We start from the raw sequence: 115343 nt of genomic DNA on the forward strand, positions 1-115343 counted from the left end.
GTTAGACATCCAAGATGGGTCGTTAGCTCAGTCGGTAGAGCAGTTGGCTTTTAACCAATTGGTCGAAGGTTCGAATCCTTCACGACCCACCACTTCTCTTGATATTTAATTCCTTCACTACCTAGTATTCCTCTTGCTATTCAATCCTAAGTGGTTCAATTAATAAGTTATTAAATTCCTAAGCTATTTAAATATTGATCTATTATCTCTCATTTCTGATTTAGTGCTAAGTCCCTATGCATTAACCGCCTGATTTTTCCTCGTAACTTTGAGTTGAGTTTGCTGTTCAGATTGCATTTGCCCAGACCTAGACTAATTCACTAGCTACTTCACGCATATTAGCTATGCCTGTTCGACCTTGGTCTTATAGACGTTTTGCTAATGTTACTTGTTTGTTAACTCCGTCATATTCATTGCGATAATAATGAAAAAGGGAGAGGACAGATGAAAAACGCAAAAGTGTCTTTGCTGGCTGCGGCGACCTTACTGGCGCTAGGTTCCAGTGCCGCTATGGCTGAGACAGAGTTCAAGTTTGGTGGCTATGTGAAGGCCGATGTCATGTTCAGTGACTACAGCAATGGTGCACCGGACTCAGGTAATCTTTCTCGTCAGTTTTATGTTCCAGGCACCATTTATGGTACGCCGGGCAATGGCAAACAAGTCGTAGATTTCCAAGCGAGAGAGTCTCGCTTTAATTTTAAGACAACGACAGATCTCGACGGTCACAAGCTGACTGGTTTCATCGAGCTGGATTTCATGACCCATACAGACGGTAACGAGAGGGTATCGAATAGCTACTCTCCTCGTATTCGTCATGCATTCGTGAGTTACGATAATTGGACCGTGGGTCAGACCTGGAGTACCTTCATGAATCCAGGCTCTTTGCCCGAGAACCTCGATTTTGTAGGAGCGGCCGACGGTACGCCTTTCGTGCGCCAAACGCAGGTCAGATACACCAATGGCGGCTTCCAGTTTGCCTTGGAAAATCCTGAAACTACAGTGACACCTAATGGCGGTGGTTCACGTATCACCAGCGGTAGCGGCATAGTGCCAGATTTCGTGGCGCGTTATAACTTCAAGACCCAAGGCGGTGCAAAGTTCACGCTGGCTGGTATTGCGCGCCAACTTAACCTTGAGAAGAACGGTATAGATTCTCAGACCATGGGCTATGGCGTGAACTTTACCGGGGTGATCCCTGTCGGTGATGATGATCTTAAAATATCGGCGACTGCCGGTGATGGCTTAGGTCGTTACATGGCGCTTAACTATGCCAATGCCGGTGTGTTAGACGCCGACGGCGACATCAAGACCATCAGTTCTTACGGCGGCTTTGCCTCATACCGTCATTGGTGGAACGATAAATGGCGTTCAAGCTTTACCCTCTCAGGCTTCAAGGCCGATAACGATGTGGCCTTAACCGGCGGCGCGGTGAATGAAGAGTCTTACTCAGGCTACATTAACCTGCTCTATTCACCTGTGAAACCTATGACGGTTGGGGTGGAATATATGTATGCTGAGAACACCAAACAAAATGGGGACAAGGGCGAGTTGAATCGCGTGATGTTCTCGGTGAAATATGTGCTCTAGGGCGTGAAGAGAGTATAAAAAAGGAGGCTAAGCCTCCTTTTTCTTTGCCTCAATCACAGCAAATTGTTGTCGCGAACATATTGTTCAAATTCGGTGCAGCCACCGATATGCTCTTGATCGATGAAGATCTGTGGCACGGTTTCAACTGGCTTGCCTACCGTCTTTTCCAGATCGGCCTTGGTGATACCCTCTGCATGAATATCGACATACTTAAATTTGAAATCATCGCGAGATTCAACCAGTTGCTCTGACAGTTGAACGGCTCTAACGCAGTAAGGGCAGCCTGGACGGCCGAAAATTACAACAAACATATTCGCTCCAGAAGTAAATGTTGGTGACTTTATACCATAGGCTGGCGACGATTGCATATGACAGATCATACAAACTTATGCTGGCTGTCGAATCGACCCCGATAGTCGAAGAAACGCTCGACAAGTTCCCAGCCGCGTTTGCCCTTCTTGAGAAGCAACAGATCCGGCATGCGAAAATGATCCCGCGCGGCGATCACCTGGTCGACCTTGTTAAAGGTGGGTTGTTTCTGGCCTGGTGTGCGCGTGTGTTGATACACAAAGGCGCCATAGAAGGCGCGGATCTGCGCCTTGGTGGCAAAATTGAAGTAGCAGCAGAAATCGTTGCCCTCGATATCCAGGTAACGCACCCTGAGCCTGTCGTTGTCGGCCTCAAACAGCATCTCCTGGCAGCGGAACAGGTGATGATGTTTCTGTTGTAGCACCTCTTTAAGACGCTTGTCCGGGTCTATAAGCGTTGACTGACAATGCTGGCACACCTTGGCGGCAATATCATTCTCTTCACCGCAATTTGGGCAAGCCTTGGAGCGGAATCGAAAGTCACATTGGTGTTTGCTATCGCCGTCATCGATCACGGCCTGACAGCGTCGTCCGAAGTGCTCGATAATATCGCCATCATCATCGATCAATCCCCAGAAGATGTTGGCAAAGCCACACTCGGGGCAGGGGACCTGTACTGGCACGCTCTTGCTGTCGGGTTTGGGACGACCAACTTCGGGAAAGAAGAGGTCGAAGCCGTTGGCGGCGTAGTCGATCACTAAGCAATCCCGCTTACCTTCGCAGATCCTCAGCCCCCGGCCGACCATCTGCTGGAACAGACTCACCGAAGCCGTGGGCCTCAAGATGGCGATGAGATCCACATGGGGGGCGTCGAAACCTGTGGTGAGTACCGCAACATTGACCAGGTAGCTGAGCTCGCGGCGTTTGAAGGCATCGATAATGGCATCGCGCTCCTGGCTAGGTGTGTCTGCGGTGATTAGCCCCGCCTCGGGGCTGTCCAGCAGCGTCATGATCTCTTTGGCATGACGCACGGTCGCCGCGAAGATGATGGTGCCGGCGCGGGTGTTGGTGAGCTGTTTAATCTGCTCCACAATCGCCTTGGTAGCGCGGCCCGCGTGATGCAGCAGGGAGTCGACTTCGGCCTCATTGTATTCGCCACTTGCATTGGGTGAGAGCTCGCCGAAATCATATTGGGCCGACAGACCGTCGAGCACCTTGGGCGGTGTCAGAAAGCCTTGTTTGATCAGCGGGCGCATCGGCAGCTCGAAGATACAGTGCTCGAACACCGGCAGCTCAGTGTTGCCAATCTTGCCATGGTAGTGATAACGGTAGATCCAACCGCTGCCCAGACGGTAGGGGGTTGCCGTAAGGCCCAGCAGCCTGAGTTTCGGATTCTGGGTTCTGAGATGGCTGAGTAGCTGCTGATACTGGCTCTCTTTCTCATTGGAGACCCGGTGGCACTCATCGATGATCACCAGGGAATAGGGCTCATCAAATTGCTTGGGGTTACGCACCGCCGATTGAATGCTGGCCACCACCGTCTTGTTGCGGGTCGATTTTTGTTTCAGCCCTGCGGAAAAGATACTGGCCTCATCGGTCAGTAATCCAACCTTCTCGGCGTTTTGCGCCACCAGCTCCTTGACGTGGGTAAGCACCAAGGTGCGCCCCTTGGCGATGCGGGCAAGCTCTGCGATGACGATACTCTTGCCGGCCCCGGTCGGGAGCACGAGTAGGGCGGAGTCATCGCTGCGTTTAAAGTGGTTGATGGCCGCATCGACGGCTTGGCGTTGATAATCTCTGAGTTGCAAGGCAATTGATGGTCTGTGATTGGGGCAGTCAGAATAGCAGCGCAGCTTGGTAGCGGCTAGGGGAGATATAAAAAAAGCCCCTCGAAGAGGGGCTAGAAGAGAGAATCTAATTCAGCAAAAAGGTTATTCGCTGCGGTTGAGACGCGTCTCAATCAGGGTGTCGATCACCGCTGGATCGGCGAGGGTCGACGCATCACCTAAGTTAGTCACCTCGTTGGCGGCGATCTTACGCAGGAAGCGGCGCATGATCTTGCCCGAGCGTGTCTTAGGCAGACCGCCGGCCCACTGGATCAGATCCGGCGTCGCCAGGGCGCCAATCTCTTTTCTGACCCATTGACGCAACTCCTGACGCAGCTCTTCGCTTTCCTGAGTGCCCTTGGTCAAGGTGACATAGGCATAGATGCCTTGGCCCTTGATGTCGTGAGGGTAGCCCACCACGGCGGCCTCGGCGACATGCTCATGAGCCACCAGGGCGCTCTCGACCTCGGCGGTACCCAGTCGGTGACCCGATACGTTAATCACGTCATCGACACGGCCTGTGATCCAGTAGTAGCCATCTTCATCGCGGCGAGCACCGTCTCCGGTAAAGTACATGCCACGGAAGGTCTTGAAGTAGGTCAGCGCGAATCTGTCATGGTCGCCATACACGGTGCGCATCTGTCCTGGCCAGGAGTCGAGGATCACCAGGTTACCCTCGGCTGCGCCATCTATGATGTTACCCATGTTGTCCACTAAGGCCGGCTGCACGCCAAAGAATGGGCGAGTGGCTGAACCAGGTTTAGTATCTGTGGCGCCCGGCAGTGGCGAGATCAGGATGCCACCGGTTTCGGTTTGCCACCAGGTATCGACGATAGGGCAGTTTTCATGGCCAATCACCTCGTGATACCAGCGCCAGGCCTCTGGGTTAATGGGTTCACCCACAGAGCCCATGATGCGCAGCGAGCTGCCATCGAAACCATCGAACTGCTCCTTGCCTTCTGCCATCAGGGCGCGGATCAGCGTCGGCGCCGTGTAGAGAATGTTGACCTTGTGGCGGTCGATCATCTCACCTAGACGAGCCGGGCTTGGATAGTTAGGGATACCTTCGTGGATCAATATGGTTGCGCCGTTGGCCAGCGGGCCATAGACCATGTAGGAGTGACCGGTGATCCAACCCACATCGGCGGTACACCAGTAGATCTCACCCTCTTTGTAATCAAACACATATTCGTGGGTCATCGAGGCATAGACCAGGTAGCCACCTGTGGTGTGCAGCACGCCCTTAGGGTTACCGGTCGAGCCAGAGGTATAGAGCAGGAAGAGGGGGTCTTCGGCGCCCATCTCTTCGGCCACGCAGTGCTCTGAGGCGGTCTCCATTAGCGACGCCCACTTGATGTCGCGTCCCTCAACCCAGTTGACGGGGTTGCCGGTACGCTCGAGCACGATCACCTTCTCGACACAGGTCACGTCTGGGTGAGAGAGGGCCTCATCTATATTGGCTTTTAGTGGGATAGTGCGGCCACCGCGTACGCCTTCGTCGGCGGTGATCACAACTTTTGACTTGCCGTCGATCACCCGTGAGGCGATAGAGTCCGGCGAGAAGCCACCGAACACCACAGAGTGGATGGCGCCGATACGGGCACAGGCCAGCATGACCACGGCAGCCTCTGGCACCATTGGCATGTATACGGTGACCACGTCACCACGACGCACCCCTTGGCTGCGCAGGGCGTTGGCAAACTTACACACCTCTGTATGGAGTTCGCCATAGGTGAGGGTGCGTTGATCGGCCGCGTCATCACCTTCCCAGATGATGGCCAGCTTATCGGCGTTATCGGCCAGGTGTCTATCGAGACAGTTGACCGAGGCGTTTAGGGTGCCGTCATAGAACCAGTTGATCGACAGGTTGTGATCGTCGAAGGAGGTTTTCTTGACCTTAGTAAAAGGCTTCATCCAATCGATGCGCTGGCCATGCTCTCTCCAGAAACCTTCGGGGTTAACCACAGATTCCTGATACATCTTCTTATATTTCTCGTCATTAATATGGGCATTCGCCGCGATTTCGCTTGGAACTTTGTAGAGAGACTGGGTGCTCATCTGACTTCCTTTTATTTCTAATTGTGCGTAGATAAAGTATGGAATGCTTAGGCTATTTACCTCTATTAGACCTTGGTCTAGTAAAAAAATATCCTTTATTTTTAGTCTGTTGTGATTATATTTGCACGAGATTTAAGCTAGTATTTAGCGCAGAATAATTAAAAGAATTGGAATTGCTATGAATCTGACTCTGGTTGTCGGCGTGATCGCCCTGTTATACGTGTCGCTACTCTTCCTGTTGGCCTGGGGAGCGGAGCGCTGGTTTGGGCGGATCACCAAGAAGATACAGACCTGGATTTATGGTTTAAGTTTAGCGGTTTACTGCTCCTCTTGGAGCTTTCTCGGTACAGTTGGTCAGTCGGCTCAGGATCTCTGGTCCTTCCTGCCTATCTTCGTCGGTCCCATACTCATCTTTACCTTCGGCTTCGGTTTGCTGCGCAAGATGGTGATCGTCTCCAAGGCGCAAAACATCACCTCGGTGGCCGATTTTATTGCCGCCCGTTACGGCAAGTCGCAGACCATCGCCGCCATCGTCACCCTGATCGCCCTGTTCGGCATCATGCCCTATATCGCCCTGCAGCTTAAGGCCATGGTATTTAGCCTCAACCTGTTTCAGCCCGAAGACGCCCAATACGATGGCGCCTGGGTCTCGCTGATCGTCACCGGCATACTAGCGATGTTTGCCATCCTGTTTGGTACCCGTAAGCTGGATGCGACCGAACACAACCCGGGCATGATGCTGGCGATCGCCTTCGAGTCCCTAGTGAAACTGGCGGCCTTCCTCTTGGTGGGCGGCGTGATCAGCTTTGGCTTCTTCGATGGCTTCGGCGATATCTGGGCCCAGGCCACAGAGCGTCAGTTGATCAATAATCCCGAGCTGCGACTTGAAAACCTGATGCCCCAGCTGTTGGTGGGCATGGCGGCGTTTCTCTGCATGCCGCGCCAGTTCCATGTGATGATGGTGGAGTGTAAGGATGAACCCACCCTAGTTAAGGCCAAGTATCTGTTTCCTATCTACCTGCTTCTCTTCGGCATGTTTGTGGCGCCGCTCGCCCTGGCGGGTAAGTTGATGCTGGGGGATAGCGTGTCGGCCGATACCTATGTGATCAATCTACCTTTGGCGCTGGATCAGCCCATGCTGGCGGTGATTGCCCTGCTTGGGACGCTGTCGGCGGCGACCGGCATGGTGATCGTTGCCGTGGTGACCATCAGCGTCATGGTGAGTAATGAATGGCTGGTGCCTCTGATGTTGCACTCGGGCAAGATCCGTCAGAAGAACTTCAGCCAGTTCTCCCAGTTCCTGCTCAATGCCCGTCGCATCGCCATAGTCCTTATCTTGGCGCTGGGGTATTTCAGTTACCTCTCTTTCATGAACAGCGATTCGCTCTCGGCGCTGGGCATGCTCTCCTTCGGCGCCTTCGCTCAGCTCGCGCCCGCACTGATCGGTGGCATGTATTGGAAGCACGGCAATCGCGGCGGGGTGTATCTGGGGCTTATCGTCGGCTTCGGTCTCTGGTGCTACATTCTGCTTCAGGGAGTGAGCGACAGTCAGGGCGTCTTTGGCGGCGAACTGGCGCTGCTAGACAGTATCAACCCCAACATTCGTGACATTCTCACCGCGCTGCTGGCAAACCTTGCCTGTTATGTGCTGGGCTCTATCTGGTTTCGCGCTGGGGTGGCTGAGCGTATCCAGGCCAGTGCCTTCGTGACGCCGGGCGAGCTGAAAAACACCAGTAACCGCAAGGCATCGCCCATCTCTCAGCAGGATCTCTTGATCCTGGCCAGCCGCTTCGTCAGTCCCACCCGGGCCTACGAGAGTTTCTCCCGCTTCTCCGATGAGGCGGTGCGCAGCGACAGCTGGCACAAGGTGGCCTCGCCGGAATTGATCGCCCACACCGAGCATATGCTTGCCGGGGTGCTGGGGGGCTCCAGCGCCTCCTTGGTGATGGACTCAGTGCTGCAGGGGCGAGATCTCGCATTAGATGAGGTGTTTAGCCTGGTGGATGAGGCCTCATCGAAGATCATCCTCAGTCAGGATATGCTCAGGGGCGCGATAGAGCACGCCTATGAGGGGATGAGCGTGGTGGACAAGGAGCTGAATCTGGTGGCCTGGAACTACAAGTATGTGGAGCTCTACGACTATCCCGAAGATTTCCTGCAGGCCGGCATGCCTATCGCCGATGTGGTACGTTTCAACGCCGAGCGCGGCTACTGCGGGCCGGGAGATGTAGAGGAGCAGGTGGCCAAGCGGGTGCAGCATATGCGTAACGGCACCCCACATGTATCCGAGCGTGAGCGTCAGGATGGCAAGGTGATCAAGATCCAGGGCAATCCTATGCCTAGCGGCGGTTTCGTGATGACCTTTACCGACATTACCCAGTACCGCGAGCAGGCCAGAGCGTTGCAGGAGGTCAATGAAACCCTGGAGGCCAGGGTGAAGGAGCGTACCTATGAGCTGGCGCTGCTCAACAGTCAGCTACTTGAGGCCAAGGCCCAGGAGGAGATAGCCAACGCCTCCAAGAGCCGTTTCCTGGCCGCTGTAGGGCACGACCTGATGCAGCCACTTAATGCCGCCCGTCTGTTTACGGCGTCTCTGGCGCAATACCCGAATCTGGATCAGGAGGGGCGCACCACGCTCTCCCACGTTAATAGCTCACTCAAAATAGCCGGCGAGCTGCTGACGGATCTACTGGATATCTCTAAGCTAGATTCCGGCATGGTGGAAGTAAACCGCCGCGACTTCTCGGTGGCCGAGTTGCTGGAAGGCTTAGCGGTGGAGTTCGATGCCATGGCCAAGGATTACGGCATCAAGTTTTCCATGGTGGCCAGCTCCAGCATCATCAGCTCAGATCTCAGCCTGCTCAGGCGGGTGCTGCAGAACTTTCTGACTAACGCCTATCGTTATGCCAAGGGCAACCGGGTACTGCTGGGCTGTCGTCACCGCGCCGGGGCGCTGGAGATCCAGGTGATCGACACCGGCTGCGGCATCGACGAGCAGGAACTGGGAGAAATCTTTAAGGAGTTCAAGCGTCTGGAAAACCCCGAGAGTAAGAGCGTTAGCGGTTTAGGCTTAGGGCTAGCCATCGCCGATCGCATCGCCCGTGTGCTGGGCCATGACATTAAGGTGGTTTCCAAGTTAGGGTTGGGCTCGATGTTTTCTATCACAGTGCCGCTTGGCGAGAAGGCCAAGGTGGCCCTGCCTAAGAAGGCCAATCCTGTTATGCAGCCGCTGGCCGGGGTGAAGGTACTCTGTATCGATAACGAAGAGGCGATCCTGGCAGGACTCGAGAGCTTGCTCAGCCGCTGGCAGTGTGAGGTGATCTGCGCCAGCGATCTCGCCGATGCCCGCATCAAGCTGGGACTCAAGGGAGTCGCCCCCGATATCGTGCTGGCGGACTACCATCTGGATCATGGCCAAAATGGCGTCGATGCCATGGACGGGATCCGTGCCCTCTATGGCGCTCATCTGCCGGGGATCTTGATCACCGCCAATACCCGTAAAGACTTGGTGGAAGATGTGCAGCAGCGTGGCTATCACTATATGGCCAAGATGGTCAAACCCGCGGCGCTGCGAGCGCTGATATCCAGTTTAGTAAAGTAAGAATACATCAACAGCGAAGGAGTGAAGTTTGCGCTTGGTTAAATATCTAGATCAACAAGTGACGCCGAGTAAGATAGTCTGCGTCGGGCGAAATTATGTCGAGCACATCAAGGAGCTTAACAACGAGATGCCCGAAGAGATGGTGCTGTTCGTTAAGCCTAACTCGGCGATTTCCGAGACCCTACTCAGTACCCATCAGGAGCCGCTACACTATGAGGCCGAGCTCTGCTTTTTGGTGAAGGCGGGCCGCTTTGAGGCTGTGGGCGTCGGCTTAGATCTCACCAAACGCCAGCTACAGAGTCGTCTCAAGGCCAAGGGGTTACCCTGGGAGCGGGCCAAGTCCTTCGATGGCGCCGCGCTGTTTAGTGAGTTTGTGCCTTTTGATGGCGATCTCGACTCACTCTCGTTTCGCCTGATCGTCGACGGTGAGCTGCGCCAGCAGGGGGATGTAGTATTGATGCTTAATCGCCCCGAGGCCATGTTGGCCGAGATCGCCAGTTTCATGACTCTCGAAGATGGCGACATCCTGATGACAGGCACACCCAAGGGCGTGGGGCAGATAGTTAAGGGTGAGCACTTTAATTTAGAGCTTTATCAAGGTGAGATACTGCTCGTCAGCCAAAGCTGGGTGGCACAGTAAAGTGTGAATGCCCTAGTGCCAGCTTCTGCAACAGTCTAATGCACGCCAGTTTGGGAAGGTGTGAGGACAAGTAACAATAGGTTTTAAGATGAAAAATTATTTTGATAGCCCTTTTGCCGGCCAATCGCTAAAGGAGCAGGTCACCAATCCCAACATCATCGTGGGCGAGCATAGCTACTATTCGGGCTATTATCATCAACACAGCTTCGATGATTGCGCCCGCTACCTGGCACCCGATAGGGACGATGTCGACCGGCTTATCATAGGCAACTACTGTTCCATTGGCTCTGGCGCCGTGTTCATGATGGCGGGCAATCAGGGCCATAGAAGCGACTGGGTCAGTAGCTTTCCCTTTTTCTATCAACAGGGTGATAGCTTCTCGGGCGCCCAGGATGGGTTTGTCCGCGGCGGTGATACCCTGATAGGCAATGATGTCTGGATAGGCTCCGAAGCGATGACCATGCCTGGAGTCACGGTAGGGGATGGCGCCATTATTGCGAGTCGCGCCGTGGTGACCAAAGATGTGCCGCCCTATGCCATAGTAGGCGCCAACCCGGCGAAACTGATCCGCTATCGTTTTTCGGATGAAGAGATCGCCATGTTAATGGAGATGCAATGGTGGCATTGGAGTGATGACAAGGTGAGAGCGGCGATGCATCTGCTTTGTAGCAAGGATATTGTCGGCCTTTACGCCTATTGGCAGCAGACTCGTTAACGTCTGCAGCGCGCCGCAGCCTGCGGCGCGTCTCTGCTTTTATATTTACCTGTAAATTCATATCAATAATCATTTTTACTCTCTAGCAGTATCGCCCATTTCTTACTCCCTGTTTTCTTACTCCTTGTTATCTTACGCCCTGTTTTCTTACCTCCTGTTTTCTTACTCTCTGTTTTCTTAGTTCGGTTTTTTACGTGTGCGAATCTCGTGAACTAGTTGACCTGACATTGCACCTAGGTATACTCAAATATCAAACGTGTTGTAAAAAATATAAAACAAAGCCGTATCATGGCGGCGCAACTAATGATTAAGGAAAGCCGGATGTCACTCGCTCGCTGTAACTCTTATTACAATGCCACCATCAAGCAGGAGACCCATTATCCAAGCCTAGAGGGGGAGCTGGATGTCGATGTAGTAGTCATAGGCGCAGGTTTTACCGGTGTGGCGACCGCCCTGGAACTTGCCGAGCGAGGCGTCAAGGTGGCCGTCGTCGAGGCAAATAAGGTGGGCTGGGGGGCAACCGGTCGTAACGGTGGTCAGGTGACCGGCAGTCTATCTGGCGATAACGCCATGGTAAAACAGCTGCGTAATCGTATCGGCTATGAGGCGGAGGAGTTTGTCTGGAACCTGCGCTGGCGCGGTCATGAGATCATTAAAAAGCGGGTAGCAAAATATCAGATAGATTGTGACCTTAAATTCGGTCATCTGCACACCGCCTATAAGCCGGCCCACATGGCCGAGATGCAGGCCACCTATGAAGAGGGACTGAGGCGGGGCATGGGGGAGGATCTGACCTTGTTGAGTAAGGCTGACATTCCCGATTATCTGGACACGCCGCTGTATCACGGTGGCTTATTGAATCGGCGCAACATGCACCTGCACTCGGTGAATCTCTGCATCGGCGAGGCGAGGGCCGCCGAGGCCAACGGCGCCTTGATCTTCGAAGGCTCACAGGTTTTGGACATTTCTGATGATGAGCGGGTTACCGTCACGACCGATAAGGGGCGGATCACCGCCAACTGCGCCGTACTGGCGGGCAATGCCTATCATAGGTTGGCGCGTCATAAGTTAAGGGGCATGCTGTTTCCCGCATCTTTGGGTAACTGCGCCACGGTGAGACTGGACCCACAACTGGCCAAGCAGCTCAACCCCCATGATTTAGCCGTATATGATAGTCGTTTCGTGCTCGACTATTACCGCATGACCGCCGATAACCGATTGATGTTTGGTGGTGGCACCAACTATTCGGGCCGGGACTCTAAGGATGTGGCCGCCGAGCTGCGCCCGGCGATAGAGCGCACCTTCCCCCGCCTCAAGGGGGTGGAGATAGAGTTCGATTGGACCGGCATGGCGGGCATAGTGGTTAACCGTATCCCCCAGCTTGGCAAGGTGTCTGAGCATCTGTTTTATTGTCAGGGCTACTCAGGTCACGGGGTTGCCACCTCGCACATCATGGGCGAGATCATGAGTCAGGCGGTGCAGGGCCAACTGGAGGAGTTCGACCTCTTTGCCCAGATGAAACAGGTAAGACTGCCGGTGGGCGATTGGCTCGGTAATCAGGGCATGGCCTTGGGCATGCTCTATTACCGCATAATGGAGCATTTCAGGTAGGGAATGTCTGGGCAAATCTCAGGTGTAAAGGCTTGTAAACAGCGCACTAAAACTTAATTTATCAACTCTTTGCAGTATTTTGTGAGGTGGATGCTGACCAGGGGCGTGATGGCGTGCTACATTTATCAACAAGGCATAAAATTTATCCATTTATCTGCTCAAGTAAAGGGGGCCTTATGCTAGGTGAAAACCACTCGCTCATTAACGACTTTCCTGATTATCAAGACCTGATCCTCAAACTCACCGAATCCGATGATGGATTCGCGCAAGACAACAAGAAGTACAGTGCGTTAGACAAAGAGATCCGAACCCTAGAGCTTAACGATGCGCCTATCGACGATAGTGCCATGCATCAGCTTAAGCACGATAGAGCCGAGCTGAAAGACGCCCTCTATCAACGTCTGCTCGACGCCAGCAACTGACAGCCGAGCAGCCGTTAATCTGACGTTAAGCGTTAAATTAAACAAGAGAAACGCGCCTTCATACTAGATGAAGGGGCGTTTTTTATTGTCTTAAAACCTTGCAAGGGTTAGGGCAGGGCGCGGTCGAGAAATTCTACCATTAACTTCACCTTAGGTGAGAGGTGGCGGTTTTGGGGATAGAGGGCCCAGACCCCTTCGTTTGGCTCCTGATAGGCGTTGAGCACAGACACCAAACGACCCGCCTTGAGGTCCTGACCTACATAATAGTTGGGCAGCTGCACCAGTCCCAGTCCCTTAAGCGCCGCGTCTCTCAGGCCGTGGCCGGTATTACACCTCAGATTGCCCTTTATCTTAAGCTGTCGCTCGCGGCCCTGTTCGAGAAAGCGCCAGTAGTCATGGTTGCCGATCAGGCAGTTGTGCCGGCTCAGTTCAGACAGGCTGTGGGGTTCGCCGAACCGCTTGAGATAGTCCGGTGAGGCACACACATAGTTGATCCGTTGACTGATCCGCTTGGCGATCAGGCTCGAATCGGCCAGCTTGCCGATGCGAATGGCCAGGTCTATGCCCGCATCTACCAGTCTCACCTGGCGATTGGTGAGGGCGATATCCACCTCGACGTTAGGGTAGGCGAGCAGGAAGTCGTTGACGACAGGCAGGATATATTTCTCGCCATAGGCCACAGGTGCCGTCATCCTCAGGAGTCCCTGGGGCAGACCTCTTAAGCTGCTCAGCGCGCGCTCGGCTTCTTCCAGGCCATCGAGCACCTGACGGCAATGCCGGTAGTAGAGCTGCCCTTCCTCCGTCATGGAGACCTTGCGGGTGGTGCGATAGAGCAGCTTGGTATCCAGTCTCTGTTCCAGCGCCCCAACCTGGCGACTCACCTGGGCGGTAGAGATCCCTAAGCGTTTGCCCGCTTTAGTAAAACTCTCTGTCTCCGCCACCGCGACAAATTCGCTGACCCCTTCCCATTCCTGCATGGCTTTAAACCTATTATTACTATTTGGTAAAAATTATTTGTATAAAACGGAGATTATCATCTCATGTGAAATAAATAAAATAGACACAAGTGATCAAATCCACCGTGATGCAACTGCTGGCGAGACAAGGGAATGGTCAGCGACTACATTGAAGTGGGCAGACAGATACACAGATACAGACACTAAATGGAGCAAGTGAGATGACAGACAAGTTTATTAAATCTAAGGCCGCCATCGCCTGGGGACCGGGCCAGCCATTATCGGTAGAAGAGGTGGATGTGATGTATCCCAAGGCTGGTGAGGTTTTGGTGAAGATTGTCGCAACCGGCGTCTGCCATACCGATGCCTTTACCCTCTCGGGTGACGATCCTGAAGGTGTCTTCCCGGCGATTCTGGGCCACGAAGGCGGTGGTATCGTCGAGGCGGTCGGTGAAGGCGTGACCAGTGTGGCGGTAGGGGATCACGTGATCCCGCTTTATACCCCTGAGTGTGGCGAGTGTAAGTTCTGTAAGTCGGGTAAGACGAACCTGTGTCAGAAGATCCGCGAGACCCAAGGTAAAGGCTTGATGCCAGATGGCACCACGCGTTTCTTCAAAGATGGTCAGCCTATCTTCCACTATATGGGTTGCTCAACTTTCTCTGAATATACTGTACTGCCAGAGATCTCACTGGCTAAAGTCAATCCAGAGGCGCCACTGGAAGAGGTGTGTCTGCTGGGTTGCGGCGTGACCACAGGCATGGGCGCGGTACTCAACACGGCTAAGGTTGAGCCGGGTTCCAGCGTAGCCATCTTCGGTATTGGCGGCATAGGCCTGTCGGCCATCATAGGCGCGACCATGGCGGGTGCTAGCCGCATCATCGCCATCGATATCAATGAGAGCAAGTTTGAGCTGGCTCGCCAGCTTGGTGCTACCGACTGCATCAACCCTAAGCATTACGACAAGCCCATCCAGGAAGTGATTGTCGAGCTAACCGATGGCGGCGTGGATTACTCATTCGAGTGTATCGGTAATGTGGATGTGATGCGCTCGGCGCTGGAGTGCTGCCATAAGGGGTGGGGCGAGTCTGTGATCATCGGTGTCGCTGGCGCCGGCCAAGAGATCTCGACCCGTCCTTTCCAGCTGGTGACCGGACGCGTCTGGCGCGGCAGCGCCTTCGGCGGCGTGAAGGGACGCTCAGAGCTGCCCGAGATAGTTGAGAAGTACCTGCGCGGCGAGTTCAAGCTCAGTGACTTTATCACTCACACCATGGCGCTGGAGAAGATCAACACAGCCTTCGACCTTATGCATGAGGGTAAGAGCATCCGCTCTGTGGTGCATTTTAACCGATAGGCATCAATAGGCGTAGATTTGGCGCAGACGCCCGCGTCTGCGCCCTTTAGGGATGAGAGTATGACAATAGAAAATATCAGTAGCAACAAGTGCTTCGGTGGTTGGCATAAACAGTATCAGCATCAATCTCGGGTGCTAAATTGTGCCATGCGTTTTGCTATCTACCTGCCGCCTCAGGCCAGTGAGCAGAAGGTGCCAGTGCTTTACTGGCTGTCTGGGCTGACCTGCACGGATGAGAACTTCATGCAAAAGGCTGGCGCCATGCGCATCGCGGCAGAGCTGGGGGTTGCCATCGTCGCGCCCGATACTAGCCCAAGAGGGATGGAGGTGGCCGATGACGCTGCCTACGATCTGGGCCAAGGCGCAGGATTTTATCTCAACGCGACTCAGTCGCCCTGGCAGGCTCATTACCAGATGTATGACTATGTGCGCGATGAGCTACCCGAGCTTATCGAGGTTCATTTCCCCGTGACAGAGGCGCGCGCTTTGGCCGGTCACTCAATGGGAGGCCACGGCGCCTTGACCATAGGCCTTAAGCATCCAGATCGTTATCGATCTGTCTCGGCCTTTAGCCCTATCGTCAATCCCATCAACTGCCCGTGGGGCCAGAAGGCCTTTACTGAGTATCTGGGTAAGAATCGTGATGCTTGGCTGGTCTATGATGCCTGTGAGCTGATGAAGCAGGCCAGTTGCGATCTGCCGATTTTTATCGATCAGGGTAGCAGCGATAACTTCCTCGAGGAGCAGCTAAGGCCAGAGGCCTTGATTGCAGTGGCCAAGGAGAAGGAGTATCCGCTGATCCTGCGCATGCAGGAGGGGTATGATCACAGCTATTACTTTATCGCCACCTTTATCGAAGATCATCTGAGATTCCACGCCAGTCATCTTTTATGACAGCTTCAGGCATTAAGTAAGTAACAAAAAGGGCTGTGAAAACAAACAGTCGGGAATAAAAAAGCCGAACGAGAGTTCGGCTTTTTTGTGCTGGCTTATCCTTGTTTTCTGCTATAGCTCGACCTTTTCCATCTCCAGCTGCTGCAGGGCGATAACTGCCTGAGTGCGGTTTCTCACCCCGAGTTTTCTAAAGATGGCGGTGGCGTGGGCCTTGATGGTGGCCTCGGATACGCCCAGGTCATAGGCGATCTGCTTGTTGAGCAGACCCTCGGCAAACATCTGCAGCACCTTATATTGCTGCGGCGTGAGATCGGCAAGCTTGGCTGCCATCTGATCCGTGGCATCTTCGTTGATCTCTTGCAGCTCTATGTTGTCCGGTAGCCAGATATCGCCATAGAGTACAGCCGTGAGAGCCTCCGAGAGGGTCTCCATGGAGGCGGACTTGGGAATAAACCCGGCGCTACCATAATGGACGGCGCGGCTGATGGTCATGGCATCTTCGTGAGCGGAGATCACCACTACAGGCAGTTCGGGGAAATGGGTTCTTAGGTGTATTAAGGTGGAGTAACCATGGGAGCCGGGCATCTGTAGATCCAGCAACACTAAGTCATAGGCGGTGTTGCCCTGTTCCAATAGGCCTTGTAGGGCTTCGGCACTATCGGCCTCAAACCACTGGGTGTCGGCAAAGGCGCCGCTCAATGCCTGTCGCAGCGCATTCCTAAATAATGGATGATCATCTGCGATGATGATGTGCAAGTTTTCGAGCTTCATTGCTTTTTGATTATCTTTGTTGCACTTGAAGGTAAAGTCAATGTAACAGATAAATGACTCAGTATTCTATTGCTTTTGTGTCTGGGTGATGGGATTTTTTCGTTTTTACAAACAATTATTAGACTTAAGTCTAATGAGTCTTTGGCTGAGAGCGGGAGATACGAGGTGCGAGGTTAGGGAAGGTTAGAGGTGAGAGGTAATAAGTCGGCAGGTGTGCGCCCGCCGACAGGAGACCTTCTTAAAATCAGTCGCCGCTCCACACCTTAGTGGGTTTACGATCTTCATCCAGCGCCACAAAGGTAAAGACGCCGCGTATGGCATGCTCACGATGATCTTGGTACATATCTTCGACAAAGATGTTGACCTCAACCTTGAGGGAGGTGTTACCCACATAGATCACGTTGGCAATGATCTCTGCCAGGGTGCCGGCAGGAATCGACTTATTGAAGTCGATACGATCTGAGCTGACAGTAACAAGTGTCTTGCGGCAGAAGCGGGTAGCGGCGATAAAGGCGGTCTCATCCATCCAGGCCAGCGCCTCGCCACCAAAGAGGGTGTTGTGATGGTTGGTAATAGAGGGAAAAATCGCTTTGATCACCCGGGCTTCTGACTGCGCGATGCGCGCGCGAATGGCGTCAGAATACTGAGTTTCTGTATCGGTTAGGGGCATACGGCAACCTTAAGGTTATGCATTGAAAAAAACCGGCGGATTATACTGATAATCGCGGCTTAATGACAGCGCTGTAGCCCGGTAATGTGGTGGGTTTCATGACATTAAAAAAGGCTTCACGAGGAAGCCTTTTTAAAATAATCACATTAGGTATTAGCTAAGCTTTGCCATGCGCGCCTTGGAGGCTGCAGCAAGGTCTCGCAGTAGCTTTTCTGAGTCGGCCCAGTCGAGGCAGGCATCTGTGATGCTCTTGCCGTAAACCAGTGGTTCACCGGCTACCACCTTCTGGTTGCCCTCTTCGATAAAGCTCTCTGCCATGATGCCGGCAATCGCGGTCGAGCCTGAGGCGACCTGCGCCATGATATCTTTGGCGACCTCGAGTTGACGCTTATGCTGCTTCTGGCTGTTGCCGTGGCTAAAGTCCACCACCATGCGGTGAGACAGGCCCACATCTTTAAGCTTCTGCGCCGCAGCCTGAATGTCGGCCTCATGGTAGTTCGGCTGTTTGCCGCCGCGCAGTATGATGTGGCCATAAGGGTTACCGCTGGTGCGGTAAACGGCCATGGCGCCATCTTTATCTGGCGAGTAGAAGATGTGCGGTTCCTTGGCGGCGCGCACCGCGTCGATGGCGATATTGATGTTGCCGTCGGTACCGTTCTTGAAGCCGACCGGACAGGAGAGCGCCGAGGCCATCTCGCGGTGGATCTGACTCTCTGTGGTACGGGCGCCAACCGCGCCCCAGGTGATGAGGTCGGCAATATACTGACCGTTAACCATATCCAAAAATTCGGTGGCGATGGGCAGGTTTAGCTCGGTTATCTCTTGCAGCAGGTGACGCGCCAGGCGCAGGCCCTTGTTGGCATTAAAGCTACCGTCGAGATCCGGATCTGAGATCAGTCCCTTCCAGCCAACCGTGGTACGAGGTTTCTCGAAATAGACGCGCATCAGGATGCAGAGTGAGTCTTTGAGTTCTTTATGCAGTACGGCCAGACGCTTAGCGTAGTCGATGGCAGCCTGGGTGTCGTGGATAGAGCAGGGGCCGATGATCACCAGAAGACGTTTGTCTTCACCGGTGAGAATGGCTTCAACTTCACGTCTCTGTTGAACCAGGTAGTCGGCGGCGTCTTGAGTAAGCGGGTATTCAGATGCGAGTTTAGCAGGTGAAATGGCCTTACATAATAATGTGGTGCGTAGTTCGTCTGTTTTAATGGTCATTCAATATACCGAGCGTTTGTCTTGGCTTTCGCCTGATTGCCTCGGATTATAACCAATAGTTGCTAGCTGCACAGGGGTAAACAGATGAAAATTTCCGGTATTTGTCTACATCTGTGCAGTTAGCTTGCCATTTGGGGCGCTTAACTTGTCTCTATATAGGCAGAGGTCAGCCTAGTTTTAGAACATATGACGTTCCAGACCTGTGACATCCAGAATCTTGGTGGCGATCTCTTCTACCGAGTGGTTGGTGGTGTTGACGAAGGGAATGCGCTCGCGCTTATACATCATCTCTACCTCTTTTACCTCGATACGGCACTGTCTCAGCGAGGAGTAACGGCTGTTCTCCATGCGGCTCTGACGGATCTCATGCAGGCGCACAGGATCGATAGTCAGACCAAACAGCTTATGTTTGTTCTTCTTTAACACCTCGGGCAGCTTAAGGTTGTCCATGTCATCTTCGATGAAGGGATAGTTGGCCGCCTTGATGCCAAACTGCATCGACAGATACAGGCTGCTGGGGGTCTTGCCGCAACGGGAGACGCCCAGCAGTACTATGTCGGCCTTATCGATATGTTTGAGGGTCTGGCCGTCATCGTTTTCCATGGCGTAATTGATGGCGTCGATTCGCGCCTCATAACTGTGATTCGCCTTGCCGTGAGTTCTGTGGGTGACTGGAACCGCCTTGACGCCTAACTGATCTTCCAGCGGGGCAACGAAGGTGTTCAAGAAGTCATAGTCGATACACTCACTGCTATAGATGATGTCTCGGATCTCGGCTTTGACGATAGAATGGAACACAAGTGGTCGTTCGCCTGTTGTAATAAAACAATCATTAATTTGTGCTTTTACCGCCTCGGCTTTCTGAGTTGTCTCGACAAATGGAATGGTAAGTGCTTCAAACTCAACTGGAAACTGAGACAGTACCGCATGGCCAAAAACCTCGGCCGTGATCGCCGTCCCATCTGAGATATAAAAGACTTTACGTGACATTTTGACCTCTTGTAGTAATAAAATTACAAATAAAATTATAGATTTACGCGTCTTGCTGTGGAGTGTAAAATGCCGCTGCCCTCGTGTGAAGGGGCCACACTGAAATAAACTTGCGGAGATAGAACTGTGCAGCAATATGTACTCTGGTATCAAGAATTAGGCATGGGTGACGTCAACAAGGTAGGCGGTAAAAATGCCTCTCTTGGGGAGATGATCAGCAATCTAGCTAATGCAGGTGTTCAAGTGCCTGGTGGCTTTGCGACCACTTCCTTTGCGTTCAATGAATTTCTTGAACAAAGCGGACTTAACCAGAAGATATACGAGACGCTAGAAGCTCTAGACGTCGACGACGTGAATGCACTCGCCACCGCAGGTGCACAGATCCGACAGTGGGTTATCGATACCCCATTCCATAGCGAATTTGAGCAGGTTGTACGTGAGTCGTACGACAAGCTTGCCTCAGAAACTAGCGATGCATCGTTCGCGGTACGCTCTTCAGCGACTGCCGAAGATATGCCAGATGCATCATTTGCCGGCCAACAGGAAACCTTCCTGAACGTTAAAGGCTTCGACGCAGTACTGGTTGCCATCAAGCACGTATTCGCCTCTCTCTTTAACGACCGAGCTATCTCATACCGTGTACACCAAGGTTATGACCACAAAGGCGTTGCGCTTTCAGCTGGCGTACAGCGTATGGTTCGTTCAGACACCGCCGCTTCAGGTGTAATGTTCACCATGGACACCGAGTCAGGTAACAACGACGTAGTCTTCGTGACCTCTTCATTCGGCCTGGGTGAGATGGTAGTACAAGGCGCGGTGAACCCAGATGAGTTCTATGTTCACAAGCCAAGCCTGACCGCAGGTCACAAGGCCGTTGTTCGCCGCAACATCGGCAGCAAGTTGATTCAGATGGTTTACTCTGATGACCTGAGCCACGGTAAGCAGGTGAAGATTGAAGATGTACCCGCAGATATGCGTCGTCAGTTCTCTATCAGCGATGAAGAGGTGATGGAGCTGGCTAAGCAAGCCATGATCATCGAGAAGCACTATGGTCGTCCAATGGACATCGAGTGGGCTAAAGATGGTAACGACGGCAAACTGTATATCGTACAGGCGCGTCCAGAAACCGTGCGTTCACGTGAAGATGTACAGCTGATCGAACGTTTCCACCTCAAGACCAAGAGCGAAGTGATTGGCGAAGGTCGTGCCATCGGTCATAAGATCGGTAACGGTACCGCTAAGGTACTGGCTTCTATCGAAGATATGGACCAGATCCAAGAAGGTGACGTATTGGTTACCGACATGACTGACCCAGATTGGGAACCAATCATGAAGCGCGCCAGCGCTATCGTTACCAACCGTGGTGGCCGTACTTGTCACGCGGCGATCATCGCCCGTGAACTCGGTGTACCTGCGGTAGTAGGTTGTGGCGACATCACAGACAAGATCAAGCACGGTCAACAGGTGACTGTTTCTTGTGCCGAAGGTGACACCGGTTACATCTACGAAGGTATCCAAGAGTTTGACGTGATGTCTTCTCGCGTCGATTCTATGCCTGAACTACCTATGAAGATCATGATGAACGTGGGTAATCCAGACAGAGCGTTCGACTTCGCACGTCTGCCTAACGAAGGTGTGGGTCTGGCGCGTCTCGAGTTCATCATCAACCGTATGATCGGTATTCACCCTAAGGCGCTGCTTGAGTTCAACGACCAAAGCGCCGAGCTGCAGCAAGAGATCCACGAGATGATCGCCGGCTACGAGTCACCAGTAGAATACTACGTGGCGCGTCTGGTTGAAGGTATCGCGACTATCGCATCGGCCTTCCATCCGAAGAAAGTGATTGTACGTATGTCAGACTTCAAGTCTAACGAGTACGCTAATCTGGTTGGTGGTGACCGTTACGAGCCGGAAGAAGAGAACCCAATGCTGGGCTTCCGCGGTGCGAGCCGTTACATCTCTGAGTCGTTCCGCGACTGTTTCGCCCTTGAGTGTGAAGCCATCAAGCGTGTACGCAACGAGATGGGTCTGACGAATGTAGAGATCATGATCCCATTCGTACGTACGCTGGAAGAAGGCCGTCAGGTTATCGAACTGCTGAAAGAGCAAGGCCTGGAGCGTGGTAAAGATGGTCTACGCGTCATCATGATGTGTGAGCTGCCTTCTAACGCCCTGCTAGCCGACCAGTTCCTCGAGATCTTCGACGGTTTCTCAATCGGTTCGAACGACTTGACCCAGCTAACCCTAGGTCTAGACCGTGACTCAGGCATCATCAGCCACCTGTTCGACGAGCGTAACGAAGCCGTTAAAGCCCTGCTGGCAATGGCTATCAAGGCCGCTAAGGCGAAAGGCGCTTACGTGGGGATCTGTGGTCAAGGTCCTTCTGACCACGCCGACTTTGCGGCTTGGTTGGTAGAGCAAGGCATCGATACTGTATCGCTTAACCCAGATACAGTGATCGATACCTGGTTATACCTGGGTGAAGCTCACGCCTAATTATTCTTTAGATAGAATAAGCTAATTGACGAAAGCCGCTTTTTAGCGGCTTTTTTTTGTTTATAATGGCAACATTATTTTAATAAACACCAATTGAAAAGAAGTCATCATGCTCCCTAAGTTATCCCATCAACAGACCCTAGAGCCTGTCTATTTGGCGTTTCTCGACGCCCTTGCCCAGAGCAATTATTGTGGCGATATCGATAAGCGTTACAGTGCGCGTCTCGCCCAGGCAACGGATAACTCTGTCTACCAATTTCTGCCTCAGGCCGTCTTGTATCCCAAGACTCAGTCCGATGTTAAGCTGATCATGACCCTGGCGACTAAGCCAGAGTTTAAACAGGTAGTCTTTAGTGCGCGCGGGGGCGGCACAGGCACTAACGGTCAGTCGCTGACCCATGGTCTCATTCTGGATCTGTCGCGTTATTTCAATCAGGTGATAGAGATAAACGAGAAGGAGCACTGGGTGAGGGTGCAGGCCGGTGTGGTCAAAGATGCGCTCAACGATGCGCTGCGCCCCCATGGTTTCTTCTTTAGTCCAGATCTCTCAACCTCTAACCGCGCCACCATGGGCGGCATGATCAACACAGACGCCTCGGGCGCCGGCTCACTGGTCTACGGCAAGACCTCTGATCATGTGCTCGAGCTGACCAGCGTGCTTTATGACGGTAGCGTGTTGGAGACCAAGCCGCTTGACTTAAAAGCGCTAGAAGCTTTAGATGCGCTGGAGTCCCCAAACCTGGGGCAGGCACTGCAGCGTGATATCGCCCGCATGACCCGTGAGCACAGAGGCGAGGTAGAGAGCCGCTTTCCCAAGCTCAACCGTTTCCTGACGGGTTATGATCTGAAAAATGTCTGGAACGAGGCTGTCGATGAGTTCAACCTGTCGCGTATTCTTACCGGCTCCGAAGGCACGCTGGCGGTGATCACCGAGGCCAAGCTGGATATTACGCCGCTGCCCAAGACCCGCATGATGGTTAACATCAAGTATGACTCTTTCCAGTCGGCGCTGCGTCACGCGCCGGACTTGGTCAAGGCCAAGGCGACCGTGGTGGAAACCGTGGACTCTAAGGTCCTTAATCTGGCCAAGCAGGATATCATCTGGCATTCGGTGTCATCTCTGATTGAAGATGTTCCGGGCGCCTCCATCGATGGCCTCAACATGGTGGAGTTCGCCGGTGAGCCAGAAGAGGTGGAAGCCAAAGTTAAACAATTAGAGGCGATGCTCGATACTCAGCTTGCCGCTAATCAGGCTGGCCTGCTGGGTTATCAGGTGACATCGGATAAGGCGAGCATCAACACCATCTACGCCATGCGTAAGAAGGCGGTGGGGCTGCTTGGCGCCACCAAGGGAAGCCGTAAACCTATCGCCTTCGCCGAAGATACCGCTGTGCCGCCTGAGAAGCTTGCTGACTTTATCTTGGAGTTCAGGGCGCTGCTGGACAGCCATGAGCTGCAATATGGCATGTTCGGTCACGTAGATGCTGGCGTGCTGCATGTGCGTCCGGCGCTGGATATGTGTGACCCGCAGGATGAGCGACTGCTCAAGACGGTATCGGATCAGGTGGCGGCCCTGACCCTCAAGTATGGCGGCCTGATGTGGGGCGAGCATGGTAAAGGGGTACGTGGCGAGTATGGCCCATCTGTGTTCGGTGAGACCTTGTTTGGTCTGCTCGAAGAGGTCAAAGGCTATTTCGATCCTAATAACAAGCTTAACCCCGGCAAGCTGGTGGCACCCAAGGGCAGCGGACCTCTGCTCTATAATGTCGACAGTACCAAACGCGGCGCTTTTGACAGGCAGATCCCGGTCAACACCCGCGAGGCCTTCCCCGATGTGATGAACTGTAACGGCAATGGCCTCTGTTTCAACTACAGTGTCTATTCGCCCATGTGCCCCTCATTTAAGGTGACCGGGGACAGGGTACAATCGCCGAAAGGGCGCGCGGGTCTGATGCGCGAATGGTTGCGCTTATTAGAAGCCGAAGGCGTGGATGTCGAGGCCTTAGCCAAGGCCAAGCCTCTGGGCTGGCTGCAACGTACCCAGAACACCCTGAAGAAAGAGCGCGAATATGACTACTCCCACGAGGTGATGGAGTCGTTGAAGGGTTGTCTCGCATGTAAGGCGTGCTCGTCTCAGTGCCCTGTGAAGGTGGATGTACCCAAGTTCAGGGCGCAGTTTTTCAACATCTATTACCAGCGCTATCTCAGACCGGTGAAAGACTATCTGGTGGCAGGAATTGAAGAGAGTCTGCCATTGATGGCCAAGGTGCCTCAAATCACCAACTTTGCCTCACAAAACAAGCTGAGTCAGTGGGTGATTAAACAATCTATCGGCTATGTGGATGCGCCAGCGCTGTCAGTGCCGACCCTCAAGCAGCGTCTGGAGAATCACGCCTGCCGTGGCTATGACCTGAATGCCTTGCAGCAGATCCCAGAAGCCGAACGTGACCAATATGTGCTGGTTGTGCAAGACCCGTTCAATAGCTTCTATGAGGCCGAGACGGTTTATCACTTTATTAAGCTCATCGAGAAGCTCGGCTTTAAGCCAGTGCTGCTGCCCTTTAAACCAAATGGTAAGCCGATTCATATCAAGGGCTTCTTGGATAAGTTTGCCAAGACGGCTCAGTCCAGTGCCGATTTCTTGAATCAGGTGCACGCCCTTGGCATGCCTATGGTGGGGGTAGATCCTGCCATGGTGCTATGCTATCGCGATGAATATAAAGAGATCCTGGCTGAAAATCGTGGCGATTTTAACGTGCTGCTGGCCAACGAATGGTTGCTCAAGGTGATCGACGCCGTGGCGCCGACAGCTAAGTCAGCTAAGTTAAATGTGTCAGCAGATTCGGCTAATGCGGCTAGTTCTGATAGGCAGTTTACCTGGTTCAGTCACTGCACCGAATCCACGGCCAAGCCCAATACGGCCAAAGAGTGGCAGGCAATATTTAGCGCATTTGGTGCCGAGCTAAGCACAGTCAGCCTTGGCTGCTGCGGCATGGCGGGCACCTATGGTCACGAGAGCGATAACCTTAAGCGCTCCAAGGCCCTGTATGAGATGTCCTGGGAGAAGGCCATAGAATCGCTGCCACATGAGCAGATATTGATCTCTGGTTATTCTTGTCGTAGCCAGGTGAAACGTTTCGGTGGCTTCAAACCCAAACACCCGGTGCAGGCGCTGCTGAGTCTTATTGATAATGGTTAGTCATTGCATGGCTAATCTGTTCATGGTAAGTCAGCGCATGGCCAATGAGCTAACGAGAGACTATGCCTGAACTCGACCCCGCAGCTCAGCTGCGGCAAATCACTCAAGGGGCGCCGCTATGCGATGAGGCGCCGCTGTTTCATATCGATAACCAAGGACGTTGGTTTTATCGCGGCGAGCCTCTGCCCGATAAATTTTGCCGCCTATTTGCCACCATTTTGCATCATAAATCTGAGGAATATTTACTGATGACGCCGGTGGAGACGGTGAGGGTAGAGGTTGCCGAGTTTCCCTTTATTATCAATGATTATGAAGAGACGAAAGACGGACAATTTACCCTGACCAGCTCCATAGGTACCCAGTTCCAGGTGGCCGGGTATGATGCTTTTGTAGTGGATGAGGCGGCAATATCCGTCTCCTTAGCCAGAGGTTTATCGGCTAAACTTGGAAGAGCCTGTTATTATCGTTTTATCGAGCAATACCTGCTAAATCAAGACGGCGACGCAAACTAAGACTTAAGCCTTTCTTAGATAAGACAATTGGTTTTTCGTTACGAATTTGCGTTAGCCGAGCCCTAGTTTCTTTAGGACCAGATGTTAGTATTAATGCATGACCGCTGTATCTGGAGGTGCTGATTGAAACATTATGAAAGCTTGGGATACCTAGTGTCTCATCTTAATATCGAGCTTCAGAAGGCCTTGGATGAGAGGCTAAAGCGCTATGAGCTGGACATTAAACTCTGGCCCGTCCTGTTTGCCCTGTGGCAGGAGGAGGGCGTTACTCAGACAGAGCTGTCTAAGCGCTGTGACGTGGCTAACTACACAATGACCCGCCTGTTAGATCAGCTGCAGGTACAGGGTTATATCACCCGTCATCAGGAGGCGGACAATCGCCGCGCCTTCAAAATTTTTCTAACCGACAGTGCCAAGGCGTTGGAACAAGATCTTATTTGCGAGGCTGAGCGGGTCAACGAGCAGTTTCTCGGTAATCTGTCTGAATTTGAATCACAACAATTTATCTATCTACTCAATAAGATCAATGGCCTATCCTAGGCAATCTGACCTATTATCAAACCTCACCTAAAACAACGGATGATCAAAATGCTGAAACTTCTGCTAACGGCGGCGCTTGTGATGAGCCTATCTGCTTGTATGGTTAATATCGAGAAATCGCCCAAGTCTTCATCTCAAGCCTCAACTCACTCTTCTGCATCTCCACCACTTGCTGCCTCTCAGACAGAATCGGTTGGCGCGTCGAGTGTGAGCAGTGAAAGCTACGCCAAAGCCTTTACGCTGGCAAACGGCTACAGCCTGGTGGTGGTCGAGGGGGCGCTGGAGCCAAGATCTATTGGTAGCGTACAGGTGAGTCTTTATCGCAACCTGGATGTGGGGGATTTTACCGCCAGTCTGGCCTTTGTGCGGGACGGCACCATCTTAAAGGCCGAGCTGGTGGATAATTCTCAGAAGCAACAGAAGCTTGTGGTTACCACGGTGACGGCAGGCAGCGGTAACTATCAGAGCACTCAAGCCGTCTGTGTGGTGGGGGAAAGCCTGACGCTTTGTCAATAAGCTGAGTTTTATCTTGGTGTATTGAGCGCTTGAGGTGACAGAAGCTTGAATGTTTGTCTGTGCGCTCGTGTCTGTCTGTTTAGGTCTGTTCTTTTATTTGAATAAGCGGTTAAGCTCGGGATGTCGTAACTTTGGATTACACCACTAATAACATGCCCAGGCTAGAGACGGCCATCACTATGATGACAGATTGTAGCAGCAGGCGGCTCTGCATCAGGTTTTCCTTTCCCTGTTTGATGCTGGTGATCAGGCGATTTTGCTTGTAGATGCGGCAGATCATCTGCTCGCTGTTGGGATCGATTAACAGTTGAAACTTACAGGGAGCACCACTGTTCAGTTTCACCTCATGTTCGCTCTTGGGGCCGAAATTAAGCTTACGCGACACCCGCTTGCCGTTAACAAATACCTGCTCCAGACCTATCCAGTTACTGGCCTGTAACTCCACCAAATCCTGATTAAAGTGGTACTTGAAACTTATCATAATGCAATCCTAGCGAAGATGATGAGCCTCTAAGTCAAGCAGAGGAATATGACATTTTCCAGTACGCCTTTGTGAAAAATCTGTGTCTGAAAATTATCTCTTTGGCGCTAAAAGAAAAATTGATTCAGAAAATTTTTGTGCTGTTTTCTATAGGTTGAGTAAGCTATGACCTGGTGAAAAACTCGGGTTGCAGGCAATAAAAAACCACCGAACCAGTCGGTGGTTTTTCAATCCAGCTAGCACCAGAAATTAGTGCCAGAAATTATTTTTCGCCGTTGATGATGGCGCGTGCCAGTTCGTCGGCAACATCCGCTGTGGTGCGGTTTTGCGCATCAGACTGCTCAAAAATCTTCAGCAGTGTGTTGTAGATCTCTTCTACCTTGGCGGTAGACTTCTGCGCGTCGTAATCTTTTTCGAACGATACGTTGATGATACCGCCGGCGTTGATCACATAGTCTGGAGCATATAGGATGCCCAGTTCTTTAAGCTTCTCGCCATGGCGCAGTTCGGCAAGCTGGTTGTTGGCACAACCTGCCACAATCTTAGCCTTCAGCAGAGGAATCGTGGTGTCGTTGATGGTGGCACCCAGGGCACATGGTGCGTAGATATCGACATCTTGATGGTAGATATCTTGAGGCGCAACCACGGTAGCACCAAACTCGGTAGCGACCTTATCCAGTGATGACTGGTGAATGTCGGTTACGATCAGCTCGGCGCCTTCTTCGTGCAGGTGACGACACAGGTAGTAACCTACGTGGCCAACGCCCTGAACGGCAATCTTAAGGCCCTTGAGGCTGTCCAGGCCACGCTGATGCTTAACGGCAGCCTTGATACCCAGGTAGGTGCCAAGCGCAGTAAATGGTGATGGGTCACCGCTCTGACCTTCAAGACCCGCCATGTATGGGGTTTCTTGGTGAGCAATCATGATGTCGCTGGTAGACACGCCCACATCTTCTGCAGAGTAGTACTTACCACCCAGAGTATGAATACAACGACCGAAGGCGCGGAACAGGGCTTCGCGGTTTTCCACTTTAGGATCGGCGATGATCACCGACTTACCGCCACCCATGGCCAGACCGGCGAGGGCGTTCTTGTAGGTCATGCCACGAGACAGACGTAATACGTCGGTCAGTGCTTCGTCATCAGACTCATAGTTCCACATTCTGCAACCGCCGACCGCTGGGCCCAGGTTGGTGTTGTGAATGGCTATGATTGCACGTAAGCCACTTTCTTTATCATGACAAAATACGACCTGTTCGTGGTCATCAAATGAGATATGATTAAATACTGCCACTTTATGAGTTCTCCGCTTGGGAATTAAAACGCCGAATGCCAAAGAGGCGCCTTCGACGGCTTGTTATATTTATTGCAGAACGATAGCATTTAGCGATACTCTCAACAAAGCAAAGATTGGGATTAATTGTGATCGGTGTGGCAATTTTGCTTTCCACTTTACGTTAACGTAAAGTTGTGTGTGAATTTTCACGCAATATGCAGTTTGTCAGCTCCATTTCGCCCTTCACAGCATAACTATAACAATAGGAAGCAGTATGACGGAACAAGCAGTCGAGAACACTAAAGCTCTCACTCCAGAAGAACAAGAAACCCTGACACAACAATGGGTTAAAGAGCATTTTCAGAAGGCAAACCGCTTTCTGGCGGAAAAAGGGGTGATCCCAAGTAAAGTGATTGCCGAAGAGAGCCGTTACCTTGCGCCTTTCCTCGCGGTATGGAAGATGGAGTCTAAGCAGCCAAAGCCACAGACCTTCTGGGTGATGTCTGGCGATCTGCCTTCAGACTATGTGGATGTTAAGGTCGCCGCCACCGCGCGCGACGCGATTCGCCATTTCTCTATGATGTGGCAGCTTAAGGCGGAAAACCTAGTGAAATCTGGCGCCGTAAAGGACAAGACCCAGGCTCAGTTTGCGCAGCTGTTGGTGTCACGTGCCGAGAGCCTGTATCAGATCCACAACGACGAAAAATTGTGGAAAGAAGGCTAAGCGTTTTAAACAGCCACCGCTGTTAAGAGTGTCTTTAAAAAGCGCTTGTAACGAGAGCCTAAAGCCTAATAAAAAAGCCGCCCATCTGAGGCGGCTTTTTCGTGCTCTCAGCTTCAACACTTTTTTGTTATCAGATACAGGTCATCAGCTACAGGGCATCGGCTAACTGGAGACGAGCATCTGCCCGCTTAAGCCAGATAGGCGTAGCCAGAGTTAAGTAACCAGACAAAGTATTGGCCTATGGCCTCATGCTGACACAGGTCCAGCGCCTGCTCTCCCTCGAAGCTAAATGCATTAGCCAGCAGCATGAGTTGCTCATTCAGCTCATCTGCATTGTCATCAACATCAACATCAACAAAATCGTAGATCTCACCATTGATAAAGAGCCTAAGGTGTTTATCGCCTTCGAGACGAATTACCTTAAGCCCGCCGATGCGTTGTAGACAGGCGCCATCTTCCAGTGCTTCCAGCAGCTCTTCCTGGCTGTAACTTTCCCCTTGCTCAGCCAGATCCAGCTCGAAGCGGTTCTGACTCAGGGTCTGACCCAACACGGTTTGAGAGTGGTCTGGCTGCGATAAGATCTCAGAGACCAGGGCCAACATGCCCGTTTGCTGCTCGACGCTCAGCAGGCCAGGGCTAGCGGGTTCCTGGTTCGAGGTATAGCGCTTATTGCCGCCGTTGGTGTCGATCAAGTGATCGGCGATGCTGCTAAAGAGCTCCTGCTGGCTGGGCGCTCGAAACCCTATGGAGTAGCTTAGCGCCGTCTCCAATGTCTCACCTCGGTGAGGGAAGCCTGGCGGGATATAGAGCATGTCGCCAGCCTCGAGCACCACATCCAGAATGGGCTCAAAATCGTCGATCAGCGCCGTGTGGGTATCGCCGCCGCGGGGTGAATACTGTCCTTTAGCACCGACTTTCCAGCGGCGTCTGCCTTCACCTTGCAGCAAGAAGACATCATAGTTGTCTATATGAGGGCCGACGCCACCACCGGGCGTGGCGTAGGAGACCATGAGATCATCGAAGCGCCAGTCGGGGATGAAACGAAAGGCGTTAACCAGGGGCTCTACATCCGGATACCAGTGGTTGACGGCCTGGACCAGTAGCTGCCAGTTGGTATCGCCAAAGGGGGAGTAGTCTTCGATGGGGCCCTGGATGATCTCCCAGTTATCTTTTTTGGTCAGGACGATGCGTGAGGCGACTTCCTCTTCGCAGGCGAGTCCCGCCAGTTCATCGGGTGCGATAGGATCTTGAAAGTGGGCGAAGGCGCCTTTGATCACCAGAGGCTGCTTCTGCCAGTGATGGGCTAAAAACTCTTGGGTATCGAAGTTGGGAGTATACATGGCGTCGGTCATCAGGCCTGAATAATAGGGGGCAGTATATGCCGAAAATAACATAATCCGAAAACTACATATTCAGGAAAGTGCATTTTCCTGAAACTAGGTATTGCGGAAACTAGATATTCCAGAAATAAAAAGGCGGTAAGCTGCTGCCTACCGCCTTTCATAAGGTGTTAGGGATGATTACTTGAGATCATCCACAAAAGCTTCGGCGCGGCCAATGTAGTTGGCAGGCGTCATCTTTTTCAGCTCAAGCTTCACATCGCTTGGTAGCTCGAGAGTGTCGATGAACTGTGCCAGTTGCTCGCCATCGATACGCTTACCGCGAGTCAGCTCTTTAAGCTTCTCGTATGGCTTCTCGATGCCATAGCGGCGCATAACGGTTTGTACTGGCTCGGCCAATACTTCCCAGTTTTGGTCCAGCTCTTCACGCAGGTGAGCCTCGTTCACTTCGAGCTTGCTGATGCCTTTCAGAGTTGCCTGATAAGCGATCAGCGAGTGCGCCATGCCCACACCCAGGTTACGCAGTACCGTCGAGTCGGTCAGGTCGCGCTGCCAGCGAGACACAGGCAGTTTAGCCGCCAGGTGCTGCATCAGGGCGTTAGCGATACCCAGGTTACCCTCTGAGTTTTCGAAATCGATAGGGTTAACCTTGTGCGGCATGGTCGATGAACCGATCTCGCCGGCAACCGTCTTCTGCTTGAAGTGACCCAGGGCGATATAACCCCAGATGTCACGGTCAAAATCGATCAGTACGGTATTGAAACGGGCGACGGCATCGAACAATTCTGCGATGTAGTCGTGTGGCTCGATCTGCGTGGTGTATGGGTTCCAGTTAAGGCCCAGGCTGGTCACGAAACGCTCTGACAGTGTATGCCAGTCAACTTCAGGGTAGGCCGACAGATGAGCGTTGTAGTTGCCCACGGCGCCATTGATCTTACCCATGATCTCAACCGCTTGGATCTGCTTAAGCTGACGCTCTAGACGTACGGCAACGTTGGCCATCTCTTTACCTAGGGTAGAAGGCGAGGCTGGTTGGCCATGGGTACGTGACATCAGTGGTACAGAGCGATATTCACTGGCCAGTTTCTTCACGCCATCGACGATCTGTTGGCAGTATGGTACCAGTACCTGCTCGCGGGCTTCGCTAAGCATCAGGCCATGAGACAGGTTGTTGATATCTTCCGAGGTACAGGCGAAGTGAACAAACTCACCGATGGCGACTAGTTCGCTGTTGTCAGCGATCTTCTCTTTGATAAAGTACTCCACTGCCTTCACATCGTGGTTAGTGGTGGCCTCGATGGTTTTGACGCGCAGCGCGTCTTCTTCGCTGAAGTTGTCTTTGATCTGGTCAAGCAAGGCCAGTGCGGCTTCGCTAAAAGGAGGAACTTCTTCAATTTCTGGGCAGCTGGACAGCAGCTTTAGCCAGTTGATTTCGACTTGAACACGGTATTTGGTCAGGCCGTACTCGCTGAAAATCCCTCGCAATGAGGCGGTTTTACTACCATAACGACCGTCTACCGGAGAGATAGCAGTTAGTGCGGAAAGTTCCATTAGAAGCTCCTTTAATGAACTTAACTTATTATTTATAGGGTGAGGCTTTTCTTAGCTGTATCAACTATTGTTTTTCGCGAGAAGACAAGGTGCCTGCGCTTGCCTCCAAGTTGGCGCCACAGGACTGCGCTGCGCATGGCAGCCAGCAGCAGGGCGCGTATCTTATGTTGCACCATAGGTTGTTTCAGGTACTCGGGATTGCCCGAGATCTGTATCTTGGGGCCTAAGGTGCTGATTATATCGCTGTAGATGCCGGCGAAGTTGGCAACCACCTGCTCGTCGGTAATGGCAAAGTGGTGCAGCTGGCGGTGTACTTGATTGATGCGCTCGGCCAGCATGCCCATGGCGTTTGAGCTGCGTGACAGCTTGCGTTCCAGGGCCAGGATACCGATAAGGTAGCGGGTCACCTCGACATCTTTCTGCTTGTCATCGCCCAGCTGGTTCAACACCAGTTGGTAGCCGCGATTCAGCGCGACCTTGTCTTGATATACATCGGCAGTGCTGTCTGGGTTGGTCACCATTATGGTACCCAAACAGGCGCCAAGCATCTCGTCGTCTGCCTGGCCGTGTCTGGCAACCTTTTGTACCTGACCTATCGCCTGCAATATACCGGCAAAGGCCATGGTTCTGTCGAAAATCGGCTCGCTCACGGCTTACTCTCTAATCAGACTGTCTATGATACCGCCGCCAAGACAGACCTCACCGTCGTAGAAGACGGCCGACTGACCAGGGGTTACGGCGGCAACGGGCTCGTCGAAGATCACCTTGATGCGATCGTCCCCTTCATAGGTGAGGGTACAGGCTACATCCTGCTGACGGTAACGTGTCTTGACCGTTATCTTAGCGCCATCGACAGGCCCTTTTCTATCGACCCAGTGTAGCTGATCGGCGTAGAAACCCACCGACATGAGGCGAGGGTGCTTACCACCTTGACCGACAACCAACACGTTGCGCTCGAGATCTTTATCGACCACATACCAAGGATCGTCGTTGCTGTTTTTCATGCCGCCGATCCCCAGCCCTTTACGCTGGCCCAGGGTGTGGTACATCAAGCCTTGGTGCTCACCTATGACTTCGCCTTCGGCAGTCTCTATCTTGCCGGGCTGCGCGGGCAGGAAGGTGCGTAGAAAATCGGTGAACTTACGCTCGCCGATAAAGCAGATGCCTGTGCTGTCCTTCTTGTCATGGGTAACCAGCCCCATCTCCTTGGCGATTTCACGCACTTCGCTCTTCTCCAGTTCACCCACGGGAAACAGGGAGCGGGCGATCTGCTCATGGCTCAAGGTGTAGAGGAAGTAGCTCTGGTCTTTGTTGCCGTCGACGCCACGTAGCATCTGGCTTTGACCCGAGGCATCGCTGCGGCGCACATAGTGGCCCATGGCGATGTAGTCGGCGTCCAGGATGTCGTCGGCAAACTCGAGAAAGGCTTTAAACTTGATTTCTTTGTTGCACATGATGTCGGGGTTAGGGGTACGGCCCGCCTTGTATTCGGCGAGGAAGTACTCGAACACGTTGTCCCAGTATTCGGCGGCAAAGTTGACCGTGTGCAGCTTGATCCCCAGTTTGTCACAAACGGCTTGGGCATCTTTAAGATCTTCGGCGGCGGCGCAATACTCGTCGGTATCGTCCTCTTCCCAGTTTTTCATGAAAAGGCCTTCGACCTGGTAGCCCTGTTGCATGAGGAGATACGCCGAAACAGATGAGTCGACACCGCCGGACATACCGACGATCACTTTTTTACCGTTTGGATTGGGTTCGATTGCTGCCATAAATCCTAAAAACCATTAAATTCGTGTAGTTATGGTGATGTTTCTTGTGATTGAGCAAGCTCATTTGCCTGCGCTCTTATGCCTGCTTAGTTGAGTGCCTTACTTACAAGTAAATTGCGCACTACATGCAGGGAAAACCGTCACCATAATATGCGGGGGCATATTCTATCATGCATTGTGACTTTGGGCTAACTAGAGAAAGCGGCTATTGACCACCTCAGTCGAAAAGAGTTTTCCCTGACGAAAGTCGTGAATACATTGTAGTACCAAGGGGCTTCTGAGCTGGCTCTTGAGCTGGGTTATCTCATCGAGCGTCATCCACAGGGCGCGGCGAATCGCATTGTCTTGGGGCTTTGGCGTGAGCGGCTCATCTAGGACGCAGGCATAGGTGAAGCGCAGGAAGGCCAGATCGTCTCTTGCCTGAAATTGATAGATGTTGATCAGAGCCTGCGCCTTAACGCTAAGGCCTGTCTCTTCCCATACCTCGCGCTCGCAAGCCTGGTTAAGGCTCTCAAAGGCTTCTAGATGACCTGCGGGCTGGTTGTAGGTGAGCTTGCCATCGATGAGCTCTTCGACCATCAGGTATTTGTCGTCACAATTGATGACGCAGGCGACGGTGACATTGGGTTTATAACGTTCCATCTAATACCTCGTTAGGATTGGGGCAACACCTTATATTCGCCATTTGCGATGCCATCCAGGCTCCATTGACCTATTTCATAACGAATCAGTCTTAGCGTTGGGTAGCCCACATGGGCGGTCATGCGCCTGACCTGACGATTACGTCCCTCGCAGATGGTGATCGCCAGCCAACTGGTGGGGATCTGTTTACGCTCTCTCACCGGTGGGTTACGGGGCCAGAGATCCGGCTCGGCGATACGCTCCACCTTGGCGGGCAGGGTCGGACCATCTTTGAGGCTGACGCCATCTCTTAGTGCCTGAATCGCCTCGTCGCTGGGGATGCCTTCGACCTGCACCCAGTAGGTCTTATCGGTTTTCTTCTTGGGCTCTGTGATGCGCGACTGTAACTGACCATCGTTGGTCAGTAGCAGCAAGCCTTCGCTGTCTCTGTCGAGCCTGCCGGCGGCGTAGACATCTTGAATCGGGATGAAATCCTTCAAGGTCTGGCGGCCCTGCTCATCGGTGAATTGACACAAGACATCGAAGGGCTTGTTAAACAGCACTATGATGGGGTTTTCCGGACGCGGCTTGGGCTTTTTCGAGGTAAATTTCCCCGGCTTATTGAGGCGAGGCTTGCCTTTTGGATTGACAGCGCTTGAGGTTTTTGGGCCTTGACTGCGACGAGTGATCTTAGATTTTGTGGGTTTGGTCAGACTCACGTGGCAAACTTCTGGGGTAGTGTATGCTAATGCTGACATTGTACTGTGCATTCGCCATTAGTGGAATTTGAATATTGGCGTGAATGATTTATGATGTCGGCCAACTAAATGTGATCGATAGCAAAACGTGAACAGATTTTGAGATGTTAATCGCGCTTTGTTTTGCATTAAATCGGTTTAAGTGTCAGGGGAGAGCCCCAGGGCGTTCCCCCTTACTATTTATCCTTTTCATGCCTCGCATTCGCCATCGTAAAATTATAATAATGACGTCATAGTAGTTTGATTCATAAACGATTTATTTTACAAAAACGTAGGAAGTAATAATGAACGACAATCCAACGATCATCTATACGGAGACTGATGAAGCTCCGGCTCTCGCGACCCTATCTCTGTTGCCTATTATCAAGCATTTTACCGCAGCCGCCGGAGTTGGCGTTGAGACACGCGACATCTCTTTATCTGGCCGTGTTATCGCCAATTTCCCTGAATTCTTAAAGCCAGAACAGCAGATCTCCGACGCACTTGCCGAGCTGGGTGAGCTGGCCACTAAGCCAGAAGCAAACATCATCAAGCTGCCAAACATCAGCGCTTCTATTCCACAGCTAAAAGCCTGTATCAAGGAGCTGCAAGATAAGGGTTATGCACTGCCTAACTACCCTGATGAGCCGCAAAATGATGCAGAAGCCGATATCAAGGCACGTTACGACAAGATCAAAGGTAGTGCCGTTAACCCAGTACTGCGTGAAGGTAACTCAGACCGCCGCGCGCCGACTTCTGTGAAAAACTACGCCAAGAAGAACCCACACTCAATGGGTGCCTGGAGCAGTGATTCTAAGTCTCATGTTGCGCACATGGAAGCCGGCGATTTCTACGGTAGCGAGCAGTCGGTGACTGTTGCCGAGCCAACCAGCATAGATATCCTGTTCGAAGGTAAAGACGGTAGCAGCAAGACACTGAAAGCTGGCCTTAAGTTACTGGCCGGTGAGGTGATTGACGCTTCGACCATGAGCAAGAAAGCCCTGGTTGCCTTCATGGAACGTGAAATCGAAGCGGCTAAGGCCGAAGATGTATTGCTGTCTCTGCACCTTAAGGCGACCATGATGAAGGTCTCTGACCCTATCATGTTCGGTCACGCGGTTAAGGTGTTCTACAAGTCACTGTTTGAAAAGCATGGCGAGCTGTTTGAAGAGCTGGGCGTCGATGTTAATAACGGCTTCGGTGACGTCTATGCCAAGGTAGCTAGCCTACCAGCCGACAAGAAAGCCGAGATCGAAGCCGATATCGCCGCTATCTACGCCGAGCGTCCAGCCCTGGCTATGGTCGATTCAGACCGTGGTATCACCAACCTACACGTGCCAAGCGATGTGATCATCGATGCCTCTATGCCTGCGGCGATTCGCTCTTCAGGTCAGATGTGGGGGCCTGATGGCAAGTTGAAAGACACTAAGGCGCTGATCCCGGATCGTTGCTACGCAGGTGTATACCAGGAAACTATCCAATTCTGTAAAGAAAATGGCGCCTTCGATCCAACCACCATGGGCAGCGTGCCAAACGTGGGCCTGATGGCGCAGAAGGCCGAAGAATATGGTAGCCATGACAAGACCTTCGAAATCGCCGCCGATGGTGTGGTGAAGGTTGTCGATGCCGCCGGAAATCTGTTGATGTCTCACGACGTCGAAGCCGGTGATATCTGGAGAATGTGTCAGGTTAAAGACGCGCCTATCCGTGACTGGGTTAAGCTTGCCGTTAACCGTGCACGTCTGTCTTCGACGCCAGCCGTGTTCTGGTTAGACGAAAACCGTGCCCATGACGCACAGCTGATTGCCAAGGTGAAGCAGTATCTGCCTGAGCACGACACCGATGGACTCGAGATCCACATCATGGCGCCTGTGGTGGCGACTCGTTTCTCACTGGAGCGCATCAAGCAAGGTCTGGATACCATCTCGGTAACTGGTAACGTGCTACGTGACTACCTCACCGATCTCTTCCCAATTCTTGAGCTGGGGACCAGCGCCAAGATGCTGTCAATCGTGCCGCTGATGAGTGGTGGTGGATTGTTCGAGACTGGTGCCGGCGGTAGTGCGCCTAAGCATGTTCAGCAGGTGGAGAAAGAGGGTCACCTACGTTGGGATTCTCTGGGTGAGTTCCTGGCACTGGGCGCGTCACTCGAGCACCTGAGCCAAAACTATGGTAACCCTAAGGCGCAGGTATTGGCCGATGCGCTGGACAATGCTATCGGTAAGTTCCTCGATGAAAACCGTTCGCCTTCACGTCGTGTGGGTGAGCTGGATAACCGTGGTAGCCACTTCTACCTGGCGATGTACTGGGCACAGGCTCTGGCCGCACAGGATAGTGACGCTGAGCTAAAAGCGCAGTTTGCGCCACTTGCCGAAGCGCTAACCAATAACGAAGCTAAGATTGTTGCCGAGTTAAATGGTGCACAGGGCTCTGCGGTTGATTTAGGCGGTTACTATCGCCTGGATGCCGCTAAAGCGGAAGCGGCGATGCGTCCAAGTGTGACGTTGAATCAGCTGATAGGCTAAGCCATATAATGAAAGAGGGCGCCACGGCGCCCTTTTTTATTGCTTCGATGGTGTCTGTTAGCGATTAAAAATCAGTAATAAAAAAGGCAGGGATAACCCTGCCTTTTTTGTTTTTTTGCCCCACTATTTAGTGGGTGATATCGCTGACGCGTGCATCCCTTTAGGCCCCTGTTCCACCTCGAATTGGACTGATTGGCCTGCTTTTAGAGTTCGATAGCCTTCCATTTCAATGGTAGAATAGTGTGCGAAAACGTCTTCACCACCAGCTTCAGGGCAGATAAACCCGAATCCTTTGGCGTTGTTGAACCATTTCACAGTTCCGTTTGCCATACTTCCACTTCCTTCTGTTGTTTACTGACCAGTAAGATAGTAAAACTTATGAGGCGGGGTAAATTCACCGCTCGATGAACAGAATGAAACCAGTAAAAGCGGATGTCAAGACCAATTTAACAAAAAGGCAACATTTGCGCTAAATTCGTCAGCAATTGGTTCTAATGGTCGGATGAGTAACAGGTTTATCCCGGGTGGTCAGCAACTTTTGGAAGAAGCCAAAACTAGAGGCTAATATTGAAATATGGGTAAAGTAGGTAATATTGAGCATATCGAAGAGCGCGCGGAAACTGAACTCATGCCGCCTTCGATGTACAAAGTGATCTTAAACAACGATGACTATACCCCGATGGACTTCGTCATCGAGGTGTTACAACTCTTTTTTAATAAAAATGAACAAGAAGCCACAGATATCATGTTGGCAATTCATCATCAGGGTAAGGGAATTTGCGGCGTTTTCCCTTTCGGTATTGCGGAAACCAAGGTCGCACAAGTAAATCAGTTTGCAAGACAAAACCAACATCCGTTACTGTGTTCATTAGAGAAAGCCTGAATATCGAAGTTTTGTGATTATTTTAGGGGGTGCTTATGTTAAATAAAGATTTAGAGGTCACTTTGAATCTGGCGTTCCAACAAGCCAGAGACGCGCGACACGAATACATGACCGTAGAGCATCTGCTATTGGCGTTAATCGATAATCCTGCGGCTCAAGAGGCGCTGCTCGCCTGCGGTGCAAACCTCGATAAGTTAAGAGAAGAGGTGTCGAGTTTCATCGAGCAGACCACTCCTATCATCAGCGATCCCAACGATGACAGAGAAACCCAGCCTACCTTAGGTTTTCAGCGCGTGCTGCAGCGCGCCGTCTTTCATGTGCAATCTTCGGGTCGCAACGAAGTGACAGGTGCCAACGTCTTGGTGGCCATCTTCAGCGAGCAGGAGTCTCAGGCGGTTTATCTGCTGCGTAATGGTGAGATCACCCGCCTTGATGTGGTGAACTACATCTCCCACGGCGTGGCGCGTGATGAGCTGGATAATGCTCAAGAACCCGAACAGATTGAAGATCACAGCGAATCGGAGGAGCGCAGCAAGCTGTCGCAATTCACCGCCAATCTCAACGAAGAGGCCCGCAAGGGCAATATCGATCCTCTGATCGGCCGCTCCGATGAGATAGAGCGCTCGATTCAGATCCTCTGCCGTCGCCGCAAGAATAACCCGCTATTGGTGGGTGAGGCGGGCGTCGGTAAGACGGCGATTGCCGAGGGGCTTGCCTACCGTATCGTCAACGACGAGGTTCCCGAGGTGATGGCCGACGCCACCGTTTACTCGCTGGATCTCGGTGCCTTGCTAGCCGGTACCAAATATCGTGGCGACTTTGAGAAACGTTTTAAGAGTCTGCTCAAGGAGCTTTCGCAAGACAAACATGCCATTCTGTTTATCGATGAGATCCACACCATTATCGGCGCAGGAGCGGCGTCCGGTGGCGTGATGGACGCGTCTAACTTGCTAAAGCCGCTGCTCTCTAGCGGGCACCTGCGCTGTATGGGCTCAACCACCTTCCAGGAGTATCAGAGCATCTTCGAGAAAGATCGTGCCCTGGCCAGACGTTTCCAGAAGGTGGATATCAACGAGCCTTCGGTGGCGGAAACCACTAAGATCCTACAAGGTCTCAAGAGCAAGTATGAGGAGCACCATGGCGTGCGCTATACCATGGCGGCCTTGTCGGTGGCGGCGCGTCTGGCGGATAAGCATATCAACGACAGACATCTTCCCGACAAGGCGATCGATGTGATCGACGAGGCGGGCGCGCGCATGGCGATGCAGCCGGCGAGCAAGCGCAAGAAGACCATAGGTCAGGCGGAGATAGAGTCTATCATAGCTAAGATAGCGCGGATCCCTGAGAAGACGGTATCGGCCACCGATAAGGATATGCTGAAGAACCTTGAGCGTAATCTCAAGATGGTGGTGTTTGGCCAGGATAAGGCTATTGAAGCCTTAAGCTCCGCGATTCGCCTCTCACGCTCTGGCCTCAGCGGCGCCCACAAGCCTGTGGGTAGCTTCCTGTTTGCCGGTCCGACCGGTGTGGGTAAGACAGAGGTCACCAGCCAGCTAGCGTCCTGTCTCAGCCTCAAGCTGGTGCGTTTTGATATGTCCGAGTATATGGAGAGTCATACCGTGTCTCGCCTTATCGGTGCGCCGCCAGGCTATGTTGGCTACGATCAGGGGGGCTTGTTAACCGATGCGGTGATCAAGAACCCACATTGTGTGGTGTTGCTCGATGAGATCGAAAAGGCCCACCCCGATGTCTATAACCTGCTGTTGCAGGTGATGGACCACGGTACCTTGACCGACAATAACGGTCGCAAGGCGGACTTTAGACACGTGACCTTGGTGATGACCACCAATGCGGGGGTGCAGGAGACGGTGCGTAAGTCCATCGGCTTTAAGCAGCAAGATCACAGCCAGGATGCGCTGTCTGAGATCAACCGCGTCTTCTCGCCCGAGTTCAGAAACCGCTTGGATGAGATCATCTGGTTCAACCATCTGGATATGACGGTCATCGCCAAGGTGGTCGACAAGTTCCTGGTCGAGCTACAGGCGCAACTGGATGAGAAGTCTGTGGTGCTGGATGTGAGCGATGACGCCAGAACTTTACTGGCCGAGAAAGGCTATGATAAGGCGATGGGGGCACGGCCTATGGCCCGTGTGGTCACCGAGATGATCAAACGTCCACTTGCCGATGAGATCCTCTTCGGTAAGTTGGAGAAGGGCGGTGTGGCCCATGTGGATGTCGACGGTGATAAGCTGACCATCAAGATTGAGCAGTCGGAGCGGCTGACGAAGGCATAATAGTCAGACGTAATAAAAAAGGCTGCAGATGCAGCCTTTTTTCATGATTTGTCTTATGTGTCAGATCCTGCGTAGGCGCCAGTCTCTGCCATTGTCGCTATCGATTAGGAACAAAAAAACCGGCACTGCCGGTTTTTATTATTCGTAAGCTAACTATTAGCGTGAACGGAAGACGATGCGCCCTTTGCTCAAATCATAAGGGGTCAGCTGAACTGTGACCTTATCACCCGTTAGAATACGGATGTAGTTTTTACGCATTTTGCCTGAGATATGGGCGATTACTACGTGACCATTCTCTAGCTCTACTCGAAACATTGTATTTGGCAAGGTTTCAAGAATAGTGCCTTGCATCTCAATGTTGTCTTCTTTCGCCATTAATCAGTTATCCTGTTAGCCTTCAAATATTAAAAACGGGCGTATCATGCCGCAAATTAGCGCTTCTGTAAAGAGGTGTTCGTTATCTGGGCAAATATCTGTTTGCTTTATTTTTTCTAATTAAGCGCGCTTATTCACTGCGTTGCCAACCATTTGCGGTCAATATCTCGTGGGGATGGTAGGCGGTCTTGTAATTCATCTTACGTGACTCATGGATCTGATAACCCAGGTAGACATGCGCCTTGTGCATCTGTCTGGCGAGATCGCACTGCAATAGAATCATAAAGGAGCCCAGAGAGCGTTTATCCAGCTCGGGGGCAAAGAAGCTGTAGATGGCCGACAGGCTGTTTGGTAACACGTCTGTGACCGCCACGCCTATCAGCTCACCCTCGAGCCGCAGTTCAAGCAGCTTTGGTTGATGCCAGCTGCACTGCACGAAATGGTCATATTGCTCGCGTGAGGGGGGATACATGGGGCCGTCGTGGTGGCGCGCCTTGATGTATCTGTCATAGAGCGCGTAATGCTCGTCGGTGCAGGTATCGACCAGGCTCCAGCTAACGTCTTGATTCTGTTTCAGGGTGCGTTTCTGCCGTCGTGACGGCATAAATAGTTCCACCGGAATACGTATCGGCAGGCAGGCCTGGCAGTGAGGGCAATGTGGCTTATAGATGGTCTCACCGCTGCGGCGAAAACCTAAGGCCAAGAGCTTCTCAAACAGGGTGAGGTCGAGAGATTCTTCCTGCAGCACTAACAGCTGTTCCTGCTTGCCCGGCAGGTAGCTGCAATCGAAGGTATGTGTCATACCCACCTGTATGGTGTCGGATCTAGAGTTCAATCTGCACCTCTTGTGGATGCCAGGCGTCGCTGGCGACCTCAATATCGCGAAAACGCTTCAATAGGTTGATGAAATCCGCTCGCTTTAATGCCTTGGCGCCTAGGGATGCCAGATGTGGGTTCATGACCTGGGCATCGATCAGCCGGTATCTGTGTGATAGCAGGTGCTGGTGTAACATGGCCATGGCCGCCTTGGAGGCATTGCTCTGCAGGTGAAACATGGACTCGCCGCAAAACACCTGGCCGATGGCCACCCCATAAAGGCCGCCAATCAGCTTATCGCCATCCCACACCTCAATCGAGTGGGCTTTGTTGTACTGGTGTAGCGCCTTATAGGCTTGCTGTATCTCTAAGGTGATCCAGGTACCTTCCTTGCCTTGGCGGGTGAGGGCGCAGTGCTCAATTACACTGTTAAAGGCGCGGTTGACGCTGAAGCGCCACTGACGGCGTTTGATATCGCGCTTCAGGCTGCGACTGACCTTGAGTGAACCGGGTACAAATACGGCGCGGGGGTCGGGGGACCACCAGAGGATAGGGTCGTTTTCGTTAAACCAGGGGAAGATTCCCTCATAGTAGGCGTTAAGCAGTCGCTTGGGGTGTAGATCGCCGCCGATGGCCAAGAGTCCGTTTGGATCGGTTAGGGCAAACTCCGGCGAAGGGAACTTTGCCAGCTCATGATTTAAATAGGACAGTGAGTTCACAATTGAGTAAAATTAGTTATCGGCCTCTTTATAAGTTAGCGGAAAACCTCTTATGTTGAAACCTACCTCCCGCCTCTTTCGCTTTATTTGGTCAGTTTTTATCTTGCTTGCCAGCCTAGGGCTGAGTGCTGGTGTCGGTGCCGCCTACGAGCGCAATCAAGCCGTCCCCGTCGAGAAGGTAGAGTATGGTTATGTCACCTCGGTACGTAACATTACTCAGACGCAGTTAGTGGAAGATCGTAACCAGGGCTGGCGCACATTTGGCGGCGCCTTGATAGGTGGCGTCATAGGGCATCAATTTGGTGGCGGTAGCGGTCAGGATGTTGCCACAGTATTGGGGGCCCTCATTGGTGGCGGCATAGGCCATAATGCGGGCGGCGATTACTATCAGCAGTTGAAGCTGGTGGAGCTGATGATACGTTATGAAGATGGTCGGGAGGTAATGGTGATTCAAGACCTAGATCCCGGCATGATTTTCAACGTCGATGATGAGGTGCGCGTGGTCTACCTGCAGGGAGGCGTGCGAGTCGACCTGGCGATGTAGGCATCCTACTGTTATTCAACATAAAGCTAGTCGTATAAAAGCATTCAATAAAAAAGGAGCCATGGGGCTCCTTTTTTATGACGATACGTTCTTATAACGACAAGTAGCTTGTTTAGAAGCCGCGGGGAAGTTGTCCTTTACCCGCCAGCTTAGCACGCCATAGTTCTTTCGGTGTCATGCCACCAGAGGTTGATTTGCTGGCTTTCGCCTCTGCCTTAGGCTTGGCTGCTTTTGCTGGTGCGGCTTTCTTAGGCGCGGCCTTAGGTTTTTCCGCTTTTGCCGGAGCCTTAGCTGCAGGAGCTTGCTCACCTTGTTCAGCCAACATAGCTTCTAAATCACTAAAACGAAGAGACTTACCACCATCGATCTTGTACCAGCTTCCTTTTTGCTCGATGGTAACGCTCTTACCCTGCGCCTTGCTCAATGCAGCCTCGAGTGTGCTGATCACCTCTTCTTTGGTCAACTTTGACATAGTATTAACCTATTTCTTTTAATGTGTAATTGAAGGTTTGGCCTAATTTTATAGCTGAAACGCCTGAATTGTCCAATTTTCACAGAAATTCAACGTATTTCTATGAACTGAGGCCCAGATATGGCTAAACTAGGCGCTATCGTCACGGTCATTTTTTCAGCCTTTGAGCGCTGGATCGGCCAAAGTTATTTGATTCATATGAGGAGCTTAGATGAATCGCACAGCATTGACTCGATACCTCACGGAATTTCTGCAGGTAGGCAGCTACAAGGATTATGCCCCCAATGGGTTACAGGTCGAGGGCAAGGAGCGAATTAAGACGATTGTCACCGGAGTGACCGCCTGTCAGGCATTGATCGACAAGGCGGTTGAGCTAAACGCCGATGCCTTGCTGGTGCACCATGGTTTTTTCTGGAAGGGTGAGCCTGAGACCATCACAGGGATGAAGTATCGTCGCATCAAGTCATTGATCAATAATGATATCAACCTCTATGGTTATCATCTGCCGCTCGATGGTCATCCTATGCTGGGGAACAACGCCGAGTTGGCTAGAGAGCTTGGGATCATAGATGCCGAGTCGGTGGAGGGGGTTGCCCAGGGGCTGGTGTGGCAGGGGCGTCTCGATGAGCCTATGGCGCCGAGTACGTTTGCCGAGCATCTGGCCGGCGTTCTGGGTCGTCAGGCATTACATCTGGGAGAGAGCGATAAGCCGATTTATCGCCTAGCCTGGTGCAGCGGCGGGGCGCAAGATTACATAGATATCGCCGTAGACTTGGGCGTCGATGCCTTTATCAGTGGCGAGGTGTCTGAGCGCACCTTCCATAGCGCGGTCGAGCAGGATATTCATTACTTTGCTGCGGGTCATCACGCCACGGAAAGATTCGGCATCAAGGCATTGGGCGAGCATCTGGCCAGTGAGTTTGGTCTGACTCACCATTTCGTGGATATCGACAATCCGGTGTAACGAATTTTTTGATGAGAATCAAAAAGAAAAGGCCGCTAGTTAGCGGCCTTTTTTGTGTCTTCTAGGTTGAGTCCCGAACAAGCGACTTATTTAACGCGCATGCCAGGTTGGGCACCTTCATGGGGCTCTAGGATCCACAGATCTTTCTTACCAGGACCGGCTGCAAGCACCATGCCTTCAGACATGCCGAAACGCATCTTACGCGGCGCCAGGTTAGCGACCATCACGGTCAGCTTGCCTTCCAGATCTTCTGGGGCATAGGCAGACTTGATGCCAGCAAACACCTGCTTAGTCTCACCACCTAGGTCCAGTTGCAGCTTAAGCAGCTTGTTGGCCTCTGGCACATGCTCCGCCTTGGCGATACGAGCGATACGTAGATCTAACTTGGCGAAGTCGTCGAAGCTGATCTCTTCGCTGATAGGGTCGAGATCCAGCTGGCTCTTAGGCGCCTCGGCCACCTGCAGGTTCTCGGTCGATGCTTCTATGATGGCTTCGATGTTCTTCATCTCGACGCGCTGCATCAGTGCCTTGAACGGTGCGATTTCGTGACCGCTGAGGTCCTTGGCCAGGTCATCCCATGTAAGTTCAAGTTGCAGGAAGGCTTCCACATCTTGGGCCAGTTTTGGCAGCACTGGCTTGAGGTAGGTCACCAGGATGCGGAACAGGTTAAGCGCGTTGCTACATACCTGATGGGCTTCCTCTTGCTTATCTTCCTCTTTTACCAGCTGCCATGGGGCGGCATCGGCGACAAAGGCGTTGGCGATATCGGCCAGCGCCATTATCTCACGCATTGCCTTACCAAATTCACGGGTCTCGTAAAACTCGGCGATGGCATCGGCCTTGGCGAGGAAGGTCTCGGTCAGGCTAGCGTCGGCAACCTTGGCCAGCTTGCCGTCGAAACGCTTGCTGACAAAGCCTGCGGTGCGAGAGGCGAGGTTGACCAGCTTACCCACGAGATCTGAGTTGACGCGTTGAGCGAAGTCTTCCAGGTTCAGGTCGAGATCGTCGATACGGCTGCTGAGCTTAGCCGCGTAGTAGTAACGCAGGTACTCAGGATTTAAGTTATCCAGATAGGTTCTGGCCTTGATGAAGGTGCCTTTAGACTTTGACATCTTGGCGCCGTTCACCGTCACATAACCGTGGGCGTAGACGCTGTTTGGCTTACGGAATCCCGCGCCTTCGAGCATGGCTGGCCAGAAGAGGCTGTGGAAGTAGACGATATCCTTACCGATGAAGTGGTACACCTCGGCGGTAGAGTCTTTGGCCCAGAACTCGTCGAAGTTAAGGTCGCCGCGCTTGTTGCATAGGTTCTTGAACGAGCCCATATAGCCGATAGGCGCATCTAGCCAGACGTAGAAGAATTTACCTGGTGCATCAGGGATCTCGAAGCCGAAGTAAGGCGCATCACGGGTGATGTCCCACTGCTGCAGGCCTTGTTCGAACCACTCGCCCAGCTTGTTCGCCATCTCTTGTTGTAAGGACCCTGAACGGGTCCACTCTTTTAACATCTCTTCGAAGGCGGGCAGGTCGAAGAAGAAGTGCTCAGTCTCCTTCATCACAGGTGTTGCACCCGATACCGCCGACTTAGGATCGATCAGATCCGTCGGGCTGTAGGTCGCGCCGCAGCTGTCGCAGTTGTCGCCATATTGATCCACAGACTTACACTTAGGGCAGGTGCCCTTAACAAAGCGATCCGGCAGGAACATAGACTTTTCTGGGTCGAACAGCTGAGAGATGGTCTTAGACTTGATATAGCCGCCATCTCGTAGCTTGAGATAGATCTCGCTCGCCAGCTCGCGGTTCTCGTCGCTGTGGGTGCTGTGGAAATTATCGAACTGGATATTAAAGTCGGCAAAATCCTGCTGATGCTCTTTCTGTACCTGAGCGATCATCTCCTCTGGCGCCATGCCGAGCTGCTGCGCCTTAAGCATGATGGGCGTGCCGTGGGCATCGTCTGCACAGATATAGTGACATTCGTGGCCGCGTAGCTTTTGAAAACGCGCCCAGATATCGGTTTGAATATATTCAAGCATGTGACCTAAATGAATGGGGCCATTGGCGTACGGAAGTGCGCTGGTCACGAGAATTTTACGTTGTGAAGTTGCCATCTTGTCTCTAAATCAGTAAGTGCCCAAAAAGAATGGCATAGATACTAACCGATCATCGCTAAAGTTTCATCAAAAGCTGCTTTAAGTGAACTAAATCTATCCGAATATGAGGAGTTTTTCTGATACACTTAGCCAAATTTATTTTTGGAGGTAGTCGTTTTGTCTTCAGCGTCTCAGAATTATCATCTTCATGATGATCTGCTCGGTCCGGTTTTGGCTATTTTAGATGCCCATCAAGACCCCTATTTAATGCAAGGTCTGGTAAGCGCAGGTTGTGTCACCAAGCTGGATATTGAAGGCAAGCGATTGCAGCTGGGGCTGTGTTACCCCTATCCCTGCCAGAGTCAGTATCGCGATACCGTCATGGCGATCACCAACAAGCTGGCGGTGCTCGATGCCATTGATGAGGTTGAGTGCGAAATCGATTTCCAACCCGCAGTGATCTCATCGGGAGCCGTTGAGCCGTTACCCAATGTCAAGCAGGTAATTGCCGTTGCCTCGGGCAAAGGTGGCGTGGGTAAGTCGACCACCTCAGTTAACCTGGCGCTGGCATTAGCAGCCGAAGGCGCCAAGGTGGGGATTCTCGATGCCGATATCTATGGCCCCTCCATTCCGCTCATGCTGGGCGTACCCAATTTTAACCCCGTCTCACCCGACGGCAAGATGATGACCGCCGCCGAGGCTCATGGTATCGCCGCCCAGTCTATCGGCTTTATCGTCAGTGGTGATGAGGCCGCCGTATGGCGCGGCCCTATGGCGGCCGGCGCACTGGCGCAGCTGTTAAATGAGACCCTGTGGCCAGAGCTTGATTATCTGGTGATCGACATGCCACCAGGTACCGGCGACATTCAGCTGACCCTGTCGCAGAAGGTGCCGGTAAGCGGCGCCGTGGTGGTCACCACCCCGCAAGATATCGCATTGGCCGATGCTAAGAAGGGGATCAGCATGTTCCAGAAGGTGAATATTCCTGTGCTGGGTATCGTCGAGAACATGAGTTTCCATATCTGTAGCGACTGTGGTCATAAGGAGCATCTCTTCGGTGAAGATGGCGGCCTTAAGATGGCTGAGCGTTACAATGTACCGCTTTTGGGGCAGCTACCGCTGCAACTGAATATCCGCGAGGATGTGGATAAAGGCACGCCGACGGTGGTGGCGGATGGCGAGAGCCAGGTGGCCTTGTTGTATAAGGAGATCGCCAGAAAGGTGGGGGCACAACTTGCCCTGAGCCAGACACAGAGTGTCGTATCTATTTCAATTTCAGATGATGAGTAAGGTTTACAAAGCATGAATTCGCAATGTGTCATAATTGGTATCGCAGGGGCATCGGCATCGGGTAAGAGCCTAATCGCGAAGACGATTTTCGAGGAGCTATGCCGTGATCTGGGCACAGATCAGATAGGGGTTATTGCCGAGGATGCCTACTATAAGGATCAGGGCCATCTGTCGATGGATCAGCGAGTATTGACCAATTATGACCACCCAAAGGCGCTGGATCATCAGCTGCTGTGTGAACACCTCAGCGCCCTGAAAAATGGCGAGGCGGTGGAGATCCCTCAATACAGCTATACCGAGCATACCCGTATGGCCGAGACAGTCACCATGACACCCAAGAAGGTGATCATCCTTGAGGGGATCTTGCTACTAACCGATCCAAATCTGCGTGAGCAGATGGATGCCAGCGTCTTTATGGACACGCCACTGGACATCTGCTTCATGCGCCGCCTGACCCGCGATGTGGCCGAGCGTGGCCGTACCATGGAGTCTGTGATGCAGCAGTACACTCAGACAGTGCGTCCTATGTTCCTGCAATTTATCGATCCTTCTAAGCAATATGCCGATATTATCGTGCCGCGTGGTGGTAAAAACCGCATCGCAACCGATATATTAAAGGCTAGAATTCAACACCTTTTAGCAAAATAATCGCTTGATATGGGGAGCTAGGCTGGGATGCGTTTAACGGATTTAGAGATAGCAGCATGTTTAGAGGAGGGGACAATTGTCATCGATCCCCGTCCCGATGCTGAGGCCATCAGTGGCGTCAGCGTCGATGTGAAACTCGGTAATCAGTTCCGCGTATTTCAAGATCATACGGCCCCCTATATCGATCTCAGTGGCCCCAGCAGCGAGGTGCAGGCGGCCCTGGATCGTGTGATGAGCGATAAGATAGTGATCCCCGAAGGGGAAGCCTTTTTCCTCCATCCCGGCGAGCTCGCACTGGCTGTTACCCATGAGAGTCTGACCCTGCCGGCCGATATCGTCGGCTGGTTGGATGGTCGTTCTTCTCTGGCAAGGTTAGGGCTCATGGTGCATGTCACGGCTCATCGCATCGATCCCGGTTGGCAGGGAAAGATAGTGCTGGAGTTCTTCAACAGCGGCAAGCTTCCCCTGGCCTTGAAGCCCATGATGACCATAGGCGCCCTCAACTTCGAGCGGCTAAGCTCGCCCGTGGCGCGCCCCTACAATAAGCGCAAGAGTGCTAAGTACAGGGATCAGCAAGAAGCCGTTGCCAGTCGGATCAGTCAGGACAAATGATGTCGCAGACTATCTGGGTAAATGGTGAAAAAGCAGTAAGTGTTTCAGCGTTCGACAGGGGACTGGCCTACGGCGACGGCCTGTTTGCCACCATGCGCTGTCGAGGCGCTGAGGTACTCTTCCTAGAGAGTCACCTGCTTCGTTTGGCCCAAGGGGCTCATCGTCTTGGATTCCCGCTGCCAGATTCCGCTGCGCTACGAGAGCAAATAGCAAAGGCCTGTGAGCAGGGCGCCAAACAGTTTTCCCAAGATTATTGCCTCAAGTTACTCGTAAGCCGCGGCAGTGGCGGACGCGGTTATATGCCGCCGCAAACGCCCGCACCGACTTGTGTGTTGTCGCTGCATGATATCCCCGCGCATTACCGTCAGTGGCAAGCAGCTGGCATCAAGTTGCAACTAAGTCCGGTGACGCTCGGACAGCAGCCACTGTTGGCGGGCATGAAACACCTTAATCGTCTCGAGCAGGTGCTGATCCGCACACACAAGTTAGATGACGGCTTCGATGATTGGCTGGTCTGCGACACGGCCGGCAACATCATAGAGGCCGCCATGGCCAACCTCTTCTTTATAAAGGGTCGCACCATAGTTACGCCGAGTCTGGATCAGGCTGGGGTGGCTGGTATGATGCGCGAGCAGTTGCTGCTCTGGTTTGTCGAGTCCGGGTTTACTCTCGAGGTGCGCCGCGTCTCGCCCAATGAACTCGCGCATTTTGATCATGTTCTGGCCAGCAACAGCCTGTTTGGCGCTGTGCCCGTGACCAATATTGCAATGACTAGTATCGCCCAGCACTCATTCGGCCAAAGCCCTCTGCTAACCCAATTGCTACACGATCTAAAAATAATACTATGAAAAAACTGATCAAAGGCGTGCTGACCGCACTCTTTAGCCTATTAACCTTGAGCGCGATTGGCCTGTATTGGGTCTATCAGAGTGTGGTGAGTTACGGGCAGATGCCGCTGAAGCTCGAAGCCCCCGTCGAGTTTGAAGTGGTGCGTGGTACCTCCTTTTCACAGATGGCGAATGCCTTGGCACAAACAGGTGCCGTGGATGAGCTTTGGAAGCTTAAGCTGCTGGTTAAGCTGCGCCCCGAGCTTGCAAAGATCCGCAGCGGTCTGTATCAAATCTCTCCCAATGACACTGTGGTCGAGCTGCTCGAAAAGCTACGTCAGGGCAAGGAGATGGTCTTTACCGTGACCTTGGTCGAAGGGCAGAGCATCAAAGAGTGGCGCGAGCAGCTCAAGCAATTACCGCGCCTGAAGTGGCAGGAGGGCGCCTTCCTGGAGGTGCTTGAGGATAATGGCGACGCTTCTAAGCTGCCCGAGGGTAAGTTCTATCCTGACACCTACCATTATGGCAATGGTGATTCGGTCAAGGTGATTTTGCAGCAGAGCTATCAGAAGATGCAGCAGGAGCTAGGCAGGGCCTGGCAGGAGCGCGACCAGAGCATACCGCTAAAGAGTCCCTATGAGCTGCTGACCATGGCATCGATTATCGAGAAAGAGACGGGCAAGGCCAGCGAACGCCCCTGGATCTCGGCGGTCTTTACCAATAGATTGCGTAAGGGGATGCGTCTACAGACAGATCCTACCGTGATCTACGGCATGGGTGAGCGTTACCAGGGCAATATTACCCGCAAAGACTTGCGTGAGCAGACGCCCTACAACACCTATCGTATTCATGGCCTGACGCCGACCCCCATAGCCGCGCCGAGTGGGGCATCCCTGATGGCGGCGGCGCGTCCGGCCGATGTCGACTACCTCTACTTCGTGTCGAAGAATGACGGCAGCCATATATTTTCTAAAACATTAACCGAGCACAACCGTGCTGTAGATAAGTATCAGAGAAATCGATGAAGCAAAACAGCGCGAAATTTATCGTTATCGAAGGATTAGAAGGGGCAGGCAAGTCGAGTGCCATCGCCCTGGTGAGAGATTTTATCGAGAAACACAATGGCGTTCCGCCCGTGTGCACCCGTGAACCAGGCGGCACGCCGCTGGCCGAGCGCATTAGGGATCTGGTGAAGATTGCCGACCCTAACGATCCTCTGTGCGATGAGTCTGAGTGTTTGCTCATCTATGCGGCCAGGGCGCAGCTGGTGGCCAACGTGATAAAACCAGCCTTGGCTCAGGGTAACTGGGTGCTGGGCGATCGCCACAACCTCTCATCTCTGGCCTACCAGGGGGGCGGGCGTCAACTCATGCCGCTGGTTGAAGCGGTGAGTAACGCGACCCTGAAAGATTTTAAACCTGACCTGACCCTATACTTGGATATCGATCCTCAGCTTGGCTTGCAGCGCGCCAGAGACAGGGGCGCCCTGGATAGAATCGAACAGCAGGCGCTGAGTTTCTTCGAGCGTGCCAGGGCAACTTATCTGCAGCTGGCCGCGCACGACGAGTCTATCGTGGTGATCGATGCCAGCCAGACGATGGCGCAGGTGCATAAAGAGATCTTGGCCGTGTTACAGCGCCAAGACTGGTCATGACATTTGGGGAGTCTTTGATGGATCTACCTTGGTTAACCCCGGCTCGTGAGGCTTTCTGTAGTCAGCTGATATCTGGCCAGCAGGGCCATGCCTATCTCTTGGGGATCCATCAAGGCTATGGCGGCATGCAACTTGCCAATACCTTGGCTCAGGCCAGCCTGTGTATGGCGCCAACCCAAAGTGGTGCCTGTGGGGTGTGTAAGAGCTGTCAGCTGTTTATCGCCGGTAACCATCCTGATTGCTATCAGCTGGAGGCCGACGGCAATCAGATCAAGGTCGATCAAGTCAGGGAGCTGTGTCAGAAGTTGACCGCTACCGCCCAACAAGGGGGGAGACGGGTCGCTGTGATTAAAAACTGTGAGCGACTCAACACCGCGGCGGCCAACGCCCTGTTGAAGACTTTGGAAGAGCCGGGCAGAGAGACCCTCTTGTTGCTGCAGAGTGATACCCCAAGTCGTTTGATGGCTACCATAAGCAGTCGTTGTCAGCGCCTGCATTGTCAGCTGCCGAGCCGCGAGACGGTTCAGGAGTGGCTGGCGGCGCAGTTTACACTTACCAGTGATGTGACCTGGTGTCTGCCGGTTGTCGGGGGCCCTGTCGATCTGCTCACCGCCTTAAATGATGGTCGCTATGAAGCCTTGATCGGCCTCAGAAAAGCCTGGGTGCAAAGTTTGTCGTCTGGGCACCTGTGTGCTAACTTAACTAGTATAGATGAAAAGCAAGTTTCTGATGCACTTAAGGTTTTGTATGTTGTCCTGCGACAAAAACTGGTGAAGCAGAAAAATGCTGATGCATTAATTAACATCAAGATAACAAAATTTGCAGCCAAGGTTATGGAGACGTATCATAGCCTGAGTATGATGCCTAATGTGAATTTTATGGCCGTTTTTCAGGCGTTTATCTTAGAGTATCAGTCGCTAACAACAAGTTAAAATAATATGGTCGATCTCGTGGTTAATTTTGATACATTACATCAGCTATATAGAGCCTACATGCCCTTTATTCAGCCCGCGGGCCTGTTTGTGGCGACTACCGAAAGCCACTATCTGGGGCAGGAACTTACCATCGCCTACCAGTTACCGGGCTCGACCGTGCGTCATGAGTTTCAGGGCCTGGTAGTGTGGATCAATCCTCTGGGCGCATCCGGTGGCCGACCGGCGGGGATTGGGGTGAAGATCATCACCGACGCCCAGACCCACAAACATCATATCGAAAACCTACTTTCCCGCGAACTCGCCTCAGGCGATTTGACCTGTACCATGTAGATAGCTATCCTTTGGCTCCTTTTGTAGTGACTTAGGATTTTTGCGTGCTTATCGATTCCCATTGCCACCTCGATCGCCTCAAGGCGGCGCCCGATCAAGATTCATTGAAGACCTTGCTGACTCAAGCCAAGGAGCGCGGCGTGGAGTATTTCCTTTGCGTCAATGTACGCCAGCAAGGTTTTGCCTCTATGCAGGCGAAAATGGCAGCCTTCGACCAGGTGTTCCTGTCGGCGGGCGTACATCCGCTGGATGTGCAGGAGGGGCTGGATACGGCGCAGCTACAAAGCTATCTGCAAGATCCTAAGGTGGTCGCCATCGGTGAGACAGGCCTGGATTATTACTACTCGGGCGAGACCAAGGCGTTACAACAGCAATGTTTCGAGCAGCAGATCGCCCTGGCGGTCGAGGTAGATAAGCCGTTGATCGTCCACACTCGTGATGCCCGTGAAGATACCATCGCCATGTTGAAAGCAGGTGACGCGGACAAGGTAGGCGGTGTGCTGCACTGCTTCACCGAGAATTGGGAGATGGCCAAGGCCGCCATCGACTTGGGCTTCTATATCTCTGTGTCTGGCATAGTGACCTTTAAGAATGCCGGTGAGCTGCGCTCTGTGATCCGCAAGGTGCCAAAGGACAGACTCCTGGTAGAAACCGATGCGCCGTATCTTGCGCCTGTGCCTCATCGCGGCGAAGAGAACCAACCTGCGTTTGTTCGGGATGTAGCGGAGTTTGTGGCCGAGCTGCGCGGCGAGAAGTATGAAGAACTGGCAGAGTATACCGGTGATAACTTCTTCAGGCTGTTCAAAGACGCGGCTAAGTTAGTGAAAGCCTAGTGGCTGTTGAGTGATATAGGTTCACAGTACTTGGCATTTATAGCGTATTTAGCATATTTGGCGGCATTGAGAAGTGTTGCTGAGCAAAGCGTTTAAGAAAGGCTGCGAAGAATAGGCTTATTTTACAAGCCAAGAGAAGCAGATAAAAAAAGACCCAAAACTATTCCAATTGTTCTGGGTCTAGGGGAATGGCTCTTTGCAGAGCCGTGCGCTACTGTTTGAGATTGCCTCGAATTTCATCTCAGGCTTTTAGTGTAGTCAAACTCCACCTCACTGCCGGACTCGTCTAGGCAAATCTCAGATTAAAATGTAACAAAATGTTAATATGTGGCCGCTGACGTTAATTCAGTGGCTTTTGCTTTAGTCTGCGTCAGTCGCTTTCTGATCCACTGCAATCGCCGAAGAAGAGCAGATTTTATCCCGCACCAGGTCTCTTGGCAGGCTGTTTTTCAGCTTATTACCCAGGTGTTTCACCAGGCCTAAGTGGGCGCCCTGGTAGCTGACCAGCTGCTCGCCTTGGGGCTTCTCTTTGCTGGTTAAGGCGATGTCACGTCCCATCAGGTATTGAATCGCCTGAGCCTCGTCAAGCGGGATCCCTCGTGAACTATCGGCCAGCGCCATCACAGCCTCGTGCCTAGGCTTAAAGCCTTTCTTCAGGGCGTCGGCCAGCTTGAGGCCGATCCGCTGAAAACGGATCTTGCCGATGAGCGGCTCGACATTAGTCGGGAAAAGCCAATACTCATCGTCTCTCTGCATCAAAATCCCCTGACCATCGAGCTTGATGCCGAAGCTGGTATCGAAGTAGTCGCAGAGGGCCTGGCGAGACTTCTTGTCGATTGGGGCAAAGGGGAAGTTCTTCTGCTTGCGCGGCTCCTCGCTGTTTCGTGGCACGGCGGCGAGCTTGGTTAGCTTGGCGATGAAGAAGCCTTCGCTGTCGAAGATTTGTGGCCAGACATGGAGGAAGCCTTCGCAGGTACAGGCCTTCTCGGCGCCGGGGAAGAGTTCGGCAAGGGATTCAAACTGCACCGCATCGCCATAGGTGGCCTTGAGGTGCAGGCAGACGTCCTGATTTTCGCGGCGGTTGAGGGTGCAGGTGGAATAGACCAAACTGCCGCCCGGCTTTAGTGCCAGAAAGGCCGATTCGATCAGGTCGCGTTGTACGCTGGCAATAGCCTCTATCTCACCCTCGTCCCAATGTTTGAGGGCGTCTGGGTCTTTGCGCACCGTGCCTTCACCGCCGCAGGGGGCGTCGAGCAGTATGGCATCGAAGCTTTCGAACAGATACTCGCTAAACACTCTGGCATCGAAGTGGGTGAGGGCGAGATTGCTGGCGCCCATGCGCTGCACGTTGGCGTGTAGCACCTTGACCCGGCTGGAGGAGTATTCGTTGGCGACCAACAAGCCTTGATTGTTCATCATGGCGGCCAGCTGAGTGGTCTTAGAACCCGGCGCTGAGGCCATATCCAGCAGGGTGAGGGAGGCCACATCCTTTATCGGCTCGGGAAACAGCGCCTTAGGCGGCAGCATGGAGCTGGCCTCCTGAATATAAAACAGCCCCTGAATATGCTCTACCGTGTTACCCAGTTGCACCGAGTCATCCACCTTGACCCAGAAGCCGTCCTCACACCAGGGCACAGGTTCAAACTGCCAGCCTTTGGCACTCATTAGGGTGATAAAGTCAGCCGTCGTTATCTTGAGGGTGTTGACCCTGATGGAGGGGCGTAAAGGCTTGGCACAATAGCTGATAAATTCATCCATCGAGAGATGATCCGGCATATCTTTCGCTATGCTATTGATAAAATTTTGATTTAGTTGAACCATAGGTAACAGAATAGAGATATTGTTAGTCGCCAGTATATCACATCCATTATCGGGCCTTGAGCAAAGCTTGGGGTGAAAGGAGTCTCGGGTGTTAAATCGCGTTTGGTTTGCCTTTTTTGTCGCCGCCTTGGTCGCAATCGCCATCAGTCTGTTTCAGGGACAGTGGCAGATCCTCTCGGCCGTGGTCGATGCCCTGTTTGCCAGTGCCAAGTTAGCCGCCGAAATTGCTTTGGGGCTGATAGGCGTGCTTTCCCTATGGATGGGCTTGATGCGGGTCGGCGAGAAGGCGGGTGTGGTGGGCCTCTTTGCGCGCCTGTTTGAGCCTTTACTCAGCCGTTTGATGCCAGAGGTGCCCAGGGGACACCCCGCCTTTGGCAGTGTCACCATGAACCTGACCGCCAATGTGCTGGGGTTAGATAACGCCGCCACGCCGCTGGGACTCAAGGCGATGCAAGATCTGCAGAGCCTGAATCCGGTGAAGAGTGTGGCTACCAATGCGCAGATCCTTTTTTTGGTACTCAATACCTCTTCTGTCACCTTAGTGCCGGTCACCGTCTTTCTCTACCGCGCCCAGCAAGGCGCCGAGTCGCCGGCGGATATCTTTCTGCCTATCTTGCTGGCGACTACGGCCTCGACCCTGGTGGGCGTATTAGTGGTGGCCATCTATCAGCGTATCTCACTGCTTAATAGTGTCCTGCTGGGATATGGGACCCTGATGCTGGCGGCGGTATCTGCGCTGGTGTTTTATCTGGGCACCTTGACGGCGTCTGCCATTGGTGATTTTTCGACGGCACTTGGCAACGGCATCTTAGTGCTGCTGATCTTCAGTTTCATTCTGGTGGCAGGGCTGCGTAAGGTGGCTGTGTATGATGAGTTTGTCGGCGGCGCCAAGGAGGGCTTTACTCAGGCGGTGCAGCTGATCCCTTATCTGCTTGCCATGTTGCTGGCTATCGCCTTGCTGCGCGCCTCGGGCGCGCTCGACTATCTTCTAGGGGTCATCGCCGCCCTGGTGAATCTGGTCGGCGGGGATACCCGGTTTGTCGATGCCTTGCCAACCGCCTTGATGAAACCCTTTAGCGGTTCGGGTGCCCGCGCCATGATGCTGGAGACTATGCAGCATTATGGGGTTGACTCCTTCGCCGGTCGCTTAGCAGCCGTGGTGCAGGGAAGTACCGAGACCACCTTCTATGTGCTGGCGGTCTACTTCGGCGCCGTGGGGATACGTAATGGTCGTCATGCCCTGGTGTGCGGCTTAAGCGCGGACTTTGCCGGGATCTGCGCCGCGATCTGGGTTTGCTATCAGTTTTATGGTTAATCGGCGTATGCAGGCAGCTATATGTCAGTCGAACTGCCAAGTGGGAATTAGTGACGTAAGTAGGCCGCTAGGGGCGATCTCCTAACGGCCTTCAGTGGAAGATGTTGTGAAGCTTAGAAGCGATAGCTTACCGACAGCATAGGGCCGATAAAGCTGTAATACAGGTTATAGTCCGCCACATTAAGCTGATCTGAGACACTGTGTTTAAAGTCAACATCGACCTTGTAGTAGTTAAAGGCGGCTGACATGTGCCAGTTTTTGGTGATCTCAGCTTCGACACCGGCGCGGATATCCACCAGGCTGCCCTTGATATCATCGAGCTTGATGTAGAAATACTGTGCGTGGGCGTTGAACTTGAAACCTGGGCTGAACTCATAGTCGCCATACAGGCCGACGTCTGGCAGTGGCGCCGTGACCTCTTCATCGACAAATCTTGGTGTGGCAGTCTGCGCGCATTGTTGTAGCGTCTCACCCTTGGCACAGACACCTATGTCACCGTCAAACGCGGTCTTGATAAACATGGTGTGTACGCCCAGGGACAGGCCAAGATTGAAGTTATTCCCCTGATAGAAGTTATAACCATAGCCGAGGCGTGCGATGTCGATATTGAGGGTGGTCTCCAGACGACCGCCGGATTGAATATCGTAAACCTGATCGTCTAGGGTGACTTGAAACGGTATGGTAAGTTTCTGTACTTCTGCGTTGCGGTGCAGCTGTTTCCAGTCGAAATAGATGCTGTGACGCGAGTTGAAATGGTAGCTGGCCTCGAAAAATGGCAGAAACTGCGACTCTTCCAATGCCAAGTCTTCTTCAAAATCAAGCCTGAAATTATTACCCTGAACCGGGTTGGTGACATCCATGCTGGAGTTAGAGTTGGAGTAGAAACCGCCGATTTTTAGCATCACTTCGCTGGGTTCTACCGGTGCCGACACCGAATACGAATTGGCAGCTCCAGCGGCGAAAACCGAAGAGCTAAAGAGACCCAAGCTAAATATGGCGACCGACTTAATCACTAACTACAACCTCTATCAACTAATAATTATTATAAGTTATTGATTTATTTAGTAAGACTTTTTTACTACGTTATCATTCTAGCAGGATATTTAAAATTGTGAATGATTTGTATCAAAAAATGTCAAGGTTGCGGCGTTTTTGTTGATATTGGGAGCTGGATTACAGAAATAAAAAGGCTCCCGATAGTGTATCGAGAGCCTAGTATTCAAGCTGGCAGCGGGTTAGAAAACCAGTGGCCAGAGGATCAGTAGCCAGGTGATACCACACAGGGCCAGGGCGATAAAGACAGCCGCCGAGGCGATATCTTTTGCCTGTCCGCTTAGGGGATGGATTTCGTGACCGATACGGTCGACCACCGCCTCGATGGCCGAGTTAAGCAACTCGACGATCAAGACTATCATTAGTGTCATGATGAGCAGGATGCGTTCAACCATAGGCACGTCTACCAGTAGTGCGACAGGCAGCATGAAGAGAACCAAGATCAACTCTTGGCGAAAGGCTGCCTCAGATTGCCAAGCAAGCTTAAGGCCTTGCATAGAGAAACCTGTCGCTCTGAAGATACGTTTAATGCCGTGGTTATTTTCCGGTTTCATAGGTGTCCATTTCGTTTGTTCGATTTTGTTAGTGTCGTTTTACTGGCTCAGCCTGCCTTTCTCTGGTGCAGGCAGGCGAGTTACAAATTGGGCGCTAGTATAACACTCTAGTTACCTCCATAACATCTGCATGAGTGGCTTTGGGCTAAACTTAACGCTTAGCTATCATTCAGTTGCTCAAGGAGGAGCTATGTTATGTTCTAGTCGCCCTATGGTTATTGGGAGTATTACTTTGCTCCTGAATTGGCTGTCGCTTACAGCGATGGCCGTCGAGTCGCCCGAGTTAATCGAGTCATATAAGCCAGCTGAGCCGCCCAAGGCATTAGTTGTTGAGGCTAATCAGCTGATGCCAGAACAGCCAAAACCAGAACGGCTTGAGCCTACACAAAGACTCTCGGGCCTCCAATTGGCCGGGAGTCTCGAGGCCGACCGACCAATATCAGAGTATCTGGTGAGCGAAAAGTTCGATGGCGTCAGAGGCCGCTGGACGGGAGAACGTATGCTAACCCGCTCGGGACAGGTTATTAGGCTCCCGGCTTGGTTTACCAAGGGCTTTCCCACGGAGCCCTTAGACGGTGAGCTGTGGATTGCTCGTCAGCAGTTTGAGGCGATCTCAGCCCTGGTACGTGATAAAGATGCCGACCCTGAGCGTTGGCGCGCCGTTCAATTTATGGTTTTCGATTATCCTGCCATAGATAGCCGCTTTGGTGAGCGCTATGCCCTAGCCATTAAACGCTACGCAAATCTGTCGCCTTTTCTGCAAATTATTCCTCAGTGGCGAATTCAAGACAGTCAGGCGTTAAATGCCGCGTTAGATGAGTGGGTGGCTCAAGGCGCCGAGGGACTGATGCTGCATCACCAGGATGCTCACTATCACGCCGGGCGTAACGGCGACCTGGTAAAACTCAAGCGCTATCAGGATGCAGAGGCTAAGGTTATCGCCTATCTGCCGGGGAAGGGGAAATATCTGGGAATGATGGGGGCGCTAGAAGTAGAAACGAGTGGGGGGATCCGTTTTAAGTTAGGCACTGGCTTTAGCGATGAGCAGCGCCGGCATCCGCCGGCCATTGGCAGCACGGTTACCTACAAGTATTATGGCCTGACTCATAATGGTGTACCCAGGTTTGCCAGCTTCAAACGGGTACGAGAGCCGCTGTAAGAAGCATGTTAAATAAGTAAGGAAGGCTATGTTGAAGGTTAACTCTGTCCTATTTGTCTGTCTCGGGAATATCTGCCGCTCACCGACGGCCGAGGCTGTATTTAGAGGCCTGCTCAGCAAGCGCGGCTTGTCTATCAGCTGTGATTCGGCGGGCACCTCGGCCTACCATGAGGGGGAGGGGCCGGACAGACGGGCTCGTCAGGCTGGCGAGCGAAGAGGCTTGGATTTTAGCGGCATTCGCGCCAGAGGCGTGACAGATGAAGATTTTGAGCGTTTCGATCTGATTTTGGCGGCTGATACGGCAAATCTTCGCGATCTTCGTGCGCGCTGCCCGGCTCACCATCAGTATAAGCTGGCCTTAATGCTCTCTTTTCTTGGGGAGGGGGAGCGGGAGGTGCCAGATCCCTATTATGGCGGCGATGAGGGCTTCGAACAGGTGCTGGATCTTCTGCAACAGAGCTGTGAAAGGTTGCTGTTACAAATCGCAAAGTAGCTAAATTAAGCAGGGCTAACAGGTAGAGCTAGATAAGTAGAGCTAGATAAGTAGAGCTAAAAAAAGTAAGGCTACGTTGGGCAAAGCTGTATCAGGTAAGGCTATAGAATGCAAAACCGCTTGCAACTGACGCTTATTGAAGTATCAAGAGCATCACCTTGCAAGCGGTGTAATGTCAGTATTTCAATCAGACAGCCTAGTCGTTATGACGAACGCCGGAGCGTTTAAGCCGCTCTGCCTCGATTTTGGCTTGTTTCTCGGCCTCTTTCTCGGCCAGGATTCGAGCTACTTCCGCCTTCTCTACCTCGGCCATCTCTGGAGTCTCCAGTGACAACTGACCTATCTTACCCGAGCGGAATTCATGCAACAGGAGTTCAGAGGCCTTGTGCAGGTCGATTCTGCCACCCGGTCTCAACGCGCCCCGTTTACGGCCGATAGCCTCGAGCAGACCGATATCGTCATCGGGCAACTCTTTAAGCTTGTAACGCTCAAGCATGGCATCGGGATAGGCCTTTAGGAAGTATTCGGCGGCAAACATGGCCACATCTTCATATTCCATTGCCGTGTCTTTGATGGCGCCGGTTACCGCCAGGCGATAGCTGCTGGCCTCGTTGTCCACCTTGGGCCAGAGAATACCTGGGGTGTCTGACAGTACGATGCCATTTTTCAGATTGATACGCTGCTGGGTCTTGGTGACTGCAGGCTCATTACCGGTTTTGGCAATCACTCTTCCCGCTAAGGTATTGATAATGGTTGATTTACCTACGTTAGGGATCCCCATGATCATGGTACGGATATCTTTTTCTATCTTATCGCGGTTGGGAACCAGCTTACGACAGAGTTCGGGGACCTTACGCACCTGGGCTGCCTGTAAGGTGGTGATGGCCATAGCCTTTACCCCTTGCTCCTGCTCCAGATAGTCAATCCAGCGTTGGGTGATCTCGGGATCGGCCAGATCTGACTTGTTGAGCAGCTTGATACAGGGCCTATCGCCACGCAAACTGGCGACCATAGGGTTTTCACTGCTGTAAGGGATACGGGCGTCGAGCACCTCGATAACCAGATCGACCTGAGGCATCACCTCTGCTATCTCTTTGCGCGCCTTGTGCATATGGCCTGGAAACCACTGAATTGCCATTTCTGTACTCTGTCTCTGTGCAAATTTGGGGAGGGATTTTACCTTGATATGGCTTAAAAATCATAAATAAAAAGCGCCCTGGGGCGCTTTTATCTTAGTAGAGGAGGTTAGATAACGCCTAATTCTCTCAGACGCTCCATCAGATAACTGTCGGCGGTGTAACGCTCAGACAGGACCACCTCTGGTTTAGGGTGTAGGAAGAGGGGCAGGGAGATGCGCGAGCGTGTCTTGTCGACGCCTTCCGGGTTGACCACTCTATGGGTCGTGGATGGGAAGTAGCCGCCCGATGCTTCCTGGAGCATGTCACCTATGTTGATGATCAGGTTACCGAAATCGCTCGGTACGTCTAACCATTCGCCCGATTTGGCTTTTACCTGCAACCCTGGTTCGTTGGCGGCCGGCAATACGGTAAGCAGGTTGATATCTTCGTGAGCCGCGGCGCGAATGGCGCCTAGCTCTTCATCACCCGACATCGGTGGATAATGAAGGATGCGCAGCAGTGTCTTGTGGCTGTTCTCGATCATTTTTGGCAGGGCGATAGAGTAATTGACCGCCACTTCTGCCGGCGTATGGGCTTCCACCCAGCCTAGCAGCTCTTCTGCCAGGGCATTGGCTTCCTGGTAATAGCGCAGAATGTTTTCCCTGAGGGAATCGGGAATACGGCCCCAAGGGTAAACATGGTAATACTCTTTAATATCTTTAACCGTATGACCCTTAGCGGTTTCAGAAACATCGGCCGGGAAGAAACCATCGTGGGTTTCTGGCTTAAATAGGTAGTCATGTTTCTCATCGCTATTGAAGAAGGCTTGCCACTCTTCATAGATGGTATCTACTAAGGCCTTGTCGATTGGGTGATTTGAGAGTACGCCAAATCCAGTTTCACGCAAGGACTCAACGAAGCGCTGGGCGCTGTCCTGAGCACGGTAATCTATTGTTTCTAATTTCATATTTTGTTTTCTTGTTATTGAACCCCGCAGGCAGTGTACCCCTGGGATCGCCTTTGGGCAATTGGGTGTGATAAAAATCACGTTTTCATTGTTTGGCCATAAGAAGAGGCTAGATCACCGCTAATATTTTCATCATTAAAATCATGGGCTAGCTAATAAACAGCCGATAATTGATATAATCATGCAATAACCTACCTATTTACTAGGTCTTTTATCTGCTATTGTGAGTAGTGTGATCTTATTGACCCTAAGGGTCGTATTAGCGGTACAGGAGTGCAAGAGTCTTTAACTATGCGTGAACTAACGGAATTTGAGCGGTATGTGATTGAGAGCAAGGGGACCGAGCGCCCCTTTAGTGGCGAGTATAACCAGCACGATGCGCCTGGTGTCTATCACTGTAAGCGCTGTGATGCGCCTCTCTATCTGTCCGAGCATAAGTTTAACGCCCATTGTGGCTGGCCTGCCTTCGATGATGAGATCCCGGGGGCGGTAAAACGCTTGCCCGATGCCGATGGTCATCGGGTGGAGATAGTGTGCGCTCAGTGCGACGCGCATTTAGGCCATGTGTTTGAGGGAGAATACCTGACAGACAAGAATTTGCGCCACTGCGTGAACTCTGTCTCCATGGTCTTCAAAGGTGAAGCGACGCAGCAGAGCGATGACAGTCATATTCGCTGGGCGACCATTGGCGGTGGCTGTTTCTGGTGTCTCGAGGCGGTATTTAGTCAGCTCAGAGGCGTGATATCGGTGAAGTCTGGCTATGCGGGTGGGGATGCCTCCAGCGCTAACTACCGCGCCGTCTGCGCCGGGGATACGGGCCATGCCGAGGTGGTGCAGATAGAGTACGACAGTCATATCATCAGCTTTGAAGAGCTGCTGGAGGTCTTCTGGCAGAGCCATGATCCCACCACCCTTAATCGTCAGGGTAATGACGTCGGTACTCAGTATCGCTCGGTGATCTTTGCCCATGACGATGAGCAGGTTAGGGCCGCAAGTCAGATGATAGACAGGCTGACCGAGGCCAATATCTTCGATAAGCCCATAGTTACAGAGCTGGTGGCGCTGGATAACTTCTATCCCGCCGAGCCTTATCACGATGCCTACTTCGAGCATAACCGGCAGCAGCCCTACTGTCAGATGGTGGTCAAGCCCAAGGTGGATAAGATAAAAGCCCTGTTTAAGGAGCGGCTCAAGTCGGGCGGTGGATAATAAAAAAGGCGCATGATGCGCCTTTTTTGTTGCCAAGGTTTAGCCAGCTTATTTGGAGCTGGATGCCTTAAGAATCGAGTTTGTCGTCGGCCACCTTATAGTGGGGGTCTTCTATCAGGTTGACCTCTACCAAGTCGCCCGCCTTATGCAACAGTTGTTTACAGTCATGGCTGAGGTGACGCAGATGCAATCGCTTACCCGAGCTCACATAACGCTCTGCCAAGGTGTCAATGGCTTCGAGGGCCGAGTGATCGCACACGCGAGAGTTTTGGAAATCGACAATCACATCTTGTGGATCTGTCTTGGCGTGGAACAGCTCTAAGAACTCGGCAACTGAACCGAAGAATAGCGGACCGTTTAGCTTATAGACTTTCCAGCCGTTGGCATCTTCGCTCACATCGACATTGATATGTTTGGCGTGCTCCCAGGCAAATACCAGCGCTGAGACGATAACGCCGACAAATACCGCAAAGGCGAGATCGGTAAACACAGTCACCACAGTCACCAGCAGGATCACGAAGGCATCATGCTTGGGCACCTTACGCATCACCTTGAAGCTTGCCCACTCGAATGTGCCCAGTACCACCATGAACATCACACCCACAAGCGCCGCCAGTGGGATCATCTCGATCAGCGCCGAGCCGAACAGGATAAAGGTGAGTAGGGCGATGGCCGCCGTAATGCCCGAGAGTCTGCCGCGTCCGCCCGAGTTAATGTTGATCATTGACTGACCTATCATGGCGCAGCCACCCATGGCGCCGAAGAAGCCACTGGTGATGTTACCTATGCCCTGGCCGACACATTCCTTGTTACCTTTGCCTCGGGTGCTGGTCATCTCATCGATCACCGTCAGGGTCAGTAGAGACTCGATGAGACCAACCGCCGCCAAGATAAAGGAGTAGGGCAGGATGATCGACAGCGTCTCCAGGTTAAAGGGCACAGAAGGAATGGCGAAGCTAGGCAGATTGCCGGCTATGGTCGCGCTTTCATCGCCAGACATGGATTTCAAGAAGTCCAGTACGTTACGGGTATCGAGATCCATGAAGACTACGATGGCGGTGACCGTCAGGATCGCCGCTAATGATGACGGAAACGCCGTGGTGAGCTTAGGTAGGAAGTGGATGATCGCCATGGTGAGGGCCACTAGACCCAGCATGAGGATCAATTGATCTTGTGGTAGCCAGGTTAACACACCGTTAGCGTCGGGGACCTTAAACTGGCCTAGTTGCGCCAGAAAGATCACTATGGCCAGACCGTTCACGAAGCCTATCATCACAGGATAGGGCACGATACGGATAAATTTTCCCAGCTTAAACAGGCCACAAGCCACCTGTATCAGGCCAGCCAGCACGACCGCTGCAAAGAGGTATTGCACCCCATGTTCGCTGACCAGTGCCACCATGACAACCGCCATGGCACCCGTGGCGCCAGAGATCATGCCGGGACGTCCGCCGATGAGGGCGGTGACCAGTCCCATGATGAAGGCGGCGTATAGGCCGACCATAGGCTCGACACCGGCGACGAAAGCAAAAGCAACGGCTTCGGGGACCAATGCCAAGGCAACCGTGAGTCCCGACAAGAGGTCGGCTCTGTGGCTGCTGGTTTTGTGACGAATAAGATCGAACATTTAGCCTCTGTTATTAATATGTTAGTTGAGTGATTTTCGGTCGCGCATACTAGCAAAATAGTGGCGCCAATAAAATAAAAAGCCATGCACTATTGCATGGCTTTTTTGACTTAAGGCTTAGTATACCTTAGGGACGTGCCATTTCCGAGTTTGCGCTGTTACCGCGTTTCACTGGCTCGGCAGAAGCTTCTTTTGTCGTGGCTTCATATTGACGTCCCGATGGGGTGTCAACGAGTGCCCTGGCTTCTACCTCAGGCTTGGTCATGGTAGAACTCACCATGGAACCAAAGCGGCTGGTCGCCTTAGGCGCAGGCTTCTCAGCCTTGTCGCTAACCGTCTCTTCTGGCTTATCCTCTGCTGGCGTTGCCTCAACTTTAGCCGCAGGTTTCACCTTAGCGGTTGGGGCTTGTACGGCTGCAGGCTTTGCCATAGGGGCTGAGGCGGCGCTGTTTTCTTTGGCAGCAGGTGCTTCAGTAGCAGTTGCTACAGTTTCAGCCCTAGCTTCATCTTCGACTTCAGGCGTCTCGACAGGTGCAGTTTCTACTGCCACTGGCTCTTCGGCCTGTGCTGCGACGTCTTCCGCTTGAGGCGCCGCTTCCTGGCTGGCCTTAACCTCTTCAGGTGTGCTGGTTAGATCCAGCTCTGCCTGAACTTCCTCTTTCAGACTGGCTTCCGCCTCGCCTGCCAGAGGTAGGCTCTGCTGTGCTTCTTCTACAGAGGTTTCCTCTTCAGAGGCGACTTTGGCCTTAGGTGCACGACGTCTTGGCTTAGGCTTGCTCTCTTCTTGAGAAGCTTCTTCGGCGGCCGCTTTAGCAGGTGCTTCCTCGGTGACTGTCGTTTCGGTGACAGTCGTTTCGGTGACTGGAGTTACTTCGTCAGCCTCTTGTTTAACCGCTTCTTGCTCAGTCGCAGGTGCCTGTACTTCGCTAACGGCTTCAACAACGCTGCCTTCTTGTTCTAGCTGCTCACCCAGCAGAGGCGCAGTTTCCACCTCGTTTGGAATGAAGGCGGGCTCGCCATTGCTAACTTCACCATTGCCTTCTTCATCGCGGCGACGACGTTGACCGGCGGCGCGCAGATGACGTGGGCTACGACGACTACGACGTTGGCCTTCTCTTGGCTCGCGTTTGCCTTCAGACTCGCCCTCTTGCGGTTGAGCACTAGCCTCTTCTGCTTGAGCTTCGTCCGCATGAGTTTCTTTGGCATTAGCTTCGCCTTGTGCCGTCACTTCGGCATCGACTGCTGCTTGAGGCTCGCTTGCGGCCTGAGTCTCGACAGCTGGCTGCTCGCTGGCAGTGTCTTCAGCAGCGACTTGCTCGGCTTGAGTCTCGTCTGCTAGCTTGTCGACTTTTTCCTGCTTAGGCTTGCTCTTACGAGGCTGGCGTTTCTGACGCTGCGGCTTATCGTCTGCAGAGGCTTCTGCGGCTGGCACTTGTACCTGCTCGTCGTTGGCCTTCTCGGCAACTTCGACGGCGAGTGCGGCCTCATCGGCGAGCTGCTGCTCTGACTGCACGCGGACCTTACGGCGCATGTTGCGGCGTTGACGACGCTCGCGAGCGGCTTCTTGCTTTGGCTGCTGCGCTTGGCTTTCAGTGTCTTTGCTCTGACTCTGTGGCTTGTCGTCACGGTCACGCTTTTGGCGTTTCTCGTTACGGCCCTTAGCGGCGCGGTTGTCGGTATCTTCGCTCTTGGCAACACGGCTGCGCTTGTTGTCGGTCTCTTTGCCTTCGTCGCGGCTCTTACGTGGATCGTTGCGACGGTTGTTGCGACGACTGTTACGGTTTTGCGCGTTGCGACGAGGCTGCTCTTTCTTAACCTCTTCCTTTGGCTGCTCTGGCTCACCACCAAACAGCTTGCCGATGGCGGCAAATAGCTTGGCGATCAAACCTGGCTCTTGAGGCTTTTCAACCTGCTTGGCTGGTGCGGGCGCCGCCTGGGTTGGGGCATCCTTAACCGGCGTTGAGAAGCCTTTCAGTGCTGGCTCAGGTGAGGCGGCGCGCTCTAGTTTACGCGGCTCGTAGAGCTTAGATTCAGGCTGCTCGAGCAGCTTGTAGCTTGACTCGCTGATCTGATCGTCTTTGCGGTGACGGGTCACACGGTAGTCAGGTGTCGTCATGTTTGGATCTGGGATCACATAGACTTCGACATCGTGACGCTGCTCTGTGATACGAATGGCTTTACGCTTCTCGTTGAGCAGGAAGGCAGCGACATCGACAGGCACGATCGCTTCAATCTGAGAGGTGTTCTCTTTGATCGCTTCCTCTTCCATCAGACGCAGGATAGAGAGCGCCAGTGACTCGGTACCACGGATGGTGCCCTGGCCATGACAGCGTGGACACAGGTGCGCAGCAGACTCTTCCAGTGACGGACGCAGACGCTGACGCGACATCTCCATCAGACCGAAGCGAGAGATGCGTCCCAGTTGCACACGGGCTCTGTCATGATGCACGGCGTCGCGCATTCTGTTTTCGACTTCGCGTTGGTGTCTGACCGGCGTCATGTCGATGAAATCGATAACCACCAGGCCGCCTAAGTCGCGCAGACGAAGCTGACGGGCAATCTCGTCGGCCGCTTCAAGGTTGGTATTGAGCGCAGTTTCTTCGATGTCACCGCCCTTAGTTGCGCGGGCCGAGTTGATATCGATTGAGGTCAGTGCTTCGGTTGGATCGATAACGATAGAACCGCCAGAAGGAAGGCGAACTTCACGCTGGAAGGCCGATTCGATCTGAGTTTCAATCTGGAAATGGGTAAATAGCGGAACTTCTGCTTCGTAGCGCTTGATACGATCGACAAAGTCAGGACGCACCAAAGCAACGTGTTGTTTGGCCTGTTCGTAGATACGCTGATGGTCGATAAGGACTTCGCCTACGTCGCGGCGCAGGTAGTCACGGATGGCGCGAACGATAACGTTGCTTTCCTGATGGATCAGGAAAGGTGCAGGGCGGTTTTGCGCCGCTTCTTCGATGGCAGCCCAGTGGTGCTGGAGAACCTTAAGATCCCATTTCAGCTCGGCAGCATCTTTACCTACACCTGCGGTGCGCACGATAAGCCCCATGCCTTGCGGTACTTCTAGCTCAGACATAGCCGCTTTTAGCTCGGTACGCTCATCACCTTCGATTCGGCGAGAAATACCGCCGGCGCGAGGATTATTTGGCATCAGCACCAGGTATGAGCCCGCCAGACTGATGAAGGTGGTCAGGGCCGCGCCCTTGTTGCCACGTTCTTCTTTATCAATCTGTACTATGACTTCCTGACCCTCTTTCACCACCTCTTTGATGTTAGGACGGCCTTGGAAAGAGTAACCTTTAGGGAAGTATTCGCGTGCAATTTCTTTAAGGGGAAGGAAACCATGACGCTCGGCGCCATAGTCGACGAAAGCCGCTTCAAGAGAGGGTTCTACGCGGGTGATTTTACCCTTGTAGATATTGGCTTTCTTCTGCTCGTGACCAGGACTCTCAATGTCGAGATCGTACAGTTGTTGCCCATCAACTAGGGCAACGCGCAACTCTTCAGATTGAGTCGCATTAATTAACATCCGTTTCATGATGACGTATTTCTTCTTAAAATAAGGTCATCAAACGAAGCTTTTTCGATGCATTACGGGCCCAGAATGGTAAGTGGAGCCTCACGGCTTGGGTCTGGGCAAAGGTGCGCAATCTTTGTAAGACGCAATCGCTGCGTGTCGCATCCTATTTATGGCTTATTTTTTAAAATCGCTAAAAACAAGGAATTCGTTGTAAAACGTCAACCAACCCCATAAATTCTAATGTGCTTTCCGGTAATGCCAAAATCGATATGTGCTCGTCTGACGACAAGTTAAAATTAAACTTCGAATTTGGGGCGCTATTCTTAGAGAAACCACGTTGAAATGTGGTATTGATACTGTGTTTAGTTGTTTAAACTCGTTTTCTCGGTTTATTTTTTTTATAACAACCTGTAAGTCAATCACTTACTACTCAGTATAAATATCTTTTAGTCTCGGCTCTTCGCGCTTGCTTTGGGCGATTTGTGAACACTTTATTCACTATTTATCCCCATTGGCGTGGCAAATATAGCAACAATCCAGAAAATCAGCAAATGGAAAGGCACAAAACTTCTGAACTGATGTACAATATGCGGCTTGAAAGAGACAAGGCGTAGCATGAATAGTCAACAAGCGTTAAATAAGGTCGAGTTGGTCACCATAGATGAGGACCATTTGGGCCAGCGAATCGATAACTTTCTGGTCACTAAATTGAAGGGCGTCCCCAAGAGCATGATCTATCGTATCGTGCGCAAGGGCGAGGTGCGCGTCAACAAGAAGCGGATCAAGCCCGAATATAAGCTGCAAGACGGCGATGTGGTACGGATCCCGCCTGTTCGCGTATCCAGCAGCGATGACAAGCCCGGACCGAGTGCTAAGTTGACCAAGGTGTCCCAACTCGAGGGGCGTATCCTGTTTGAAGATAAGGCCATCATAGTGCTAAACAAGCCTGCAGGCATTGCGGTGCATGGTGGCAGTGGCGTTGATTTTGGCGTGATCGAGGCGATGCGTTCGCTCAGACCGGAGCAGAAGTTTCTCGAACTGGTTCACCGCTTGGATAAGGAAACCTCGGGCGTCTTGTTGATCGCCAAGAAGCGCAGCGCGCTTAAACACCTGCACGATCAGCTGCGTTACAAGAAGATGCAGAAGGATTACATGGCCTTGGTTCGCGGTGAGTGGCAAAACCATGACAAGGTGATCAATGCGCCGCTGCTGAAACTTACCCTAAAGTCGGGCGAGCGTATCGTGCGGGTCAATCAGGAGGGTAAACCCTCGGAAACCCGTTTTAAGGTGATGCAGCGCTACCAGGGGGCCACCTTGGTACAGGCCAGTCCGGTTACCGGACGTACCCATCAGATCCGTGTGCATTGCCAATATGCCGGTCACCCCATCGCCTGTGACGAGAAATACAGCGAGCAGAAGTTCGATGATGCCATGCGCGAGTTAGGGCTCAATCGTCTCTTTCTTCATGCTGCCCAACTGAAATTCACCCATCCAGCGACCGAAGAAGTGATGCAGGTGAAGGCGCCACTGGATAAGGCACTACAAGACTTATTGAACAAATTGGATAAGGCATGAAACGATACGATCTAGTGATATTCGACTGGGATGGCACCCTGATGGACTCGGTCAGCAAGATAGTGGCCTGCATGCAGCAGACCGCCAGGGAGCTGAGCATGATGGTGCCGAGCGAGCAAGCGATTCGAGACATCATAGGTCTGTCGATGGACGAGGCGCTAAATGTTCTGCATCCCAGTGCTTGCGAGCAGACCCGTCAGAATATGGTTAGTGTGTATCGCCAGCAGTATCTGCAGCTCAATCAAACGCCGAGCCCAGTGTTTGACGGCGCCGAGCAGGTGCTCTTGTCTCTCAAGGCGTCTGGGCATCAACTGGCTGTGGCTACCGGTAAGGCCCGCGCCGGGTTAGATAGGGTGCTCAATGAGACAGGTTTTCATCAGCACTTTTCGGCCAGTCGCTGCGCCGATGAGGCCAAGAGTAAGCCTCACCCGCAGATGCTGCATGAGCTGCTCTCAATGCTCGATGTTGCTCCCGACAAGGCGGTGATGATCGGCGACTCGGTGCACGATCTCAATATGGCGAGCAATGCGGGCATAGATGGCATAGGGGTGAGTTATGGCGCTCATTCTGCGTTGAAGCTGCAAGAAGCCAACCCTGTTGCCATCGCCGAGCATCCGCTGGCGCTGCTACCACTCATCACTGGCGAGCCTCGTTAAGCCGCTTACGGCGCTTGTTGCGGTACATTGATTTGTCCGCCAGACAGATAAGCGCCGAGACATCTCTCTGATCCGGCTCGACCCAGTGACAGCCGATACTGGCGGCGAGCCTCAGATGATCTCCCTCATGGTTAATGCCTTCGTCAAGCATCTGATTCAGGCTTTGGCAGAGCGCGGAGAGCGCGCGGCTTTTGTCGCTCTCATCCTGAGCATCGAAGCTATGCAATATGATGAACTCGTCGCCGCCGATCCTTGCCACCATCTCAGCCTCTGGGCATACCTTCCTTAATATCTCGGCAACCTTCTGCAGCACCTTGTCACCAACCAGATGGTTGTAGTTGTCGTTGATCAGCTTGAAATCATCCAGATCCAGATAGAGCACGGCGAGTTCTGCTTGGCTTTGGTTTAGGCGAGACAACAAGTCGGCGAAGTGATTAAACAGCGCCAGTCGATTAGGCAGCTGGGTCAGCGAGTCATGAAAGGCCAGATATTCGCTTTGCTCTTTTGCCTTATGCAGCTCGGTAATGTTGTGGGCCGAGACTATGACCCCGCTTATTCGGCCATTTTCATCCTGGTGCGGGTTGTGATGGACGTTGAGGTATTGTGGCTCGGGTACGGAAGGCGGATGGATGCGGGTCTGGGTGTTTATCGACTCTCCTGCGAAGGATCTGTCTAGCAGCGGCTTAAGGTGGGTCTCGAATATCGCCTTGCCGTGGATCTCGCTGGCATGTTTACCGATGATCTGGCTCGCATCACAGTTAAGCAGGTGCTCATAGCCTTTAGACACCACATGATAGCGATAGTCGAGGCCGACGAAGGACATCATGTGGTGGGTCGATGCGATCATCTCCTTGTGCACCGATAATTCCCTCGACATCAGCAGGCGCTTGTACTCGATACCGATCCGCTGGGCGAGTAGCCGGAAAAACTCCCGCGACTTAGTGTTTTCCCGCTGGGGGAGAGTATCCATCACCAAGATATGCCCAATCGGGCCGCCCTCGTCGTCCAGGATCAACTCGGCCTGGTAGCTGACGGCGCCGAGATCTTTGATGAGCTGAAAGTCGGGAAAGCGCTGCTGCAGATCATTTGCATACAAGAGATGGGTATTGGGGTAACGCATCTGATAGATGGCTTCACAGGGGGAGCCCATGAGCTCGAATTCAAACCCGGGAATGGTTTGTTTCACGTCGCAAAAGGCGACCACCTCAATTTTCCCGCGATGAATCGAGGGGCGCGCGAAAGCCGCCCAGCGACACTGAGTCACCAGCGCGAGTGCTTTTAGGGCTCGCTGGAAAAATCGCTCGTCGATACAGGGGGCGGCGAGCAAGGCAAGCGCTTCTTCGAGATCGGTCATAATAACTAACCACCCAAATGCAATTGACTTCCTTGTCGCTATGTTATTGGCGTATGAAAATCTTAAACTTCAAAGTAGCTAGTTTTTATCCGTTTGTGAAGCTTGGATTTAGTGAATAAAGCTAAGTATGCTGGGTTGTGTGGAGCGAATGTCTGCTAGCAGGCGGCAATAAAGCCCTTTGAAGGACTTTATCTTGAGTTTGAATTCGCCGGATGCCGTAAAACAGGGTGGCAAATACGAAATGGTAATTAATGGTGATGAGTGATTCGCGGATGACCTTTATTTCTGCGCCGGCGCCAAGATGTCGACCCCTTGCTTAAGCAACATCTGGGTGAGGGCGATCAGAGGCAAGCCAACCAGAGTGTTGGGGTCCCGTCCCTCGAGGCGCTCAAACAGGGCGATGCCCAGGCCTTCAGATTTGAAGCTGCCCGCGCAGTAGAGGGGCTGCTCGGTGTCGACATAGTATTTGATCTGTTCGGTCGTCAGCGCCCTGAAGTGTACGATGAAGGGCTCGCAGATCACCTCGCTCGTCTTATCGGCCGCGTTAAACAGTGCAAGGCCGGTAAAGAAGGTGATGGATTTACCTGAGACGCGCTCGAGTTGTGCTATGGCGTTGGTACGAGTCAGCGGCTTACCTATGATCTCGCCATCGACCACGGCGACTTGATCTGAGCCTATGATGAGCCCGCTCTGACGGCCCTGTGCACCCGCCTTGGCTTTGGCTAATGCCAGGCGTGTTACCAGTTGCTGAGCAGACTCGCCCGCAATCGGGGTCTCGTCGACCTCTGGTGCGCAGGTGTCGAATGCTATGGCTAGCTTCTTAAGCAAAGACTGACGAAATACCGAGGTAGAGGCGAGAATGATAGCCGGGGTCATGGTTTAACCTTGTTATCTGTTATCTATTGCGCGGAGCAAAGCTTTATGTGAGTGGCGGCTATCATAAGCCATCCTGGGTAAAAATGCAGAATTGAGTCATGTAGAAGACGAGATGGGCAAGCAAGGTTTAAACGCAATGGCACAAAAATACATGCATGATGAAACCGATATGTAAGGTGCGAACTATATTAAGGCAAGGGTAATAAAAAGAGGCGACTAAGGCCGCGCGAATGCTTCTATTTTAAGCGTGCGGGGCTTGAGTATCCATCGGCCCTTGGGTAAAATTTTCACTCCAACAATTTTTGAATTATTGATGGGTTTTATCGCTTTCGTTAGCGGGATCGATAAAGGAGATAAATTTTCCTTTGACTCAAGGTAATTCAAACTATAATATGCGCGCCTTATGCAAACAGTAAAGATACCGGTTTCAATTGATCCTATACGCGCAGCGGCCAGCAAGCTTTCTTATGAAGGCATTGTACCCGGTGTGCAGCTAAAGCGATTAAATGAGTTATGTGCCGGCGACTGTTCCGATGTGGCAGTGTCGCTTGAATGTGGTGTAGATATACAGGGGATAGTCTACCTGAAAGGGAAGGCTGTGACGGAGCTCACTCTGATATGTCAACGTTGCATGACGCTATTTACCACTGAGGTTACGGTCGACTTTTGTTTTAGCCCTTGCGGGTCTGAGGCAGAAATCGATGAGCTCCCGGATGCGTATGACCCTATTGAGTGCAATGAGATAGGTGAGATTCGTCTGCATCAATTGATTGAAGATGAATTGATAGTAGCTATGCCTTTGATCCCTATGCATGCTGACGAAAGCTGCAGCAAAGGCGATCAAGATGTAGTAGTAGGCGAGATTGAACCCGCTCAAGAGGAGCGTCCAAATCCGTTTGCAGTGTTAGAAAAACTGAAGAGCAAGTAATCTAGGAGACAGGTCAAATGGCTGTACAACAGAATAAAAAATCTCGTTCAAAGCGCGGTATGCGCCGTTCACACGACGCGTTGAGCACTGCTCAACTGTCAGTTGATGCAACGAGTGGTGAACTACACCGTCGTCACAACGTGACTGCAGACGGTTACTACCGTGGTCAAAAGGTTATCAACAAGTAATCTGTTGATTGCCGATGACTAATCTGACGCTTGCGTTAGATGCGATGGGGGGCGACTTTGGTCCCCGCATCACAGTGCCTGCAACTCTGCAGGCACTTCGCTTATACCCCTTCTTACACGTCATCATGGTGGGTGACAGGTCGCAAATCGAACCTCTGCTAAGCCACCTTGAATCTGACATACTCTCGCGTATTGAGCTAGTGCACACCACAGAAGTGGTGAAGATGTGCGATCGCCCCGTGCATGCGCTGCGCAACTGTAAGCAAAGCTCTATGCGTCTGGCAATCGAGCTGGTGCGTGACAAGAAGGCACAGGCCTGTTTAAGCGCGGGTAACACCGGGGCCCTGATGGCCATCTCCAAGGTGTTACTCAAGACGCTTCCCGGCATAGATAGACCCGCCCTGGTAAGCTGCTTACCTGCGGTCAATCATAAACCCGTATATCTGCTGGATCTCGGTGCCAACGTATCCTGTTGCTCGGAAACCCTGTTTCAGTTTGCGGTGATGGGTTCGGTGCTGTGTGAGGCGGTGGATAAGAATCCTGTCCCTAAGGTGGCCCTGCTTAACGTGGGCATCGAAGAGATCAAGGGTAACGATCAGGTACAGCAGGCGGGACAATTACTGCAGCAAAGTCCTCAGCTTAATTACGCCGGATTTATTGAAGGCGATGACATCTATTCGGGTAATGTCGACGTCATCGTCTGTGACGGTTTCGTTGGCAACATTACCCTGAAAACCTCAGAGGGGATCGCAAGGCTCCTCGTCCATCAGTTGAAGAAAGGCTTAACTCAAGGCTTTTTTGTACGATTACTGGCCAAGTTAATCGCCCCGCGCATTAATAGTGTTTTAAATCAGATGAACCCCGACCACTATAACGGAGCAAGTCTGATAGGATTGCGCGGAATTGTAGTAAAAAGTCATGGAAGTGCGGATGAATCTGCCTATTTACAAGCAATTAGTTTGGCAGTGACCGAAGCACAACGTCGGCTCCCCAAGATGATCGAAGAGCGTCTTGAGTCGATCCTTTTAGACATAAATAACTGATATCTCCTTATGCATACAAAAATTCTCGGAACTGGTAGTTATTTGCCAGCGCAAGTCCGTAGCAATCAAGATCTGGAAAAGATGGTGGATACCAGTGACCAGTGGATTGTTGAACGTACAGGTATTTCAGAGCGCAGAATAGCCGCCGAAGACGAATCAGTATCAACCATGGGCTACGCCGCCGCCGTGCGCGCCCTGGAAATGGCAGGGGTAGACCCTAGCGAGCTGGATATGATCGTATGTGGCACCACGAGCGCCAATAACGCCTTTCCTGCCGCGGCCTGTGAAATTCAAGCTATGCTCGGCGTGCATACCATTCCGGCCTTCGATGTCGCCGCCGCTTGCTCTGGCTTTGTCTACGCGTTGTCGGTTGCCGATCAGTTTGTGAAGACGGGGGCGGCCAAGAAAGTCTTGGTGATTGGTGCCGATGTTCTGTCACGTTTGTGTGAGCCTGAAGATCGCACCACTATTATTTTGTTCGGGGATGGCGCCGGCGCCGCCGTTGTGGGCGCCTCAGAAGAGCCAGGCATCATCTCGACCCATATCTACGCCGATGGCCGTCAAGGCGATCTGCTGAAATGTTCCTTCCCGCCAAGAGCCAGTGAGTCTTCAGAGGCCGTCGGCTATATGACGATGAAGGGTAACGACGTCTTCAAGGTCGCCGTGACTCAGCTTTCTCATGTGGTCACAGAGACGCTACGTATCAACCAGATTGATAAATCTGAGATCGACTGGCTGGTGCCCCATCAGGCGAATTTCCGCATCATTAAGGCGACCGCCAAGAAGCTCGACATGAGCCTGGACAAGGTAGTATTGACCCTGGCTAAACATGGTAATACCTCGGCTGCCTCTGTGCCTATCGCCCTGGATGAGGCGGTGCGCGACGGACGTATTCAACGTGGTCAGCTTCTGCTTCTCGAGGCCTTCGGTGCCGGATTTGCCTGGGGCAGCGCGCTCGTTCGTTTTTAGTCGATTTTAGTACTAGAATACATTGATTTAGTAAAGGTATATAAAAATGGAAAAGATTGCTTATGTCTTCCCTGGGCAAGGTTCTCAGGCCGTAGGCATGTTGGCCGACCTGGCGGCGGAACATGAAGTCGTCGGTCAAACCTTCGCCGAAGCGAGCGAAGTGTTAGGCTATGATTTATGGCAACTGGTACAGGAGGGACCTGCCGAGTCTCTGAATCAGACCGATAAGACCCAGCCTGCATTGCTTACCGCAAGCGTCGCCATCTGGCGCGCGATCCAAGCCACTTCTGCGTCTAAGCCAGCCTTGCTTGCCGGCCACAGCCTAGGTGAGTACTCTGCGCTGGTATGCGCCGGCGTGATCGACTTTAAAGATGCGGTGAAGCTGGTTGAGCTTCGTGGTCAGCTGATGCAACAGGCGGTGCCTGCTGGTACCGGCGCCATGTTTGCTATTATCGGTCTGGATAACGACGGTATAGCTAAAGCCTGTGAAGAGGCGGCCCAGGGTGAGGTGGTTGCACCGGTTAACTTTAACAGTCCTGGTCAAGTGGTCATCGCAGGTGAGAAAGCGGCGGTTGAGCGCGCGGCGGATGCCTGTAAGGCGGCCGGTGCCAAGATGGCCGTTGCTTTGCCTGTGAGCGTGCCTTCTCACTGTCAATTGATGAAGCCTGCAGCTGATGAACTGGCCAAGGCGCTGGACGCATTGAGCTTCAGTGCGCCTAGCATTCCTGTTGTCAACAACGTCGATGTCGCCATGCCTGAGTCAGTCGAAGCCATTAAAGATGCCCTAGTGCGTCAGCTATACTGCCCGGTCAGATGGTCTGAGACCGTTGAGAAGATGGCGGCAGAGGGCGTTAGCCAGCTGGTTGAAGTGGGCCCAGGTAAGGTACTTACCGGGTTAGCGAAAAGAATTAATAAATCGCTGAGTGCGAAAGTGGCAAACGATCCCGCCTCTGTTGCCGCGCTCGGTGAATAAGGAGTAATAGATGAGTTTCAATCTAGATTTAACCGGCAAGGTTGCCCTGGTAACTGGTGCTAGCCGCGGTATTGGCCGTGCGGTTGCAGAAACATTGGTCGAGGCCGGTGCGCTGGTTATCGGCACCGCGACCAGCGAGCGTGGCGCAGCCGCTATCCAGGAATATCTGGGTGATAAAGGTCATGGATTAGTATTAAATGTCACCGATGGTGAGTCAATTGACCATTTATTTGCCTCGATCAAAGAAAAAGTCGGTGAAGTTGATATTCTGGTAAACAATGCGGGTATCACGCGCGACAATCTCTTGATGCGTATGAAGGAAGATGAGTGGACGGATATCATAGATACCAACCTGACCTCTCTCTATCGCACCTCAAAGCAGGTGTTACGTGCAATGATGAAGAAGCGCAGTGGCCGTATTATTAACATTGGCTCTGTTGTAGGCACAATGGGCAATGCAGGTCAGACAAACTATTGCGCAGCTAAGGCTGGTTTGATTGGATTTACAAAATCTCTTGCAAGAGAGGTTGCATCTCGTCAAATAACAGTGAATGCTATTGCTCCTGGGTTTATCCAGACCGATATGACAGATGAGCTGACGGAAGAGCAGCAAAAAGGTATTATGTCACAAGTTCCTATGGAAAGACTGGGACAGCCGCAAGAGATTGCAAATGCTGTACTGTTTTTAGCATCGGATTCAGCGGCTTACATCACAGGGGAAACTCTGCATGTAAACGGCGGCATGTACATGGTTTAAACGTCGGTTATAACAACTGACTGATTTTGATTGATTTTTGGCGTAGACTTACGTAGGTTTTGTGGTTAGACCACAAAAGTTAAGCTTGCATTGTGTGCCAAATTGAATAAACTACTCGCAATCTTACGCAAGTGCGTAATTTGAATAGGAAAGAAAACTAATGAGCAACATCGAAGAACGTGTAAAGAAAATCATTATCGAGCAACTGGGCGTTAAAGAAGAAGACGTAAAACCAGCAGCATCTTTCGTTGACGACCTAGGTGCAGATTCTCTGGACACCGTTGAGTTGGTAATGGCTCTAGAAGAAGAGTTTGACACTGAGATCCCTGATGAAGAAGCTGAAAAGATCACTACTGTTCAAGCAGCGATCGATTACGTTTCTAAGAATCAGTAATACTGAATTCTCTAAAACAGGCGGCAATTATGCCGCCTGTTTTTGTTTGAGGGCTAGTAGCAGGAAAGGGCGGATGCCCGCCTGAGTTTCCTGTGCTATAACCTAATAAGCCTTGTTTTTCCGGTCTCCTTTGAGACCTCCCATCTTATTCTAGTGAAAGGTGAAAACGTGTCTAAACGTCGTGTAGTCGTCACAGGTATTGGTCTCGTGACCCCTGTGGGCAATACCGTAGAGGCGTCCTGGAAAGCCCTGCTTGCGGGACAGAGCGGTATCGCACCGATAACCAAATTTGATGCCAGCGAGTTCTCTACTCGTTTTAGCGGCTCGGTCAAAGATTTTGACGTAGAGCAGTACCTGCCAAAGAAAGAAGCCCGCAAGATGGATCTCTTCATCCAATACGGCATGGCGGCAGGTATCCAGGCGATCCAAGATGCCGGTTTGAATATGGAAGTGGAAGATCCCACCCGTGTGGGTACAGCTATCGGCGCCGGTATGGGCGGTATGCCGCTGATCGAGGCGGCCCACTCAGCCTTGTTAAAGGGCGGTCCACGCAAGATCTCGCCATTTTTCGTGCCGAGCACCATCATCAACATGATCGCCGGTCACCTGTCGATCAAGTACGGCATGACAGGCCCTAATTTCGCGGTTACCACCGCCTGTACCACGGGCGTACACAACATCGGCTTTGCCGCACGCACTATCGCATACGGCGATGCCGATGTGATGATTGCCGGTGGCGCAGAAGACGTGACCTGTCCGCTGGCCGTAGGTGGTTTTGGTTCGGCCAAGGCGCTGTCTACCCGCAACGAAGATCCTGTTGCTGCAAGTCGTCCTTGGGATAAAGACAGAGATGGTTTCGTCATAGGTGACGGTGCCGGCATCATGGTGATGGAAGAGTATGAGCACGCTAAGGCGCGCGGCGCGACCATCTATGGTGAGCTGGTTGGCTTTGGTATGAGCGGCGACGCCTTCCATATGACCTCACCACCGGCCGATGGAGCTGGCGCTGCCTTGGCGATGGAAAACGCCATCAAAGATGCGGCTATCGACAAGCAGCTCGTGGGTTACATTAATGCCCACGGCACCTCAACACCTGCAGGCGATAAGGCCGAGGCCTCTGCGGTGAAGAGTGTGTTTGGCGATCATGCCTATAACCTGTTGGTTAGCTCGACCAAGTCGATGACAGGCCACCTGCTCGGCGCGGCCGGTGCAGTCGAGGCGATCATCACCTTGCTCGCTCTGCGCGATCAGATGATCCCACCGACCATTAACCTGGATAACCCAGACGAAGGGTGCGATCTTGATTTCGTGCCCCACACGGCACGTAGTCATGCGTTTGATTACGCCCTGTGCAACTCGTTCGGCTTTGGCGGCACTAACGGCTCACTGCTGTTTAAACGTGGCGAGTAAGCTTAGGTTTTAAATTAAAAAAGCACCTTAATGGTGCTTTTTTTATGTTTGAATGAAGGCGAAATGGCGCCGGGATGAAGCTTAATTCATCTCTCTTGGCAGCGACGAAATCTGGGCGGATAATCTGGCTCTGTTAACTTCACTCTGATGGTGTCAAAGTGTTAAATCCTGTCGTTGTTCCGTTAATGCCCCTGGTTGGTCTACTCACCGCTAACCTCAATGGACTCATTCGTAGTGAGCATTCCTTTAGTCTGCCTGTAGGGCTCAAGACCTTCATCCTTGCCTCTGCGGCCTTTGCCACTGTGTGGTTTGCGCTGCTGGTCACCGCCATCTATAGCGGCGGAGAGACCAACCTGGCCGCCGGCGTCGAGGTACTTGTGCTGTTCCTGCTGGGGATCGGCCTGTATCGTTTCGTCAAGGTTTCAAGCATTTTTGGCGAGCAAGCCCTGCTTTGGCTGTTTCGCCTGAGTCTACCGCTGATCCTTGCGGCCTGCCTTGCGGTGATCAATTGGGGATAATTGCGCTAATCGCATGATTCTTAGTTACTATCGCCAAGGTATTTGCAGTACACTTTGGTTTTAATCAATGAGATAAGGTGGCTGTGATGGCGGGACAAGATAGAGAGATCACCCTGCGATTTTTGGCCGAGCCGGCCGATGTAAATTTCGGTGGCAAGGTCCATGGTGGCGCGGTCATGAAGTGGATCGACTTAGCCGCCTATGCCTGCGCGGCGGGATGGAGCGGTAAGTATTGCATCACCGCATACGCCGGGGGGATACGTTTCGTCAAACCCATTCATGTGGGTAATATTGTCGAGGTCGGGGCCAAGGTGATCTATACAGGTCGCACCTCGATGCATCTGGGGATAGACGTGAAGGCAGGCGACCCCAAACATCCCGAGCGACATCTTACCACCCACTGTATCGTGATCATGGTAGCGGTGGACGATTCTGGTCAACCCTCTCCTGTTCCCGAGTGGGTGCCGGTCACCGAGTCGGATAAGGTGATGCGCGACTCTGCCATCCGCCTGATGGAGATGCGTAAGAAGATCGGTGCCGAGATGGAGGCCCACCTCAAGCCTTAGGCTTTGGTCTTTTATTATCGTCTATGACCTTAACTTCAACTCCAGCCGAGTCCAGCTCTGCCGCTTCTACTGCTAGCATGGGCGAAAATCCCTATTTTCTCGCCCTGGACTATGGCACCCAGAGCGTCAGGGCCTTAGTGTTCGACCGCCAGGGACAGCTAGTCGCTAAACGGCAGCATGTCGTACAGCCCTATCGTGACGGCGCGCCTGGCGAGAGTGAACAATCGGCCGACTATTGTTATCGCCAACTGGTGGATGTGGTCCGCGGCCTGTTTGAACATACTCAGGTGTTGCCTAGTCAGATCAAGGGGATGGCGCTGACCACTCAAAGGGCCTGCACTGTGCTGCTCGATGAAGCGGGGCAGGCGATATCGCCCGTCTACATGTGGTCCGACAGACGCCTGGCGAGCGATAATCTGCCGCCCATGGCCTGGTACTATCGTCTGGGGTTTTTCTGTATCGGTCTTGGTCGGCGTATCGTCTATCTGCGGCGCGCCGCGAAGGTAAACTATCTTCTAGAGCACCAAAAAGACAGGCTAGCAGCTGCGGATAAGGTGGGGCTGCTTAGCGGCTACCTCATCGGGCAGATAACCGGCAGGCTAGTTGATAGTCAGGCCTCACAGGTCGCCTATCTGCCTTTCGATTATCGCCGCAAAGCCTGGGCGCATTCGCGCAGCTGGCGTTGGCAGGCGCTTGCTTGCCGTCCATCGCAGATGGTGCCCTTGACCGCCCCGACCGAGCAGTTGGGCCAGGTGAGTGAGCATTTCGCCAAGGATTCTGGTTTAACACCTGGCCTTGCCGTCTATGGCGCCGGTGCCGATAAGGCCTGCGAAGTCTACGCCGCGGGCTGCGGTGAAGAGGAGATTGCCTGTATCAGCCTTGGCAGCGCGGCCATACTTGCCTGGGGCGGTGAGCGCTACCGCGAGGCCTATCGTTATCTTCCTGCTTTTCCCTCGATCGAAGCAAATGACTATATTACCGAGATCCAGCTAGAGCGAGGCTTCTGGCTGCTGAGCTGGCTCATTGAGCAGTTTGGCGCCCAGGATGTGGACGAGGCTAGCAGGCTTGGCATCAGCCCTGAGCTGTATATCACCCAGGCTATTGCCAAGGTGCCTGTGGGCGCAGATGGTCTTTTGCTGAGTCCGCTCTGGGCCCAGGGTGTTATCTATCCAGGCCCCGAGGCGAGAGGTAGCATAGTCGGCTTTACCCCAGAGCATGGCAGGCTGCATCTGTACCGCGCCGCCATCGAGGGGATCTTGATGACTCTCAAACAGGGACTGCTTCGCCTGGAAAGACTCAAGGGCTCGCCCTTTAAGGTGGTTCGTATCACGGGCGGCGGGGCCCAGAGCGACCTGGTGATGCAGATGTGCGCCGATATTTTTAATCGTCCCGTGGAGCGTTTATCGCTGCATGAAGCTTCGGGACTTGGCGCGGCCATGTGCTGCGCCGTGGGCGCTGGGATCTACCCAGATCTCGCCAGTGCCAGAGGTCAGATGCGCCGTCTTGGTGAAAAATTCGAACCCAAGGCTGCTCATGTGGCACAATATGCCCGCGTATTTACAGCCTTCGAGGCCTTGTACCCCCAAATAAAACCTTTCTTCAAAAAGGTGAACAGGCAGTATTAAACAACAAAGAGATAGGACAGAAGATGGCAAAGGTAGCATTTTTAGGATTAGGCGTGATGGGATACCCTATGGCGGGGCATCTGGTGAAGCATGGTCATGAGGTAACTGTCTACAACCGTACTCAAGCCAAGGCGCAGGCCTGGTGTGATACCTATGGCGGTAACTGGTGTGCCACCTCAAATGAGGCCGCCAAGGGACAAGATTTTGTGTTTGTCTGTGTCGGTAACGATGACGATCTGCGCTCTGTGGTACTGGGCGATACCGGCGCACTGGCGGCCATGGCACCGGGTAGCATACTGGTGGACCATACCACGGCATCGGCAGATGTCGCGCGCGAACTTGGCGCCGCGGCTAAGGCCAAAGGGGTTGGCTTTATCGATGCGCCAGTTTCTGGCGGACAGGCCGGCGCCGAGAACGGCGTGCTGACCGTCATGGTGGGCGGCGAAGCGGCCAACTTCGAGGCTGCCAAGCCGGTGATGCAGGCCTACGCTCGCTGCGCTGAGCTGCTTGGTGAAGTGGGCAGCGGTCAGCTGACTAAGATGGTGAATCAGATCTGTATCGCCGGTGTGGTACAGGGGCTGGCCGAAGGCTTGCATTTTGCTCGCAGCGCCGGCCTAGACGGCGAGAAGGTGGTTGAGGTGATCAGCAAAGGCGCCGCACAATCTTGGCAGATGGAGAATCGTTATCAAACCATGTGGCAGGGTCAATATGACTTTGGCTTCGCCGTCGACTGGATGCGCAAAGACTTAGGTATCGCCTTGGACGAGGCGCGCCGTAACGGCTCACACCTGCCGTTAACCGCGCTGGTCGATCAGTTCTATAGTGAGGTTCAGGCTCAGGGCGGACAGCGCTGGGATACCTCAAGCCTGTTAGCGCGTCTGGAGAAGAGTCGCGGCTAATGCCACCATCTAGGTATCTAGAACCTGCTTATTCGATAATAAAAAAGGACTGCTTGGCAGTCCTTTTTTGATCTTTAAGGCGTTGAACCAGGCCTTAAACCGGATCGACCATGATGTGTTCAAGCTCCACGGCGGCAACCGCGTGCAGGGCATCCATGGTCGCGCCTACCAGGGAGATCTTGCCCTGGCTGGATTCGATCAACACGGCGCGGTTGATCTCGCTGAAATCACGGTTATGTCTGGCCATGGCCGACAATGCCATCTGCATCGGCAGCATGGAAGGGTTGAAGGCAGCATTTTCCGCATAGCGGCCGCAGAAGGTCGCGCCATCTCGGGTCTCTAACACCACGGCGGCATAGCTTTCACTATAGGGCGCGTAGCTCAGGCTCAGATGATCCAGCGCCTCGATGATCATGGGATCGGCGCTTTCTAGGGCAAACTCGTGTTGCTGTTTGGAGAGCAGTGGCGTCTTGATATTCAGATCGGCCGGGCCGAAGGCGTAGGGCAGATAGTGAGACAAGGGCTGAGTCGCCTGCTTCGGCAGGTGGATGCGGATGGCTTGCCCCTCGACCAACTCGTTCATGAATTGGCGGCAATGACCACAGGGAGAGGCGTTGACTATGATATCTTCGATGCCTGTCTCACCGCTTAACCAGGCGTGGCTGATGGCGCTCTGCTCGGCGTGCACGCTATGGAACAGGGCTTCGCCGTCCAGTTCCAGGTTGGCCCCCATGTAGATGTCACCGCTGGCGCCCTTGGCGATGGCGCCCACATAAAACTCGCTAATGGGCGGCTTGGCAAGTGCTGCGGCGATGGGCAGCAGGGCTAACAGCAACTCATCCTGACTCGTCTGAGTGGCCGCAGCTAAGTCAGCTACCTGCTGGGCGTCCATATGCCCCACAAAGTCCTGGTTCAATAAAGGGACTAATTGATCTGCCAAAGGTTGAGGCAGTTGAGCTATGCAGTGAACAAATCTATCTTGCATGAGCTTGATCCTTAATTGTTAAGCTATTGGAAAATCATTTTAGTAACTAAGTTACCATGAAAACGGGATCTGACGCCCATTTTGATCGCCATTTCCCCCAAATCACCGCAATTTCGGCTACAGGTTGCTAAGATAATGACACAAAGCCGTCAATAACTTCTGTTTTTCTTCGTCAGCCTCTGTGTCATTGACCAAGGTTTCCAGCTTAATCATATAGTCAGGATCATTCAGGCGTGACTGACAGAAGGTGCGCCAACGTTGCTGCTCGGTATCATCCAGGGTTTCCGGATAGTTGCGGGCGCGGTAGCGAAACAGCATCTCCGGCAGACGCTCGTCATCAAAGTCGAGCTCCAGCGCGGCTAAGTGTTGCGGCGCCGTATGACGTATGATCTCCATCTTGCTCTTGTCGGCGTGACTGAAGAAGCCGCCGCTGTAGAGCTGCAGATCCGGATCGCTTATCTCATTACCATGCTCGGTATCGAAGACGGCCACCAGTTTCTCTCTGATCTCAGGATGTTGACGCAGGCGCTTGTATTGGGCGCGGGCAAATTCTTTGTCTATCTCTAAACGCTGGGCGTTGCCGTCTGTGAGTGTCTTGGCGGTTGCGATAAAGGGACACTTGTTGATGTGTAGCTGCTTCAGACCGATTGGCAGCTCGTCGCTGGCGAGATCGGCCCTTGGGGTATACATGCGCTCGCGGATCTCATCGGCGCTTAGTTCAATCAGCGGCGTGACATCCATGGCCAGATTGACGCAGATGATCGCATTCTTATTGGTGCTATGATGAGCCACGGGCGCGATCAGCGTGGTACAGCCGTGAAGGGCGCTGATCTTGGAGCTGACATGTATCAGAGGCTGCATGTTCAGCACGTCTATCAGCTTGCTCACTTCATTCTTCTTACGCAGATTGAAGTAGTAGTCGAACAGCTTTGGCTGACGCTCTTTAATCAGTTTGGCCATGGCGATGGTGGCGTACACATCTGACATGGCGTCGTGAGCCTTGTCATGGCTTAAGCTGTTGGCCTGTGTGAGGTGTTCAAGCTTAAAACTCGGGCTGCCATCTTCCTTCTCGGGCCAATTGATGCCTTCGGGTCTTAGCGCATAACAGGCGCGCACCAGATCTATGATGTCCCAGCGGCTGTTGCCGTTCTGCCATTCCCGCGCATAGGGATCAAAAAAGTTGCGGTAGAAGCCGTAACGGGTCACCTCATCGTCGAATCGCAGCGAGTTATAGCCGGCCACACAGGTGTTGGGTTGGGAAAACTCGCTATTGATCCTGGCCATAAACTCTGCTTCCGGCATCCCCTTGAGATTGGCGAGCTGGGGCGTGATCCCGGTAATAAGGATCGCCTCAGGCGAGGGCAGGTAGTCGCTGGCCAGCTTGCAGTAGAAGGTCACCGGCTCAGAGATGATGTTGAGATCCATATCGGTTCGAATACCGGCAAACTGAGACGGCCTGTCTTTGGCCGGGTTTGCGCCGAAGGTCTCGTAGTCGTGCCAGAAGATGCTGGGAAGGTTATTTGCAGGCATAGCGTAAGGTAGCGTGTGAATAGTGGCACTTATCATAGCACCCTAGTTTGCGCCTGCACTAATTTAACGATTTATTTTCCCTATTTGATTGAAATCGCGTCATTTTGAAGTTGGCAGCGGCTCAGTTGGCCAGTTACAATGGTCGGCTAACGAGGAATAACCCGATGTTTGAACCCTTACTGACTCAGCCACAATTTATCGAACTGACCCAGAGGCGTCAGTTGCATCTGCGTTTGCGTGAGTCGGTGAGCGATTTTAGCCTGCTGCAGACCATGGGGGGACACCTGCTCGAATGCGTGGTGACCCAGGCCTGTAGTGACAAGGGCTTGATCTTAAGATCCCATCCTTACCTCATCTGCGAGCTAGTGTCCGGGGAGGCGCCTGCGCTTGATGCAGCAATGCCTCAAGAGGAGATCTTACACCGCTCCCACGGTCAGGGCTGGCGTCTGTTTAGCGCACTTGGGATCTCACCCGTGATGTGCGCCGACAGGTTACGTAAAGGTCTGGTGATAGCGGTTGAGGCCCAGGGCGATAGCGTGTGCTTTCGGCCGCAGTTTGATCAGAAATGGTTGCTGGTGACCCTGGAGCGCGACCTGAGACTCTTTGGCGGTCCCCTGGAGCTGCGAAGAGCCAAGGCGGTACTTGCCCGGGCGGAAGATCTCAGCCAAAACGCCGAGGCGCTGCTGCTGGAGATAGGTGAGATAGAGCTAGTTCGTCAGGAGCTGGCTCATTTTGCCAACCACGGTGATGTGAAGCAGCACGGGGTGATCTTAAGCGAGGTGACCAAGGTGGATGAGCAGTTGCTGCGTAAGAAGCAGTTATTGTCCCATCATTATTACCAGAAGGTACAGCGCCCTAACTGGCAGCATGCCGCCAATCAGCATGAGGATCTCGAGGCGCTGCAGCGCAAGCTGGAGTCCTATCAGCTGCTGGCACCACCCGAACTTAACCTAATGGTTGAGCAGATGTTTTTAGACGACTAGTCGGTTTATGACCCGACTAGTATTGGAATATTGTAATGAATTACCTTTGTCCTATCTGTCAGCGCACGCTGTCACTCATAGATCGCACCTGGTGCTGTGAGGCAAATCATAGGTTCGACTGTGCTAAAGAGGGTTACGTCAACCTGCTGCCGGTGCAGAAGAAGCGCTCTAAAGATCCCGGCGACAACAAAGAGATGATGTTCGCCCGGCGGGAGTTTCTCAACAAGGGCTACTATGAGGCGATGAGCGATAGGGTAAATGCCCTGGCGCAGGAATATGCCGGTGAGGCTCGCCATGGGCTGGACATAGGTTGTGGCGAGGGTTATTACAGCCACAGACTTCTGCAGGCCATGGGAAGCGCCGAGGTGTTTAGCCTCAGTGGCCTGGATATCTCTAAGTCGGCCCTTAAATATGCGGCCAAGCGCTATCCGGATATTCAGTTTTGTGTGGCCAGCAGTTTCGAGATGCCCTTCGCCGATCAGAGTTTCGACTTCATGCTGCGTATCTACGCGCCGTCGCAAGATGACGAGCTTAGACGCGTCGCTAAGTCGGGCGCCATCCTGATCACCGTCTCGGCAGGCCCGCAGCATCATTTTGCCCTTAAGCAGGTGATTTATGACCAGCCAAGGCCAAATCCCGAGGTGGATAGCCAGATAGTGGGATTCGAGCGTCTGCATAGCGAGCGACTGACGCAGTCTATGACGATCAGCGACGGTGCGGATATCGGCCATTTTCTGGCGATGACCCCCTACAATTGGAAATTTACCGATGCGCAGCGCGCCTTGCTTACATCCAAGCCCTTGACCTGTGAACTGGATTTTAAGCTTGAGGTCTTTCGGGCCAGCTAGCTGGTTAATCCTTGTTTAATTTGTGTTTTTTATCCGCTTAAAAAAACTTAGTGTTTTTACACGAAGTTTTAGAAGATTTTTTTGTAACAACTGACAGATATGTAAGTAAAAAATAGGATTTGCGCCTTTTAATGTTTGTTGACATACGGTCAGAATGATTTATAGTGAACTCAGCTTGAAGGTTGGGCTTAACTTTATGTGTTCAATACGACCAGTTCGTCCTGTTAACATAAGTAATACCGGCATTTTCCAGCTCTACTGCCGTTTAAGGCTTTATTTTATTTAGTTACAGGATTTATATCATGTCTCAAGTTACTGGCGTTGTTAAGTGGTTCAACTCTGACAAAGGTTTTGGTTTTATCGAGCAAGAGTCTGGCCCAGACGTTTTCGTACACTTCCGTGCGATCAACTCTGACGGTTTCAAAACTCTAGACGAAGGTCAGAAAGTGCAGTTCACTGTGACTCAAGGTCAAAAAGGTCCACAAGCTGAGAACGTAACTGTTATCTAAGCTGACCTTTGGGTAACCTAAGGTTACCTAAAAACAGAATTCCAAGAGCTGTGATTAGTATCACAGCTCTTTTTTTGTCTGCAATTTCCCGCAATGCCCATTCTTGAAACCTAATCGATGGCTTATCTTTCATGCTTGATTTTCGCTTCCGTGAATTTACGATGCGAGTCGAGGTTCGTTACCAGTTTACATTGCCAGCCTCAGGTTTGAGCCTCCGGTGCCAGCTTCCTGTTTCGGTCCCCGGTTCCAGCATTGGAAGGCTAGGGCAAAAGAGCGAGTGAGAGACGAAGAGAGTAAAGAGTTAAAGAATAAGGGGAGAGGCGGTTAGTTAAGCGCAGAAGTTAGTGAGCGGGCACAGCATAGGCGCCGTGCCCTATAACGTAATTAAGTCTGTGAGAACAGCTTGTCTTCCAGGGTGCGACCTCGTTGAATGGCCCGGTAGCGCCAGTCTTGGCGATTGAAGAGGGTGAACAGCTCGGTTTCCAACGCGAAGCCTGCCGTGACCTGATAGTGGATCACAAACTCCTTGCTCTGATTGGATTTTACCGATATGACCTGAGGCAGTGCCTCTAGCGCCGCCATCAGCGCCTCGTCGTCGCAGCTCTGCATGGTGAGGGTCAGGTATTCGTCCGCCAGCTCGTCCTGAATAGAGATAGATTGATTTAGCACGCCTTTATCCAGATAGAGCACCTTGTCACACAGCTTCTCCAGCTCCGCTAGGTTATGTGAACTGATGACGAAAGTGGTCTTGCCTACTTGAGCGCGTACCAACTCGCGTATCGCCTTGGCGTTGGCGGGATCCAGCCCAGCGGTCGGCTCATCGAGCAGTACCAACTCGGGGGAGCCTATGAGTGCCTGGGCAATCGATACCCGTTTGCTCATGCCATGGCTAAGAGAGGAGGGCTTTTGTGGGGCAACCTCTGCCAGGTCCACCAAGGCCAACACCCGCAGGCACTCCTGGCGCGCCGCGGCAGCGTTAAAGCCTTGTAGCTGGGCAAACAGCTCTAGCTGTGCGGCTATGGTGAGGTTAGGATCGAGCCGCGCATCCTGGGGCAGGGCGGCAACCTTACCCAGGAGCGCCTTGCTGCCAGGGGCGTGCCCTAAGATCTCCACAGCTCCCTCTGTAGGGCGAATATAGCCACACAGCAGCGAAAACAGGGTGGTCTTGCCCGCACCGTTGGGGCCGACCAAGGCGATTGGCTGGCCAGCGCTAAGTTCCAGGTTGATGTCGTTGAGTGCGCGTTTACTGCCGAACTGCTTGCTCAGCGCCTTACAGGTGATTAGCTTCATAGTGCGATCCTCGCCATATAACTTCTTCCTAATAGCAGGAGTACACCGGCCTGAAGCAGGGGAATGGCTGCTATGGCAAGGCTGCTCAGGCCCTTGGTATTGATCATCATATCGAGCTGGGCACCGGGCACCAGCCATTGCAGTATGTTACTGAGTCCAGGTAGATAATAGGAAATGATGCCGTTGGCTATGGTGCTACCCGCCAAGAACAACACAGCATAGATGCTCGCCTGTCTCGCCGAGTTGGCGTGCAGTGACAAGATTGCCATCATGGCGGTAAAGGGGGCCAGGACGATCATGATATTGATAAACACCAATACCCCTGATCCCATGGCTGCCCATACCAAAGCCGTGTCGCGATAGGCCACCAGTAAAAGTGTCGCCACCAGAGTGAGTATCAGTAGTATCGCCTGGATCAGCAGATAGCCAGTGACTCGACCGAAGAACAGGGTGTCGCGGCTGACTCTTAGGGTGAGGAAGCGAAAGCTACCTCTGGCCTTGTCAGAGGCAAACTGATCGGCGCCCACAAACAGGCTGAAGATGGGGAAGAGGTAGAGCGCGGCGACCCACAAAATAGCCATCTCGGCCACGTCCCACGAGAGCAGTTCTCCCACATTAGCGGCGCCAAATACGCCCTCGAGTAGCTGCTTAAAATCAGGCGAAAACAGGTAGATAGAAGCCTGCCTTATGGGGTACCAGAGGATGAGGCACCAGGTTAGCGCGAAGGTGGCCAGGCCTATCATGCCTCTTGTGCTAAAGAGGATTTTTTTCAGTTCGAACCTGGCCAATACCAAGGCTGCGTTCCATGAACTGCGCGGAGTAAGATTATCCAAAGATGATTCCTTTATCATGTTAATGAAGGCTCAGCCTAACATTCATCTGTTTGTCTAAATGTTTCAGATTGTTGTTAAATTTTGCCTAAGAGCTCAGCCACTTGTTGTTTCAGTTCGGCCACTTGCTGCTCGAGCTGCGCGACGCGCTCCGCAAGATCATCATTTGCCTGACTACTTGCTTGCGCTGGCTGCGTTGCCAGTTGAGTATCGAGCTGCGCCTCGGCCTCGCTGATGAGTTCGATAAAACGCGATTCGCGCTTACCCGGCTCTCGAGGCAGTTGACGAACTAATGCAGGCTCCATCTGTGCTAGGCTGTTGAGGGCTTGCTCGACCTGGGCGACATCGTTAAAGCCATACAGGCGATTGCTGCGGGTTCTTAGCTCACCTGCGGTCTGCGGTCCTCTTAACAGCAAGAGACAGATGATGGCGACCTTGTCTTCGCTCAGCTGGAGATCGCTAAACTCGGTGTTGCAGAACCTGTGCTTGTACTTGACAACACGGGATCCGAAACCACTCTGTTCGGCCACCAGGCGTTTCTTCGCCAGAGAGTCCAGCGCGGCTTGGGTGTCAGCTTCCGACAGGTTCATCACAGGCTCACGGCTCGATTTCTGGTTGCAGGCCAAAGTGAGGCCGTTGAGGGAGAGGGGATATTGCTCTGGCGTCGTCTTCTCTTTTTCCAGCAGACAACCGATCACACGCGCTTCATGGGAGGTGAGTTTCATGATTTTGGTACCCAGATAAAAAAAGCATAGCCCTGTTATAACAGAGCCATGCTTTTATGCAAAGACAATCAGAGGCTTGGCGTTTTCGCTGCCTAACTTCTATTCAGTCAGGCGGATACCGTCTGCCTCGATGGCGATCTTCTGCTGCTTGTAGAGGCCGCCTATGCTCTTCTTGAAGGCCTTCTTACTCATGGCAAGCTCGGCGTAGATCACCTCGGCATCTGTCTTGTCGGTGAGGGGCAGGAAGCCGCCAGCCTGGTTGAGTTTCATCAAGATGGCGGTGGCGTGTTTGTCAAGCTCAACTTTAGCGCCGCGCTGCAAAATCAGGTCTATCTTATCGTCACTCCTGACGCGCTTGATGAAGCCTTTGATGCGCTGGCCAAACTTGAGGGGCTGATACACCTCATTCTTATAGAGCACCCCCCAGTGAGCATTGTCGACGATGGCCTTGTAGCCAAGGTCAGTGGTGCCGGCGATGATCAGGCTCACCTCTTGGCCGTTGCGATAGGGCGGTGGCGTGCGGTCGAGGAACTTGTCTATCTTCGATGAGGCCACGATACGATCGTCGGCGCTGTTAACATAGACATAGACCAGATAGGAGCGTCCCACCTCGATCTCCCTGTGCTGCTCACCGAAGGGCAACATGAGATCTTTATCCAGGCCCCAATCTAAGAAGGCGCCGTAAGGACCGGTAGCGACTGCCTTAAGGTAGGCAAATTGCCCCACCTGCGCCTTGGGACGCTTGGTGGTGGCGATCACCATATCTTCTGAGTCCAGATAGAGGAAAACCTCGACGCTATCGCCTACTTCGCAGCCTTGTGGGGCAACCTTATTTGGCAGTAATACCTGGCCGAATTCATGGGCATTTAAGTACACCCCAAAATCGACGCGTTTGACGATCTCTAAGGTGCAGCGCTTTCCTATCTCTATCATGTGGTTCTCTATGGATTATGGCTTAGATGTTAAATGTGGCGATTATAGTGGAAATCTTGCCAAGATGCTTTAGCCTAAGCAGTTTATTCTAGCGTGAACGACATTAATTTCGGCTCAGGGGCGAGTGAGTCAGATAGACTACAACGGCTGGCAGCGTGGGAGCCCGGTAAATGACAGGGCTGACTGTCTGTTTAATGCCTGGCCGTTGAGCGAATTTACTGTAAAAAACGCTGAACACCCGTAAGGGATAAAAGGCAGTCTGGGCGCGTGCTTGAGTGCAAAAAACCTTGTAATAAATTAATGTGATAATGATACTTGCATTTAGTTAAATTCAGGGGTTTAATTGCGCGCCTTTTTTTACTTTAGACAAGTATAAATTGAGTTAACTAATATGGCGGGGACTCGAAGGATAACTTCGATATCTGACACCCAAAAACGGTGTTGATGTTGCGGCTTATTTACCTGATAGGTGCGATAGTAAGTAACATTAATGTGTTGGCAGACAAAGCAGCTGCCGAATATGAATGTAAATAGACAGGTTGAGAGAATATGAGTAATTGGTCTATTAAAGATGCTTATGTTGGTTATAACGTTAATTACTGGAGCTCTGGGCTCTACGGCATAAGCGAGGCCGGTGAGGTGACGGTGTCCCCCGATCCTAATCATCCTGAGCACACTATAGGGTTAAATGAACTCGCTAAGGATATGGTGAAATCCGGCGTGGCCTTGCCTGTGTTGGTGCGCTTCCCGCAGATCCTGCATCACAGAGTCAACAGCCTGTGTAACGCCTTCAATCAGGCGATCACCCGTTATGACTATCAGTCAGACTATCTGCTTGTCTACCCTATCAAGGTAAACCAACAGCAAACTGTGGTCGAAGAGATCCTGGCAAGTCAGGTGTCTAAAGAGGTGCCACAGCTGGGTCTTGAGGCCGGCAGTAAGCCTGAGCTGATGGCGGTACTCGCCATGGCGCAGAAGGCCAGCTCGGTGATCATCTGTAACGGCTACAAAGATGTGGAATATATCCGTCTGGCGCTGATCGGCGAGAAGCTTGGCCATCAGGTCTATATCGTACTCGAGAAGCTGTCTGAGCTGAAAGTCGTCCTCGAAGAAGCCAAGAAGCTGGGTGTGACCCCGCGTCTGGGTCTGCGTGTGCGTCTGGCCTTCCAGGGTAAGGGCAAGTGGCAGGCCAGCGGCGGCGAGAAGTCTAAGTTTGGTCTGTCTGCGGCGCAGGTGCTGAACGTGATCAACTCACTGAAAGACGAAGACATGCTCGACAGCCTACAGCTGCTGCACTTCCACCTGGGATCGCAAATCGCTAACATCCGCGATATCCGCAGCGGCGTGAGCGAGGCGGGCCGTTTCTACTGCGAACTACAGAAGATGGGGGCCAACGTTAAATGTTTCGACGTGGGTGGTGGCCTGGCGGTGGACTATGACGGTACCCGTAGCCAGAGCAGCAACTCGATGAACTATGGCCTGACCGAATACGCTAACAACATCGTCAGCGTGCTGAACGACATGTGCCGCGAACACGATCAGCCTATGCCGCGTCTGATCTCTGAGTCTGGTCGTTACCTGACGGCTCACCATGCAGTGTTGATTACCGACGTGATTGGCACTGAGGCCTATAAGCCTGAAGATCTGCAAGCGCCGGATGAAGAAGCGCCGCAGCAGCTCAAAAACATGTGGGATTCATGGGGTGAGGTGAGTGGCCGCGCCGATCAACGCGCCCTTATCGAGATTTACCATGATGTGCAGAGCGATCTGGCCGAGGTGCACTCGCTGTTTGCCCTGGGACAGATGAGCCTGTCCGACAGAGCCTGGGCTGAGCAGATGAACCTGCGTGTCTGTTACGAGCTGAAGGGCGTGATGAGCGGTAAGTACCGTTTCCACCGCCCGGTGATCGATGAGCTTAACGAGAAGCTGGCCGACAAGTTCTTCGTGAACTTCTCACTGTTCCAGTCACTGCCAGATGCCTGGGGTATCGATCAGGTGTTCCCAGTGATGCCGCTAAGTGGTCTGGATAAGAAACCTGAACGCCGCGCCGTGATGCTGGACATCACCTGTGACTCTGACGGCACAGTGGATCAGTACGTAGATGGTCAGGGTATCGAAACCACACTGCCTGTGCCTGCGTGGAGCGCTGAGAGCCCATATCTTATCGGTTTCTTCCTGGTAGGAGCCTATCAGGAGATCCTCGGGGATATGCATAACCTGTTTGGCGACACTAACTCTGCCGTGGTGCGACTGGACGACGATGGTCTGGTGAATATCGAGTCGGTTCTGGCCGGTGATACGGTTGCCGATGTGCTGCGTTACGTTAACCTGGACGCCGTCTCTTTCATGCGTACCTATGAGGAGCTGGTGAATTTGCACATTCAGGAAGATGAGCGCGCCAATATTCTCGAAGAGCTGCAGATTGGATTGAAGGGCTACACCTATCTGGAAGATTTCTCCTGATTGGCAGGCTAGCCTGTTTCGCCTGGGATCTCGGCTAAGGCTGCCGGGATCCTGTTATACCAATCTCGGTAAGTAAGTGATCAGAAATAGCACAGGAAAAACGGCCGAGAACAAGGCGGAATTTTTCGATAAGTAGTTATTCTACAATCAAAAATAGTAACGCAGTTATCGGATGTTTTAACAAGCTAGCATGACCAGTTATTTACCATGACCAGTTATTTACTAGGATTGGTATTAGACGATGAGGAGTGGGTCGATGTACTTTGAAGGGGCGGAGAAGCGCTTATCGCTGACGCTGGCGGCGGGTTGTCCGTCGCTTAGGGCGTTGGGCGATGCGTATTGGCGCCGCGCCTTGGCCAAGAGTGATACAGAGATCCTCTCCAAGCTGAACAGTGAGCAGTGCGATGCTTATCTGCTCAGCGAATCCAGCCTGTTTGTCTGGCACGATAGCCTGGTGCTGATCACCTGTGGCAACACCCGGCTAATTGAGACCGTACTCTCCCTTGTGGAGTCATTAGGTTGCGATCAGATAGCCAGCCTGAGTTATCAGCGTAAGAGCGAGATCTTACCTGCCTTACAGACCAGCCGCTTCGAAGAAGATATTGCCCGGCTTGGCACGATGCTAAGCGGCGCCGCCTACCGCATAGGCCATTTAGATGGTCATCACCATCAGATTTTCTTCTCTGGCAATAAGGTAAGGCTTAAATCCGCGCAGACAGTGCAGATGTACCATATTCGCGGTGAACTGGCCGATTATCTGCTCCGCGATGGGCAAACGATAGCGGGGATAGCCAGCCGGCTTAATTTATCCCGGCTGTTGAGCGGTTTTGATATTGATGCGCACCTGTTCTCGCCACTTGGCTATTCGCTCAACGCCCTTAGGGGAGAAGATTATTTTACCTTGCATATCACCCCGCAAGAGGCGAGCTCTTATGTGAGCCTGGAAACGAATTTGTCGCTCAGCGCAGGGCTTAACGGTATAGTAGGTGAGTTGTTAAACCGCTTAAATCCGGTAAGCTGGGACCTGGCAGGATATGAAGCCGAGGCGTTAGCATATTGCGACGAGCAGTATAGCCTGGAGGCCCGGGGCGAACTTGCCTTGGCGGATGGCCAAGGCCTTTATATAAAACACTATAAACAGCGCGATTGTGAGCAATTGCTGCCCGTTGCGTTGTGATCTTTACTTCTTTGATTTGGAGCAAATATGACCACTATTGCAGATAAGCCTGATTACTCGCTTTACTCAAATGCATTTGGTTATTTAAGACAGCCACTGGATTTCAAACCGCTTGAGAGCGATGCCGATGTGGTGGTAATAGGTTTGCCATTCGATATGGCCACTACGGGCCGCTCTGGTGGTCGCATGGGCCCCGGTGCTATCCGTCAGGCGTCGGTCAACTTGGCCTGGGAAGAGTGCCGTTGGCCATGGGATTTTAAGTTGTCCGATCACCTAAAAATGGTCGATGCGGGCGATCTGGTGTTCGATTGCGGTGATGCCGCCGATTTCACCCAGCGTGTCGAAGACTTCGCGACGGCGGTGCTCGACTCTGGTAAGGCGCTAATGAGCTTTGGTGGCGATCACTTCGTGACCCTGCCGCTGCTGCGTGCGCACTACAAGAAGCATGGCAAGATGGCGCTGCTGCATTTCGATGCGCACACAGACACCTATAGCCAGGGGAGCAAGTATGACCACGGCACCATGTTCTTCCATGCACCAAATGAGGGGATCATCGATGCTTCTCACTCAGTGCAGGTGGGGATCCGTACTGAGTATGACAAGCCAAGCCATCTGTTCAAGGTGATCGATGCGGCCGCCGCTAACGAGATGACTGCCGATGAGATCGTGGCTCAGATTAAAGATCGTGTCGGTGACATGCCATTGTATGTCACCTTCGACATTGACTGTCTGGACCCAGCCTTCGCACCTGGCACGGGCACGCCGGTATGTGGCGGTCTCACCAGCGACAAGGCGATGAAGATCATTCGCGGCCTGCGTGGCATGAATGTTGTCGGTATGGATGTGGTCGAAGTTGCGCCAGCCTACGACAGCGCCGAGATCACCGCACTGGCCGGGGCTACCTTAGGCCTTGAGATGCTACACGTTTGGGCCTGCGCCCATAAGAAGTAGGCAACACGGGACAGGGTAAGGAAGCAGATGTCGAACTTAAGTGATATTAGACGAGAATACACCCTGGGCGGGCTGCACCGAGAGGAGCTGCCCGACAACCCCATGGTGCTGTTTGAGAAGTGGATAGAGCAGATTAGGGATTCGGAGATCCTGCCAGATCCCACGGCCATGTCGGTGGCAACTGTCGATGCCGACGGCCAGCCGTTTCAGCGTATCGTGCTCTTAAAACGTTTCGATGACGACGGCTTTGTGTTTTTCACTAACCTGGCTAGTCGAAAGGCGGAGCAGATAGCTCACAACAACAAAGTTAGCCTACTGTTTCCCTGGCATGCCCTGGAGCGTCAGGTGGCGGTGACAGGTGTGGCCGAGCAACTCTCGACCACTGAGGTGCTGAAGTACTTCGTGACGCGGCCCAAAGAGAGTCAGATCGCCGCCTGGGTGTCGAAGCAATCGAGCAAGATCTCGGCGCGCCAAGCGCTGGAGAGTAAGTTTGCCGAGATGAAGGCCAAGTTCAGCCAGGGTGAGGTGCCGCTGCCTAAGTTTTGGGGCGGTTACCGCGTGCGTCCTAGTAGCATAGAGTTCTGGCAGGGCGGTGAATATCGTCTGCACGACCGCTTCCTCTATACCCGCACAGAGCCAAGCAATAAAGAAGGCGGTTGGGATATCGACCGTCTGGCGCCCTAATCATTATGAGTCAAAGTGTTTGAGCGATAAAAAAACCACCGCAATGCGGTGGTTTTTTGTGTCTTAAGCGACGGCTGTTACCATTTCTTCTTCGGCTGGAATAGCACGTCGATATCATCCTCGTCGCTCTTCTGCTGCGGCGCGTTAGGCTGTGCCATCTTCTGGGCGCCCATGATCTCATCGAGTAGCAACTTGGCTTCATCCACCTTCTTGGTGATGAATGGGTCGTTAGGGGTTAGGGCCTTGATAGTGTGTAGGGTCGCCAATGCCTTAGTGACCATCTGCTTGGCGGAGCCGTATTGCTTCATGAAGCAGGCACTACGGGCACGCGACAGCATAGAATCTACATTGATTCTGAGTTGCAGGCTGTCTACACGAGCCTCTTCCTGAGCAAAGATATTGGGATCGACTTTGCCTTTGTTGTGCTCGGCGCGCAGGATGGCCTTAAGCTTTTTCAGTACCTTAACCAGATCCAGGATCTGCTTGTCGGTATCGGGCAGGCGAAAGCTTTCGATGGCAGGTGTCTGTTTCTGGGCGTTTTGTAGGTTTTCGACCTGGCCGGTAAGGTCGGTGAGACGACGCTGATAATCCGCCGTCTGTGGTCCACCAAGGCTGACAGATTGGCTTAAGGCTTCTTGCACTCTTCTGTAGAGGATCAATACCAGATTAGTCGAGCAGGGAAACATTCCGGTGCAAGAGAGCACGTTCTCGGTTTCGTCGATGATGGCTCTTTGTCTGGCTAATTCTGTTCTTCGCTCGGCCTCTGCACGTTCTTTTTGTTGTTGGATGACATTGATGCCAATAACCAATAGCAGCAATGCACCGATGAGGATCAGAACCAAAGTAAATATCATAGATCTACCAATTTTTATGCAATTCCATTAATGCTACTATAAATCAACACGCTAGCATAGTTATCTTAGACTAGCTTTCTCTTTATGTCGTGTGATTCATCTCACCTCTATGCTATATTCCCCTTTGATTTAATTTTTCGCCTGTACTATAACTAATTCTTATACTAACTCTTATGTTAGGGTACCGATTTCAGGCCGTGGCTCCCTTTGAGACACTGACCTTTGCAAAGGAAAGACGATGAAGCTGCAACAACTCAGATACATTGCCGAAGTGGTGAATCACAACCTTAACGTGTCGGCGACCGCTGAGAACCTCTACACCTCTCAGCCTGGGATCAGTAAACAGGTACGAATGCTCGAAGATGAACTGGGCATTCAGATCTTCGGCCGTAGCGGTAAGCATCTGACTCATGTGACGCCAGCTGGTCAGCAGGTGATCAATATCGCCAACGATATATTGGGTAAGGTCGAGAGCATCAAGAAGGTTGCCGAGGAGTATACCAAGCCGGATCAGGGTGAGCTGAATATTGCCACTACAGATACGCAGGCGCGATATGCCTTGCCGGGGATCATCCGTGCCTTTATCGACCGCTACCCTAAGGTGAATCTACACATGCATCAGGGCACGCCTTCGCAGATCAGCGAGTTGGCGGCGAGAGGCGATGCAGATTTTGCCATCGCCACCGAGGGGATGCACCTTTATACGGACCTCATCATGCTGCCTTGTTACCACTGGAATCGCTCCATTGTGGTGACAAAAGATCATCCGTTGGCTTCACGGACTCAGATCAGCATTGAAGACTTAGGTCGTTTCCCGCTGGTGACCTATGTGTTTGGTTTCGATAGGGAGTCTGAAATTGAGAAGGCCTTCAACCGCGCCGGTATCGACCCTAGGGTGGTGTTTACCGCGACCAGTGCCGATGTGCTCAAGACTTATGTCAGATTGGGCCTAGGGGTTGGGGTGATCGCCTCCATGGCGGTGGACCCTGTGATAGATAAAGATTTAGTGGCCATAGATGCCAGCCATCTGTTTGCCCACAGCACCACTAAGATAGGTTTTAGGAAGGGCAATTTCCTGCGCAATTATATGTATGAGTTTATTGAGCATTTTGCGCCGCACCTGACCAAAGATATTGTCGAGAAGGCGGTAGCCCTTAGAGACCCTCAGCTGATTGAAAACCTGTTTGCGGATGTGGAGCTGCCGATCCGTTAAGGCGAGCGTTTGAGCTTAGCTTAAAATAGGCTGATGTGTAGCCATAAAAAAACTCGCCCTAGGGCGAGTTTTTTATGCTTTATTCATAGCCGGTTAACACTCGACTATGTTAACCGCCAGGCCGCCCTTGGCGGTTTCCTTGTACTTGCTGCGCATATCCTTGCCGGTATCCATCATGGTCTTGATCACCTTATCCAGAGAGACCTTATGGTTGCCGTCACCGCGCATCGCCAGGCGTGAGGCGTTGATCGCCTTGACCGCGCCCATGGCGTTACGCTCGATGCAAGGCACCTGCACCAGGCCGCCAACAGGGTCACAGGTCAGTCCCAGGTTGTGCTCCATGCCGATCTCGGCGGCGTTTTCCACATGTTCAACCGTGCCGCCCATGATCTCGGTGAGTGCCGCCGCGGCCATAGAGCATGCCACACCGACTTCACCCTGACAGCCCACCTCGGCGCCTGAGATAGAGGCGTTCTTCTTGTAGAGAATGCCGATGGCGGCAGCGGTCAGCAGGTACTGACAGCAGATATCCAGATCCACCTCTTGAACGAAGGTGTCGTAGTAGCAGAGTACGGCAGGGATGATGCCGGCGGCGCCGTTAGTCGGCGCAGTCACCACGCGATCGCCTGCGGCATTTTGCTCGTTCACGGCAAGGGCAAACAGATCGACCCAGTCCATGGCGGTGAGGGGATCGACTACTGTCTTGCTTTCGGCTTTGAGGCGACGGTAGAGGGCCGGGGCGCGGCGTCTGAGCTTCAGCCCGCCCGGAAGTATGCCTTCCTTCTGATAGCCACGCTCGACGCAGCTCTTCATGGTCTGCCATATAGTCCACAGGCGCTCCTTTACCTCTTTCTCGCTGGCGATAGAGAGTTCGTTCTCCATCATCAGCGCAGAGATGCTTAGGCCGTTCTCGACACACATATCCAGCAGCTCGGCGGCGCTGTTAAAGTCATAGGGCGCGGCTTCGATAGGGGAGGCTGGCGAGGCATCCTGGGCCAGGATCTCATCTTCATCTAAGATGAAGCCGCCACCGACCGAGTAATAGGTACGCTGGTAGATGCAGTTGCCCTTGGCATAGGCGTAGAGGGTCATGGCATTAGCATGGGCCGGCAGGCTCTTGCGTCTGTGGTAGGTGATGCCATCTTCACGGCTGAAGCGAACCACCTTGTTGTTTGGCATGGTTAAGCTTTGTGTGTCGTTCACCTGTGCCAGGGTGGCATCGATCTTGTCGGTATCAACGGTTTCAGGGGCTTCGCCCATTAGGCCTAAGATCACGGCCTTACCCGTGCCGTGGCCCTTACCGGTTTGGCCGAGTGAGCCAAACAGCTCAGATCTCAGCTCATCTGTTTCTGCTAGATGACCATGTTTTTCTAAATCTTGAATGAAGATATTACCCGCTTTCATCGGGCCTACGGTATGGGAGCTTGAGGGCCCGATACCAATTTTAAACATGTCAAAAACGCTAATCATTATAAAACCCTGTTGTAATCATTATTTTCGTTATTCAATCTCAGTGATTTTAGGCCAATTTAATTATTCATGCCTTAAGGGGCGTTAATGTCGCCCCGTTGTGCTAACCTTGCGAGCACATTAAGATTGTCAATTATTAAGTATCCCATACTTTAGTCGCAGCTTTCGCATTAGTTTTTTTCAAGAGTGAGTTTCGCATTAGGCATACTATTGCTAATCGCGAACGGTTGAGGAAAGCTGCCCGAAGGTTTGTGGTTTTATCAATTGTATACAAAAACTTAGATGATTTTACCTTGCTAAGTATTTGTTAATCATCGGCGTCGATAAAACTGATTTAACAGTTTTTCTAGGGGGAGTTGTGAGTTATTTAATGATGGATTTGTTATCCACCGAGATGAATGCGCAGGAGCAAGCGCAGTTGATGCATCCCATGGTCGGCGGGCTGATATTATTTTCCCGCAACTATCAAGATCGTGACCAGCTCTGCGCCTTGGTGGCCTCGGTGCGTGCCCTTAGACCCGATCTGCTCATTGCCGTGGATCATGAAGGCGGTCGGGTACAAAGATTTATTGACGGTTTTAGTAAGATCCCCGCCATGGGCGACATATTGCCAGCGGCAAAGCAAGACCTTCAATTAGCCAAGGGCTGGGCGAGGGAGCTTGGTTTTCTCATGGCCGTTGAATTGCTGGCCTGTGATATCGATTTAAGTTTTGCCCCTGTGCTGGATCTGAACGGCATCAGTCAGGTGATCGGCACCCGCGCCTTTAGCGATAAGCCCGATGAGGTGATAGCCCTGGCCGATGCCTTCATTCAAGGGATGCAGGATGCAGGCATGGCCGCCGTGGGTAAGCATTTCCCTGGTCATGGCAGCGTGGCGGCGGATTCCCATATTGCCAAGCCGGTGGATGAGCGTAGCGAAGCTGAGATCCGCGCCCTGGACATGGTGCCCTTTGCGCATCTTATGGGGGCGAAGCGATTACAAGGGGTGATGCCGGCCCACGTGATCTATCCTAAGGTCGACCCCAATCCCGCGGGTTTTTCCTCCTATTGGCTTAAGCAGGTGCTGCGTGATGAGCTCAAGTTTGATGGGGTGATCTTCTCCGACGATCTCGGCATGAAGGGGGCTGGCGTGGTTGGTGGCTACCCAGAGCGGGCCAGCGCCGCTATTAATGCGGGCTGTGACATGATCTTGCTGTGTAATGACAGTCAGGGCGTCAGCGAGCTGTTAACCTCGTTTGAGTGGCCTGAGCAAGGTCCACAGGTGCCGGCGCGTAAACTGCTGGCCAACAGACCTCAAGTTGCCAAGGCGCTGGAGGATGAATCTCGTTATCTGGCGGCAAGAAGGATAGCAGAGCAGATCTGTATGGGCTAAATTTGATGTAGCGCAACAACAGCCTATGATGAGTTAGCTAAAGTTAATATTCACATACAGTTAGCAGGTAACAGGATGATCCTCTATTTCCACGGTTTTGACGCCACCAGTCCAGGTAATCATGAAAAAATGCGCCAGCTGCAGTTTGTCGACCCCGACGTAAGGCTGATCAGCTACAGCACGCTTCACCCCAAGTACGATATGCAGTATCTGCTTAACGAGGTGAGTCGTCAGTTAACCCAGAGTGACGATCCCGCGCCTCTGGCAATAGGCGTCGGCCTAGGCGGCTATTGGGCCGAGCGGATAGGTTTTCTCAATGGCCTTAAGACCGTGATGATCAATCCTAATCTGCATCCGGAAGACAATATGCTCGGCAAGATAGACAGACCGGAAGAGTATGCCGACATCGCCAGCAAGTGTGTCAGTCAGTTTAGGGAAAAACATAAGGGACGGGGCATGTGTATCCTGTCTCGCCAGGACGAGATGCATGACAACCAGGCGGTGGCCAGCACCTTAGCGCCTTTCTATCCCATCGTCTGGGACGAGGAGCAGCGCCATAAGTTTCCTTCGCTGGCCGCACATCTCGCCGAGATAAAGGCCTTTAAAGAGCAGCAGTAAGGTGATTCGAACCTAACAAGGAGCCAACTGGCTCCTTTTTTATGTGCAGATGCTAGTGATGGAAGAGTGGCCTGATTCGTATTTCTGCACCAAAAAGTTTGGCTGTGCGAGCTACTTTGCCTCGGGAATGACGTTAACGAAAAGCCTTGCTGCTTTGGATAGAAGCGTCGCTGGTCGAGAGGAGGCGATTAGGGCGTTTTTCTGCAGTGTATTGATCGCCATTTTTCAGGGGCTTATGGTGAGTAAGCGATAAAAAGTGGTCGAATATCCTGAATTTAGGTCGAAGCTGAGCGTAAGTGGTTAACAATTTTTGTTATTCAAATCTAGCATAGCTTATCCCTTTTATGATACAAAGTGATACATATTGCTACATGATGGTCTTACAGACCTTTTCCCAGTTTGCGTATGTCGCCCGATGCAGCTAACCACTTTATTAGTTAGCTGTTTTTTTTGTCTATTTTTTGCCCATCCCCCAAGTTTAGGTTATCTTCAAAGGGTTAGATCGATAAGAATAACGAGGCGCAGATGAAGCGGGTATTATTGACAATATCGGGAAAGGTTCAGGGCGTGTGTTTTAGGCGATACAGCCAGCTGAAAGCCAATGAATTGGGGCTGACGGGGTATGCCAAAAACCTGGAAGACGGTAGGGTGCTGATTTTATTGCAGGGAGGCAGCTTAGCTGTCGATCGTTTCATTGCCTGGAGTGAGCAGGGTTCGCCTCAGGCTGTAGTGGATAATGTGCTGGTGGAGGAAGACGAGGCAGATGAGATCTACCTCGATTTTTCTGTCTATTAGCTATCTGTTTTCTAAATAGCTATTTAGCTTAGTTCTGCGGGACCACGTTTGGCTGGCTCACCTCGAGGGTGCGCTCGCCGGGTTGTTCCATCTTTCTGATCTGTAGGATCATCCCCATGTTAGGGTGATCGAAATAATGGATTTCGTCACTCTTCACTCGCTTATTCTGCGTCATATAGATGTTGTACAGATAAGGCACCTGGCTTAATACCGTCTCATTCTCAAGCTGTGGCTGCGTTTTATTACCAGCCCTGTGTAGGGTTAGCGCCGTTTCCACATAGAGGTAATGGTTCAGATAGATGTTGAGCGTACCATCAAGTGCCCAGATAGGGGCCGCCTGCTTCTCCTCGAAATTCAGATCGAAGTTAAACTGCGGAATGCCGCTGGTATCACTTTGGGGCGCCGCGTTCACCGCGTAGCCATCCTCATTGAAGCGATCTGAGAAATCTTCACCGGCATAGAGACGCACGGGTTTCGCCTGATGACGGGGCAGCATAGATTGTTGCCAGGTCATGTGCAGCAGGCTCTTATGTCCGGCTTCGCGTCTTAAGGTGGTAATTATCTCCCCAAACTGCGACTGGGAATCGGCCAATAAGACGGTGCCGGCACCTAAGGTGGCATATTGGGGGGTTGGCGCGCCTATGGTGGTAGGGATCTGGCTGGGGTGAGTCACCTGCGCCTGTTGCAGCTGTCTGTCGCAATCTTCTGGCGTTTCCAGCCACTGCTGGGCGCTGCAGCCCTCGAGCCCCAGGCTGGCACCGGTAATATCCGTGGCAAACAGCGGCGAGATCATGTCTATCGGTTGACGCGTGTGACGATTGCCTGGGCTTGCCAAGGTTTCTTCCAATTGACTTCCCTGACGCTCAAACAGGTAAACTTCCACCTCAAACCAACGCTCGTTATCTGCCCAGACGGCGCCGGATAGTGAGGCAAGGGTGGTCACCAATAAAAGACTCTTTTTAAACACGCGGTTCTCCAAGGCGATGTTGCATGAGTTGAGAGATGATCAGGGATAACAGGGCTAACCTATCCTTGTCTGTCTCTGTCGGCATCAAGAATTTTAACTTACTTGGGCCGTCCATACGATAATTTTGTGGCTGACTCTGTAATAGTCCGATGATAAAGCCAGGATCTACACAGTGATCGTTATTAAATTCCAGGCTACCGCCCTTGGCGTGCATCTCTATCTTGGCGATGCCGAGCGCCGTTGCCTGGTGCTTAAACAGGGAGACTTCCATCAGGTTCTTGGTGGCCTGAGGCAAGAGGCCGAAGCGATCGATCAGCTCGACCTTTAATTCGTCCAGTGCCTGGGCGGTGGCGCAGTTGGCGATACGCTTGTAGAGCGACAGGCGGATGTTAACATCGCCCACATAATCTTCCGGCAGCAGGGCAGGGATCCGCAGGTCAATCTCACATTGTCCCCTGAGCATCTGATCCAGCGAAGGCTCCTTGCCCTCCTTGAGAGATTTCACCGCATCTTCCAGCATCTCCATGTAGAGGGTAAAGCCTATTTTGGAGATATGACCGCTCTGCTCATCGCCCAGGAGTTCACCCGCGCCGCGGATCTCGAGATCTTGAGTCGCCAGCATGAAGCCTGCGCCGAGATCTTCCAGCGCGCCAATGGCCTCCAGACGCTTGATGGCATCCTTGGTCATGCGTTTTGGATGTGGCGTCATCAGATAGGCGTAGGCCTGATGATGTGAGCGCCCCACACGCCCCCTGAGCTGGTGCAGCTGCGCCAGGCCGAAGTTATCGGCTCGCTCTATGATGATGGTGTTGGCGCTGGGGACGTCGATGCCCGTCTCTATGATGGTGGTACACACCAGCACATTGTATTTCTGGTGATAGAAGTCGGACATCACCTTTTCCAGGTCGCGTTCTCTCATTTGACCATGGGCGGTGACAACTCGCGCCTCGGGCAGCAGCGCCTCAATCTCCCGGGCGCGCTTCTCTATGGTCTCGACACTGTTGTGGAGAAAATAGACCTGGCCGCCCCTTAAGATCTCACGCAGCAGTGCCTCGCGCACCGTGGCATCATCATATTCGCGCACGAAGGTTTTAACCGCCAGGCGCTTGGCCGGCGGCGTGGCGATGATGGAGAGGTCGCGCATGCCTGACATCGCCATGTTGAGGGTACGCGGAATAGGGGTCGCCGTCAGGGTCAAAATATCAATATTGGCGCGTAGCGCCTTGATCTTCTCCTTCTGACGCACGCCGAACCTGTGCTCCTCGTCGATGATAAGCAGGCCTAAGTTTTCAAACTTGGCCTCAGACTGCAGCAGTTTATGGGTACCGATAACGATATCCACCTGGCCAAGCTCCAGCTGCTTGAGCACCGCCTGTTGCTCTTTGGCGGTCTTAAAGCGTGACATCACCTCTATCTTGATGGGCCAGTCGGCAAACCTGTCTTTGAAGTTTTCATAGTGCTGCTGAGCAAGTAGCGTGGTAGGCACTAAGATGGCCACCTGTTTGCCGTCGTTGACCGCAACGAAGGCGGCGCGCATCGCCACCTCAGTCTTACCGAAGCCGACGTCGCCACACACCAGACGATCCATCGATATGGGGCTACACATGTCGGTGAGCACGGCGTCGATGGCAGTTTCCTGATCTACCGTCTCTTCGAAGGGGAAGCTGCCGGCAAACTGAGCGTACTCTTCGCGATCTAATCGGCAGGCCTCGCCGGGGCGGGCCTGACGGCGGGCGTAGACATCTAACAGTTCGGCGGCCACGTCGCGGATCTTCTCGATCGCCTTGCGTTTGGCTTTGGTCCAACTCTCGTTGCCCAGCTTGTTGAGCTGTGGCGCATCATCGGCGCCGACACTGTACTGGCTAATGAGGTTGAGGGAGGCGACAGGCACATAGAGTTTATCGCCACCGGCGTATTCCAGTTTCAGGTACTCGGCGACCAGGCCGCCCGTGTCCAGGGTTTCCAGCCCTTGATAGAGGGCGACGCCGTGATCCAGATGGACTATAGGTTGACCGACTTTGAGCTCGGCCAGATCCTTGATGAGCGCATCCTGGCTTACCTGACGCTGTTTATCCCGACGGCGTTGCTGGGCGATGCGCTGGCCAAACAGCTCGGTTTCACACACCAGTGCCCAGCTAGGGCCCTTCTTGGGGTGATAGATGGCGCCTTGAGACAGCGGCGCGACGATCAAGCCAAAGGGCTGAGGCTTATGGCTGAAGCTCTCCAGATGGTCCAGCAGCGTAGGTTTAATCTCTATCTTGGCCAGCAGTTCCAGCAGCGCCTCGCGGCGGCCTTCCGATTCGACGCAGAATAAAATTGGCGTGCCGCCATCGGCAAATTCTTTAAGGCTAACAAGCGGCTGTTTGAGCTTATGGTTGGCGGCGATACTGGGCAGTGCCTCGAGCTGCGCCGCAACGCTGGTGCCTGTTGCCTCATCGCCCTTGATGAGGAAGCGCGGCAGATGCTTAAAGGCCTCGAAGACCTGTTCAGTCAGCAGGTAGAGATCCTTTGGCGGCAGCAATGGCCTCAGGGGATCGACCCGGCGGTTTTCATAGCGCTGGTTGATCTCCTGCAGGTGGTGTTTGGCAGCATTCTCTAGATCGCCCACCTGCACCAATTGGCACTCGCCGGGCAGATAGTCAAACAGGCTCGCCGTCTCGTCGAAGAAGAGGGCCAGGTAACTCTCGATCCCGGCAGGCATCACCTTGCGGCTCACCATCTGATAGATGGACTCCGGCTCCTTGACCACTACCTCAAACTGGCGGCGGTAACGTTGGCGAAACCCTTCGATGGCGGCGTCATTGGTCGGGAACTCCTTGGCCGGCAGCAGGCGAATCGATTCGATCTCGCCGCTGGAGCGTTGGGTTTCCGGGTCAAATTCGCGGATCGATTCGACCTCATCATCGAACAGCTCGATGCGATAGGGGCTCTGGGCGCCCATGGGGAAGAGATCTATGATAGAGCCGCGCACGGCAAACTCGCCATGCTCATACACCTGCTCTACGTGATGATAGCCGGTATTGACCAGCTGGCTGCGCACTGCTTCCAGGGGATAGTTGTCGCCCTTGCTGAGCAGCAAGACGTTGCCGGTTAAGAATGATTGCGGCGGCAACTTCACCATCAGGGTGCTCATGGGCACGATCACCAGGCTATGGCCGGCGCTTGGGATCCGCGATAGGGTCTCAAGCCGTTGAGATACCAGATCCTGATGGGGCGAGAAGCTGTCGTAAGGCAAGGTCTCCCGGTCGGGGAACAGCATCACGGGGACTGATTTTGGCGCTAACAGGTAGCCTAGCTCTGCCTCTAGCCTGAGCGCGCTTGGCGTGTCTGGCGTCACTACTAAGGTCATGCCGCTATACTGCTCGCACAGCTTAGCCAGGCTTATCGCCTGGGCGGCACCGGTTAACTGGCTCAGGGTTTGGGGCGACTTAACCCCTTTGACTTTAGGTGGTGTGAGGATGGAAAAAGCATTCATGAAAACAGACTAAGGCCAACAATCGACAATGATGCGGCCATTGTAGAGACTTAGCCCCGTCAGTGCCAGTGAAAACTAACTCGGGTCTTGTTGCTGTTTTTTGCGTTGTTGTAATTGTTTTTGTTGAATATTCAGGCTGGCTTTGACCAGTTGCTCGACATCCTCATCGAGAATTTGAATAAAGCTGAGTTCGCAGTCGAAACCACCTTCAGAGGCTTCATCGTCACAGCGGGTGCACTCACCGATGCAGAGGATGGCGATAAGCGCCTCCCTGATATGCAGTGTGATGCGATAGCGCTCGCCGGGCACCAATTTTGTGGGGCTTTGGAGATGTATGCCACTGCCGCCAAAATGCAGGCCGTTGCAGCGCTCGCCCTCGTGGGGCTGCTGCTCGAGCACATGTTGCAGCACCAGGTCTATCTTGCGCGACTGTAGCTTGAGGTAATCCACCACGGTGCGGGCCTCATCATCAAGGTGCCTGAGCTGGAGTAGACAGTCGGCTTCCATCGCCTTGACTTCGCTGATGAGTTGCATGCCGAGTGGCAGCATGCTTCTGAGTTCATGGTCGTTGGGCAGCGGCTGCTCCTTAGGCCAGGGCGATAGGTAAGCGGCGAACCCATGCGCGACGCTAAAATAGGAGTTTGATTGGCTGTTCAACGGATTGCCTCTTGTTTTTAAGGTGCTATTCCCCCTATTATCGTGCCCATCTTAATGATTTATCAAGGCTCTGACGTAAAGAGACCCTGCCAAACATGAATTTAGCGTTATCTTGGACCATAGGTTATCGGTACTGGCGAGCACGTAAGGCCAATCCATTTGCCTCATTTATTACCCTGTTTGCCGTGTCGGGGATCTTGCTCGGGGTGGCGGCCCTGATCATCGTCAGTTCTGTGATGAATGGCCTGGAGGGACAGCTCAAGCAGCGTATTCTTGGCGCAGTGCCACAGCTGACGGTGCACAGCGAGCAACACCTTGGTAACTGGCAAGATGTCGCCAATACATTAATCGATGGTAAGCAGATCCTAGCTATGAGTCCGAGCGTGGCCACCCAGGCCATGTTACAGGCGCCGAGCAACATCAGTGCCGTGCAGGTTTATGGTATCTATCCCGAGCTTGAAAAAGACAATCTGGCCCGTCTGAACCGTCACTTCAACGGCTCTCTCGACAGTCTCGAGGCGGGCAAATACCGCATTATCATAGGCGCCGAGTTGGCGCGTCGTCTGGATGTTAAGCCCGGCGATAAGATACGTGTACTCAGTGGCGATGGGGTGGTTTATTCGCCTCTGGGACCTGTGCCGAGCCAGCGTAAGTTTATCGTGGCAGGCGTGTTTGAGATGGGATCTCAGGTGGATGCGAGCCTGGCTTACGTGCATCACGAGGATGCACTGCGTCTGATGCGCAAGTCCCCCAATGAGATCAAGTCGCTGCGTCTCTATCTGGCCGATCCCTTCAAGGCGAGCAAGCTGGCACCTAAGGTAAAAGCGGCGTTTGAGGCAGCGGGCGACAGCGTAACCACCAGTGATTGGCGCGAAAACTATGGTCATCTCTTCTCTGCGGTGAAGATGGAGAAGAACATGATGTCGCTGATGCTCAGCCTTATCATCGCCGTGGCAGCCTTTAACATAGTATCAGCGTTGGTGATGATGGTGGTGGATAAGACCACAGACGTTGCCGTGCTCAAGACCCAAGGCCTGACCACGGGGAGCATCATGGGGATCTTCATGATCCAGGGATCGCTTAACGCCGTCTTAGGCCTGGTGGGCGGCCTGGCTATCGGCGTGCTGGCCACATTGAACATCAATACACTCTTCTCAATGCTTGGCATTCATGTGCTCGGGGCGGGACAACGCCTGCCGGTGCAGCTCGAGTGGGGACAGTTGTCCCTGATCGTCGTTGGCACCCTGGCCATCACATTTTTAGCGACCGTTTATCCCGCACTGCGGGCGGCTAGCGTGCAACCTGCCACAGCTTTAAGGTATGAATAATCTATGACCCAACAGGACAACTCTTTGTTACTTCAAGTCAGTAACGTCAGCAAACGCTACCACGAGGGGAGTATAGATACTCAGGTGCTGAGCGGCGTTAATCTCAGTATCGCCAAGGGCGAGCAGGTGGCTATCATCGGCAGTTCGGGCTCGGGTAAGAGTACCTTGCTGCACATCATGGGCACGCTGGACAAACCCAGCAGCGGTCAGGTGATGTTTAATGGGGAAGATCTCTACCAGCTTTCCCCCTCGCGTCAGGCGGCGATCCGCAACCAGGAGCTGGGATTTATCTATCAGTTCCATCATCTGTTGCCCGAGTTTACTGCCCTTGAAAATGTGGCCATGCCAGGGCTTATCCAGAAGCGCCCGCGTCAGGAAGTCGAGCAGGAGGCCAAAGAGCTACTTAGTCGTGTGGGTCTGGGCCACCGACTACATCATACCCCGGCGGAGATGTCTGGCGGTGAGCGTCAACGCACCGCAATAGCCAGGGCGCTGATCAATCGCCCTAAGTTGGTGTTGGCCGATGAGCCTACGGGCAACCTGGACGCCGCCAGCGGCGATACCGTCTATGAGCTTATCCGAGAGCTGGGTAGCCAGCTGGGCACGGCCTTTGTGGTGGTCACCCATGATCCTAAATTGGCCGCGCGTATGGACAGACAGCTGAAGATGCAAGATGGTCAGTTAAGCGCCTGGGAGATGGCATGAGAGAGAGACTCGCCTTCTGGGTAGGCTGGCGCTTCTACATGGCGCGTCAGTCCAATCGTTTCATAAGTTTCATCTCCTTTGCCTCTACTGCGGGCATCGCCCTGGGAGTCGCCGTGTTGATCACTGTGCTGTCGGCCATGAACGGCTTCGAGAAGGAGCTTGAGCAGCGCCTGCTGGGCGTAGTGCCCCATGGTGAGCTGACCGGGGTGAATGAGCCGCTGCATGACTGGCCGCAGATCGCCGAGGATGCCAAGAAGATCCCCGGTATTATTGCCAGCGCGCCATTTGTGCGTATTCAGGGCCTGATCCAGAAACCCGGTGGTTTTCAGGGGCTAACGGTTATCGGTATCACGCCGGAATTAGAAGCCAAGGTTTCCAACATCCGTGATTTCATGCCGGATACGGCCTGGCAGGCACTGGCCAGCAAAGAAAACAATATCGTCCTGGGTAAGGGGCTGGCCGATGCGCTGGGGCTGTCGCTGGGTAACACCCTGAGCCTCTACACGCCAAACCTTGCCAGTCAGTCAACGGGACGCGGCCTTGGCTCGGCCAAGAGCCATCAGTTTAAGGTGGTGGGAATTTTTGCGCTTGGCGGTGAGCTGGATCTGACTACAGCCTACATCTCGCTGGATTATGGCGCCGAGCTGTTGGGGCTGGGGGATGGCGTGAGCGGGATCCGCATCAAGGTAGATGATGTCTTTGCCGCGCCGCAGCTGATCCGCACCTTGGGCTACAGCCAGTCGCAATATATGTACCTTTCCGATTGGACCCGCACCCAAGGCCATCTTTATCAGGATATTCAGCTGGTACGCGCCGTGATGTACCTGGTGCTCGCGCTGGTGATCGCCGTGGCCTGTTTCAATATCGTCTCGACCCTAGTGATGGCGGTACGTGACAAGCAGTCGGAGATCGCCATCTTGCTGACCATGGGGATGGCCAAGGCCACCATCATGGGGATCTTCGTGGTGCAGGGCGCGCTAAATGGCCTGATGGGTTGCTTGATTGGTGCGGGGCTAGGGATCACCCTTGCGCTGAACCTAAGTGCTATCGCCAGCGGTATCGAGCAGCTGTTTGGCGTGCAGCTCTTGTCGGCCGATGTCTATTTCATCGACTTCTTACCCTCACAGCTTCATCTTCTGGATGTAGCGCTAGTGGTGTCTCTGGCCCTGGTGATGAGCCTATTGGCCACCCTCTATCCCGCCTGGAAGGCGAGTCGTATTCATCCCGCCGAGGCTTTGGCTGGGCGATAAGACTAGGTCGTAAATTAGGAATAGTCTTTAGCGACTTTCCCGGTAGGCGCGTTTTTGTTGATACATCCGCTTGTCGGCATCTGAGAGTAACTCTTTGATGTCGGCATTCTGACCATCATAGATTGCATAGCCTATGCTGAGTGAGGGCGTCAGCTGCTGTGACTGCCAGCTAAAGGGCTGGGATTCTATCGCCTGGGTGATATGCGCCATGATCTCCTCGATTTCCTGCATGTCGGTAAGCTCATAGAGCAAGATCAGAAACTCATCGCCGCCAAATCGCGCGACCGAGCCCTTAATACCAACCTCTGTCACAAGACGATTGGCGATATATTTTAGCAGCTCATCGCCCGCCTCATGCCCAAGCTCGTCGTTAACCCCTTTAAAGTCGTTGAGATCTATGTTGAGCAGGGTAAAAGGGGGCTGGTTTGGTTTGTTCATCAGACGGTCGAGTTCGTTGATGATGAAGCGCCGATTAGGTAGGTGAGTCAATTCATCGTGCAGCGCCGCCCTGTGGGTGTGCTGATAGTTGCGAAACAGGAGTAGCATCAGCATATACAAGGTAAAGGCCGCGATCGTGCCGATACCGCCTATGCCCAGGCGCAGCTGGCCGATGCGTTCGAGATTCTCGATATGAAACCTTGCTGCCATATTCCAGGTGGCGCTGGGTAACTTGATGGGGTAGATCACATCAGCATTGTCGAAGATGCTGGCATCACCGTAGAAAACCTGTTCGGGTTCGTTGGCGGTGATCTGTTTCTTGATGGCGATATCGCCGCCCTGAAACTGGGTGATCCCTGTGTCATGGATTAACTGGTTATAGTTCATCACTACGCTCACCCCGCCCCAGTATTGGGTGTTTTTGGGGTAGTCGGCGAAGATAGGGTAGCGTGCGATGAGTCCCAATCCGCCTTGCACTAGATTTACCGGGCCGGCGATATACACCGACTGCTGCTCCTTGGCCAGTAACACTGTCTTTAGCTGGTTTGGCTGGGTGCGAAAATCGAAGCCAACGGCCGCTTCGTTGCCCTCTAGGGGATAGACTAAGGAGATAACATTGTTTGGCGCGATGGCGACGTTGCGCACGTATTGCGCCTTGTCGAGCAATTTAGCGGCGATCACATGCCAGTTTTTCATGGCAAACTCGGGATCTATGGTCACCACAGTGGCCAGGCTATCGGCCAGATAGGTGTCTTTGTAGATGGTGGCCTCGAAGTTAAAGCGGATCAGCGCCAGGTTCTTGCGCAGATTTTCCTCTTCTTGCTGGATCTCATTGTCGACAAAGTATTTTGTTAGTGCACTGATGGTGATCACAGAGGCGAGCAGAAACAAGCAGGAGAGCAGTGCGAAGATCGCAACATGTTTTCTATTTGAATTTAAGTGCATGGCCTTCCTGCATTTTTTGTGATTATTCTAACGAGCGACGTCATCCAAGGCATGTCTTTTCTGTAGATACAAAGCGTCAACTTTGTGATCAACTTGTTTATTCTATCTTAAGTTTCTCTTAGATGCGAAGTGACAATTGCAGCAGCTCATGCTGCAGTAAGCGTAGTGTGCAGTGTGATCGGCTAAAATAGCGCGATGATTTGGTTAACAAAAGCTTATCACCGTGACAGCCCGGCTAAGTTTCAATGCCAGACTTAACTCAATGCTTGGTAGCAAGATCCATTGGGGCTTGTGATCAGATCAAAGGCGGAAGGCGGCAGTAGTTCGCTACTTAGTGCGATTCTTCCACTTGAACAAGATCGAGTATTTCCACAGGTTGTGGACGACAAAGTAACCCACGGCGGAAAAGATGATCCCAAACACCAGACAGCCGAGCAAAAACGGCGGGCCTATAGTGAAGAGTGAGGCCTCGATCCATTGCCAGCTGGCTTCGAAGGCAAATTCTTGGGGAGGGTGGTTGAGTAGTTTGGCGCCAAAGAGGTAGGCGGCATAGAACATAAAGGGCATGGTGACAGGGTTGGTGACCCACACCAAGGCGACGGCGACAGGCAAGTTACAGTTGAACAGGATTGCCAGCGCTGCAGCCAATACCATTTGAAATGGCATGGGGATCCAGGCGACAAACAGGCCGACCGCAAAGGCGAGGGGAGCGGAGCGTCGATTCAGGGCCCAAAGGTTAGGCTTGTGGAGCAACTTACCGAACATCTGCAGGTGCTTATGATTCTGCAGCGTCTCAGGCTTGGGCATATATCGTTGAATGAATTTTTTTGGCATAGCTTAGTGTTGCAGTCTTAAATTATTCATTATGAATCGATTCATGTTTGGCTATTGTGCCACGCTCATCTCCGCGCTGCTCTGGCCTACCTTGCCAACCTTTCCCCTTGCATGGGCGGTCTTGGTTATTGCCGTCGTCATGCTGAAATGGTCGAAATTATTGGCCGGTAGCCTTCTGGCTATAGCTTGGATGAGTCTATTTTGCCACCAACTTTTGGTTTTTACGCCTGATAAATCGAGCGAGCTGCCATCAGTAAGGGGCGAAATCATATCACTAGTTTATCGAAACGGCGACCGGATAAATGCCGATATTCGTATTTTAACGGACCATCCTTTTCATTTTCCTGACAAATATTTACGCTTACGTTGGCAAAGCGAACAAAAAGTCGCCATAGGTGAAGTGTGGCAATTCACGCTTGCCCCAAAGCCCATCACCAGTGTGCTTAACCAAGGAGGATTTAATCAGCAGGCCTATCTGCTCTCGAAGCACATCATAGGCAAGGGCAGAGTCATTGCGGCCAAGCGCCTGTCACCACCACAGGGCATGCGGGCGAAATTGCTGACACAGTTAAGCCAGGAAGTGGCCACACTCCCTAATGGCGACCTGATGCTGGCGCTCATGCTGGGCGATAAACAGCAGATAAGCGATGCACATTGGCAGGGGCTGAGGCAAAGTGGCACTGGACACCTGGTAACCATCTCAGGGCTGCATCTGTCTGTGCTAGCGCTCTGGGTGATGGGGCTGGGTGGCT

General features: G+C 52.8%; 105 protein-coding genes and 1 tRNA gene (1 of these 106 running past the window's edge). 62 read left to right on the forward strand and 44 right to left on the reverse strand.

Translation table 11 applies throughout. The features are described from left to right. The first annotated feature begins 16 nt into the window (after positions 1-16). Positions 17-92 (forward strand) — tRNA-Lys (locus AYI87_RS00340). A gap of 352 nt (positions 93-444) precedes the next feature. After that, a complete protein-coding gene (locus AYI87_RS00345; RefSeq protein ID WP_144198597.1) occupies positions 445-1587 on the forward strand; it encodes a DcaP family trimeric outer membrane transporter in 1143 nt (380 codons plus the stop codon). Between the two features lie 53 nt (positions 1588-1640). On the opposite strand, the gene AYI87_RS00350 is transcribed toward AYI87_RS00345, so the two are convergent. The 3 genes from AYI87_RS00350 to acs all read right to left on the reverse strand — a co-directional run bounded on the left by AYI87_RS00350 (position 1641) and on the right by acs (position 5779). Then, complete coding sequence (locus AYI87_RS00350) at positions 1641-1898, reverse strand: GrxA family glutaredoxin (protein ID WP_011865330.1); 258 nt, start codon at positions 1896-1898, stop codon at positions 1641-1643. A 65-nt stretch (positions 1899-1963) separates the two neighbouring features. Further along, entirely contained in the window at positions 1964-3703 is a 1740-nt protein-coding gene (locus AYI87_RS00355) for a DEAD/DEAH box helicase (protein WP_144198600.1), read from the reverse strand. 123 nt (positions 3704-3826) lie between these two features. Then, positions 3827-5779, reverse strand: a complete 1953-nt coding sequence (gene acs / locus AYI87_RS00360; RefSeq protein ID WP_144198603.1) for an acetate--CoA ligase — start codon at positions 5777-5779, stop codon at positions 3827-3829. 178 nt (positions 5780-5957) lie between these two features. On the opposite strand from acs, the gene AYI87_RS00365 reads away from it, so the two are divergent. The 5 genes from AYI87_RS00365 to AYI87_RS00385 all read left to right on the forward strand — a co-directional run bounded on the left by AYI87_RS00365 (position 5958) and on the right by AYI87_RS00385 (position 12768). Continuing rightward, entirely contained in the window at positions 5958-9380 is a 3423-nt protein-coding gene (locus AYI87_RS00365) for a PAS domain-containing hybrid sensor histidine kinase/response regulator (protein ID WP_144198606.1), read from the forward strand. Between the two features lie 28 nt (positions 9381-9408). Then, on the forward strand, positions 9409-10020 hold the full coding sequence (locus AYI87_RS00370; protein WP_144198609.1) for a fumarylacetoacetate hydrolase family protein: 612 nt from the start codon (positions 9409-9411) through the stop codon (positions 10018-10020). An 88-nt stretch (positions 10021-10108) separates the two neighbouring features. Further along, entirely contained in the window at positions 10109-10735 is a 627-nt protein-coding gene (gene catB / locus AYI87_RS00375) for a type B chloramphenicol O-acetyltransferase (protein ID WP_144198612.1), read from the forward strand. 321 nt (positions 10736-11056) lie between these two features. Next, a complete protein-coding gene (locus AYI87_RS00380) occupies positions 11057-12346 on the forward strand; it encodes an NAD(P)/FAD-dependent oxidoreductase (protein ID WP_144198615.1) in 1290 nt (429 codons plus the stop codon). 176 nt (positions 12347-12522) lie between these two features. Continuing rightward, positions 12523-12768 carry a YdcH family protein gene (locus tag AYI87_RS00385; protein ID WP_144198618.1) on the forward strand — a complete coding sequence of 82 codons (246 nt, stop codon included), beginning with the start codon at positions 12523-12525 and terminating at the stop codon, positions 12766-12768. Between the two features lie 107 nt (positions 12769-12875). Here the strand turns inward: AYI87_RS00385 and AYI87_RS00390 are convergent, their stop codons facing one another. Then, entirely contained in the window at positions 12876-13745 is an 870-nt protein-coding gene (locus AYI87_RS00390) for a LysR substrate-binding domain-containing protein (protein WP_144198621.1), read from the reverse strand. A gap of 200 nt (positions 13746-13945) precedes the next feature. Between AYI87_RS00390 and AYI87_RS00395 the strand changes: the two genes are divergently transcribed. After that, positions 13946-15076: an S-(hydroxymethyl)glutathione dehydrogenase/class III alcohol dehydrogenase gene (locus AYI87_RS00395; protein ID WP_144198624.1), complete on the forward strand. Its 1131-nt coding sequence runs from the start codon at positions 13946-13948 to the stop codon at positions 15074-15076. A 60-nt stretch (positions 15077-15136) separates the two neighbouring features. Then, positions 15137-15970, forward strand: a complete 834-nt coding sequence (fghA, locus tag AYI87_RS00400) for an S-formylglutathione hydrolase (protein WP_144198627.1) — start codon at positions 15137-15139, stop codon at positions 15968-15970. Between the two features lie 111 nt (positions 15971-16081). Here fghA and AYI87_RS00405 read toward each other — a convergent pair whose 3' ends face one another. The 4 genes from AYI87_RS00405 to AYI87_RS00420 form a co-directional block, all read right to left on the reverse strand. Further along, positions 16082-16741, reverse strand: a complete 660-nt coding sequence (locus AYI87_RS00405; protein ID WP_011865344.1) for a response regulator transcription factor — start codon at positions 16739-16741, stop codon at positions 16082-16084. A gap of 244 nt (positions 16742-16985) precedes the next feature. Continuing rightward, on the reverse strand, positions 16986-17411 hold the full coding sequence (locus AYI87_RS00410) for an acyl-CoA thioesterase (protein WP_144198630.1): 426 nt from the start codon (positions 17409-17411) through the stop codon (positions 16986-16988). A 153-nt stretch (positions 17412-17564) separates the two neighbouring features. Further along, positions 17565-18626, reverse strand: a complete 1062-nt coding sequence (locus tag AYI87_RS00415; protein WP_144198633.1) for a 3-deoxy-7-phosphoheptulonate synthase — start codon at positions 18624-18626, stop codon at positions 17565-17567. A gap of 177 nt (positions 18627-18803) precedes the next feature. After that, positions 18804-19616 (reverse strand): pyruvate, water dikinase regulatory protein, encoded by an 813-nt coding sequence (locus AYI87_RS00420; RefSeq protein WP_011865347.1) that lies wholly within the window; start codon positions 19614-19616, stop codon positions 18804-18806. A gap of 126 nt (positions 19617-19742) precedes the next feature. On the opposite strand from AYI87_RS00420, the gene ppsA reads away from it, so the two are divergent. The 5 genes from ppsA (at position 19743) to AYI87_RS00445 (ending at position 26879) form a co-directional block, all read left to right on the forward strand. Beyond that, positions 19743-22112, forward strand: coding sequence for a phosphoenolpyruvate synthase (ppsA, locus tag AYI87_RS00425; RefSeq protein ID WP_144198636.1), 2370 nt, complete (start codon positions 19743-19745; stop codon positions 22110-22112). 109 nt (positions 22113-22221) lie between these two features. Beyond that, positions 22222-25311 (forward strand): FAD-binding and (Fe-S)-binding domain-containing protein, encoded by a 3090-nt coding sequence (locus AYI87_RS00430; protein ID WP_144198639.1) that lies wholly within the window; start codon positions 22222-22224, stop codon positions 25309-25311. 62 nt (positions 25312-25373) lie between these two features. After that, on the forward strand, positions 25374-25823 hold the full coding sequence (locus tag AYI87_RS00435; protein ID WP_144198641.1) for a DUF1285 domain-containing protein: 450 nt from the start codon (positions 25374-25376) through the stop codon (positions 25821-25823). Between the two features lie 123 nt (positions 25824-25946). Further along, positions 25947-26363: a MarR family winged helix-turn-helix transcriptional regulator gene (locus AYI87_RS00440; RefSeq protein ID WP_011865351.1), complete on the forward strand. Its 417-nt coding sequence runs from the start codon at positions 25947-25949 to the stop codon at positions 26361-26363. A 48-nt stretch (positions 26364-26411) separates the two neighbouring features. Beyond that, a complete protein-coding gene (locus AYI87_RS00445; protein ID WP_260865036.1) occupies positions 26412-26879 on the forward strand; it encodes a PliI family lysozyme inhibitor of I-type lysozyme in 468 nt (155 codons plus the stop codon). Between the two features lie 136 nt (positions 26880-27015). Here the strand turns inward: AYI87_RS00445 and AYI87_RS00450 are convergent, their stop codons facing one another. Both AYI87_RS00450 and AYI87_RS00455 read right to left on the reverse strand, forming a co-directional pair. Then, positions 27016-27360, reverse strand: a complete 345-nt coding sequence (locus AYI87_RS00450) for a hypothetical protein (RefSeq protein ID WP_144198647.1) — start codon at positions 27358-27360, stop codon at positions 27016-27018. 262 nt (positions 27361-27622) lie between these two features. Next, positions 27623-28654, reverse strand: a complete 1032-nt coding sequence (locus AYI87_RS00455; protein WP_011865354.1) for a Glu/Leu/Phe/Val dehydrogenase dimerization domain-containing protein — start codon at positions 28652-28654, stop codon at positions 27623-27625. 256 nt (positions 28655-28910) lie between these two features. Between AYI87_RS00455 and AYI87_RS00460 the strand changes: the two genes are divergently transcribed. Next, positions 28911-29360 carry a DUF4826 family protein gene (locus tag AYI87_RS00460; RefSeq protein WP_144198650.1) on the forward strand — a complete coding sequence of 150 codons (450 nt, stop codon included), beginning with the start codon at positions 28911-28913 and terminating at the stop codon, positions 29358-29360. Positions 29361-29548: 188 nt separating this feature from the next. Here AYI87_RS00460 and AYI87_RS00465 read toward each other — a convergent pair whose 3' ends face one another. From AYI87_RS00465 to rluE, 6 genes are all read right to left on the reverse strand, one after another. Next, positions 29549-30700, reverse strand: coding sequence for a cupin domain-containing protein (locus tag AYI87_RS00465; RefSeq protein WP_186300542.1), 1152 nt, complete (start codon positions 30698-30700; stop codon positions 29549-29551). Between the two features lie 180 nt (positions 30701-30880). After that, positions 30881-32251 carry an adenylosuccinate lyase gene (purB, locus tag AYI87_RS00470; RefSeq protein ID WP_144198653.1) on the reverse strand — a complete coding sequence of 457 codons (1371 nt, stop codon included), beginning with the start codon at positions 32249-32251 and terminating at the stop codon, positions 30881-30883. A 32-nt stretch (positions 32252-32283) separates the two neighbouring features. Next, positions 32284-32901 carry a high frequency lysogenization protein HflD gene (hflD, locus tag AYI87_RS00475; protein WP_011865358.1) on the reverse strand — a complete coding sequence of 206 codons (618 nt, stop codon included), beginning with the start codon at positions 32899-32901 and terminating at the stop codon, positions 32284-32286. A 3-nt stretch (positions 32902-32904) separates the two neighbouring features. Further along, a complete protein-coding gene (gene mnmA, locus AYI87_RS00480) occupies positions 32905-34020 on the reverse strand; it encodes a tRNA 2-thiouridine(34) synthase MnmA (RefSeq protein WP_144198656.1) in 1116 nt (371 codons plus the stop codon). Between the two features lie 192 nt (positions 34021-34212). After that, positions 34213-34662 (reverse strand): NUDIX hydrolase, encoded by a 450-nt coding sequence (locus tag AYI87_RS00485; protein ID WP_144198659.1) that lies wholly within the window; start codon positions 34660-34662, stop codon positions 34213-34215. Positions 34663-34673: 11 nt separating this feature from the next. Next, on the reverse strand, positions 34674-35399 hold the full coding sequence (gene rluE, locus AYI87_RS00490) for a 23S rRNA pseudouridine(2457) synthase RluE (protein ID WP_260865037.1): 726 nt from the start codon (positions 35397-35399) through the stop codon (positions 34674-34676). Positions 35400-35683: 284 nt separating this feature from the next. Between rluE and AYI87_RS00495 the strand changes: the two genes are divergently transcribed. After that, positions 35684-37903 carry an NADP-dependent isocitrate dehydrogenase gene (locus AYI87_RS00495; RefSeq protein WP_144198665.1) on the forward strand — a complete coding sequence of 740 codons (2220 nt, stop codon included), beginning with the start codon at positions 35684-35686 and terminating at the stop codon, positions 37901-37903. 123 nt (positions 37904-38026) lie between these two features. Here AYI87_RS00495 and cspD read toward each other — a convergent pair whose 3' ends face one another. After that, positions 38027-38233, reverse strand: coding sequence for a cold shock domain-containing protein CspD (cspD, locus tag AYI87_RS00500; protein ID WP_011865363.1), 207 nt, complete (start codon positions 38231-38233; stop codon positions 38027-38029). A gap of 244 nt (positions 38234-38477) precedes the next feature. On the opposite strand from cspD, the gene clpS reads away from it, so the two are divergent. Continuing rightward, on the forward strand, positions 38478-38786 hold the full coding sequence (gene clpS, locus AYI87_RS00505) for an ATP-dependent Clp protease adapter ClpS (protein WP_011865364.1): 309 nt from the start codon (positions 38478-38480) through the stop codon (positions 38784-38786). Between the two features lie 35 nt (positions 38787-38821). After that, the gene (gene clpA, locus AYI87_RS00510; RefSeq protein WP_144198668.1) at positions 38822-41080 is read left to right on the forward strand and encodes an ATP-dependent Clp protease ATP-binding subunit ClpA; all 2259 of its coding nucleotides are present in this window, start codon (positions 38822-38824) and stop codon (positions 41078-41080) included. 156 nt (positions 41081-41236) lie between these two features. On the opposite strand, the gene infA is transcribed toward clpA, so the two are convergent. From infA to aat, 3 genes are all read right to left on the reverse strand, one after another. Continuing rightward, the gene (gene infA, locus AYI87_RS00515; protein WP_011865366.1) at positions 41237-41455 is read right to left on the reverse strand and encodes a translation initiation factor IF-1; all 219 of its coding nucleotides are present in this window, start codon (positions 41453-41455) and stop codon (positions 41237-41239) included. Positions 41456-41585: 130 nt separating this feature from the next. Further along, entirely contained in the window at positions 41586-42290 is a 705-nt protein-coding gene (locus tag AYI87_RS00520) for an arginyltransferase (RefSeq protein ID WP_144198671.1), read from the reverse strand. Next, positions 42280-42990: a leucyl/phenylalanyl-tRNA--protein transferase gene (gene aat / locus AYI87_RS00525; RefSeq protein WP_144198674.1), complete on the reverse strand. Its 711-nt coding sequence runs from the start codon at positions 42988-42990 to the stop codon at positions 42280-42282. The genes AYI87_RS00520 and aat overlap by 11 nt, the downstream gene beginning before the upstream one ends. 52 nt (positions 42991-43042) lie before the next feature. Between aat and AYI87_RS00530 the strand changes: the two genes are divergently transcribed. Beyond that, positions 43043-43534 carry a glycine zipper 2TM domain-containing protein gene (locus AYI87_RS00530; protein WP_011865369.1) on the forward strand — a complete coding sequence of 164 codons (492 nt, stop codon included), beginning with the start codon at positions 43043-43045 and terminating at the stop codon, positions 43532-43534. Between the two features lie 112 nt (positions 43535-43646). Here the strand turns inward: AYI87_RS00530 and AYI87_RS00535 are convergent, their stop codons facing one another. Then, positions 43647-44006, reverse strand: coding sequence for a hypothetical protein (locus AYI87_RS00535; RefSeq protein WP_144198677.1), 360 nt, complete (start codon positions 44004-44006; stop codon positions 43647-43649). 211 nt (positions 44007-44217) lie between these two features. Here AYI87_RS00535 and AYI87_RS00540 point away from each other — a divergent pair, with 211 nt between their 5' ends. Then, complete coding sequence (locus AYI87_RS00540) at positions 44218-44970, forward strand: Nif3-like dinuclear metal center hexameric protein (protein ID WP_144198680.1); 753 nt, start codon at positions 44218-44220, stop codon at positions 44968-44970. 86 nt (positions 44971-45056) lie between these two features. Here the strand turns inward: AYI87_RS00540 and metG are convergent, their stop codons facing one another. Further along, complete coding sequence (metG, locus tag AYI87_RS00545) at positions 45057-47078, reverse strand: methionine--tRNA ligase (protein ID WP_144198683.1); 2022 nt, start codon at positions 47076-47078, stop codon at positions 45057-45059. A 159-nt stretch (positions 47079-47237) separates the two neighbouring features. Between metG and apbC the strand changes: the two genes are divergently transcribed. From apbC to AYI87_RS00590, 9 genes are read left to right on the forward strand one after another with little or no spacing between them, the layout of a single operon-like run. Beyond that, on the forward strand, positions 47238-48350 hold the full coding sequence (gene apbC / locus AYI87_RS00550) for an iron-sulfur cluster carrier protein ApbC (RefSeq protein WP_144198686.1): 1113 nt from the start codon (positions 47238-47240) through the stop codon (positions 48348-48350). Positions 48351-48362: 12 nt separating this feature from the next. Continuing rightward, positions 48363-48998, forward strand: coding sequence for a uridine kinase (udk, locus tag AYI87_RS00555; protein WP_011865374.1), 636 nt, complete (start codon positions 48363-48365; stop codon positions 48996-48998). Positions 48999-49025: 27 nt separating this feature from the next. Next, on the forward strand, positions 49026-49610 hold the full coding sequence (dcd, locus tag AYI87_RS00560; protein WP_144198689.1) for a dCTP deaminase: 585 nt from the start codon (positions 49026-49028) through the stop codon (positions 49608-49610). Beyond that, complete coding sequence (gene pabC, locus AYI87_RS00565) at positions 49610-50458, forward strand: aminodeoxychorismate lyase (RefSeq protein ID WP_144198692.1); 849 nt, start codon at positions 49610-49612, stop codon at positions 50456-50458. Before dcd ends, pabC begins: the two co-directional genes overlap by 1 nt. Next, positions 50455-51462: an endolytic transglycosylase MltG gene (gene mltG / locus AYI87_RS00570; RefSeq protein ID WP_144198695.1), complete on the forward strand. Its 1008-nt coding sequence runs from the start codon at positions 50455-50457 to the stop codon at positions 51460-51462. The genes pabC and mltG overlap by 4 nt, the downstream gene beginning before the upstream one ends. Then, positions 51459-52091: a dTMP kinase gene (gene tmk, locus AYI87_RS00575; RefSeq protein WP_144198698.1), complete on the forward strand. Its 633-nt coding sequence runs from the start codon at positions 51459-51461 to the stop codon at positions 52089-52091. The genes mltG and tmk overlap by 4 nt, the downstream gene beginning before the upstream one ends. A gap of 17 nt (positions 52092-52108) precedes the next feature. Beyond that, complete coding sequence (gene holB / locus AYI87_RS00580) at positions 52109-53023, forward strand: DNA polymerase III subunit delta' (RefSeq protein ID WP_144198701.1); 915 nt, start codon at positions 52109-52111, stop codon at positions 53021-53023. Positions 53024-53029: 6 nt separating this feature from the next. Beyond that, positions 53030-53356 carry a PilZ domain-containing protein gene (locus AYI87_RS00585; protein ID WP_011865380.1) on the forward strand — a complete coding sequence of 109 codons (327 nt, stop codon included), beginning with the start codon at positions 53030-53032 and terminating at the stop codon, positions 53354-53356. A gap of 44 nt (positions 53357-53400) precedes the next feature. Continuing rightward, positions 53401-54189 (forward strand): TatD family hydrolase, encoded by a 789-nt coding sequence (locus AYI87_RS00590; protein ID WP_144198704.1) that lies wholly within the window; start codon positions 53401-53403, stop codon positions 54187-54189. Positions 54190-54549: 360 nt separating this feature from the next. Here the strand turns inward: AYI87_RS00590 and rsmF are convergent, their stop codons facing one another. Beyond that, positions 54550-56010, reverse strand: a complete 1461-nt coding sequence (gene rsmF / locus AYI87_RS00595; RefSeq protein ID WP_144198707.1) for a 16S rRNA (cytosine(1407)-C(5))-methyltransferase RsmF — start codon at positions 56008-56010, stop codon at positions 54550-54552. 88 nt (positions 56011-56098) lie between these two features. On the opposite strand from rsmF, the gene AYI87_RS00600 reads away from it, so the two are divergent. Further along, a complete protein-coding gene (locus tag AYI87_RS00600) occupies positions 56099-57325 on the forward strand; it encodes a nucleoside recognition domain-containing protein (protein ID WP_144198710.1) in 1227 nt (408 codons plus the stop codon). 113 nt (positions 57326-57438) lie between these two features. On the opposite strand, the gene AYI87_RS00605 is transcribed toward AYI87_RS00600, so the two are convergent. Further along, on the reverse strand, positions 57439-58311 hold the full coding sequence (locus AYI87_RS00605) for a DUF481 domain-containing protein (protein WP_144199389.1): 873 nt from the start codon (positions 58309-58311) through the stop codon (positions 57439-57441). Positions 58312-58560: 249 nt separating this feature from the next. Beyond that, positions 58561-58932, reverse strand: a complete 372-nt coding sequence (locus AYI87_RS00610; protein ID WP_144198713.1) for a diacylglycerol kinase — start codon at positions 58930-58932, stop codon at positions 58561-58563. 232 nt (positions 58933-59164) lie between these two features. Here AYI87_RS00610 and AYI87_RS00615 point away from each other — a divergent pair, with 232 nt between their 5' ends. After that, positions 59165-60091: a DNA ligase gene (locus AYI87_RS00615; RefSeq protein ID WP_260865038.1), complete on the forward strand. Its 927-nt coding sequence runs from the start codon at positions 59165-59167 to the stop codon at positions 60089-60091. 28 nt (positions 60092-60119) lie between these two features. Then, positions 60120-60584, forward strand: a complete 465-nt coding sequence (locus tag AYI87_RS00620; RefSeq protein ID WP_144198715.1) for a low molecular weight protein-tyrosine-phosphatase — start codon at positions 60120-60122, stop codon at positions 60582-60584. A gap of 196 nt (positions 60585-60780) precedes the next feature. On the opposite strand, the gene ylqF is transcribed toward AYI87_RS00620, so the two are convergent. Both ylqF and AYI87_RS00630 read right to left on the reverse strand, forming a co-directional pair. Continuing rightward, on the reverse strand, positions 60781-61722 hold the full coding sequence (gene ylqF, locus AYI87_RS00625; RefSeq protein WP_144198717.1) for a ribosome biogenesis GTPase YlqF: 942 nt from the start codon (positions 61720-61722) through the stop codon (positions 60781-60783). A 107-nt stretch (positions 61723-61829) separates the two neighbouring features. Continuing rightward, positions 61830-62669: an isopenicillin N synthase family dioxygenase gene (locus AYI87_RS00630; RefSeq protein WP_144198719.1), complete on the reverse strand. Its 840-nt coding sequence runs from the start codon at positions 62667-62669 to the stop codon at positions 61830-61832. A 291-nt stretch (positions 62670-62960) separates the two neighbouring features. Between AYI87_RS00630 and AYI87_RS00635 the strand changes: the two genes are divergently transcribed. Beyond that, positions 62961-63878, forward strand: a complete 918-nt coding sequence (locus AYI87_RS00635) for a bifunctional methionine sulfoxide reductase B/A protein (protein ID WP_144198721.1) — start codon at positions 62961-62963, stop codon at positions 63876-63878. A gap of 67 nt (positions 63879-63945) precedes the next feature. Here the strand turns inward: AYI87_RS00635 and AYI87_RS00640 are convergent, their stop codons facing one another. Both AYI87_RS00640 and rne read right to left on the reverse strand, forming a co-directional pair. Then, positions 63946-65505: a SulP family inorganic anion transporter gene (locus tag AYI87_RS00640; protein WP_144198723.1), complete on the reverse strand. Its 1560-nt coding sequence runs from the start codon at positions 65503-65505 to the stop codon at positions 63946-63948. A gap of 127 nt (positions 65506-65632) precedes the next feature. Further along, positions 65633-69049, reverse strand: coding sequence for a ribonuclease E (gene rne / locus AYI87_RS00645; protein WP_144198725.1), 3417 nt, complete (start codon positions 69047-69049; stop codon positions 65633-65635). Positions 69050-69646: 597 nt separating this feature from the next. Between rne and rluC the strand changes: the two genes are divergently transcribed. Further along, positions 69647-70606 carry a 23S rRNA pseudouridine(955/2504/2580) synthase RluC gene (gene rluC, locus AYI87_RS00650; protein WP_144198727.1) on the forward strand — a complete coding sequence of 320 codons (960 nt, stop codon included), beginning with the start codon at positions 69647-69649 and terminating at the stop codon, positions 70604-70606. After that, positions 70603-71262 carry an HAD family hydrolase gene (locus tag AYI87_RS00655; protein ID WP_144198729.1) on the forward strand — a complete coding sequence of 220 codons (660 nt, stop codon included), beginning with the start codon at positions 70603-70605 and terminating at the stop codon, positions 71260-71262. The genes rluC and AYI87_RS00655 overlap by 4 nt, the downstream gene beginning before the upstream one ends. Here the strand turns inward: AYI87_RS00655 and AYI87_RS00660 are convergent. Both AYI87_RS00660 and AYI87_RS00665 read right to left on the reverse strand, forming a co-directional pair. Beyond that, positions 71243-72616 carry a sensor domain-containing diguanylate cyclase gene (locus AYI87_RS00660; RefSeq protein WP_144198731.1) on the reverse strand — a complete coding sequence of 458 codons (1374 nt, stop codon included), beginning with the start codon at positions 72614-72616 and terminating at the stop codon, positions 71243-71245. The two genes, AYI87_RS00655 and AYI87_RS00660, sit on opposite strands and share 20 nt — an antisense overlap. Positions 72617-72895: 279 nt before the next feature. Then, on the reverse strand, positions 72896-73492 hold the full coding sequence (locus AYI87_RS00665) for a Maf family protein (protein WP_144198733.1): 597 nt from the start codon (positions 73490-73492) through the stop codon (positions 72896-72898). 403 nt (positions 73493-73895) lie between these two features. Between AYI87_RS00665 and yceD the strand changes: the two genes are divergently transcribed. The 12 genes from yceD (at position 73896) to AYI87_RS00725 (ending at position 83762) form a co-directional block, all read left to right on the forward strand. Next, positions 73896-74420: a 23S rRNA accumulation protein YceD gene (gene yceD, locus AYI87_RS00670; RefSeq protein ID WP_144198735.1), complete on the forward strand. Its 525-nt coding sequence runs from the start codon at positions 73896-73898 to the stop codon at positions 74418-74420. Positions 74421-74437: 17 nt separating this feature from the next. Continuing rightward, complete coding sequence (gene rpmF, locus AYI87_RS00675) at positions 74438-74608, forward strand: 50S ribosomal protein L32 (protein ID WP_011865398.1); 171 nt, start codon at positions 74438-74440, stop codon at positions 74606-74608. Positions 74609-74622: 14 nt separating this feature from the next. Further along, the gene (gene plsX / locus AYI87_RS00680) at positions 74623-75651 is read left to right on the forward strand and encodes a phosphate acyltransferase PlsX (protein ID WP_144198737.1); all 1029 of its coding nucleotides are present in this window, start codon (positions 74623-74625) and stop codon (positions 75649-75651) included. Positions 75652-75660: 9 nt separating this feature from the next. Beyond that, a complete protein-coding gene (locus tag AYI87_RS00685; protein WP_011865400.1) occupies positions 75661-76620 on the forward strand; it encodes a beta-ketoacyl-ACP synthase III in 960 nt (319 codons plus the stop codon). A 46-nt stretch (positions 76621-76666) separates the two neighbouring features. Further along, complete coding sequence (fabD, locus tag AYI87_RS00690; protein WP_144198739.1) at positions 76667-77593, forward strand: ACP S-malonyltransferase; 927 nt, start codon at positions 76667-76669, stop codon at positions 77591-77593. A gap of 10 nt (positions 77594-77603) precedes the next feature. Further along, positions 77604-78350, forward strand: coding sequence for a 3-oxoacyl-ACP reductase FabG (gene fabG / locus AYI87_RS00695; protein ID WP_144198741.1), 747 nt, complete (start codon positions 77604-77606; stop codon positions 78348-78350). A gap of 160 nt (positions 78351-78510) precedes the next feature. Then, positions 78511-78744: an acyl carrier protein gene (gene acpP, locus AYI87_RS00700; protein ID WP_011865403.1), complete on the forward strand. Its 234-nt coding sequence runs from the start codon at positions 78511-78513 to the stop codon at positions 78742-78744. A gap of 168 nt (positions 78745-78912) precedes the next feature. Continuing rightward, on the forward strand, positions 78913-80154 hold the full coding sequence (fabF, locus tag AYI87_RS00705) for a beta-ketoacyl-ACP synthase II (RefSeq protein WP_011865404.1): 1242 nt from the start codon (positions 78913-78915) through the stop codon (positions 80152-80154). A 158-nt stretch (positions 80155-80312) separates the two neighbouring features. Next, entirely contained in the window at positions 80313-80672 is a 360-nt protein-coding gene (locus AYI87_RS00710) for a hypothetical protein (RefSeq protein ID WP_186300524.1), read from the forward strand. A gap of 86 nt (positions 80673-80758) precedes the next feature. Continuing rightward, on the forward strand, positions 80759-81238 hold the full coding sequence (locus AYI87_RS00715) for an acyl-CoA thioesterase (protein ID WP_144198743.1): 480 nt from the start codon (positions 80759-80761) through the stop codon (positions 81236-81238). 23 nt (positions 81239-81261) lie between these two features. Beyond that, positions 81262-82863, forward strand: coding sequence for an FGGY-family carbohydrate kinase (locus AYI87_RS00720; RefSeq protein WP_144198745.1), 1602 nt, complete (start codon positions 81262-81264; stop codon positions 82861-82863). 23 nt (positions 82864-82886) lie between these two features. Next, positions 82887-83762: an NAD(P)-dependent oxidoreductase gene (locus AYI87_RS00725; RefSeq protein WP_144198747.1), complete on the forward strand. Its 876-nt coding sequence runs from the start codon at positions 82887-82889 to the stop codon at positions 83760-83762. A 94-nt stretch (positions 83763-83856) separates the two neighbouring features. Here AYI87_RS00725 and cdd read toward each other — a convergent pair whose 3' ends face one another. Next, on the reverse strand, positions 83857-84747 hold the full coding sequence (gene cdd / locus AYI87_RS00730; RefSeq protein ID WP_144198749.1) for a cytidine deaminase: 891 nt from the start codon (positions 84745-84747) through the stop codon (positions 83857-83859). A 117-nt stretch (positions 84748-84864) separates the two neighbouring features. Next, positions 84865-86277 (reverse strand): exodeoxyribonuclease I, encoded by a 1413-nt coding sequence (sbcB, locus tag AYI87_RS00735; protein WP_144198751.1) that lies wholly within the window; start codon positions 86275-86277, stop codon positions 84865-84867. Between the two features lie 164 nt (positions 86278-86441). Between sbcB and AYI87_RS00740 the strand changes: the two genes are divergently transcribed. From AYI87_RS00740 to AYI87_RS00750, 3 genes are all read left to right on the forward strand, one after another. After that, complete coding sequence (locus AYI87_RS00740) at positions 86442-87260, forward strand: hypothetical protein (protein WP_144198753.1); 819 nt, start codon at positions 86442-86444, stop codon at positions 87258-87260. A 35-nt stretch (positions 87261-87295) separates the two neighbouring features. Beyond that, positions 87296-88108: a 23S rRNA (guanine(745)-N(1))-methyltransferase gene (gene rlmA, locus AYI87_RS00745; RefSeq protein WP_144198755.1), complete on the forward strand. Its 813-nt coding sequence runs from the start codon at positions 87296-87298 to the stop codon at positions 88106-88108. A 302-nt stretch (positions 88109-88410) separates the two neighbouring features. Beyond that, on the forward strand, positions 88411-88617 hold the full coding sequence (locus tag AYI87_RS00750; RefSeq protein ID WP_011865413.1) for a cold-shock protein: 207 nt from the start codon (positions 88411-88413) through the stop codon (positions 88615-88617). Between the two features lie 384 nt (positions 88618-89001). Here the strand turns inward: AYI87_RS00750 and AYI87_RS00755 are convergent, their stop codons facing one another. From AYI87_RS00755 to AYI87_RS00770, 4 genes are all read right to left on the reverse strand, one after another. Further along, positions 89002-89907, reverse strand: a complete 906-nt coding sequence (locus AYI87_RS00755; RefSeq protein WP_144198757.1) for an ABC transporter ATP-binding protein — start codon at positions 89905-89907, stop codon at positions 89002-89004. Next, the gene (locus AYI87_RS00760) at positions 89904-90740 is read right to left on the reverse strand and encodes an ABC transporter permease subunit (protein ID WP_409928952.1); all 837 of its coding nucleotides are present in this window, start codon (positions 90738-90740) and stop codon (positions 89904-89906) included. Before AYI87_RS00760 ends, AYI87_RS00755 begins: the two co-directional genes overlap by 4 nt. Positions 90741-90814: 74 nt before the next feature. Beyond that, positions 90815-91462 carry a YceH family protein gene (locus AYI87_RS00765; protein WP_144198761.1) on the reverse strand — a complete coding sequence of 216 codons (648 nt, stop codon included), beginning with the start codon at positions 91460-91462 and terminating at the stop codon, positions 90815-90817. 99 nt (positions 91463-91561) lie between these two features. Beyond that, positions 91562-92395 (reverse strand): S1 RNA-binding domain-containing protein, encoded by an 834-nt coding sequence (locus AYI87_RS00770; protein WP_144198763.1) that lies wholly within the window; start codon positions 92393-92395, stop codon positions 91562-91564. Positions 92396-92944: 549 nt separating this feature from the next. On the opposite strand from AYI87_RS00770, the gene speA reads away from it, so the two are divergent. From speA to pdxH, 4 genes are all read left to right on the forward strand, one after another. After that, positions 92945-94858: a biosynthetic arginine decarboxylase gene (gene speA / locus AYI87_RS00775; protein ID WP_011865418.1), complete on the forward strand. Its 1914-nt coding sequence runs from the start codon at positions 92945-92947 to the stop codon at positions 94856-94858. Positions 94859-95114: 256 nt separating this feature from the next. After that, positions 95115-96035 (forward strand): adenosylmethionine decarboxylase, encoded by a 921-nt coding sequence (locus AYI87_RS00780; protein WP_186300525.1) that lies wholly within the window; start codon positions 95115-95117, stop codon positions 96033-96035. Positions 96036-96062: 27 nt separating this feature from the next. Beyond that, positions 96063-96986, forward strand: a complete 924-nt coding sequence (gene speB, locus AYI87_RS00785; RefSeq protein ID WP_011865420.1) for an agmatinase — start codon at positions 96063-96065, stop codon at positions 96984-96986. A gap of 27 nt (positions 96987-97013) precedes the next feature. Continuing rightward, positions 97014-97670 (forward strand): pyridoxamine 5'-phosphate oxidase, encoded by a 657-nt coding sequence (gene pdxH / locus AYI87_RS00790; protein ID WP_144198767.1) that lies wholly within the window; start codon positions 97014-97016, stop codon positions 97668-97670. Positions 97671-97747: 77 nt separating this feature from the next. On the opposite strand, the gene AYI87_RS00795 is transcribed toward pdxH, so the two are convergent. Next, a complete protein-coding gene (locus tag AYI87_RS00795) occupies positions 97748-98524 on the reverse strand; it encodes a hypothetical protein (RefSeq protein ID WP_144198769.1) in 777 nt (258 codons plus the stop codon). A gap of 238 nt (positions 98525-98762) precedes the next feature. Between AYI87_RS00795 and cysB the strand changes: the two genes are divergently transcribed. Continuing rightward, complete coding sequence (gene cysB, locus AYI87_RS00800) at positions 98763-99737, forward strand: HTH-type transcriptional regulator CysB (RefSeq protein ID WP_011865423.1); 975 nt, start codon at positions 98763-98765, stop codon at positions 99735-99737. A gap of 93 nt (positions 99738-99830) precedes the next feature. Here cysB and AYI87_RS00805 read toward each other — a convergent pair whose 3' ends face one another. Beyond that, positions 99831-101207 (reverse strand): L-serine ammonia-lyase, encoded by a 1377-nt coding sequence (locus tag AYI87_RS00805; protein WP_144198771.1) that lies wholly within the window; start codon positions 101205-101207, stop codon positions 99831-99833. A 358-nt stretch (positions 101208-101565) separates the two neighbouring features. Between AYI87_RS00805 and nagZ the strand changes: the two genes are divergently transcribed. The 3 genes from nagZ (at position 101566) to AYI87_RS00820 (ending at position 103992) form a co-directional block, all read left to right on the forward strand. Then, positions 101566-102579 carry a beta-N-acetylhexosaminidase gene (gene nagZ, locus AYI87_RS00810; protein WP_186300526.1) on the forward strand — a complete coding sequence of 338 codons (1014 nt, stop codon included), beginning with the start codon at positions 101566-101568 and terminating at the stop codon, positions 102577-102579. Between the two features lie 75 nt (positions 102580-102654). Then, the gene (gene ycfP, locus AYI87_RS00815) at positions 102655-103197 is read left to right on the forward strand and encodes an alpha/beta hydrolase YcfP (RefSeq protein WP_144198775.1); all 543 of its coding nucleotides are present in this window, start codon (positions 102655-102657) and stop codon (positions 103195-103197) included. A 525-nt stretch (positions 103198-103722) separates the two neighbouring features. Beyond that, on the forward strand, positions 103723-103992 hold the full coding sequence (locus tag AYI87_RS00820; RefSeq protein WP_144198777.1) for an acylphosphatase: 270 nt from the start codon (positions 103723-103725) through the stop codon (positions 103990-103992). Between the two features lie 28 nt (positions 103993-104020). Here AYI87_RS00820 and AYI87_RS00825 read toward each other — a convergent pair whose 3' ends face one another. The 3 genes from AYI87_RS00825 to AYI87_RS00835 form a co-directional block, all read right to left on the reverse strand. Next, on the reverse strand, positions 104021-104959 hold the full coding sequence (locus AYI87_RS00825) for a peptidoglycan binding protein CsiV (RefSeq protein WP_144198779.1): 939 nt from the start codon (positions 104957-104959) through the stop codon (positions 104021-104023). Continuing rightward, the gene (gene mfd, locus AYI87_RS00830) at positions 104952-108434 is read right to left on the reverse strand and encodes a transcription-repair coupling factor (RefSeq protein WP_144198781.1); all 3483 of its coding nucleotides are present in this window, start codon (positions 108432-108434) and stop codon (positions 104952-104954) included. Before mfd ends, AYI87_RS00825 begins: the two co-directional genes overlap by 8 nt. Before the next feature lie 75 nt (positions 108435-108509). Continuing rightward, positions 108510-109091 carry a hypothetical protein gene (locus AYI87_RS00835; RefSeq protein ID WP_144198783.1) on the reverse strand — a complete coding sequence of 194 codons (582 nt, stop codon included), beginning with the start codon at positions 109089-109091 and terminating at the stop codon, positions 108510-108512. Positions 109092-109186: 95 nt separating this feature from the next. Here AYI87_RS00835 and AYI87_RS00840 point away from each other — a divergent pair, with 95 nt between their 5' ends. Genes AYI87_RS00840 through lolE form a run of 3 tightly spaced genes read left to right on the forward strand, consistent with a single transcriptional unit; the run spans position 109187 to position 112374 of the window. Beyond that, positions 109187-110419 carry a lipoprotein-releasing ABC transporter permease subunit gene (locus AYI87_RS00840; protein WP_144198785.1) on the forward strand — a complete coding sequence of 411 codons (1233 nt, stop codon included), beginning with the start codon at positions 109187-109189 and terminating at the stop codon, positions 110417-110419. A gap of 3 nt (positions 110420-110422) precedes the next feature. After that, positions 110423-111124 carry a lipoprotein-releasing ABC transporter ATP-binding protein LolD gene (lolD, locus tag AYI87_RS00845; protein ID WP_144198787.1) on the forward strand — a complete coding sequence of 234 codons (702 nt, stop codon included), beginning with the start codon at positions 110423-110425 and terminating at the stop codon, positions 111122-111124. After that, the gene (gene lolE, locus AYI87_RS00850) at positions 111121-112374 is read left to right on the forward strand and encodes a lipoprotein-releasing ABC transporter permease subunit LolE (protein WP_144198789.1); all 1254 of its coding nucleotides are present in this window, start codon (positions 111121-111123) and stop codon (positions 112372-112374) included. The genes lolD and lolE overlap by 4 nt, the downstream gene beginning before the upstream one ends. Positions 112375-112401: 27 nt before the next feature. On the opposite strand, the gene AYI87_RS00855 is transcribed toward lolE, so the two are convergent. Both AYI87_RS00855 and AYI87_RS00860 read right to left on the reverse strand, forming a co-directional pair. Continuing rightward, on the reverse strand, positions 112402-113757 hold the full coding sequence (locus tag AYI87_RS00855) for a diguanylate cyclase domain-containing protein (RefSeq protein WP_144198791.1): 1356 nt from the start codon (positions 113755-113757) through the stop codon (positions 112402-112404). A gap of 327 nt (positions 113758-114084) precedes the next feature. After that, positions 114085-114591: a DUF2062 domain-containing protein gene (locus tag AYI87_RS00860; RefSeq protein ID WP_011865435.1), complete on the reverse strand. Its 507-nt coding sequence runs from the start codon at positions 114589-114591 to the stop codon at positions 114085-114087. Between the two features lie 43 nt (positions 114592-114634). On the opposite strand from AYI87_RS00860, the gene AYI87_RS00865 reads away from it, so the two are divergent. Then, positions 114635-115343: the beginning of a DNA internalization-related competence protein ComEC/Rec2 gene (locus tag AYI87_RS00865; protein WP_260865039.1), read on the forward strand. Its footprint extends 1574 nt past the window's final position; 709 of the gene's 2283 nt are visible here — the first part of the coding sequence; it begins with the start codon at positions 114635-114637; the stop codon falls past the right edge of the window.

The sequence above is a fragment of the Shewanella sp. KCT genome (assembly GCF_007636505.1).
Taxonomy (GTDB): domain Bacteria; phylum Pseudomonadota; class Gammaproteobacteria; order Enterobacterales; family Shewanellaceae; genus Shewanella; species Shewanella halotolerans.

Coding starts and splice junctions, on each gene's coding strand:
- catB (WP_144198612.1), top strand. CDS start 10,109: ATGAAAAATTATTTTGATAGCCCTTTTGCCGGCCAATCGCTAAAGGAG.
- AYI87_RS00820 (WP_144198777.1), top strand. CDS start 103,723: ATGAAGCGGGTATTATTGACAATATCGGGAAAGGTTCAGGGCGTGTGT.
- rluC (WP_144198727.1), top strand. CDS start 69,647: ATGAATAGTCAACAAGCGTTAAATAAGGTCGAGTTGGTCACCATAGAT.
- rne (WP_144198725.1), bottom strand. CDS start 69,049: ATGAAACGGATGTTAATTAATGCGACTCAATCTGAAGAGTTGCGCGTT.
- ylqF (WP_144198717.1), bottom strand. CDS start 61,722: ATGGCAATTCAGTGGTTTCCAGGCCATATGCACAAGGCGCGCAAAGAG.
- AYI87_RS00720 (WP_144198745.1), top strand. CDS start 81,262: ATGACCTTAACTTCAACTCCAGCCGAGTCCAGCTCTGCCGCTTCTACT.
- AYI87_RS00640 (WP_144198723.1), bottom strand. CDS start 65,505: ATGTTCGATCTTATTCGTCACAAAACCAGCAGCCACAGAGCCGACCTC.
- mfd (WP_144198781.1), bottom strand. CDS start 108,434: ATGAATGCTTTTTCCATCCTCACACCACCTAAAGTCAAAGGGGTTAAG.
- AYI87_RS00345 (WP_144198597.1), top strand. CDS start 445: ATGAAAAACGCAAAAGTGTCTTTGCTGGCTGCGGCGACCTTACTGGCG.
- AYI87_RS00530 (WP_011865369.1), top strand. CDS start 43,043: ATGTTGAAACCTACCTCCCGCCTCTTTCGCTTTATTTGGTCAGTTTTT.
- AYI87_RS00860 (WP_011865435.1), bottom strand. CDS start 114,591: ATGCCAAAAAAATTCATTCAACGATATATGCCCAAGCCTGAGACGCTG.
- AYI87_RS00485 (WP_144198659.1), bottom strand. CDS start 34,662: ATGGAACGTTATAAACCCAATGTCACCGTCGCCTGCGTCATCAATTGT.
- rlmA (WP_144198755.1), top strand. CDS start 87,296: ATGAATTACCTTTGTCCTATCTGTCAGCGCACGCTGTCACTCATAGAT.
- AYI87_RS00655 (WP_144198729.1), top strand. CDS start 70,603: ATGAAACGATACGATCTAGTGATATTCGACTGGGATGGCACCCTGATG.
- acs (WP_144198603.1), bottom strand. CDS start 5,779: ATGAGCACCCAGTCTCTCTACAAAGTTCCAAGCGAAATCGCGGCGAAT.
- AYI87_RS00410 (WP_144198630.1), bottom strand. CDS start 17,411: ATGCCCCTAACCGATACAGAAACTCAGTATTCTGACGCCATTCGCGCG.
- rpmF (WP_011865398.1), top strand. CDS start 74,438: ATGGCTGTACAACAGAATAAAAAATCTCGTTCAAAGCGCGGTATGCGC.
- rluE (WP_260865037.1), bottom strand. CDS start 35,399: ATGTCAGCATTAGCATACACTACCCCAGAAGTTTGCCACGTGAGTCTG.
- AYI87_RS00390 (WP_144198621.1), bottom strand. CDS start 13,745: ATGCAGGAATGGGAAGGGGTCAGCGAATTTGTCGCGGTGGCGGAGACA.
- AYI87_RS00585 (WP_011865380.1), top strand. CDS start 53,030: ATGGTCGATCTCGTGGTTAATTTTGATACATTACATCAGCTATATAGA.
- acpP (WP_011865403.1), top strand. CDS start 78,511: ATGAGCAACATCGAAGAACGTGTAAAGAAAATCATTATCGAGCAACTG.
- infA (WP_011865366.1), bottom strand. CDS start 41,455: ATGGCGAAAGAAGACAACATTGAGATGCAAGGCACTATTCTTGAAACC.
- AYI87_RS00405 (WP_011865344.1), bottom strand. CDS start 16,741: ATGAAGCTCGAAAACTTGCACATCATCATCGCAGATGATCATCCATTA.
- AYI87_RS00685 (WP_011865400.1), top strand. CDS start 75,661: ATGCATACAAAAATTCTCGGAACTGGTAGTTATTTGCCAGCGCAAGTC.
- holB (WP_144198701.1), top strand. CDS start 52,109: ATGGATCTACCTTGGTTAACCCCGGCTCGTGAGGCTTTCTGTAGTCAG.
- speA (WP_011865418.1), top strand. CDS start 92,945: ATGAGTAATTGGTCTATTAAAGATGCTTATGTTGGTTATAACGTTAAT.
- AYI87_RS00740 (WP_144198753.1), top strand. CDS start 86,442: ATGTTTGAACCCTTACTGACTCAGCCACAATTTATCGAACTGACCCAG.
- AYI87_RS00750 (WP_011865413.1), top strand. CDS start 88,411: ATGTCTCAAGTTACTGGCGTTGTTAAGTGGTTCAACTCTGACAAAGGT.
- AYI87_RS00715 (WP_144198743.1), top strand. CDS start 80,759: ATGGCGGGACAAGATAGAGAGATCACCCTGCGATTTTTGGCCGAGCCG.
- fghA (WP_144198627.1), top strand. CDS start 15,137: ATGACAATAGAAAATATCAGTAGCAACAAGTGCTTCGGTGGTTGGCAT.
- AYI87_RS00780 (WP_186300525.1), top strand. CDS start 95,115: ATGTACTTTGAAGGGGCGGAGAAGCGCTTATCGCTGACGCTGGCGGCG.
- dcd (WP_144198689.1), top strand. CDS start 49,026: ATGCGTTTAACGGATTTAGAGATAGCAGCATGTTTAGAGGAGGGGACA.
- AYI87_RS00430 (WP_144198639.1), top strand. CDS start 22,222: ATGCTCCCTAAGTTATCCCATCAACAGACCCTAGAGCCTGTCTATTTG.
- AYI87_RS00540 (WP_144198680.1), top strand. CDS start 44,218: ATGAATCGCACAGCATTGACTCGATACCTCACGGAATTTCTGCAGGTA.
- AYI87_RS00535 (WP_144198677.1), bottom strand. CDS start 44,006: ATGTCAAAGTTGACCAAAGAAGAGGTGATCAGCACACTCGAGGCTGCA.
- AYI87_RS00770 (WP_144198763.1), bottom strand. CDS start 92,395: ATGATAGAGATAGGAAAGCGCTGCACCTTAGAGATCGTCAAACGCGTC.
- lolE (WP_144198789.1), top strand. CDS start 111,121: ATGAGAGAGAGACTCGCCTTCTGGGTAGGCTGGCGCTTCTACATGGCG.
- ycfP (WP_144198775.1), top strand. CDS start 102,655: ATGATCCTCTATTTCCACGGTTTTGACGCCACCAGTCCAGGTAATCAT.
- AYI87_RS00620 (WP_144198715.1), top strand. CDS start 60,120: ATGTTGAAGGTTAACTCTGTCCTATTTGTCTGTCTCGGGAATATCTGC.
- AYI87_RS00445 (WP_260865036.1), top strand. CDS start 26,412: ATGCTGAAACTTCTGCTAACGGCGGCGCTTGTGATGAGCCTATCTGCT.
- lolD (WP_144198787.1), top strand. CDS start 110,423: ATGACCCAACAGGACAACTCTTTGTTACTTCAAGTCAGTAACGTCAGC.
- rsmF (WP_144198707.1), bottom strand. CDS start 56,010: ATGGTTCAACTAAATCAAAATTTTATCAATAGCATAGCGAAAGATATG.
- AYI87_RS00855 (WP_144198791.1), bottom strand. CDS start 113,757: ATGCACTTAAATTCAAATAGAAAACATGTTGCGATCTTCGCACTGCTC.
- AYI87_RS00805 (WP_144198771.1), bottom strand. CDS start 101,207: ATGATTAGCGTTTTTGACATGTTTAAAATTGGTATCGGGCCCTCAAGC.
- yceD (WP_144198735.1), top strand. CDS start 73,896: ATGCAAACAGTAAAGATACCGGTTTCAATTGATCCTATACGCGCAGCG.
- AYI87_RS00350 (WP_011865330.1), bottom strand. CDS start 1,898: ATGTTTGTTGTAATTTTCGGCCGTCCAGGCTGCCCTTACTGCGTTAGA.
- clpS (WP_011865364.1), top strand. CDS start 38,478: ATGGGTAAAGTAGGTAATATTGAGCATATCGAAGAGCGCGCGGAAACT.
- AYI87_RS00450 (WP_144198647.1), bottom strand. CDS start 27,360: ATGATAAGTTTCAAGTACCACTTTAATCAGGATTTGGTGGAGTTACAG.
- cysB (WP_011865423.1), top strand. CDS start 98,763: ATGAAGCTGCAACAACTCAGATACATTGCCGAAGTGGTGAATCACAAC.
- AYI87_RS00755 (WP_144198757.1), bottom strand. CDS start 89,907: ATGAAGCTAATCACCTGTAAGGCGCTGAGCAAGCAGTTCGGCAGTAAA.
- AYI87_RS00660 (WP_144198731.1), bottom strand. CDS start 72,616: ATGACCGATCTCGAAGAAGCGCTTGCCTTGCTCGCCGCCCCCTGTATC.
- pdxH (WP_144198767.1), top strand. CDS start 97,014: ATGTCGAACTTAAGTGATATTAGACGAGAATACACCCTGGGCGGGCTG.
- AYI87_RS00435 (WP_144198641.1), top strand. CDS start 25,374: ATGCCTGAACTCGACCCCGCAGCTCAGCTGCGGCAAATCACTCAAGGG.
- clpA (WP_144198668.1), top strand. CDS start 38,822: ATGTTAAATAAAGATTTAGAGGTCACTTTGAATCTGGCGTTCCAACAA.
- AYI87_RS00365 (WP_144198606.1), top strand. CDS start 5,958: ATGAATCTGACTCTGGTTGTCGGCGTGATCGCCCTGTTATACGTGTCG.
- cdd (WP_144198749.1), bottom strand. CDS start 84,747: ATGCAAGATAGATTTGTTCACTGCATAGCTCAACTGCCTCAACCTTTG.
- pabC (WP_144198692.1), top strand. CDS start 49,610: ATGTCGCAGACTATCTGGGTAAATGGTGAAAAAGCAGTAAGTGTTTCA.
- purB (WP_144198653.1), bottom strand. CDS start 32,251: ATGGAACTTTCCGCACTAACTGCTATCTCTCCGGTAGACGGTCGTTAT.
- AYI87_RS00420 (WP_011865347.1), bottom strand. CDS start 19,616: ATGTCACGTAAAGTCTTTTATATCTCAGATGGGACGGCGATCACGGCC.
- fabG (WP_144198741.1), top strand. CDS start 77,604: ATGAGTTTCAATCTAGATTTAACCGGCAAGGTTGCCCTGGTAACTGGT.
- AYI87_RS00795 (WP_144198769.1), bottom strand. CDS start 98,524: ATGATATTTACTTTGGTTCTGATCCTCATCGGTGCATTGCTGCTATTG.
- mltG (WP_144198695.1), top strand. CDS start 50,455: ATGAAAAAACTGATCAAAGGCGTGCTGACCGCACTCTTTAGCCTATTA.
- plsX (WP_144198737.1), top strand. CDS start 74,623: ATGACTAATCTGACGCTTGCGTTAGATGCGATGGGGGGCGACTTTGGT.
- AYI87_RS00765 (WP_144198761.1), bottom strand. CDS start 91,462: ATGAAACTCACCTCCCATGAAGCGCGTGTGATCGGTTGTCTGCTGGAA.
- AYI87_RS00460 (WP_144198650.1), top strand. CDS start 28,911: ATGACGGAACAAGCAGTCGAGAACACTAAAGCTCTCACTCCAGAAGAA.
- AYI87_RS00665 (WP_144198733.1), bottom strand. CDS start 73,492: ATGACCCCGGCTATCATTCTCGCCTCTACCTCGGTATTTCGTCAGTCT.
- AYI87_RS00495 (WP_144198665.1), top strand. CDS start 35,684: ATGAACGACAATCCAACGATCATCTATACGGAGACTGATGAAGCTCCG.
- fabD (WP_144198739.1), top strand. CDS start 76,667: ATGGAAAAGATTGCTTATGTCTTCCCTGGGCAAGGTTCTCAGGCCGTA.
- udk (WP_011865374.1), top strand. CDS start 48,363: ATGAATTCGCAATGTGTCATAATTGGTATCGCAGGGGCATCGGCATCG.
- AYI87_RS00725 (WP_144198747.1), top strand. CDS start 82,887: ATGGCAAAGGTAGCATTTTTAGGATTAGGCGTGATGGGATACCCTATG.
- AYI87_RS00415 (WP_144198633.1), bottom strand. CDS start 18,626: ATGACCATTAAAACAGACGAACTACGCACCACATTATTATGTAAGGCC.
- mnmA (WP_144198656.1), bottom strand. CDS start 34,020: ATGGCAGCAATCGAACCCAATCCAAACGGTAAAAAAGTGATCGTCGGT.
- AYI87_RS00840 (WP_144198785.1), top strand. CDS start 109,187: ATGAATTTAGCGTTATCTTGGACCATAGGTTATCGGTACTGGCGAGCA.
- AYI87_RS00465 (WP_186300542.1), bottom strand. CDS start 30,700: ATGTATACTCCCAACTTCGATACCCAAGAGTTTTTAGCCCATCACTGG.
- sbcB (WP_144198751.1), bottom strand. CDS start 86,277: ATGCCTGCAAATAACCTTCCCAGCATCTTCTGGCACGACTACGAGACC.
- metG (WP_144198683.1), bottom strand. CDS start 47,078: ATGGCAACTTCACAACGTAAAATTCTCGTGACCAGCGCACTTCCGTAC.
- AYI87_RS00395 (WP_144198624.1), top strand. CDS start 13,946: ATGACAGACAAGTTTATTAAATCTAAGGCCGCCATCGCCTGGGGACCG.
- cspD (WP_011865363.1), bottom strand. CDS start 38,233: ATGGCAAACGGAACTGTGAAATGGTTCAACAACGCCAAAGGATTCGGG.
- tmk (WP_144198698.1), top strand. CDS start 51,459: ATGAAGCAAAACAGCGCGAAATTTATCGTTATCGAAGGATTAGAAGGG.
- AYI87_RS00610 (WP_144198713.1), bottom strand. CDS start 58,932: ATGAAACCGGAAAATAACCACGGCATTAAACGTATCTTCAGAGCGACA.
- AYI87_RS00385 (WP_144198618.1), top strand. CDS start 12,523: ATGCTAGGTGAAAACCACTCGCTCATTAACGACTTTCCTGATTATCAA.
- AYI87_RS00380 (WP_144198615.1), top strand. CDS start 11,057: ATGTCACTCGCTCGCTGTAACTCTTATTACAATGCCACCATCAAGCAG.
- AYI87_RS00635 (WP_144198721.1), top strand. CDS start 62,961: ATGCGTGAACTAACGGAATTTGAGCGGTATGTGATTGAGAGCAAGGGG.
- AYI87_RS00630 (WP_144198719.1), bottom strand. CDS start 62,669: ATGAAATTAGAAACAATAGATTACCGTGCTCAGGACAGCGCCCAGCGC.
- speB (WP_011865420.1), top strand. CDS start 96,063: ATGACCACTATTGCAGATAAGCCTGATTACTCGCTTTACTCAAATGCA.